Consider the following 111870-nt stretch of genomic DNA (forward strand, 5'->3'; position numbering starts at 1 on the left):
CCCCGGCCCGATGCCAGCGGCGCAGCGCCCGGGACGGGGCCCGGCCGGCAGCCGGCGTGAGCCGGACTCGGGCCAGGAATACGGCGGCCGGTCACCGGCGGGACGGCCGGGCGCAGCGGGCGGCGGACGCGAACGGACGGCGAACCGGCGGCAGGCCGACGGGGCGCAGGAGCGGACGGGTCTGGCCGGCTACCGGGCGCTGATGGTGGCCGACCAGCCGCTGCGGCTGAAGTGGCAGGCGCCGTCCGGGTCGACGCGTACCGCTGCCCCCGCGATGGGCAGGTCGCCGTCGATGACGAGCCAGGTGCGGATGCTGTCCAGCTCGTCCCACAGCCAGCGCGGGCCGCCCTGATGGACGGTGGGCACATCCCGGGCACCGGCGGCCGTGGCCCGGGCCCAGGAGCCGTCCGGGTGCAGCATGTAGGCGGTGCGGTAGCTGTCCTTGGCCGCCTCCATGCGGTGCTCGATGCCGGGGACGGTCAGCTCCAGGGTGGAGCGCACGTCCCAGGTGCCGGCCACCCGCATCACGGAACATCAACACGTCTGGCGATACGGGCAGTTCGGCCGACCAGAGCCGGCCGCGGAAGTCAGCCGGATGCCGTCCGGGCGGCATCGACTTCGCCCGCGTCGATGAGGGCCTCGCGCAGTCGTGTGACGGCGTCGGTGTGCGGGTGGTCGGGTACGGCCTGGGCGGCCTGGAGCAGGGCCCGGGCGGGGCGCAGGACGTCCCGGGCCTCCCACAGGCCCGCGGGTTGGGCGACGAGGGCGGCGGTGAGCAGGAGTGCGTCCCGGTCGGTGGGGTGTGCGCAGGCGCGCCAGGCGGCGGTGGCCGGATCGTGGGGTGCGGCGTGTTCGGCGGCGGCGCGGGCCAGGGGGAGCCAAGTTAGGTCGTCGAGGGCGAGGTCGGCGAAGTAGCCGGCGCCGGCGAGCGCGCCGGGCGGCAGGTCGGCGGTGAGGGCGGCCCGCCACACGGTGGTCACCGCGGTGAGTTCGCCGGCGGTGGCCGGCCGTGCGGGGGGCCGGGTGAAGCGGAAGGTGCGGGAGTAGAGGTCTGCGCGGTGCGGTTGCAGGCGCCAGGCCATGACCTGCAGAAGCCAGGAGGCGGCGTCCGGGCCGCCGGGGCCGGCCGCGATCCGGGCCAGCACGTCGGCCGGGTCGCCCAGGAGGTGCGGGTCCTCGGTCAGGGCGTGGGCCAGGCGCTCGGCCGGGCCGCCGGCGCCGGGGCGCAGCGAGTGGAGCACGGCGGTGCGGTCGAGCGAGGCGAGCAGCTGCGGGTCGGCGCGGCCGGTGTCCAGCCACGCGGCGGCCGGGGTGGGGCCGCCGTTCAGGGTGGTGAGCGCGGCGTGGTGGCGGGCGGTGAAGTCGGGGGCGCAGATGCGCAGGGGCATCAACCGGGCGCCGAAGAGGGCGGCCACGGCCGGGGCGGTGGCGCCGGCGGTGAGGATGTCCCCGAGGAAGTCCCAGACGTCGCCGGGCAGCGGCGCGCCGGGCCGGATCGCCGCGGTCAGCGCGCAGTTGAGGAGGCACTCCAGCGCCCGGACCGCGCTCTGCGGCGCCGGCGGCCGGGGTGGCGGACGGCCGGGAGCCGGGCCGGCTTGCGGGGGCCGGGCGGTCCGCGGGCGGGTCGCGGCGATGGGAGCTGCGGGTGGGCCAGGGGCTCGGCCAGGGCACGGAGGCGGTCCAGGGCCGCGGGCAGCAGGGCTCCGAGGCCGGTCGGTCCGGCCGGGCGGGTCCACGCCGCGGCGAGCAGGCCGAACAGGGCCGCCTGCGCGGAGTGTTCCAGCGACTGGGCCGGCGCCGGCCCGGGCCCAGGCTCGGGCTCGGGTGTGTGCAGGTGGACGAGGTTGCCGCCCGGCAGGGCGCCGATTTGGTCCGCGGCCTCCTGGACGGCGACGAGGTAGAAGGCGCGCAGGACAGGTGCTTCGAGTGCGTCGAGGACCGCGGGGACGTCTGCGGTCCAGGCGGCCGGGTCGGCGGCCACCAGGCGGCTGACGATGTAGGCGTGGTCCTCCGCGCCGGCGTCCCGGGCCGTGGCCAGGGCTCGGGCGGCGGCCGGCGGGCCCTGGCCGGCGGCGAGTTCCCTCCAGCAGGCCGGTGCCGTCGGGGTCGGTGGGGGCCGGGGCCGGCAGCGGGCGGGCGGCGGTGCGCGGGTCGGGCGGGCCGGCGGGGGTGAGGCGGCGCATCCCCTCCAGCAGCGAAGGCGGTGCGCAGGCGCGCGGGCAGGACCGGGGACCAGTCCCGCACACCCGCAGCCAGGCCGCGGGCGCGACGTCCTCGCCCCAGACCGCGGCGACGTCCCCGGCGGGCGGCGGGCCAAGCAGCGGTGCGGCCGCGGCGTCCAGGGTGGCGGTGGCCCGGGAGGTGCACGAGCGCCACACCGCGGCGGCGAGGCGGGCCGGCTCAGGGTGCGGGGGGCCGGCCAGCAGGCGCGGCATCAGCCCGTACGCCAGCTCATGCCACCGCACCACCTCCGGCTCCGGCCGGGGCGCGGCCGCCGGCGCCTCATGCGCGCCGGCCGGGGCCTCATGCAGGTCGTCATGCGGGTCGTCATGCAGGCAGCGGGTGGGGACGCCGGCGGCCAGGTGCGCGGCCCAGATCCGGTCGGCGAGCCACCCTGTCGGCGGCCGCGGCCTTGTGCCACTGCGCGGTCCGCTCGTCCAGGCCGACGCCGGCGGCCGCGTCCGCGTTGGCCAGGTCCAGGACGGCACGCGCCAGCATCGGCCCGCCGAACATGCCGGGCGCCGGGGCAGATCCGGTCCAGGTCCTCGTGGAAGACGTCTCGGCGGACGGCCGGCGCGGTGAGCTCCACATCCCGCACCAAAGGGGAGGCGGCCACCGCGCGGATCATGCGCACCGACCGGTGTGGTGCGGCGGCGGGCCCGCCCGGGTGGGCGGCGGCGACCAGCGCCTGGAGGAGGCGCCCGGCCAGGTCCTGCGGCATCCGCGCAATGTCCGCACGCACCGCGGCGGACCAGTGGGCCGGGTCGCCGTCCTTGAAGAGCGGGCGCCGGCCGGCTGCGGGCCGGGCCGCGGCCGCGCGGGCGCCGGCCTCCGCGGCCCGCAGCCGGCCGGCCGCTTCGTGCTCGGCGTCGACCGCGGCCAGCAGGAGCCGTTCGGCCACCAGGATCCAGTCGCGGTCCCGGCCGGCGAGCGGCACCGCGCACGCCCACTCGGCCGCCAGGGGCGCAGCACCCTGGCTCCGGACCAGGACCGCCCCCTCCCCCACCCCGGTGCCGGCCCCGGTGCCGGCGGCGGCGTGCTCGTCGAGGACGGTGCGCACCAGCGCCGGCCCCATCAGCGCGGCATCACCGGCGGCCAGGTCCACCAGCGCGACCAGCGCGGCCGGGCCCCCGGCGGCAACGGTCAGGGCGTGCTCGGCCAGCCACGCGCCGGCCGTGGCGGGGGCGGCGACGGCCAGGTGTTCCAGAATCCGCGGCCGGCCATCGGCCGCCGGCCGCCGGGTCGGGGCGCAGCAGATGCGGAGCGTGCTCCTGGAGCAGGGGCAGCCAGGCCGCGGCCGGCCGGGAGCGGAAGAAGAACGCGGTCGCGCGCGGGTCCGCCCACCGGGCCACCTCCCGTACGTGACCGGGGCCCGGGCGCTCCAGCGCGGTCAGTTCAAGGACCCGCGCGGCGCGGCCGGGCAGCGGCACCAGCAACTCCCGCGCCGCGTCGAGGACCTCGGCGTACAGGCGGGCCGCACGGCCCGGGCGGCGGCCCGGCCGTGCGGCGGCCGCGTCCCGGTCCGGCCGGGGCGCACCGGCGCCGGCGAGCAGGTCAGGACGTCGTCGGGCATCAAGCCGGCCCGGCCAGCACAGCCGACGGCCGGGACGGCGCCAGCGGGGCAGGTGAGGTCAGCGCCGGTGCGCCACACCACGCTCAGCACGTCGAACAGCACCCGGACGGCGCCTCGTTCTATGCAAAGTAGAAATACCCCAGCGGCGGCGGACCCCCTTGGCCGGCCGCGTCGCGCTCGCGCGGGCCGGAGGTGGTCGGGTCCGGGTCGAGTCGGAGGAACAGACGGTGGATTACGGCGGGGGCGGGCGGTGTGCGGTGCCCACGGCGTACGCCCGGCGGTGAGCGGCGGGTCGAGAGGGAGAGTTGCGGCCTTTTCGGCCGCCGGGAGCGTGCGGCGCTCCCGGCGGCCGGAAGGGGCGCGGGGGTCAGACCGTGGGGGTGTGCGCGGCGAGGGGCTCCGGGAGGTCCTTGGTGTACAGGCCCTCCAGGCCGGAGGGCGCGATCAGGCCCCAGGTGAAGGTGTCGGTGTCGGCGTAGAACGAGCCGCGCAGGCGGCTGGGGGCGCTGTCGTGGGTGCGGATGACGCCTACCCCGTAGACCTCAAGAGTCCCGTCGGCGAGGCCGTCCTGCTGCTCCTTGGTGAGGTGGCCGACGGCGTAGAACTTATCGAATTCCTCGTCGGCGACGACTGCGAGGACGGGGCTGAAGTCGTCTTCGCCGCCGTCGTACACGCTGTTCATGCGCTCGCGGGCGAGAGCGGCCAGTGCTTCCGTGCGGGTGGGGCAGGTGGTCTCGGTGGAGGACGCCGTCCTTGTGGCGGGGTTCCTCGTCCCTGTCGTACGTCCAGACCTCGACCTGGTGGTGGGCGTGGAGGCCGATGCCGTTGTGGCGCATGCGCAGGAAGCCGAAGGGCTTGCCGTCGACGACGACGGGGTGGCGCTCGGTGCAGAACTCGCAGGTGATGCCGACGTGGCGCAGGAAGCGCTGGAGGCGGGGGAAGCGCGCGAAGCGGGTGCCGCAGTTGCAGCAGGTGAACACCTTCCAGCTGGTGGGGTCGGCCGCCGAGTCGTGGTTGCAGCGGGGGCACGCGTAGGTCGCGCCGGTCTGCCAGTTGATCACGGTGTTGCCCATGGTCTTCCTCCTCTACTCGGGGGTCTCCCCCGCCGTATTGTCTATTGAGACTGTACATGAATCAATGGACCATGTACAGTCTTAATAGACAACGCGATTCGCCCGCCTCTCCCGGGAGTACGACATGAACCCCAGCACCCGCCCGGCCGTCTGGCGCTTCGCCGACCGCGACACCGTCCGCACCGCCGACGGCACGACCTGGCACCGGGGACTGCGCCGGCCCCGCTCCTGGGCCGCCCTCGGCAGTGACCTGCCCGAGCGCGACGACGAGGCGGTGCGCGCGCTGCTCGGCATCGACCCGCACGCCGTCTTCGCCCCCGCCGGGCCTGACGCCTACACGGCGCTGCCCGGCCACGTGCTGGATACGCCGCAGGCCCTGCGCTGCTCGACGTCCGCCCCGCCACCGGCGCGACGCTCTACCGGCACTCGCTCGACCGCACCGGGGCCTTCCTCGGGAGCAACCCGGGCAGGCGCAGCACCCCGGTGCCGGGCCTGCGTCCCGCCGACGTCCGCACGTCCCTGCGGGTACGGCGGCGCGGCACAGCCGCGCCCGGATCACCTTCGACCGCGCCCACGGCCGCCTCCACGCCCGGTACGCGATCGGCAGCACCCTGCACACCCATACCTACGCCCTGACCGCCCCCTGACCCCTGGGCCCTGAGGGCGGGCGGACTCGGGCCGCTCTCGCCCCTCTGTCTATTAAGACTTGCACTCGCGCCGCACTGGATGTACAGTCTTAATAGACAACAGGGCGGGCCGGAAGGCACGCGGACGTAAGGAGCGGCGCATGACGAACGACCTTGAGATCCTCGACGGCATCCTCAACGGCACCCCTCCCCCCGTGCGACCTCGGGTACTACGGCTGCGAGGGCACGGCCGTCGAGCGCATCCCGCACCCGACCGGAGAGGCGCTGGGCGAGAAGGACTGGCCCGACGTCTGGGTCTGCGGGGGGAACTGCGAGCGGAACGCGGAGCGCGACTCGTAGCCCCCGGCCCGGCGACACCGCCGGGCCCCCAGCACCCGCACCCGCACCCCGTCCTCAAGGAGAACCCTCATGCGACCTGAGCTTCGCGGCCATGGCCCTGTACCTGTCGATGCACGACACCGGCGCCCTCGTCACGCCGTACGAGGTGCAGCAGATCCGCGCCGAGGCCGTGGCCCGCTGGGGGTACGACGGACTGCGCGCGGAGTGCGTCAAGCGGGCGCTGTTCTGCGCCGCCGCCGAGCCGGACGCCCACAGCGACCGGGGCGAATGGGCCCAGCTCAAGCCGCCGCGTTCGTCGAGGAGCCCTACGAGACGCCCTGAACGCCCGTACGAGGACCCGCCCGCCATCACCCAGGAAGAAGGACCCGACCATGGCCACCGCCTCCTACTCCAGCGTCCGGTACCACCTCGGCAAGGTCTTCGACCTGAGCCGGACGGCCACCGGCCGCCGCTCGGGCCAGCGCTGGTCCGAAGGCGCCCAGGTCCGCACCTCGCACACGCACGGCGTGATCGTCGACTACCTGGAGAGCCACGCCGCATGGGGCTCGGACGGCTCGCTCCAGGCTCGACGCCGTCCGCGAGCACCTGGAGCAGCGCTTCACCGTGCGGGACCACCCCGCCCAGGACGGACGCCTCATCGTCTCCGGCCCCGCGCCCCGCAGGCGGCACACCGAAGTGACGCCTCCCGCCGGGGCCCCGGGCACCCGGCTCCGCGCCGGACCGCCGTCATACCCTCGGCCGTGATTGCTATAAGAGACAGGATGGCATTGAGCATGAGCACACCCGACCAGCCGGACATCGACCTGGCCCGCCGCCAGGAGCCCCTGAGCCTGACCGACATCGGCCGGGCGTTCGGGCTCTCCTCACGCAGCACCGTGTACCGGTGGCACAAGCCGCCGCGCCAGAGCGCGATGAACGGCAAGCCGCCCGCCACCAAGCCCGCGCTGCACGCCGTGGCCGAGGCCCTCGGCACCCCCCTGGACCCGGCCCTGGCGGCCAGTACCCGGCCGCGCTTCCCGGTCGACGTCGTCCTCGCCCTGGGCAAGGCACTGGGCTACCTCGACGCCGACGGGCGCATCGTCGAAGAGCTCCGCGCCAAGGGACGCGGGCGCTGGCTCCCCGCCGCCCCCACCACCGACCCCGCCACCAGGAACCGGCGCGTCTACACCAACCACCTCGCCACCGCCCTCGGCGTCACCAACGAGAACATCGAACGGGGCCTGACCCGGGGGCACGCTCACCGCACCGGACGGCACCGACGAACTCGACCGCAACTTCTGGTGGACCCCGACCGCCAACACCATCCTCATCGACCACGCCCAGCGACGGAACCAGAAGCCGGACACCACGAAGTTCTTCTGACCCCCCCGCGAACCCCACACCGGACGAGGAGCCATCACGGACAACGACAACCGCTACCAGGCCAAGGTCACCGGCCTGGACGCAGGCACATGGACGTCCCGGCCCTTCAACAACCCCTACCTGGCCGCCGGGCACCTGGGCGCGGAACTCACCGCGGCCGGCTACGACGCAGAGAAGGGCTGGGCGATCCGCCTCGCCGAGATCCAGCACCACAACCGCCGCTACGAGGTACTGGAGACGCACAGCACCCCCTGACCGGCGCACCGGGCCCGAGCGCCCGACTCCTCGGCGAGGCGAGCGGCGAAGACCGCGTTGCCGACGTACGGGGCGACGGCGACCAGGCTGCAGCCCGGCCGGATCGAGTGCTTCGGCCTCCCACTGCACAGGATTGTCCGCATCGAGCCGGGACCTGCGGGCGACCACCCAGCCCGCCTTCCCCCAGGCCCACAGGCGCAACGGCGAAGGAGGATTCGGGCTCGCAACACCTTCCGGGCGCACCGCGGGCTGCGGGCGCAGCAGCCCGGCTGGGCGCCGGCCGTCCGTCCAGGGTGTCTCGGGTGCCGGCCTCCGGCCGTACGGCGCCTGTCACGCCCGCCGACGTCGAAAAGCACAGGTCACCAGGGGAGCACCACGGGGTGACACCGAGCAGGCCCGACGAGGTTCTGTGGGCCCGTTCTGGATGCGGCTGGACGGAAATGGACACTTCTGGACGCCGGCGGGGGCCGGGTGCCGCGGGGCCGGCGCCGCGGGCGGGTCACGACGGGCGGGGACGGCCCGGGGCGATCAGGTGGTCAGGCGTAGGGGTGGGGCGGTGCGGCGGGCGAAGGCCCTCACGCCGGGCAGGTCCGGCCGGCGGGCGGCGACGTCGGCGGTCAGCGCGCGTACCGAGGGACGGCGTGCCTCCTGCGGCGCGGCCCGTTCCACCCGCTGCAGCTGGTCGAACGCGGCCGGCACGTCACCGGCGGCCAGGAGCGCGCGGGCCGTGTCGGTGGCCGCGCGGGCCCGGCGCTCCGGCGTGGGCAGTACGGCGGGATCCAGGCGCACCGCGTACGCGAGGGCCTTGTCGACGTCGCCGAGCTCCCGGTGGATCCCGACCCGGTACAAGACGCACTGCGCCGGCGACAGCTCGCCCGCGGGCACCCGGGCCCCGGCCACGGCGTGGGTGAGGCGCGCCGTGCTCTGCTCGGCCCGGTCGGCGAACTCCCCCGCCATGGACGGCATACGGGCCTGCGCGGCGGTGTAGGCGGCGGACAGGGCCACCATCCCCGACACGTCCAGCACGGCCAGGCCCGGCCGGCGGACGGCGTCCAGCTGGTCGTGGGCCTGCGCCAGGAGCTGCAGGGCCTGGCCGGCGCGGCCCAGTACGGCGCAGCGGCGTGGCGGCTGCCCGTGCCGCGGCCGCGAGGAACACCGGGTCGCCCGACCGGGCGGCCGCCGCTGCGGCCCGAGCCGCGAACGCGCCCGCCTCCTCCAGGGCGGCGTTCTTGACCGCCAGCTGGGAAGCGAGCACCCACACCCGCGCGGCGTGGCCAGCGCCACCCGGTCCCGTTTCCTCGGCCTCGTCCGCGCGGGCCCGCCGTCCCGCTCCACGGCCGGCGCCCGCGTGCCGCCCGCGGCTCCTGGCCGCGGACGGCGTAGTACCGGGCGAGGCCGGCGCCGGGACCGGCCGTGGCGGGCGACGGCGCAGCGCGGGCTGGAGGCGCCGGCTCCCGGAGCGCGGGCGAGCAGTGGCTGTTACGGGCGGGCGACGGCAGAGTGGAGGCCGCGGGAACGCGGCCCGGGGCGGACGCGGGATGGGCCGGGGCGACCGGCCGAAGACGACGCGGTGCTGCGCGGGCGGGTTCAGGGGCGCCCGCCGAGAGTGGGCAGGCCGAGGTGGCCCGCACGCTTCGGCCGCGGCGGGCGGCACGGCCGTCCTTGAGGAGTTGGCGGGCCCGCGCGCGCCACGCCTGCGCCTCCTCGGGGCGGCCGGCCTCACGGTGCAGCGCGGCGACGCGCAGCATGGCGGCGCGGGTCCGGGCGGCCAGGACGTCGGCCACGGGCGCCAGGGGGCCCTGCACCTGGATCGCGCCCAGGGCGCCCCGCAGGCACAGCACGAGCCGGCCGTCCGGCTCGTGCTCGGCGAGGTCGCGCACGTAGACCCGGGCCCGGCTCAGGCTCAGGCTCCCCGGTACGGCGGGCGCCGGCCCGGGGCGAGCGTGCCGGGGCCGGGCTCGTCAGTACGTGCTGGACGGCGCCTGCGATGAGGAGCAGGCGCGTTCCAGTTCGGCGACCAGGTTCGCTCCGGTATCGCGGACAGCGGTGAGGGCGTGCCAGACGGCGTCGGCCACCGTGCGCTTGGGCAGCGAGGGCAGGTAGAAGGCGACTTCCTCGACCAGCGAACAGAGGCGCGGCCCGCAGTCGGGCAGATCGAGTGTGATCAGGGCCTCGTGCGCGTTCAACGGCCAGATGGCCAGCGGCTGCGCCCAGACGACGCCCGCGTTGTGGGCCATGCTGAGGAGACCATCAATGTCGTGCCAGTCGAACTCCGGCCCCTCGTCGTGCGGGTCGGCATCGGGGTCCCATTCGGCGAGCGTGTCCAGCAGCCATCCAACGTGAGGCATGGTCCTCCAAGGGGTGAGGGAAACGTGCGGGAGGCAGGATGTCGGCGGGCGAAGGCGGCGACGCCGGCGGGCGGCGACGCCGGCGGGCGGCGACCTCGGCCGTTCGGCCGGTGCGGCGCAGCGGGGTCGTGGCCGTGCGGGCCGCTGTGGCGGGCACCGCCGGGTCGCCGGAGCGACGGGCCTCATCCCGGCGCTCTCTCGCGTAGGCGTAGGCGGCCCCGGTGCGGCCGCGAGCGGTCCCCGCTGTATGTCAGCCGGCCGTGGTGGTACGCGGTGCCGGGGGGTTGGCGCTCACAAACTGGAGGAACCAGTCGGGGACCTGTCCCCGACTGGCGTGGTGGTGCGTCCAGATCTCCCGGACGGGCAGGCGACCGAGGCCCTCGTCGGGCAGGACCACATGGCCGGTCACCTCGATGCTGTTCCATCGGGGCGTGGCGTCGCCGTTCTGGAACCAGCGGACGCGCAGCCTGACGGGTCGGACGGTCTCGCCGTCCTCGACGGTGAAGTCCGGACCGCACTGCCCCTGCCATAGCCGCTCGTACGTACGCTGCGGCAGCTTCGCCGTCATCGCGTCGTCGTACTGCACCACCTCGTCGAACCGCTCCACACGCAGCGAAGGCGTGAACTGGGCGAGTACGGAAGGCTGGTCGGTCGGTTGCTGCATGTGCTGCTTCCTTGTCTATGACGAGGCGGTCGGCCGCCCGGCGGGTACCGCTGGCGGGGCCGGAAACGATGTCTTGGCCGTCAGGCCACCTCCCCCGTCCCCATTACTCACGCGGGAGACAGGAACGTAGGCGGTTACGTGGGTCCATCCCCGCTCTACGGCAAGGGCGGTCCGGTGTGCGCCGTCGCGCAGGCCCTCACCGGGCAGGACCACCACCGGCGGCACTTCGTGCCCGCCGGCGTCGAGCCCAGCTTCCAGGGGCGTAAACCGGTCTTCGGCATCGTTGGCTTCCAGCTCCTCCCGCGCGTAAAGGAGGCCGATCTCGTCGATCGGCACTCTCGCCCGGGTCAGTTCGGCGCCGAGGTCGTCGTCCCCGTACAAGTCGAATCCGATGAGGTCGGCGGCCTCGCCGAGGGTGAGTGTCGTCCGCCAGGCTGCGCCCCACGTTGGCAGCTCAGCGGCGTGGATGGTCTTCACACGTCGCCCCCTTCTGGTGTGGTGTCTACGCGGAGCATCTGCTCGGTACGCGGTGTGGGGCCGCGCGGGTCGCCTATCCGTCCCGACGGGGCCGGGCCACCACTCGTGGGGAAGCGGTGAGTTGAGTGTTCCTGCGAGGCGGCGCGTTCGCGCTGTCGAGGCCGGAGTGCCAAGCGAGCGCGCGTGTGGTGCGCGTTGGTGCGTACCCTCGGCGGGATTCGAACCCGCGGTCTCCCCCTTGAGAGGGGGCGAGATTAGCCGGACTACTCCACAAGGGCGTGGTTTCCCGCCGTCGGCCGGGGACCGGATCAGATGGGGCCCGCGAACGGGCTTGCTCGTCACCTTCCCCGGCCGGGGCGGGGCCGCCGTCGGCTCCTCCCCGGGAGCCTTCGGCGACGCGTGCCAGCGGACCGGATCCGCCGGGGGAAGCATCACCTTCCCGCTGACACGTCGTGAACTCTGCGGGTACTGCTCCCGCTCTTCCCCCACACGGGGGCGTGCTGCTGACACCACGAGTCCCAGAGGGCGCGCTTTCCCTCCTTCAACCCGCACCGGGGATCAACCGGGCAGGTTCGCTCTGTGTGCTGGTACGCGCCCTCTCAACGGGGACGTCGCCTCTGGAGGGGCGCACACCAACACATCGCGATCCGAGGGGATTTGAACCCCTGCCTTCCCCCACACGGGAGACGCTCTACCGGGCTGAGCTACGGACCTGCCAGACGGAAGCGAATCGGCCGCTCCCCACCGTCTGACGAAGGAAGGGGTCGATCGCCCCCTTCCGACATTCAAAAGAATATCCCACAACCGCGCCTCACGTCAAATCTTAATTGTCATCGGGGCGGACTCTGCGCCTCGCGGTTCGACAACGCCGCGGGCGGGGCCGACTGACGGGCGGCAGGGTGGCGGCGGGGGCGTTGCGGGTGGAGTCGCACGAGGTGGCCCGGCTCCGGCGCGGCATGACCCGGTCAGCCCCCGACCCTGCTCGACCCTGCGACGTCTGTGTCTTCCCCGGCGGCCGGGCTGGTCCCGCCGCCACCAGGTCAGCAGCGTACGGCGGCCGGCTCAGGGGTGCCGGCCGAGGGTGGGCAGTCCGGCCGAGGCGGCCCGCACGCTCCGGCCGCGGCGAGCGGCCCGGCCGTCCTTCAGGATCCCGCGGGCCCGCCCCCGCCACACCTGCGCATCCTCGACGCGGCCGGCCTCGCGGTGCACCGCGGCGACGCGCAGCACAGCGGCGCGGGCCCGGGCTGCCAGGAGCTCGGCGACGGGAGCCAGGGGGCCTTCGACCCGTACGGCCCCGGCAGCGCCTCGCAGGCACAGCACCAGGCGCCGCTCCGGCTCGGCGGCGCCGAAGTCCTGCACGTACACCCGGGCCCGGCTGCGGCCGGTGGCGATCTCAGCGAGACGCTCCAACTCCGGCCACGTACAGGGCAGCAGGACATCCTCCAGCACCGTGCGCGGAGCCGGCCGCCACGACGCCGCCCGCGGGCCGCAGTCTCCGCGGCGTACCCGTACGCCGATCACCGGCCAGGGCGCGCCGGTCAGCGCCGGATGCCGCAACTCGTCCTGACCCACCTGTTCCTCCGTACCGGTCGGGGTCGCCTCACCGCAGTATCACCGCCCGGCCCGCCCAGCGGCCGGGGTGACGAACACCCGCCAGCCAGAGGGCGGAAGCAGGGTGTTGCCCGCTCCCCCGCAACACCCGGCCAGCCAACGGCGTCAACACGGGCCGGCGTCAACCGCGCACCGCGAGCGCGGGGCACTCGGACCACATCGCCGGCAGGTCGGCAACGGCACGGGCCGAGCGGCCGGCGGGAGGCCCTGGGACCGGAGCTCTCAGACGGCAGCAGCCGGGCGGGGAGCAACACCGCACGGTCACCGCGGCGTTGCCGGGCATGGAGCAGCACACCAAGCAGGCCGCCGCGGGCATGGCGGCGCACACCCTCGTCGAGCCGCCTCCGCCGCGGCCCTGTGCCGTGCGAGTGAATCCCACGCGTCACATCGCATGGGGGCGCTACCGTGGGCAGCGCCCCTCTCCATGTGGGAGGCATGCCGAAGCCCCTTCCGCGCGGCCGCGCCGCGCCGGTCGATGGGTGGAGGAGGGGTCCGGCAGCGCCATCCCGGCCAAGGGAAGAGGGCGCTGCCGGACCGTTTCATGAGGTCAGGAGACCCAGCGCCCCTGAGCTTGGCTGTCAGGGCGGCAATACCGCGGAGGTGTTCGTGCAGCTCCAGCACTTCGTCCCTGCTCAGTCAGACCAGATCTGCGAACAACACGGGCCGGGGCGGGCGGCAATCAGCTCCAGCAGACGGGGCGCCGCGGCCGGCGCCGGCCGCCGGCGTCGAGGGCGGGGTGGGCCGCCGCGGGTCGCCTAGGAAGTCCGCGTCAGCCAGCAGGCGTGGGCAGGTTCTCGGCGGTGCCGGGCGCAGGCATGCGAACGGCCCCGGGGCGTACCCGGGGCCGTGGTGTGCTCCTACGAGGATTCGAACCTCGATCTCCGGATCCGTAGTCCGGTGTCCTCTCCGTTGAACGACAGGAGCCAGCACGCGCGTTGCGCGGTAATGCGTACCCTCGGCGGATTCGAACTCGCGGTCTCCCCGCTGAGAACGGGGTGAGATGAGCCGGACTACTCCACGAGGGCATGTCCTGCCTCGGTCGGGGACCGGATCAGGTAGGGCCCGCGAAGGGCTTGCCCATCACCTTCCCCTACCCGAGGCAGGTCCGCCGTTGGCTCCTCCCCAGGAGCCGCAGGCGAAGCGTGCCAGCAGGCCCGGTTCCGGGAAGCATCACCTTCCCGCTAGCACGTCGTGAACGGACGGGACTCGAACCCGTATCCAGCCCCGCAGGGCTGCTCTGACCATTGAGCTACCGTCCCAGAGGGAGCGTCCTCCCCCCTTCAACCTGACCGGGGATCAATCAGCCAGGCCCGAACAACGTGCCGGTGCGTGCCCTCTCAACGGGGACTGCGCCTCTGGAGGGGCACACACCAACACTTCGCGACCCGGAGGGAGTCGAACCCCCAGCCCGGGTACCCCCCGGGCCAGCTCCACAGCTGCGAGCCTGCCTGACGGCACAGACCGGCCGATCCCTCCCGTCAGGCGCCAACGGGATCGATCGCCCCCGTTGACATACACAACTCTACTCACATCAAGGCTTGAAGTCAAATCTTAAGCGCCACATCGATGGAGGGCGGCGGGGACCGGACTGACCGGGAAGACACCGGGCGGCACACGACGAGCAGACGCCGGGGCAGCCCAGCGGCGGGCGGGCGCAGGCATGACCGCCAGCGCCCCTCACCACGCGCCGCGCGCGTTATCGAGCCCGCATCAGTGCACCAAGCGGGCCGGCGCGACCGGCGGGTGGGCCGCGCCCGCCTGCGGCCACAGGCAAACCCATAGGAAGCACCCCGGGCTCCGGCCGCGAGGCGCCACAAAGAGAGAGTTGACACATTCGCAGCTATTGGCTAAATTACTTATTAAGCGGTGCAGGGGAATCCCCCGCACCACCGCCGCGAAGCATCCATCAAGGAGATCTCGATGAACCCGCAGTTCCGCGTCACCACCCGCACCGGCGAGCCGATCGCCGAAGGCCACCAGCTCAAGGTGGACAACAACCTGCCCGTCACCTACATGGGCATCGCCGTTGAACCGTGGGGAGACGACAACACCGGAGAGTGGCACCCGGGCGAGATCCTCGTGCGCTACTCCTGGGGCGCCATCGAGGCCGTGACCGACGCCCGGGCACGCGTCACCATCAACGAGATCTAAACCGCCCCACACCAGCACCGCCCCAGGCCGAGCGTTACCACCCGCCGCACCTTGCCCCGCAGCCGCACGGCCCCAAGGCGCAGCAGCGGGGCCCGGTCGCCCCAACCGTCCGCTTCGACAACCTCACACCCTGGAAGGACGCCAAGCATGATGACTAACATCGAGAGCCTCGCCCCTGCCTCCGCCGTCGGGGAAATCCTGACTGCGGCCATCTACAACATCGCCGACCAAGGCATCCCCGGCCACGACCTCGAAGCCGTCAAGGCACGATTCACGGACAACCTCCCCGCCATCGTCCGCGCAGCCAAGGCTTACAACGCGTCCATCCAGACCGGGAAAACGGAGCAGGGCGCCAAGCGCGACGCCGCAATCGCGGTCGTCGGCAACTACCGCATCCAGCACAAGCTCTAGATGTGCTGACCGGGGAGGTTGGTGACGCGGCTGGCTGGTGTTTGTCCGCTGATGCCGGTGTGGGGTCGGTGGTAGTTGTACCAGTCCAGCCAGTCGGGGAAGGCGGCCGCGCCACCTGCAGCAGATACAGCGCCTGTGGCGTACGGCCGGTACGACAGACCCCGAGGCGGCAGCGGACGGGCCGGCGGACACGACCTCGGCCCGGAGCGGGCGCCAGGGCCGAGCTACAGGTCGCAACGTCGCAACTAGGCGGCGGAGAGCGGCCGGACGCCAGGACCAGTCCGGAGCGGGCGGCGGCCAGCGCGCGGCGCGGCGGTTCGCGCCGGCCTCGCGGATGGCTCTCGCAAGTCAGCGGGGACACCACCGTGCGGCGCGTGTGCGAGTTGCTACCCGGTCAGGCCACGCACACGCTGCGCGCAGGACCCCAGCGCAGCCACCGCGAGGTGAAGAAGATCCTCCGGCAGCTCCTCGTCGAGCCGCTCCGCGGACAGTCGATAGCTGACCAGCAGCGTGGCCAGCACCGCTGCATCGCGAGCAGCAGCGAGGACCGGGTCATCCGGATCCGCCTCCTCACCGACGACTCGTGTCAACGAATGCTCCAGGCGCTCAGCCTTGAACTGGTGGACCAGCAGCGGCGAAATCTGCTCGGGGAGCAACTCCTCCAGCACCTGGTCCGCCACCGCCTCCGCACGCGTGGCGACATCATCGTCCATGACGTCGATCTCCACACCAAGCACAAGCGCCTCGGCCGCACCGACCAGGGCGTTAGCCATCTCCAGCTCGGTCACAGCAGGAGAGCGTTCGGGATCTTCGAAAAAGTCGATACCGAGCAGGGACAACGCCCCCTGCAACCGTTCGGCCCGCTCGTTCACAACGGCTCACCCCATCTCCGACGTCATCGTCAACCAGCATCGCGGCGTCTCGGAACCGGCGAGCTGAACCACGCGGCCCGTTCACTCGGTGGGACCGGTCAGCTGGGGACCCTCAACAGTCCGGACGCGGCCCCCGCGGGCCCGCCCCGCTACGCACCGCGGGGCGAGCCACCTGGCTACACAATCGAACACACTTCGATCGAGAGCGCTTGAATTCAAGCACTCTCGATCGAAGCGTGTTCGCGCCCCATTGTGCACGGCGGGCCTGCGGCAAGGCTTCAGGTGCGGCTGTTCCGCGCCGACGAGCGGCGGTGCGAGTGGAAGCCGGGCGGTGCGGGGGCTACGTCTCGTAGGGGTGGTGCAGGACGACGGTACGGCGTACGCCTGCCTCCAGCATGGCCTGGGCCCGGTGCTGGCCGTTGATGTAGCCGGTCTCGCTGGCGGGCTGGATCGCGTCCACGGTGTTGAACAGGGTGGCCAGCGCCTCGGTCTGCCACCGGGTGGATCCGGCCGCGGCCGCGTGAGCCGCGGCGAACTCCTCCATGCCGTCGGGGTCCACGGACTGCGCCCGGGCCCGCTCGAGGACCTGGAGCGCCATCGCGTTGACCGTGTGCCAGTCGCCGCCGTGGTACCAGCAGCAGGTACGGGCCCCGCGGCGCGGCAGCATCTGGCGCGTCCAGCGCCGCCACCAGGGCACCCCGGCCGGCATGCAGGCCGGCTCGCGGAACGGATGCGGCCGGGCGAGACGGGCCACCGCGAACCGCTCGAACACCAACTCCGGTTCCACCTCGGCGGTGCGTGGCACGTAGCCGGCGCCACGGTCCCTCGCGACCGGAGCGCCGACCAGGTCCTCAAGCAGCTCGTGGGTGATCACCGACCACCGCGGACCCCGCGGCCGGTAGCGGTCGGCCTCGGCGAACACCACGCGCCGGAACCGGGTCTCCTGGGCTGCCCCCTCCGGCCACAGCTGCCGCTCCACCCACACCGGCGGCTGGTCCTGGTCGGGGCAGTGCCGCTCCCACACCGCGCCCGCGAACCTCTCCACCCCGTTCATCAGCCTCATGCCCTCCGCCCCGGCGATCTGGGTCTCCACGGCGACCGGGCGCGCCCCTGGAGCGGTGAACAGCTGCAGCCGGAACGTCCCCGGCAGCCCGGGGGCGGTGAACATGTGCTCGTCCACGCTGAGCCGGCGCGGAGCCGCCAGTGCGCGAAGCTCGTCCCGGCCGCGGAATGTTGCTGGTTCGGGTGCCGGGCCGGCGGGGAGGTCATCGGTCATCCCCCGATCATTCCCGACCCGGCGGCGCCCGGGCCCGGCCGGTCAGCCAGCCGTCGTCGGCGTCCGGGCGAGGTCCACCTCGCCGGCTTCGACCAGGGCCCGGCGCAGCTGTTTCGCCTGGGCGGGGCGCTCGCCCGCGGGCAGCGCCGCCGCAGCCCGAGCAGGGCCCGGGCATGCCGACGAACCTCCGCGTCACGCCACACCGCAGCGCGGGCCCATACGAACGGCTCACCACCGGCGCCCGCGGGGTGGGCGATCGCCACCAACTCCCGCAGCACACCCGCCACCTCGTGGCCGGGCAGACGGCCAGCCACCTCCCGGCCGATCCGGTCGCGCAACTCCGGGGCGGGGCGGTGCTCAGCGCGGCGGGGTCTGGTTCCTGAGCCGCTGCTGGACCGAGACGACGGTGACGCCGCCGTCGGGATGTCGGTCGAGCTTGCCTTCATCCGCGAGGGTGCTGATCCGCTGCCGGGTGATGCCGCCGAGCATGGCGCCGGCGACGCTGTACGAGACGTGCTCGGCGGTGGGGTGGCCTGCCGTCATCGCGCACGCCCGACCGAGCGGAGTCGACCACCAGCTGTCAGGGATGGGGGTCTCGCCCGGGAACAGCGCGCACACCAGCTCGGTCGCCTTGCCAGCGGCCTCGTTGTCGTCATCGCTATGCAAGATGAGCGATGAGATGCGCGCGGCGTTCTCCAGCTGCCAGCGAAGTTGCATCGCCTGCTCGAGGAATTCGGGACCGAGCAGCAGCTCCAGGTTGTCCACCAGGGTCTTGGTCTCGGCGAAGATCTGATCGCGCAGGGCGTCGTGATCATCAGGCACAGCGACTCCAAAAGGGGTTGACGTGTGGCGTCAACCCTACAGGGGGGTTGACGGCACGTGTCAACCCAAGGGGAGGGGCATCGGCGGCGCAGCGGCCGTGCAGGTGCGAATCCGCCCCGGCGAGCGCGCCAGCCGGCGGTCCGGCTGCGAGGACGGCGCGCCACCACCTGCCGGCGGCATCCAAGGCCGCGTGCGCGGTCGGCGGCAGCGGCTCCTCGTCCAGGCCGAACCGGCGCGCGGCCGGGCATCGGCACCAACAACTCCCGCGCCGCCGCCAGCACTTCCCTGTACAGCGACGCGGCCCGGACCGGGTCGGCTCCGGCACCGTGCAAGGTTCCCGGTCTGCCCGTACACGTCGCCCCACACGTCCAAGGCCCGCTCCTGCGCGCTGCCGAGCGCCACGCCCATCAGCCGCTCGGCGATCCCCGCCGCCCGGGCCCGGTGGTAACCGCCCGGGCGCACCAACTGCCCGCGCAACACCTCGGCCGCCTCCCGCATCCGCTCCCACGCCACCTTGCCCTGCCCGCCCGGCGTCCGGTGCGGTGCCGCCAGCGGACGGGGCCGCGGGCGCGGGCGGTCGGCGGACTCTGGAGGCACGGCAGCGGGTTGGGGGAGCCCGGCGGCCGGAGCGGGGCCGGCGGCGGCCGGCCTGGCGACGGGGTCGTCGATCACGGGGCCATCGGCGGGCGGATCAGGGACGGTGGCCTCCGCGAGCGCGGCGGGCGGCGCAACCCTGGCGGCGCCCGGCCCCTGCGCGGCGCCGACCGGGCCCGCGCGCTCACCGGCGTGCACGGCGGGCGGGTCGGGAGAGCGTCCACCGCGTGAAGCAGGCCCACGCCGCGGACTTCAACCCCACCGCGACCAGAGCGCCCGGCAAGCCCAGCAGAGCATCGGCGGCACCGCGCAGACACGACTCCGCGACCTCGGCCGGCCGCTCCAGCCCAGCGCCGGCCAGAATCCGGCGCGCATCGTCCAGCAGGCCCAGCGCACGCACCCCCGGCCCGCCTGCGCGGTCAGCACCGCGGCCAAGACCTCATCGACCTCGGGCAGTTCGCCCCCGCCGGCGGCGTCTCGTGGCTCACCGGTGCACCGTAGAGCCGCCACCAGCCGGCCCGGGCCGCTTCCCACACACCCGCCATTCACAGGGGCCCGGCGCAGCGATCAGCCGTCTGCAGCGCGCCGACCACCGAGCCGGACGTGGCGCAGGACCGGACGACGAAGGACGGCATCGGACAGTCTCGGACGGCTTCGTACGCCTCGAAGGAGCTCGGCGGAGGTGCGGCGGGCGTAGGCGGCCAGCCCGGCAGGCCGGGCCGGCACTCGGCCACCCGGGCGGTGAGGGCTCGTACGCAAGGGCGGCGGCCCCTGCAGGGCCCGGCGAGCTCGACGAGACGGAGCTGGGTGAAAGCGCCGGCCTGGCCGCCGACGGCCAGGAGCGCGCAGGCGGTGCCGGTGGAGGCCCGGGCGCTCCGCGCCGGGCAGGTGCTCGGGCCGCAGGCGGCGGGCGTAGGCAAGGTCGGCATGCCGCGATCACAGACGACCTCGGCGGTGCGGCTGTCGGTGGCGCAGGCGGTCACCGACCGCCGGTGACGATCTCCGCACCGGCCCGGCGGGCGACGTCGGCCAGCACGCCGGTAAGGCCCCATACCGCCGAGGGGGACATCCCAGTCGCCAGTACCGCCGCCGATGACGTGGTAGAGGATGCAGCGGCTCTGACGCAGGGACGGGGCGTGGGCGGTGGCTAACGTGCCGATGAGGGCGTCGGTGAGGACCACACCGCGCACCAGATCGTCGGTGAAAGTCTCCTCGACCACCGCCCAGGGGCCGGCGCGGCGGCCGGCGCGTACGACTGGGATGTAGGAGGAGACGGTGCTGTCGGTGCTGTCGTAGACCGCGCAGCCCGACTGGCCCAGCCTCGGCTGGCCAGAAAGTAGACCGTCACCGTCGACTACTTCCAGCTTACCCGAAAGTGGCCCCCAGCCCCCCGATGGGCTGGAACAACTGGTCCTACTACACGTGCCCTCATCAACGAGAAGGAAGAGGGTGCTCGACAACTATTCGGCGGCGCCCGGCCCGCTCCGGACAGCGGGGGATCGGAGGCGATGTGTGCGTACGCGGACCAAACAACCGAGGTCCGTACGGTCTTCGGCGGCGAGCAGGCTGACGAGGTAGGAGCAGTGGGGCGGGTCAGCGCAATCGGGCGTGAGCCTAGGTGAAGACCCGGGTCGACACGGCCGCGCCACCGGTGTGGTCCAGCCGCTACAGCACCAGCACGCTGCGCCCGGCGCGTGCGAGATAGGCGGCGGCCACCAGTCCGGTGTGCCCGTAGCCGACGATGACCGCGTCATACGACGTCCGTTCCGGCATACCCCTGGTCGCACGCGGTGATCCCGGTCGCCAGGTGCATGCGGCTGAATCCTCCGTGCCGGCCGGTACGACTGCTTGACCGGCCACAGAGCTCCGCTTAGCGTCCGGCCAGCTCCACCCCGGGTCCCGGCACCCGCCGGGCGACGAACCTCACCACAAGGCCAAGGAGGCCACCGCCATGTCGAACGCACCGGTTTCCCAAGGCCCCCACCAGCGCCGCAAGAGCATGGGACTTTCTGCCGCGGTCATTGTCCTCCTCAGTGGGGGCGGGTGGGGCCTCTCCACCCTTAATGGCGGAGAGCACACGCAGGGTCCGCGGGTGAAGATCGGCTGCTCCGCCGTGTTCTCCGTCAACTCGTGCACCTCTACCTCACCGCCGTCTCCCGCCGAGCCGGGCCTCGACCAGGGAAAGCGAAACATCGGCCCGCAGCTCATACCCGCACAGGACGTGCGCGCCCACGTTCTCGATCGGCGCGACGGGCCCGCGATCGTGCGCAGCACCCCGTCCGTCAACGGGCACTTCCTGTACACGCTCGACCCCTACCACCACCCGACCCAGATCAAGATCATCTGTCAGGCGTGGGCTGGTGTGGTTCAGCCCGCCAATGGCCCACCCACCGCCCTGTGGGATCGCATCGGTCCCGACGAGTGGATCAGCGACGCGTATCTCGACACTGGATCCTCCCGACCCGTGACCAAAAAATGCGAACAGCCTCCCGACGAGGGCCAGTCAACCGATGGGGACACCACGACGCCGGGCTGAGCCGCCTCGCCGGCGCTGACCGCAGCCGCGGTCACCACACAGATCGTGCGCACTCGCGCAAGGCCCCACCACCCGGGCGGGCCTCGGCCTTCTCTGGCCGTCCGCACCAGGCTCCCCTTGGTAGCACGCGCTGATCCCGGTCGCCGGGTGCAGGCGGCTGAAGCCTCCACCCGTCCCGCAACCGATCACCGCATGGCGTCGCGCGGCGCGGCCGGGGCGGGCTCCCTGGCCGCCAGCGGTACCTTCGCCACCTTCACGGTGATTGACGCTTTAGATTTGACAAGTAAGCACATTTAGGAGTAAATTATGTGATGTCAGGGAGGGCGCGGGCCCGACCGGAGAAGGAGACCGCCGTGAGCACCACGATCCGCATCCGCACCACCGAGGACGCCGTTGCCGTCATCGCCGCCATGGCCACCAAGACGATCGCCGCAGGCGCCCACCCCGGTCACGGCCTGGAAGCCGTCGGCACGCGACTGACCACCGACGACGTGCTCGGCCGCATCCGCGCCGCTTACAACCGCCACACCGCGGGCGGCGCCACCCCCAAGGAATCCGTGATCGCCGTCGGTCAGACGCTCATCGCTGCCTACTGCAACTCGGCCGGCATCCCCACCGAACGCTGACCACCCCCGGCGCCCGGCCCTCCGCCGGGCGCGTGGGCCAGCTGCAACCGGCAGCGATCACCCTCGACTTCACTCCCGAAGGGCACGACGTGCGCTACAAGGCCGGCCGCCGGCAAAGCAACCCAACGCCGACCGGCAAGCCAGCGCCATCGCAGCCACCGTGCCCCGTCCCGGCTCTACCAAGTCCTTGAGAAACTCGGACAGTCCCCGGAACCGCCGCACCAACAAGACCCGCACGACGAGGAGAACTGACCATGGCGACGTACACGCTGACGATGCGCATCGAGGCGAACGACGACATCACCCCCGACCGAATCCGTGACGAGCTGTACGAGGCGGCCGAGGACGTGCCGTTCAGCTTCGACATCACGGACATCTCGGAGCGCCACGCGACCGACAAGCCACCCGCCGCCTGAACTGACGAGCAGGTGAGGACGCCGACCCGAACAGTGAGGACACAAACCATGCCAACCACAGGACTTGACGACGTGAAGGCCGAGGACGAACTGATCCTGGTCTCCTACAACCGATTCCGCGGTGACCAGCCCGTCACCGTTTCCCGCGTAGGTACCAAGTACCTCTACGTGGCTATTGATGGTCGGGAGACTCGAGAGAGGTTCGACCGCAAGACAGGCACGGAAGACGGCCAGCGCGGCACCAAGGCCCAGCTATACACCCAGGAGCAGTACGACGAACTACGTCAGCGGTCTTCACTGTTCACGAGCCTTCTCGCTGCCGGTATCGAGATCCGGCGCGAGGTGCGTTCCACGATGTCCACGGGCAAGCTCAAGGCCATCCTTGACGCCGCCACCACCGAGCAGTGAGGAGCCCGACAGTGTCGATTCGACGCCCCCGCAACCCGTGGCGAGTCCGCCTTTTCAGCTCCGATGGCCCCATCCACGACTCCGACCGCGACTTCCGCAGCAGCCAAGCCGCCTACGACCACGTCATCGCCGAACGGCAGCGCACAGAGAACGGCGAAGGCCCCGTCACCACCATCCGCGTCCTTCAGTGGACCGACGGAGACTGGGCCCTGTACGAGCGCATCACCCCCACCCGACCCGCCGAGAAGCAAGGGCACGACATGAGCGGCATCTACGACGACGGGGCGACCTACGGGCCTGACCCGAACGCCACGGCCACCGATACGCCCACCGACCCGATCTACGACGACGGCGACACACACGGCCAATCCGGTACCACCGTCACGACGGGCCGACCTGACCCTTCCTGAAGCCTGGACCACCCACCGACCACACAAGCAGCAGTAGGGACATCCCGTCAGCGATCCGCAACATCTGCCCGCCCCCTGGACTTATGGAGGAACTCATGAAGGTGATGGAACTGGCCATGCTCGACTCGCTCGTGGGACGCAGCGCGGCGGTCATTGTTGACGGCCTGGGCTGGAGTGGCCGTGTGTCGCGCGTTGGGCCGGAGGAGACCCGTCAAGGACTCCAGGGGCGCGAGGTCACCTGGACGCACGGCGGACGCGCCTTCGCACCCGTTGGGGCCACCGAGGCCCTTGTTGGTGGCACGTGCTACCTGCCGGGAACGCAAGCCGGTATGCGCGGCTACATCACCGCCGAATTGCGCGGCGCGGAGTGGCAGAGCGTGGTCTTCCAGGTCAGAAGCTTTGCAGGCGAGCTGAAGACCGAGTTCGTGGTCAGCAACGACGCGCAGAGCCTTCTCGACGAGATCGCTGCCGCGGTCTGCGCAACCGGACTGTGGCAGCGCACGATCCCTGCACGTAACGGGGAGATTCGACTCGGCGCGGAAGACCTGCGCCACCTTCGCGATTTGGTCGAGTGCGCCGTAAGCCAGTCGTCCTGATAGGCGACGAGGCCGTCGGGTACTGCCCGCGCATGCGCTCGCCGAGCGGGCGCGCAACCGCCGGCGAGCGCGGGCACATCGAGACAGGAACGAGAGCTCCAGCAAGGGAGACACGGAACATGACCTACTACACCGCGGTGTCGGGACAGATCCTCATCGACCCGCCGCTGCGCGGAGCAGCGCTGAAGAAGTCGCCCTTCTACAACCCTTGGGCCGGCGGGGAGGCCCAAAGGTGCATCTGCCTGGGCATCGAAGAAGAGCCGGCGGGGCCGGAGGAAGCGGGCGAACCGGTGGCCCGTCGCGTGATCTCCGCGGACGTCGAGCGTCTCGACGCCTTCGACATGGAAGGCGAACTCCAAGAGCTCATCGACGAGTTCCCCGGCCACACCTTCACCGGACGCCTGGAGTGCATAGGTGACAACCACTGGAACGACATGTGGGGAGTCACCGTCCGCAACGGCCGCGCCGAGGAGGTGAAGCCGACCGTGACCTGGCCAGGCGACGCCAACACCTGACCAAGCGCCCGGCGCAGTTGCTCAAGCCCGGCGAGGCGCTCACCCCGGGGCAACGCCGCCTACCGGTCCCCGGGCACCGCGGCCAGTTCCCAGGCTCCCGGCCTGCCGCCGGGAAACCAGACCAGCTACAACTGACAGCGATCACCCTCGACTTCACTCCTGAAAGGCCATCCGCGGCGCCGGCGCCACCACCGAAATCACCCCCACTACCTGCACATACCACCCGAAGTAGGAGGATTGACGATGGCAACCACACCTATCGACGGCCTTGCAGCGCGCATTGTCCGCAATGACCTCGCCTCACGCCGCGCCACCCTCGCACGAGACGCCAAACAGGTCGCCGACATCTACACCCGCCTCGCCGCCGCGCTGGAGGACGAGCACCAGGCCATCACTGCCGTCGGAGGCGACAGCTCCCGTGCGGCTGCCGGAGCACAGCAGCTCGCACAGCAACTGGCACGACTGATCGGAATGAGCGAGATCGCAAACATCACCCTCGACACCACCGAGATCAGCGACCGCGTCACCGATCAGTGAGGAGCACCTGACCCCATGAGTACGCCCACCGAACTGCGCGCCCGCGCCGCCGAACTGGAGTCTCGCGTCCGCCCGCAGCCGTGGACCGATGACGAGCGGATGTGGATGGAGAAGGCCGCCACGCTCCGGGCCGAGGCCGACCACCTGGACGAGATCGAGGCCGCCCGAGAGTCCACCGAGCAGTGAGGAGCACGACATGAGCGACGTGAGCGGCATCTACGACGACGGAGCGACCTACGGGCCTGACCCGAACGCCACGGCCGCGATCACTGGACCGTCAGGCCCGCCTTCTCGCTGACGTCCCGCCCGGCCCGTTACTCCTCGACGGCCAGGCCGAGTCCGCGCCTACCGAGCCGCCAAGACCACCACTCCCACCGCCTGACTGGTCGCATCACAAGGAGTTCGTCCGCCATGACCAACCTCACGCCCGCTTCGCAGAAGCTGCTCCGAGAGATCGCCCGCCACGACATGGGCGCCGCTGTCTCGATCCGCTACCTCTCCCGCGGCCGGTACACGGTCGACCGCGGCACCACCGCCTACAACCGCAACTCGTTCCGCCCACTGTTCGAGCAGGGGTTGGTCACCGGCTGGGACGAGCACGACGACGCAGGCCCGATGCGTGTCACGGAGTCCGGCCGGAAGTTGGCCGCCGCTCTGGCGACGCAGCAGTGCGAAAAGAAGCCTCGGCCGAAGCCGTCCGCCGACGGGCGCGCGGCACTGTGCCTGCTTCGAAAGATCGCGAAACTCGACGAGCCAGCGCTCATCTACTCCGACAGCCGCGGCCCCCGCATCTGGCGCCTCGGGAGCCGGGACGGTTACCGAGCCGCGGTCGATACGTGGACCGCACTTCAGCACGCTGGCCTGATCCACATCGAGTACGGGTTCGCAGGCGGCCAGCGTGTCTCCGCGACCGCGGCCGGTCACAAGCGCCTCACAACGTGACCACACGGAACTGGAACCAACGTCCTGCCACCACAGCTAGGGCAACGAGCCGCCGAACAACCCCGAACAACTCTCCTACCAGCGACAACGCACCACACCACGCAGACAGCGGCCGGACACCCAGGGCCCAGAACCGGTGGAACGGCGTTGCCGTCCACGTCGGCGCACGGCGACTGCGGCCGCCGACCCGGCAGGGACACCGTGGGGTGACGCGCGGCGGGGCCTTCGGCCTCGGGCGCGCGGGTCAGCCGGATAGTGCAGCATCCAGGCAGAGCCGCGGCGGGCTCCCTCTCTGGATGTCCAATGCGGCCGCTACGATGGCGGAGCACCATCGGGCAACCGCGCCGCGCCCGGTCCACAACCTCGACGCCCACACCGTCGGAGGGGACCGCAGACGTCTGAGACTCGCGCGAGCAGCTTCGTCATGCCCTCCTTCCTGGACCGGCCGGCGCGTGTGGGGCAGCAGGCCGACAAGGACGTGAGACGCCATGACCCATCGCCGCAACAGGCAGCAGGACCGCGCAGTGCGCGCGTACAAGCGGGCCCACCCCGGCATCACCCTGGACCAGGCCCGCCAGGCCGTCGCCGCCCGCACCGGCCTGCAGCAGGACCTCCCGCCCCGGATCCCCGCCGCTCCCCTGCCCCGCCCCACCGAAACGCTGGCCGACTACATCAAGCGCGTCGCCGCAGCGGCCGGCGTCCAGCGGCACCAAGCCATGGAACTCCTCGGCCTCAAGCCCGGCACCTCCGCCACCCAGCGCCTGGACGAACTCACCCGCGGCCGGCTGCCCGACCACACCGTACGGGCCCTGACCGCGGCCACCGGCATGACCCCGGACCAGGCCCACACCCTCGCCGCACCCCGCACCGCTCACCCCGACGAGGAGGCCGTACGGCGCACGGTCGAGGGGAACGCCATCGTCAACGCCAAGAGCTTCCGCCGCGGCGGCGAAGGCAAAACCAGTACGGACACGCGTGACCTCGCACGGCTCCTCGCCGAAACGAGCGGACCGCAGCCCCTCCCGTTCGACCTGCCCAGCAACGAACTGCGCCCAGCCCCCTACCGCCCAGTCATCGTCGATCTCAACTGGCCGACCGATACCGCCACACCACCCATCGACCCCGACGTCTTCGACGAGGTCGCCAAGGCCCTCGGCATCGAGCAGAACACCAACACAGACACACCGCCGCACAAGTAACCCGCCGGCCCGACAGACCGACAGACCACCGCGGCCCGAGACCGCAGAGCCTGCCTGAGCCGTCGGCGGGTCGGGCCCAGCGGCCGGACCGCCGACGGCATACGCAGGACGCGGACCGGGGTGTCACCGGCCGGCGAGCAGGCCGGTGAGGACGCCGGCCCCATACGACACCCGCGGGACGAGCGGGCGCACCAGGTGCCGCATCGACGGCTCCGCCGGGAACCGGATCCGGCCGACGGGCAGCTGCAGGTCGAGCGGCGCCCCGGGCGGCAGGACATGGAAGCCGTCGGCCTCGTAGTACGGCGCCAGATGCGGCTTGTGGGCGTGGATGCCGCCGAGCACCGCCTCGTAGCCCTGGAGGGTGTAGGAGCGGACCAGGGCGTCGACGAGCTGGTGGCCCAGGCCCTGGCCGCGGGCGCTGTCGGCCACCGACACCGCCTCCAGCTCGACGAGCGACCTCGACAACTGCAGGCACAACTGCCGGCCCAGCCCCGCCTCCATCGCCATCAGCCACTGCACCGGAGGGATCGCGTGAGCGAGACCGACCACCGGCCCCGCCGGGTGTTCCTGAGCCAGGAGCAGGTTCGCGGTGCCGAACTGGGGCGGCAGCCGCAAGCCGGTACGCATCCGCTCGACGATCTGCCCGGGCATCGCCGCGTCCATGAAGTCGACCGGCTCCAGCAGCGCCCGCACCACCTCGGGGTCGTCGTCCGCAGTGGCCGGGCGGATGAGATACCGCTCCCCCAGCACCACACCACCAGCAGCGGCATCAGGCCGAGGCGCCGCCTGCTGTGTGTTGCGGCGTTCAGCACGTCGTCGAGAGGCTCGTCCCATACCCCTCATCCTCCCCCGGGCCCGGCGAGGAGCGCCACGCCCCGGGTGAACCGCGGGAGCAGCAAGCACAGTTCAGCGCCACACCGGCCGGCGGGTTCCGGTACGAAGTCCCCCACCGCCGCGCCGGGCGCCCCGGCCACCGGCACGGCGGCGGCGAGTAGCGGCCGGCCGTCTTCGGCCGGAGCGGGCTCCGACACCCGGCCGTACGGAGCGGGGTGAGACGGGCGAGGCCCGATGCGCTACACCGGCGAGGGAACGGACACACCCCGGATCACCCCGCGATCGCCTGAACGGGAGCCGGCCGGGCGCAGCTCGCCGGGCCCTCGCCGCGTACGAACAACTCTCCGCCGCTGCTGGGCGACCTCGAGTTCGCGTGGGGGCCGCGCACTCGCCTCAGCCGGTGAGCAGCCGGGAACGACCAGCGGGGCCGGACAGGATCCGGCCCGGCCCCGCTGTCGTCGGGTTGGTCGAGGTTCCAGCCGCGAGCGGGCGTGCAGGCGGCTTCGAGCTTCCGGGGCGCCTTCAGTGTCCCGGAACGAGAACGGCGGCGGGCCGGTTGGTGACCAGTGGAAGCTACTGGTCGTCGATGCAGGGCCCTTGGGCGCGGAAGCGCGCGCGGGTTTGCGGCCAGGGCGTCGCGCTGTCGTGGCCGAAGCAGTCGACGCCTCCGCAAAGAGGTCGTGAGTCGCGCGCCGGCCTGCCGTTGATCAGCGCCACCCGCCCGTACGCCTCGTAGCGCTCGCGGCTGTCCTCGCCGTCCACAAGATCATTGGCGAGCTCCTGCTTGGTCCAGCGCACGAGATCCGCGATCGGAACACCCCACCTGCTGCGGATCATGGCTACGAGCTGTGCCTTGGAGTGGTCGCGCATCAGAGCGTTTCTCCGCTGGAACAGCTCGTTGGAGAGCTCGACTTCGGCTGCGGGAATCGGCGTGATCGACTCACGGATGTACTCGGGGTCCTCGTCCGCATCGAAGATCATGATGCAGGCCGCGTGCGGCGCGCAGACGGCAATCTTGCCCGGATTCTCCGCCTGCGCCTCGGCGGTGGCGCGTACCCAGTTGAGGGCTTCGTGGTAGCTGAAGTGTGTGCCCTGCTCGCGTGCGGTGCGCTGGAGTTCGCGGGCGCGCTGCTGCTCGGTGGTGCGTTTGGTCATGGACGGGTCCTCTCGGCACCGGGTCCTCGCCCCCACACGGCAACCCGGCTCGATGGGTCGTCAAGGTGTTCGTCAAGCGGTCGTTGATCCCGGAAGACCTTCCACCAGTGTTCCGGGCAGTGTGGGTGTCCGGGTGCGGTGTGGGCGTCGGCGAAGCCCAGGGCATCAGCCCTGCGGGCAGGATACCGGCCCGGCCGCCCGGCTCTACCGTCCGCCGGCGGCGGTGGCGTTGTCCGCGTACGGGGCGTTCAGCTCATGTGCGCGCCGGACGGCGCCGCCGACGCGCAGTCGAAAGGATCACGCCAGTTCTCCCTCCGCCGAGGCTCTCCTGCCTCGCTCCGATACGGCGCGCGTAGTCACTCAGGCCCGGCAAACCGGGCCACAGTTCGACGACCCGTGCGGTCAGCGCACACCGAGAGCCGACGGCTTCCAGCAGCGCGGCGAACTCGACCTGGCCCAGCTGGGCCAGGGCGCCGACCGCATCGCCACCACGGTCAAGCCCCGTACAGCGGCGGCCGGAAAGAACGCCCCGCCGGCCCAGGGACCGAAGCACGCCCGCCCGCGAAGAGGACCACCGCAGGCCGCCGGCGGCCGCTTCCAGCTCAGCGACCATGGCCGGGAGCCGGCCGCCAGGTGCGCGCGGTCCTCCGTCAGCAGGTGCACAGCCTCACCGCCGGCGGCCGGCACCACCGGGGCGCAGCGGCACCGGCCCGCTCAGCGCAGGCGCCGGCGTCCTCGGCACCGCGGGCCACGGGCCCACCAGGTGCCCGGCGGTGCCGGCGAAGTGTCCGAAATCGTCGGCCGGCCTGCGGCCGCGAGGGAAAGAAGCAGGGCGTCGACGAGGGCGCGGACGGCAGACACTGTGCGCCGGGCGAACGTAGGCCGCCGGCGAGAGCCAGAAGAGGGGAGCCGGCCAGCGACTGCCGCGTGTCGCCGCGCACCAGGCCCCCACCAGTCGTACGTTCAGATCACACCCCGCTCGCCCGGGGATGAACCCGAGCTGCCCAGACCAATAGGGCACGTTCTGCAGAACCCTCCGCTCGCCCGGAGACGAACACGACGCCCCCGACCGCCCGGCCGGGGGCGTTCACATGCTCACCCGCCCTCGCCGGCCACCCACCCGCTGCACAGGAACAGAGCCCCGGTCGCGGCGCCGGACACAGAGGACCAGGAGCGGCAGCCGTGGCGCGGCCACCGAGAACGCCCTGTGGCGTGCCGGAGGGAGTGGCGGCCGGGTGTCACCCCGGGTGCCGGCAGTCGGCATCGCTTCGCTCCGGACGGCTTCGGCTGGGCCAGGCCGCGGTCGCCCTCGACGTCGAACAACGCGGGCGCCAGGGCCCCGGCTGGGAGGCCCGGCTGGAGGGGGAGCATCAGCTCGTGCGGCAGCCCGACGGGGCCGCCTGGTACGACGGGACCCTGCCCGCCACCGCGGCCTGGCGTGAGGCGGCGCAGGAGGCCGGCCAGCTCTACCGCTTCACCGCGGCGACCGGCGACGTGGACGCGATCGGAGACCAGATCGCCTCGGGCAGGCCCTGGCCGTGGTCTCGACCCTGAGCTGACGGGCGGCGGCCCCGCACGGCGCCCGCGGTCGGGCTGTCAACTTTCCGGTGACATCAGGGGTTCGTGAGGCGGTAGGCTGCCGACCAGCGGCAGGACGCGCACGCCGCACGTCACGAGACGTCCGGCTCCCACGCTGCCGGACGGTGGCCAAGGACCCCCGGGTGCTCCCGGCGCGGGCCCGCGGAACGCAGTGCACCCTGCCCGCGCTGATGGCGTCCGAGCCCGGCGGGATGCGTGGGGTCCCGTGACGGAGCTGTCATGACCAAGAGCGGAGCCAGCGGCCCGAAGTCCCGCGCCCGCGCCCGCGCCCGCAAGGAGCGCACCGGCACCAAGTACACCCAGGCCCGGCGCGGTACCCCCGCCGTCACCGCCGCCGGGGCGGCCGTGCCCACCGAGGTCACCGTGATGACCTTCCGCAGGGGCGAGCCTCTGCCGCGCACCGCGCCGGACATCAACTGGCTGTGCCACCGGTGCGGTGTTGCCACCAACATCTGCGCGCTGACGGCCGACGCCGGCGAAGGGCATCTGCGGCCATACTGCCCCTCCTGCCTGCCGCCCCCCGACCTCTACCCCGCGCGGCGGGCCCTCGCCGACCACCTCCGCGGCCTCCAGGCCCTGGCGGACTGGCCTTCGGCCGAGGACCTCGCCCGGCAGGTCGAGGCGGCGACGGGCCACCCGGCCGCCCCCACGGTGCGCACCGTCCTGAGCGGAGCCGTCCTGACGCGCTGGGACACGGTGCAGGCCCTCGTGCGCGCCCTGGGGGGCGACGGGGGTGACGTCGAGGATGTTCTGCATCTGTGGCAGGCGGCCGACCAGGAGCAGAGCCAGGGCCAGGTAGTAGACCGGCTGGCTCGCCGCAGCCGCGTCGGGCTCACGGTCGAGGAGCAGGTCGACCTCGACTGGACGAGGGTGCTGGACAAGGTCGCCCGCCGAGAGGGCAGGACCGGGTTCACGCCTCACCTGCTGAGCGACTTCGACTGAGCCGCCTGCCCCGGCCCGTGCCGTCACCCGTCCAGGTGGAGGTGATCGTGTCGCCGCGCCGCGTCACCTGCGCCACGGTGGGCAGATGCGCCGCCGTCCCGCCCTGCTGGTCCCGCTGGTTCTCCTCCTCGACACGGCGTACGTCAGCGTGCGGGCCGACGGCCGCCCGGCCCTGCCTCCGGCGACAGTCGCCGCGGCGGTCGCCCCCTCGGCCGCCGCTCCGCCCAGCCAGGCGCCCGCGCGCGTGGCGCTGGCGCGCACGGACGACGACAGGCCGCGCGGCCGCGGGCACGCCGAGCCGGCTGCGGCCGTCCCGAACACCGCTGTGCGATACGCACCGTCGCTCAGGCCCGGCAGACCGGCCGCAGTTCGACGACCTGTGCGGTCGGCGCGCGAACCGAGGGCCGGCGGACCTCCAGCGGTACGGCGAACGGCAGCGAGCAGCAACTCCCCGGCACCACGCCGGCCGGCAGGCGGGCCGACGCGGGCGGCCAGCAGCAACACTCCCCATCCCTCCCTGCGGGGCTGGGTGGTCACGGCGACCGGGCGCGGTGACCAGCTGCAGGCGCAGGGCTCCCGGCAACCCGGGGGCGGTGAACACCGGGTCGTCCGCGGCCAGTCGGCGCGACGCTGCCAGCGCGCGCAGCTCCGCGCCGGCTCCGGGCGCGGTGCCGGCACAGGCTCGTCGGTGGGTCGTCGCTCATCCTTCGGTCATTCCCGCCCCGGCCGCAGCCCGGGACCGCTTCACCCCGGCCGGCCGTCGGCGGGCGGGGTGACCGCGGCCGGGCCACCGCGGCCCGGGTCAGCGCCGGCTGCCGTGGTGGTACCGGGGGCTGCCGGTGAAGGGCTTGACCAGGCCCCGGGGGGACGGGCTGTTCACGCCGTCGTCCGGCTCGAACGCGGTGACGACAACTGCGGCTGCCTGGGCGCTTTGCAGACGGCGATGGTGCCGGTCGGCCTCCTCCGCGTCCGTCAGGGGCCCGGTCTTCGTCCACCGGGTCTCACCGCGAGGCGCTGCGACCTGATCGGTCCAGTACACGCACGGCACCACCAGCAGCCGGCGCACCGCGAGCAGCCCGTCGGCGAACTCCTTGACGCTCTTCCCCAGATACGACAACTCGCCCGCGTAGTGGGCCAGCGTGGCCGTGCCGCGGGCCTCGAACCTCCAGTGCAGGTAGGCCGCCTGCTGCTGCCTCGCGCGTTTGGGGACGCGCAGCGCCGCCTCCATCGACCCCAGCCAGCTGTTGCAGCTGCGGCACACCGCGCCGCGCACCTGCCCCGTGACCGCGTCGTGGTCGACGGCGGCCGTCGGGCGGCGCCGGCACAGCTGGCACTGCGGGTGGCGGTCGCGGTAGGCGGCCCGCTCACTGTGGGACATCCGCGCGTACAGGAGCGGCGGAGTGCGGCGGGCCTTCCACCGGGCACGGGGCACCACCGGCACCGCAACGGCCCGGGCGCCATGCGAGATCGGTGCCGGCGGCGCTCCTGGGCTCGGAGCGGGCCGGCGCCCGCCGGCTGCGTCACCGGCAACAGCGGCAGGGCCGGGCGCGGAGGCAGGGCCGGGCGCGGAGGCAGGCGCCGTCCCCTCGCCCGGCACGGCTGCCGGGGCGCCGCGGGCCGGCCTCACCCCTCGCGCCCACCCCCGCAGACCGGCCAGACGCCCCCGTACCCCGCCCGCCGCGGGCATCGAGCCGTTCACCGGTCACTCGCAGCACATCGGGCACAGCGTCGGCACGCCCTCCACGGGATGCCTGCCGCACCCGACGCACAGCCATTCCTGGCAGTTGAGGCAGGAGTCGCTGTCCGCGTGCACAGGCACGCACCGGCCCACGCACGAGTCCTCGCGTATCCGGTCCGCGGCCGCAGCGGGGAAACAGACCGGGCAGGGGAAGGCGGCGCGGTGCACCGCCGGGACGCTTGCGGGCACGGAGACATTCGAAGAGACCGTCATGCGGTGCAGCCTCGGGCCACCGGCCTGTGGACACGGGACTGCCGGCGTGCAGGTGAGACCGGTGGCCTCAGCCGGCGCAGGCCCCGGGCACACGGCGGTACCGCGCGCCGCAGGCGAGGAGAACAGCGGCGGAAGTCGGGGCCGGCAGCCAAGGTCCAGGCCAGCGTCCGGCTCGCCGGCATCCGGACGCGCAGGTGTTGCCCGGCCGGCAACACCCTCACAGCACCGAACTCCGCCTGTGCAGGCACCGGACGGCGGGACCCGCGGCGCGCAACGGCCGTTTCCCTGAACCCTGCTTCGTCGTTTGAAAGGGGTGTTCACGTCCCCCGCGAACACACGTGGCCCGGCCGGCGGCTCCTTCCGGCCGGGCCGCGCTGTTGGAGCGTCCGCCTCGGCGCCGGCCGACCTCGACCGCCGGCAGGGCCACCGCCGGGTGGGCATGATGGCCGGATGCCGCACACCGACGCTCCACCACCACCGACACGACCGAACCTCTGCCCCTTGTGCGCGCTGCGCACGGTCTGCGGGTCGGTCCCGGACTCGATCGGCCGGTACTCGCTGACCCACGGCTCCCAGTACCGCTGCTCGGCATGCAACACATGGCTGTGCGCGGGCTGCGGCGACAGACCCGTAACAGGCGCAGAGGCCCGCTGCAGCGTGTGCTGCGTCCCGCAGCAGTCGCAGGGGCCAGAGGGGTCGGAGGGGCCGCGGGCATTCCCTTCCCCCGCTATGCCTCCCGGGCCGGTGGAGGAGGCGACGTGTATCCGCAGGACGAAGACCACGGCGCGCCGATGTCAAAGCAGGCCCACCGACTGGCCCGCAATCCCCGGCCAGCCGCAGCCCGTTGCTTCCTGCTGGATCCACCTCAGCGAAGAGGAACGCGAGACCTGCACCCGAGCGCGGGGACTCAGGAGCGCGGAACAGGCGAGGCTCTGGGCCGAGGGAGAGCCGGAACGCCAGCGCCGCGCTGCCGAGGCCGCAGCCGAACGGCGCGCGCGGATCGCGGCGTGCTGGTGCGACGAGCAACTGCCCGACGAAGTGGGGATGCGCTCCACGCGCTACCCCGCCCCCAACCGCTGCAAGGGGTGCGGCTCCTGGCTGTGCGCGTCGTGCGACCGGGTACGTGTGGCGGCCGAAGGCGCCCAGTGCGAAACCTGCCGCCCGCAAGCCGTACAACCTCTGCGATGCGGCGATCACACAGAAGAGGACGGCCCCTACTACCGGATCACGGTGGGGAGCCTGGAAAACTTCGCCGAGGCGATCGGTCTGGTGATCCGCGCGGGAGCACACAACGGGGGCGACCCCCGCGTATTCGCCGTTCACCTCCCGGTCTGCGACAGCCAGGCCACAGCGCTGGAGGCCCTGCGGACGTTCGACCTCGGATCGGACGCGGGCAGCATCAAGGTCGAGCTGGTGCCCGAAGACGCGAAGGCGGTGGTGGCCCCCGGCCTGCCGGAGCCGGACCTGTCCGGCCTGGGGGACATCGAAAGCTGGTGGAGCGCCCACGCCTACCCGGCCGACGGCAGAAGGAAGATGCGGCGCCGGCCGCGGTGAGCCGGGCAGAGCCAACACCACGCCCAGGCCCGCACCTCACCTCACCGCCACGGCCCGGACCGGCCGTGGCAGCGGGGCGGCGGCAGACGTGGTGGTGGAGAGTGGAGCCGTGATGAAAGATGCTCCTGTGCAGGTGCTTGCGCCCTCCAGCGAGGGAGGGCGGCCGGTGATCCTCGGCAACGTCGTGCTCGGCGTGGCCTACAGCCCCGCCGACGTCGTCGACATCCTGCGCCAGGCAGGCATCGAAGACAGCGTCATCGCGCTCGACAACCACAAGCTGATCGAATGGCAGGGCGGCGGACCCGAGGTCTGGCACTAGCCCGCGGCCGACTCGGACACCCCAGATTAGCGGGCGCTCGTGGAGCGGCCTTGGCGAAAACCGCGCGCCTCCCCGGGGCGGGCGTGTACAAGGAGAGGGTGATGAGCACCGCCCGCCCTGCCGTCCCGGACCGCACCGACGCCTCGGAACTGCACCCGGACGAACCCCCGCAGACTGGCGGCATGGCCGAGCCCGCTGCTGCGCCGGGGCGGCGCCGGGGGCCCGAGCCCGCGGGGTGCTTTGGCCAGCAGCAGCTGGAGCAGCGGCTCCTGCCCTTTCTGACCGGCGCAGCGCACCCCGGGGCGACCGATTTCCTCGCCCATGTCACGGGGGTCGTGGCCGGCTGGGGCTGTCTCCACCTGAAGATGCCCGCCGCGGGCGCCGGCGCCCTCGCTGAGGCGCTGGCGCCCCGCATCACCCCGGACGGGCCCGGAGGGGAGCTGGAGGGCCTCGCGGGTCTGCGGCAGACCGCGCGCGACGGCCGGCTCGTCGAGCTCGCGTTGTGGGGCGGTCACGGCAGGCTCGTCCTGCACTTCGAGGAACCCCCCGTGCCCGCGGTCCCGGCCGTGGGCCCGCGCGGCCCCGGGGCTCTCAGCAGCTGGGAGCTTCTCCTCACGGAGGGGCTGGATCCCGTCGAGGATGCCGGACGGCGGTCCGCCCCTGGCACCAGCGAAGAGGCCGAGGAAGCCAGTCGGGCCCTGCGCAGCGTGCTGGGCCGCTGGCCCCGCCTGACCGGCTGCGAGCACCCCCCTCCCCCTGCCCCGCCGATCACGCTCGCCCCCACCCGGCACGCCAATTGCCCCGCCCCGACGCCCGCCGCGGTGGGCGGTGAAGAGGCTGCCGCCCACCGGCAGGAGCAGGACGCGCTCCTCATCCTGGCCGCAGGGCACGCGGCAGGTGACTGGAAGCAGCACACCGACGTCCCGCCCCGGCCCTGGGCGGCGGCGTGCGCAGGGCAGCAGCGCCTGGAGTACGAACTGCTCCTGGCCCTGGCCGAGCACGTCCAGGTCGTCGACGATCCCGCCCGGTTTCTTGAGATCACGCATGCCCTGGCCGGTCCGTCCTGCCTCCACCTGTCCATGACCGGCTGGTTCTTCCCGTACGTCCGCCACCGTCTCCTGCCGACCCTGGCGGACACCGGGACGCTGCAGGGCGTACCGGGCCTTCGGCAGATCCCCAGCAGCGACCCGTACCGGGTCCAGCTCGTTCCGCTGGACGGGCACGGCCGGCTGGTCTTCCACCTCGACCGGGATGGCCTCGAGGAGTGGGAGGAGTACGAGATCGAGACCGACTTGATCTACCGGGTGCAGTGCACCGCCGCCTGCCCGCCCGCCCCCTGTCCCCGTCAGCCGCTGGCCGCCGCCGACCGGCCCCTGGAACACCTCCTCCACCTCCACCCCCGAATGCACCCGGCCGAACTCCCCGGCCAGCGCGAGGCCACCGACCCCGCGCTGCGCGCCACCGCAAGCCGGCAACTGCGTCGCCATCTGGCCGCGTTGCCCGCCCCTGCAGCCGCCCCGGGCGACCATCACGCCGCCGCCGTCGCACTGACGCCGCCCGCCCGGCCCGGGCCCCTTTCCCCGTCTGACGGTGACACACCCGCCCCACAGCCGGAGCCCCGACGGCACGAGCTCACACCCAGCCTGTTCTCCCGCGCGCCCGCCGCCCGCACCACCGACGAGCTGGCCACCGCCCTGGCCCACCAACTCCTTGCTCTGCTTGCCACCGACGCCGCCAGGCCCGGCGACGTGCTCCCCGACACCCTCGGCATCGCGCAGGCCCTGGGCGGACCACGCTCCACCTCCAATGGGGCGCTGATCCTGCGCCGCGTCGCCGTCCGCTACGGCCTGCTGCGCAACCGACCGCAGCACCCGGACGACCCTCCTGGCACCCGTCGCATGAACCACACCATGACATGGGAGGTCAGCCCGGCCGCCCCGCTCCTCGCCCCAGCCCTGACCGCCGAGTTCAGCACCGCCGACGCCGGCACTACCCAGCCGGAGCAGGGAAGAGGCCAGCGTTGACCCGCATCAGCGGAGCGGCCCTGAACGCCTTCCTGCCCCCACCCGGCCACGAAACCGCCCGCTGACACCAGCCCACCCAGCCACCCAGCCAGGGCGGGGACGCCGCATCGCGGGGCACTCCCCGCCCCACCTATCCGTCCAGCACCGCCCCGCCGCGACGGCCTCCGGGACGCCTGGGCACGGTCGCGGCGGCCGCCGAAGGCCAGGCCGACGAAGCGGGCCGGCAACGGGCCTGCCCCGCGGCCGCTGCGCCCGGCTCCGTGACCACTGCCACTGAGCCTCGTTTCCCAGCACAGGGGCGAACCGCGGTGCCCGCCGCTCCCGCTCCCGCCCCGGCAGCATCCCCGCGATCGCCCGAGGAAGTGGTCCTTGTGCTCGGTCTCGACTTCGGCGAAGCAGTACTCGCCGATCCCCACGACCTCCACCTCGTGGTGGAGACCATCCTGGACGACCCCGACGGTGAACACCCGCCGGCCGTCGCTGCCGCGCTCGAGACCGCCCGCAACGGCGACCCCACGACCGCCGAACAGCTCTGGCACCTGACGAACTTCGCAGACCCCGCCTCCGTTTACGAGCTGTCCCTGGCGGAGCCGGACACGGCACTGCAGGACCCGCGGCTGGCGGCCCACATCCGGGTGTGGGCCGCCCTCCACGAGCAGGCCCCCCGCACCACAGCCGCCCTCGCCCTCATCACCCGTACGGAAACGGATCTGGCGATCACCGCGGCCCGCTCACGCCCAGGGTCCCGGCCGGCACCATGACGCTCCCCGCTCCGACGCCGCGCGGACGCCCGGCAAGGGCTCAGCAGGGCGTCCGCGGCACGGGCCGGACATCCAGCACGGTGCCGAGCCAGAACCCGGTGCGCGCGACGGCGCGGGCACGGGACGGAGCATCGCGGGGCGCTGCGGGCCAGTTCGGCCGCGGCCCGGCGGCAGGCGCGAGGCCGAGACGGCGCAGGAGCACGGCAGCGGCCAGTTGGCCGACCTCCTCCTCATCGAGGACCACGGTGCGCCCAGCGCGCTGGAGATGCCGAGTCGGCCACCGAAGCCCCCAGCACGCGACTCCGCCGCACCCGCACACCCCGGGTCCGACCCAGAACAGCCTGCAGCCAGCAATGCCCCCGGCCCAGCCGGAGGGAGCCGGCGGACGGCGGCCTTCGCCCGCGCCGGACTGGGCCGGCTGTGCGCCGGCAACAGGGCGGCGCGGTGGTACTGGAACGGGTAGCAGCCGCCGAGCGTGTCCGCGGCCAAGCACAGATGCACGGCCGCCGCGGCGCAGCAGGGCCGATCAGGGCCGACAACTGCTCTGGGGTGTAGGGAAGAAGTCCTCTTGCGGGGTCGCTCGTTGGGCAGCCAGACGTACCCACCGCAAAGGAGCGGCTGCCTCATGGTGACCCTGCGAGAGCTGACCACCGACGACGACCAGGCCCTCACCCGCATCTACAGTGGCGCCTCCATCCGGCACACCACCGGCCAGGAGCTCACCCTCGCCCAGGCGCAGCACAAGGTCCGCACAGCCCTCGCCAGAGCCGCCGAGACACCGCGGGCACAGTGGAGCTGGAGCATCGTCACCGCCGGCGAGATGATCGGCCTGATCTCCCTGCGGCGACGGTCCCCGACCATGGGCACCCTCAGCTACATCCTCCACGAGGACGCCTGGGGCAACGGCTACGCCACCGAAGCGGTCAGGCACGTCGTCGCCTTCGCCTCCGCCACCGCCGGCCTGGAGCGCCTGGAGGCCATGCACCACCCCGACAACCCGGCCTCCGGCCGCGTCCTGACCAAGACCGGATTCACCCGCACCGGCACCTGCGACCGGCGCACCGACGACGGAACCACCGCGGCCTACCAGGTGTACGCCCTGCCGCTGCCCCCAGCCCCGCCCCGTTGAAGGCGTGTTCACGCCCCCCCCCGCGAACCCCCCGGGCCCCGATCCGGCTGTCCGGATCCGTAACGTATCGGTTCCATCAGGGCCCAGCGCCTGACGCGTTCGCGGGCGGCGTGCGGCGGGCCTCGGCAGGCCGGGGACATAGGCCACACAGGGCCGGGCGCGGCAGCCGACGCCGGCCCGGGGCCCAGGTCGACCGGCCGCCGAACACGGCCGGCGCAGGGCCGCGGTGGGGGGCGGGGTGGGGGGCGGGGTGGGGGGCGGGGTGCGGGCGGCGCCTACCGCGGGGCATGGCGGCCGCGCGCGATGCGGTCAGGTCCGGGTGGCGTCGATCTCGCCGGCCTCGACTAGTGCCCGGCGCAGCGTCGCGGTCTCGGTCGGGCGCTCGTCCTCGAGCAGCGCGGATGCGGCCTGAAGCAGCCCGGGCAGACGGGCGCAGCGGGGGACGGAATACGGGCGGCGACACGGAGCGCGTGCCGGGGGGTGGCCCCGGGTTGCCACACCAGCCAACCGTCCTGCCAGTGCGCACGGCGCTCCAGGCGCCTCACACGGCCGAAAGCCTCCGCAACAGTGCATCCCTGACCGCCGGACTGCACCACTCATCAGCCGGCACCAACACCACACACGAACATCCCCGCCGGACTCGACACGCCCGCGGCGCCCAGTGCCCCACCCCCCGATCCGCTTTCGGCTTTTGGTGCGAGCCCCGGCCGTGCCCACACCGCCCACAAGTCCTCGCGAGCAACTGCTCAACCCTCTTCCTCACAACAGACCAACGACCAACCCCGCCCCTGGTCGCGCCCTGCCGTCCTCGATGGGCTCTGGGTGTTGCAGGGCCCGCAGCACCGGCTCGAAGCCCCGGCCGGGGATCCCGTGCGCCGCGGCAGGGCGGCCCGGTGGCGCGAGGTTGCGTCTGCGCCGCGGGACCGCCCGGCAAGCCCCGCCGCCGGCATGTTCGCGCCGGGGAGCAGCGCGGCGGCCCGCGGCTGCCCGCGGCGACTTCAGGAGGCGAGCAGGCCAACCAGGGTCGTGCCGTGGCCGGACGGTTGTGGCGCTACCGCTGCGGAACGGCTCTTCCACATCAGGGCCGTGGTGGGGGTGGACTGCTGGTGGACGTACGTCCCTGCGGGCGCGGGGATGAGGAGTGCCGGGCCGGACGCGGTCGCGTAGCCGCGGGCGGCGAAGAACCCGACCGCGCGGGGCCGCACTTCGGCGATCATGACGCGTGCGCCTTCGTCGCCCAGGTAGTCCTCGCAGGTGGTGAGCAGCGCGGACGCTGCGCCGTGGCGGCGGCGGTCCGGCCGGACCGCGATGCCGTGGATGATGCCGAGCTGGGTGTGCGCCGTCTGCCCGTCGCCAGCGAGGGCGAGGCCGCTGAAGGAGCAGCCGACCACGCCCGAGCCCTCCAGCGCCACCTTGACCTTCTGGCGCCCGGACAGGCCCGCCGCGCAGACCTCCAGCCCCTCGGCGACGTAGGCGGGATCCGTCCACGGGGCGCCGCCCATGAGGCCGAACGCCTCCGGCATCACGGCGCAGATGCCCGGGATGTCCTCGTGGAGGGCGTCCCGGACGAGGAAGGAGCCGCCGGCGGCCGGGCGGCGAGGCTTGTTCTTCTTCTGGCGTCCCACGAGCTGCGTCCCCTTGCGTTGTGATGGTGCGGCGCCGCCGGAGTGCGGACCGTGACCCTTCTACCGCAGGGGTCTGACAACCAGCCGTCTCCGGCCGGGATCTCCAGCCGGGCGCGCGCCCGGGCGCACCAGCTGCCCGCGCAGCACCTCGGCCGCCTTCCGCACCCGCGCCCACTCCTCGGCGTCCGCGCCTCCCTTGCAACCGGAGTCCGTGGCGCCGGCGGAGGTGTCCGCGGGCGGACCGGCGGGCTGCGAGGCGGCCGGCTCTGGCATCGGCGCGGCGCCGTACAGGCCGGCGGCGGACTCGCCGGCAGAGCCAGCCGGCTCGGCGGCGGGCGGCCCGGGGGCAAAGAAGGCGTCGACCGCGTCCAGCAGGCCCGCGGCCGCGGACTTCAGGCTCGCCGCAGCCAGGGTGCCCGTCAGGCACAGCAAGACATCCTCCGCACCCCGCAAGCACGACTCCGCAACCTCGGCCGGCCGCTGGAGAAGCCGCCCGCCAGGTTCCGGCGCGCATCCTCCAGCAGGCCCACCGCCCGAACACCCGGCTCGCCCTGCACGGTCAACGCCGCGGCCAAGACCTCATCGACCTCAGGCAGATCGTCCTCGTCGGCCAGTGGCATCTCGTTGCTCACCAGTGCACCGTAGAACCCGACGAGCCGCGCCCGGCCCGGAACCGCACAGCCCGCCCCCCGGGGCGAGGCCGGATGTCCGAGCCGGCCGCCACAAGACGAGGTCGACACCCCAAGGCCCGAGACGAGCAGAGTCCTTCGCGCGAAGCCGCAGAGCTGCCCTGGCAAGCGGCAACCGCTTGCCAGGGACGCCAACCTCGCCCGGACACCGGTCGGGCAGCAGGGGCAACGCCGCGAGACCGGACCCGGAGCTGGACGACAAAGTGCAGCAGCACCGGGACTCGGGCGACGGCACGGCCAACCTGGGACAACGGGCCGGGCGGCGCGGTGGAGCCAGAGGGGCAGGGCGAAAAGGCGTACGGCAGCACGCGGAGCCGGTGGCGCGGGGCGGGCGCACGAGCACCAACGGGCCCTGAACGCACCACGCCCCGAGTGCGGGAACACTCGGGGTCACAGGCGATTTCCCATCGGGCCCTGGCCGGACTGCCTACGGAGGTCAGGACCCGACCACATTCCAGACCATGACTGCAACCCTGGGCTGGCGCAGGCATGCTACCCCGCGCCTCGCGTGGACGCCACGACGAGGTCCAACCCGACCAGACACCAACCTCACCAGAACACCCACCCGGACGCGGACAGCGCCCCGCGCGGGCCAGCGATCCAGATGCACAGCGCCATCCGACGCCATCAGCGCGGCCAGGCACCGCACGCGGAGCCGGGGACGCCGAACAACCCCGAACACCTCGCCCACACGCAGTGATGAGCAACTGCAGCGGGGCAACCACACGTTCACCGGCAGCCTTGGCCAGGAGGGACGTCGTACGGCGGGAGCGACCGCCACAACAAGGTTGACCCTTTTAATTTGACATATGGTTCCACTATAGGTAAAATCATAAGCGTCAAGAGGGGCCGGACAGTGAAGGGCGGCCGACCCGACCTGTCCGGCAGGCCCGTAATAGAGCGGCCCCCACGCCGGGGGACGGTCAGGGGTGCAAGCCCCCTCGGGCCGCCATACAGCTGCCGCACATACGGCAGCCACGCACCACCAGGGCGCGCCGGGCGAGCCCTTTCCTATGCGCCGAGGTCGCACCTGCGACCCGAGCTGGCGCCCACGAGACGTGTCCGCGGCAGTCACACCGCGTCGAAAACCACTCAGTTCGCAACGCACCGTTAGGACCTCGCGCATGCCCAACTCCACGCTCGCCGAAGCAGCCTACGCATGGATGAGCGCCCAGGACGCCCCTGCGACGCACTGGCACATCGCCCACGCCATCGCCGACGACACCAACGCCGAGGAGTGGAGCGCCGCCCACAAGGCCCTCCTGCACCTCGAATTCGACGGTCGCCTGGTCAACTTGTCCGCCCGCGAGTGGAGCAAGGTCGGCGTCACTGCCCGCAGCGCCCGCAAGGGCCGTCACCGCTACCTCGCCACCGACGTCCAGTACAAGGCATGGAACCGTCCCAAGTACTCCGTGATGTGGGTGTCGTCCGACTTCATCGGCGAGACCGACGCCGACGCCTGGACCCGCGGCTACGCGCTCAAGGGTGTGAAGATCACAGGCGACGAGTACGACATCAACGGCATCCGCTCTGACGAATGGTCGCGCTACTTCTGGACCGGCCACGCCCGCAACGCGGCCGACGCGTACGCGCAGGGGTTCCTCGGGTGCGCCTACGACGTGTGGGACCGGTCCGACTTCGAGGCGGACGTCGAGGAGATCGCCGAGATGGTCGCCCGCGTGCACGCCGAGTTCGTCGACGACGACACCAGCGACCCCGAGTACGTCGCCGCCGTCGTGCGTGACCTGCAGGCCCGCCGTGCTGCCGAGGCGGCTTGATGCTGTACCGCGAGGGAGAAGTCAACTGCGGCCACTGCCACGAACCGCAGGGCACCGCCGTCGACGACTACAACGGCGAGACGTACGAGGACGGCGAGGTCACGTTCACCCGCGAGCCCTGCATGCGCTGCCGCGTCCACAGCCTTGGCATCCAAGAGCGCTGCGACGACGACTGCCCCGACTGTGAAGACCGCGGTGATGGGTGACGGCGACGCAGCCGAGGACTGACGAACCCGCTGGCGGCGGCACCAGCCCGCAGCCCCGTACCCGGCGGAACCGGGAGATCGGAGGAACCGCGATGAGCTTGGACCACTCCTTCCTTGCCGTGTACGGCGCCGAGCTGCCCGGGGCGAACTGGGAGCACGTCGATGGCCGCCTGGAGGACCTGCGTCGCACTCAGGGCCCGGCCGGTGACACCGAGGACGTGCAGCTCTTCACCGTCCTTGGTGACCGGGGCCCCTCTCGGGTGGTGATCGGGGCCGCTGTCGTGGGCTTCGCGCCCGGCAGCTGCAAGTCTGTACGCGACTTCATCCCGTCGCTCGAACGGGACGAGGCCGTGCGGCGGGCCGCCGAATTCGTGGGGCACGCAGAACCTGTCGAGCCCGGTTGGCTGTTCGTGTACGACCTGAGGTAGCCGGGCTCCGGTCGGCGGCGGCCGGCCTCCTCGTCGGGGAGGCATTCCCCTCCGGGCATGCCCTCGTGGAGGAGCAGATATCTCGCCCGGCTCTCAACCGGGAGATCGCGGGTTCAAATCCCGCCGAGGGTACGCAGTTTGCGCGGAACGCGCGCCGCTCCTGTCGTTCAACGGAAAGGACACCGGACTACGGATCCGGAGATCGGGGTTCGAGTCCCTGCAGGAGCACGTCCACCGGTGCCCAGAGGCGATGGTCCCGAACTCCGGGGCGCGATCGCCACCCCAGGGGGTGTAGCTCAGAGGCAGCGACGGTCTCCAAAGCCGGCAGCGCAGGTTCTCTCCCTGCCGCCCCCGGCCCTGATCCGCCTCCCGATTCGTTGCGCCGCCGGACGTCGTCCTGGGCCGACCCAGTCGAAGGAGTTCGCCGGCCGTCTCACCCGACGGACTGGCCCTGCTGCTCAGTAAGGGAGTTCACCCATCACCACGTCGTACCCGCTCTCCGGAGTGAAGAGGGTCTTGCACCCCGACGGCACCGTCGACCGCGTGGAGTTCCACGACAGCCGCAGACCGCGGACGAGACCCGGGTGTTCGCCACTGGTCAGTGACCACCCCTACGCGGCAGACGCAGCGTGATCGTCTTCGCCGTCATCGCCGCGGGCCGGCTCCGGCCCTGGGAGCACTTCGGGATGTGGGTGGAGGACCTGCTCCTGCCACACCACCACAAGCGCTGGCTCGGCAACCGCGTGCGTGAGTGGGCCCTTTTCGCAGCTCTGGCGGTCACGCGGCCCTGGGCCGCGCTTGAGGTCTGGCGGAAGCGCAAGTCCCCGTAGGCGTCCTGAGCATCGTCCCCCGCTGCCCTGCCGTCCTCCGGCGGGACAGCTGACGGGGCGACCGCCTGCAGTGATCCGACGCCGCCCCGAACCGAAGTGTCCGTACAGCAGAGGAGTTCCTTGTCCCTCCGACATCTCACCGAGCGCGTTGAGCTGCCGCTGCCCGGCACCGGCTCCGCCGCTGCCCGCGTCACCGTCCTGGAGCGCGGCCGCGTCCGCTACGTCGTCCGTGCTCCGCACGTGCGCGGGACTTTCATGGTCGTGCCGGACCACATCGCGAACGGTCCGATTCTGCCGGCCACCGTCGCGGTGCAGTTCGGTGACGGCCTTGAGCCGCTCGGCAGCTTCTACCGCGAGCACCGGCCCGACGAGCCGGTGGTGCACGGCGTCCGGGTCCATGGCTGGACCGAGCACCTGTATCCGGACGACCTGCCGACCGGTTGGTTCCTGGGCCGCTACGCCGCCGGGCTGAGCAACGGCATTCACCGGGAGCTCACCCGCGGCACGCGGCGCCGCACCGAGGCCATGATCCTTGCCATCGTCACGCACTGGCGCAGCCTGCCCTGTCGGCGTGACCTCATGGTGACGGCGGCGCGTGAGAAGGCGGCGGAGTACGCCGAGCACGAAGGCAACCGTGCCGCTGCGGCGGAGGCCCAGGCCGCCGAGCTCGAGCGGGAGCGCCGGGCGGTTCGTCACCGGATCTGCGTGCTGGCCGGCATCCTGCGGCGTCGGCCACGTCCCGTGCAGGCGCCGCGGGCTGAGCCGGTGCAGCTGCAGATCGAAGATCCCCGCCGGGGGCCGCTCGGGCAGATCACGGTCCGCGAGGTCGCGGTGAACGCCGAGGTCGCGGGCAGTGTCGTCTACGAGGTGACCGGTGCCCGGATATCCGGGCGGTTCACCGTCGGACCGAACCGGTACCGGCCGGAGCCGATCCCGCATGGCATCTGGGTCGCCTACGGGCACGCCAGCGGCCGGTACTACGAGGACGAGCGGGCGCACGCGCCCGTGGTCAACGGGGTGCGGCTGTGCGGCCAGTGGGACCACGACACGAGCGACGACATCACCCCCACCGCCCCGAACACGATCGGCGCCCGGGTGCCGTCCCGGGGCTCGGCGCCGTACGCCACTGAGCGCCGCACCGCAGCTGTCGTCCGCGCGCTGGCCCTGCACTACCTGCGCCGGCCGGACCTGGCGGCTCTGCGCCTGGCAGCCGCGCAGGCCAACGTCCCGAGCCTGCGCGCAGACGCACGGCGTCAGCTGAGCGAGGTGAAGAAGCAGCTGGCCATCGAGGAGCGCAATGCGCGTCGCCATCGGGCCCGCGAGCGCGAGCTGCGCTCCCTGGTCCCCGGCAGCCCTCGCGAGGACCTGTCTGCCGAGGCTTCCTAATGAAGTTGTCAAGCCGCTGTAGCCACTGGGGGTGCGACCTCGTAGCACCGTCGGTCACGGATCAGGGCCCACAGGACGTTGACGCGGCGGCGGGCGAGGGCCAGCACGGCTTGGACGTGCTTCTTTCCCTCGGCGCGTTTGCGGTCGTAGAACTTCCGCGAGTTGGGGTCGCAGCGGACGCTGACGAGCGCGGAGGTGTAGAAGACGCGCTGGAGTCTTCGGTGGTAGGCGACCGGCCGGTGGAGGTTGCCGCTGACCTTGCCCGAGTCGCGAGGCGCGGGCGCAACGCCGGCGAAGGCCGCCAGGGCGTCCGGAGAGTCGAAGTCGTCCAGGCTGCCGCCGACAGCGGCGAGGAATTCCGCTCCCAGCACGGCACCGATGCCGGGGACGCTCTGGACTATGTCGGCGAGTTCGTGCTCGCGAAACCGGCCCTCGATGAGCTTGTCCATCTCGGAGATCTGCTCGTTGAGGGTCATTACCTCCCCGGCCAGGGTGTGGACCAGCTTGGCTATGGTCTTCTCCCCGGGGATGGCGGTGTGCTGCCGCTCTGCTGCCTCAACGGCTGCTTCGGCCAGGGATCTTGCGTTGCGGACGGTGCGGTTGGCCAGCCACTTGGTCAGCCGTGTGACCCCGGCGCGGCGGATCGAGGCCGGACTCTGGTACCCCGTCAGCAGCTTGAGCGGGCCGGTGTTGGTCACGTCCAGGGCCCGTTCCAGGGCGGGGAACATGCTCAGCAGGGTGCCGCGCAGGCGGTTCACGGTGCGGGTGCGGTCCTCGACCAGGTCGGCGCGGCGTCCGGTCAGCAGCTTCAGCTCGATGGCGGCTTCGTCGCCGGGGCGGATGGGCCGCAGGTCGCGGCGCATCCTGGCCTGGTCGGCGATCACGTAGGCGTCGCGGGCGTCGGTCTTGCCCTCGCCGCGGTAGCCGTCGGAGGCCCGGTTCACCAGCCGGCCGGGCATGTACAGGATCTCCTGGCCGTGTTTGACCAGCAGGGCCAGCAGCAGTGCGGGTTCTCCGCCGGTCATGTCGATGGCCCAGGTGACCTGACGCCCGTCGGCCAGGTCGAGGACGTCACCGAGCAGTTTCAGCAGCTCGGGCTCGTCGTTGGCGACCCGCCGCGACAGCAGTGTTTTGCCGTCGGTGTCCAAGGCGAGGCCGTGGTGGTGGCCCTTGCCGCTGTCGATCCCCGTCCATATCCGGCTCATCGTGCTCCTGACGTTCGTGTTCGTACTGTTCGTGCCACGGACGACTTCGCCGGCATTGCTCTACGCAGCGACTTGTTCGCACTTCCTAATCGGCGGCCGAGTCGTCGTGGGGTGCCAGGCGGCGAAGCCTCGCAAGCCACAAGGTGGCAGCCGCCTGACAGCCACACCCAGCACCCCTGGGCGACCCAACCCTACGAATGGCTCGATCAACCCGATCAAGAAGGTAGAGCCGCCTGACCACCGAGTTCACCGCCGCCCCGCCCATGGAATGGAGATCATGCACTGCACTGTCATCGAACGGCAGATGGAGGAGGCACACGACGAGTTCGCCGCCCGCGGCCAGGCCGTGGCCGACATCCTCAACGCCGAGGACGTCCAAGGCGGATGGTGGACGGTGAAGGCTGGGGTCAATCTGTTCGGGTCGTTCACCCTGCACCATCCGGCCGGATTCACCGTCCGCGTTGCCCGCCTCACGACCAATCTCGCCGGGGCGGCCGGGCGGCGGCTCACGGTCGACGGCCTCTACCCGCGGGAGTTCTACGGCGACCGTGCTCCGACGATCGGCGTCGGCCTCGACCGGCGAATTGGGGCGCGGGTCCCAGGTACGGCGCCTGCGCCCGCTCGCGATGCCACGGGAAGAAGCGGTTCCCGCCGAGCAGTAGCGGCCCGCCGGCGCGCTGCGTGTGACGTGTACGAAGCCGTCGGGATCCGGCGGACCGTCAGCCCATGCTGGCTGATCGTCACGCTCCAGGTCGCTCGCCCTGGCCGAGCCGACTTCAGGCGGTCTCGTCGGGCTGAACGATGCCCGCGGCCGCCCGGACCTCCCTCAGCAGGACGCCGGCCTGCTGTTCGTCGACGGGGTCGAGGTAGAGCAGCCGCATCAGGATCATCTCCGCGCAGTTCCACCGCTCCTGCCAGTGCGCGACCCGCGCCAGCCCGTACAGCCCGCGCAGCAGCGGTCGGTTGGACTCCTCCCGCCGGACGCGGCACGGCGGCACCGCGGCACCCGGGCCGTGGCGCCCGCAGCGAGGCACATCCGCGGTCCAGGCGACCGGGCCGGCGGCGATGATGCGGTGGAGGACCAGGGCGTAGCCGTCGGCGGCGAACAGCGGGCGGCCCAAAGCGGCCCCGGCGCCGGGAGAGGTGCGCTGGCGCGGTTGCCCTGCTGCCCTACCGGCCGCCGATTGACCGGATCACCTCCGCCGTCTCCCGGTCGCTGCGCAAGGACAGCTCGGTCGCGAGGGCGGACAGCTTTCCGGCCATCACCATCAGCAGGCTCGGCAGGATGCACTCCCCATCGGATCCGGCCTCAGCGATCCGCGCGTAGGACTTCCCCAGCTCAACGGAGAATTCGGCCTCCAGGCCGGCGCCTTCCTCGTGTGGGGACCTCGACGGGGGGAGGGTGAGGTGTTCCATTCCGCGGTCGGTCATCAGGCAGGCCAGGCGAACACATTCCTGATCGAGAACGGTCATGTCGATGTACACGCGGGACCCCTTCGCGATAGTGCAGGTGTCCTACATAACAGACAGCATCGACAAACCGTACGATCTGTCCTTCGGGGCACGCCCCGTGGCGTCCCGGTGAGCGCAGCGGCTGGGAGAGCCTGCCCGTGTCCGTCGCACGGACCCAGCCCGGCCAAAGTGCGCTGGCGGCGCGGCTCTCAGTGACGGTTGCTGAGGAAGTCGCGGGCGTGTTCGTCCAGTTCGAAGACGCAGGGTAGTCCGCGGGTGCGGAAGCGGGACAGGCTGCGGCGCATGTTGTCCATGGCTTTGCGGGTTCGTCGCGATTGCACGCCGTCCATGTGGTTCATCGCTCGGCCCCAGGTGGCACATGCCTGCTCGATGCTGCCCTCAGCGGCCTGCATCTCGGCCTGCGCGACGAGGTCCAGGGCGACGATCCGCGGGTAGGTGCCGGGCGGGCGGCTCCGCGCTGCGGCGCCGTACATCGCCGCGGCCCGCCGCCGGTCACCCAACGTCTCGAACACCTTCGCGGTCCGGCTATGGACGGTGGCGGCTGGTGGTCCCCACGACAGCGCCCAGAACGGAACGGTGTCGCCTTCCGCCGCGTCCAGGGCGGTGCTTGCGCGCTCGAGCTCCCGGACGGCTTCCTTCCGGTGGCCGACGCCTGCGAGGGCGTGTGCGTGGGTGACGGCGAACAGCGCCTCGGTCTGGGCGTCGACCCGTCCGCGGACCTTGTCGACGGCTGATGCGGCCAGGGACAGGCAGTGCTCCGGTCGGTGCAGTTTCATGCCCTGCTGGGACATGGTCCTCATGACGAACGCGTCGTGCCCGGTGATCTGGGACTCGCTGGCGAGGGCGTACGACTGGAGGTAGTACCTCTGCGCGAGGCCCTGCTCCCCACCGTCATAAGCTCGCCAGCCGGCCTGGTGAACGCCGACCGCTGCGGCGGAGAGCATGTGCCGATGGTCGTCCTCGGAGCTGAACCGTCCCCGGCACAGGGTCGCGACGTCGGACATCAGGTACTGCACCAGTGCGGAGCGGCCGTGTTGGCCGCCGTGGCGTTCGTCCATCACCGCGAACATCGAGATCATGTCGCGCACTGCGGCGACATCAGTATGTCCGACCCGGGCGCCGGCGCGGGCCTTAGCTGCGCGGGAGGCAATATCGGTGACGTGCTCCAGCGGCAGAACCGCCGCCGCCACCGAGTACGCCGCGCTGGACAGAAAACGTCGACGGTCCAAGTCGCCCCTCCAGACCGGCATCAGGGCCTCCAGTGGGTCGTCTCCGATGGACAGCCCGACGTCGTCAGTTTCGCAGCCGACCAGCGGGCCCAGGTCGCGCAGGGTCAGCGGTCGGCCGACCTCGCGGGATAGTGCGACCGCGAGGAATCGGCCCGTGTCGCCCGCCGGCGGCATTCCCGAGATCCAGTGTGCGATGGATGACTTGCTGGTGCGCAGAACCGTGCCGCATTCGGCGGCCGCCGCCCGGACGGCAGAAGCAAGGGCCGCATAAGTCAGGCCCGATTCGTCGACGAGGTCCTTGAGCTGGGTGTTCGGCATGCGCGTGGCCATCGGCACCTCTTCGTTGAACACGTTGAACCACTTAGCGTGCCCGACACGCTACCGCCGTATCCGTGTCTGCGGTTGACTGCTGATCAGCCACCAGCCGAGACCTAACGCCCGCTCTGGATACCTGAGTTCGGCGTTTCGGACGAGTGGTGTCTCCTCGGCGCGCAGCTGTTGGAGCGCCGAGGAACATCCCGCATCAGGTGAAGCACATCTGCGAGAAGGAGAAGAGCATGGGTGAGCAGCCCAAGCAGAAGAAGAATGCTGTCGGCGTCGCCGGCTCCGTCGCGGCCTACGAGCCGCCGCGCGCGGTGCGGTCCGGGACACTGGTGTCGCTGGCTGAGGGCTCGTACTCGACGGGCCAGAGCGACGACGGTGACTACCACACCGTGAAGTGGCAGCAGGGATGACATGCACTCTTGCTGAGTGGTTCGCTGTGCTGCCGGGAAACGGCTCGGCAGCACAGCGGGCCACCGCCCGTTTCGAGGCAACCGACCCCGGCGTCCAGATCCTGGCCCGCCACGAGGGAAGGCCGTGGATCATCGGCCGCTCCACCCGTCCCCTCCTCGCGGTCCACGCGGCGGGAGTGTCCGCGGCCCTGCTCGGGACGCATGAGTGCGGTGAGCAGGAGCTGTCCGACGCGTTGACCCCGGCTGACCCGGTCGGCACCATCGCGGCGCTGATGCGCGGGGCGGGCAGCTACCACGCCGTGCTGGCCACCGGGAACAGTACCTGGGTGTGTGGGGACGTGGCCGGGATGCGGCCGGTTTTCCGGGCACAGGTCGGCGGTGCGGTGGTGTTCGGGGATCACGCTCGATTGCTGGCTGAGGCCGCCGGCACCGTGCGCATCGACCCCTCGCACCTCGTGATGCACCTGCTCGGTCCGGTCCCTCCGCTGGCGCTGGCGGAATCCGGCTCCAGCCCCTATGAGGGCGTGCGGGTGGTGCCGCCGGGCAACGTCGGGTACGTCGAGGACGGTCGTGGCGTGGCGGTGCGGCGGTGGTGGAGTGTCCCCGACGACGAACGTGCTCTGCCCGAAGCGGCGCCGGTGCTGCGGGACGCGCTGCGCCGGGCGGTGGCCGTGCGCTCCCGCGGGGAGCCGTTGGTGGGCTGCGAGTTGTCCGGAGGTGCCGACAGCACCGCACTGTCCGCCCTCGCCTACGAAGAGGTCGGTGAGCGGCTGGCCAACTTCACGCGGGCCCCCGCGGACCCGGCCAACGACGACACCGACTGGGCCCGTCTGGTGGCCGCATCTCAGCCCGGTGCCTCACACGAGACTTTCGAAGTCGGCGCTGTACCGGCTCAGTTCGCTGGCATGGACGCGCCGTTCGCGCTGGACGCACCGTCTCCCTCCGCCGCTAGCCCTCTGCGTTCGGCCTTCTGGTGGCGTCACGCCGCCGGGGCCGGAGCCAGGACACTGCTGTCGGGCAAGGGTGGAGATGAACTGACGCTCACCGCCCTGCCCTATCTGTCCTACACCCGTCGCCGCGATCGACGCACCGCCCGGCAGCATGTGAAGGGTTGGGCCGCTCTGTGGGGCTCGTCGGCGAGGCAAGTCCAGTCGCAGGCCGTGGCGCCGGAGTCGTATGCGGCGTGGCTCGCCGGGTGCCTCACGCGCCAGGACGAATCCTTCGGGTGGGAAGCCGGCCCGCACGTCCCACCGTGGCTCACCGGGGCGGCCCGCACGGCGCTGGCCGACGCAGTGAGCACGGCAGCCGCCGCCGTGGAACCGTTGCATGACCGGCCTCACCAGCACACCACGATGGCGGCGATCCGGGCACTGGCCCGCTGGAACCGGCTCCAGGCCGATGCCGCCGGCCCGTTCGGTATCCGGCTCGGCTACCCGTACGCCGACCAGCAGGTTATCGAGGCCGCGCTGTCCGCCCGCGCCGAGGCCCGCACCAGCCCGTATCAGAACAAGCCGCTCCTCACCGCGGCGATGCGCGGCATCGTGCCCGCCGCCTGCCTCGCACGGCGCACCAAGGGCGGCTACAGCACCGACACGGTGACCGCGGCCGCCGCCATGCGCCAGACGTTCGCACGCCTGCTGGATGCGGACTGCCGCCTCGCCTCGTACGGACTCATTGACGCCGAACGCCTGCGGGCGGCGCTCACCGGATGGGATCGTGCGGACGAGCGCACCGACCTGCTGCTGCATCTGACCATCATGTGCGAGATCTGGGCCCGCACCGCGGACAACCATCCCCTGCCGACTCTCGATTCCCCTGCGGAGGCACGATGCTGACCCTGGCAACCGGAGTGCGCGTGCTGACCGACCCGTCGACCGGTCACGGCACCCTGGTCAGCGCCGACGGCGACGTGTTCACGCTCAATCCCACCGCGGCAGTGGCCCTGTCCGCGCTCGCAGACGGCGGCACTGTCGCCCGCGCCGAGGAGGAACTGGCACGTCGCTGGCCCTGTGTTCCCTTTGTCTCGCTGCGCGCAGATCTCGATGCCCTCCTCGGCCAGCTCCAGGAGGCCGGCGCGGTGGAGCAGTGCCGGGTAGCCGGCTCTTGGGAGGGCACGACACGATGAGCTTCCCCGTCGCTCTGCCGCCCCGAATCCGACTTGGTTTGTGGCAGCGTGTGCTCGCCCGCGCGGCGGCGGCCCTCGCGCCTCGGATCAGCGCAACCACGCCCCGGCTGAAACGCGCCTTGGCCCGAGCCCAGCACGGGGCTCGCCCCTCCACGACCGCTGAGGCCGAGCACGCCGTCCTGGCGGTCTGCACCGCCAACCTCCACCTCGGCGGTCGCCGCGCGTGCCTGCCCCGTTCGGTGGCGGCCCTGTTGTACTGCCGCGCCCACGGCCATACCCCTGCTCTGGTGCTCGGCATCAAGCCCGGCACCACCCAGGTCCACGCCTGGTTGGAGGCTGAAGGCCGACCCGCCGGGGAACCGAGCGACCCGACCCGTACCTACACACCCCTCACCCGCTACAGCCCCCAGGAGAACACACACCGATGACCGCAATCCTCGACTGGGCCCCCAAGGCCCAAGCACTCGCCGCCGAGCTGCGGGCGAAGAACGCCATCCGCTCGGAGACGGTGGCCGCGGCCATCGAAGCAGTGCCCCGGCACATGTTCATCGCCGGGCACTACGCCGCCGGTCAGCACACGAAGATCGACCCCGAACAGCCCACCGAGGACCTGCTCCGCCTCGCCTACGCCGACCGCGGCATCATGACCCACACCCCCGCCGACGCTGCCGGTGGCTTCTCCAGCACCTCGCAGCCCTCCATCGTCGCCAAGATGCTGGAAGCCGCAGGGCTGCGGCCCGGCACGAAGGTCCTGGAGATCGGCGCCGGGACCGGATGGAACGCGGCGCTGATCGCGCAGATCACCGGTACCAGCGTCCACACCGTCGAAGCGTCCCCTCTCGTCGCCGCCGAAGCCCGAGAAGCCCTCGCCCGCACAGACAGCCAGCACGTCACCGTGCATACCGGGGACGGCTACCTCGGGCATCCGGAAGACGGCCCCTACGATCTGATCCTCGTTACGTGCGGCATCGCAGGGATCCCCCCGGCTTGGGTCGAGCAACTCGCCTCAGGCGGTGCCATCCTCGCCCCGGTCGCGCACGGCGGCCTCCACCCCCTGCTCCGCGTCACCCGCACCGGCGACGGCATGCTCGCCGGACAGCTGATGGCCAACGCCGACTTTATGAATGCCACCGGGCCTCTCTACGCCGGAGCCACCACCGCACCGGCCACCCGCGGACAACACCTCCCCGCCCCTCTCCCCTCCGCCGCCCGCCCCCACCCCATCCCGACGAGCCTGGACCCCCGCGGCTCCTACCTCGACCTGTGGATGCACCTGGCGGCCCGTGACACACGTACCACCTGCGCCGGCGCCGAGGGCACCAACGACTACACCGGATGCGCGCTCGTCGAAGAGGACACCGCGGTGTTCGTCCAGCCCGGTGGGCTCCACCCCACACCCGGCCCCACAGCACAGGCCCTTGCCGACCAGGTGGAGCAGCACGTCACAGAATGGGACCACGATGGCCGCCCCGGGCTCACTGCCTGGTCATGCTCGCTCACCCCCGCAGGAACAGCGGAACACCCTCTGCTCGCTCCGGCCAACTGGGTATCTCAGGCCAACAGCTGACCCGCAAGTCACCGTCCGGTGCCCCTGGCGTGCTCGCGCGGCGCGACAGGCTAGCGCGATGAAGCAGCACGCTGCACAAGCGCGCTCATCCAGCGTGACCAAGCGACTCGACGACCGGACGCGCTGCAGGTCATGCCGCAGCAACGCGCCGGACGTTCGAGGCTGCGACCTGGTCTGGTGAGCGCGCCGGGTTGGCGCGGTTGGTGGGCAAGTTCCGGGGCGCGGGGTGAGAGCGGCCTCGGGCAGCGCTGCTGGCGGGGGCAGCGGCCGGCGCAAGCGCTTTCCCGGGACCGAGCCCTCCGTTCGAGGGAATCTGGCCCGGTCGTCTCTGATCGGTGCGGCGGCTTGCCCTAGGGTGAGCCCAGCAGCTGACGCTGCGGGGCCTTCCAGGGTCCTTGCCGACACACTTCCAAAACCCGGCCCGGGGTGTGGCAGAAGCCCGGTGAGCGGGAATGGCATGAACTGTCGTGTGTCGTCATCTTCTGAGTCGCCGGCCGCCGGGAGCCGCCTCTCGGAGGCGCCATGACCACCGACTTCCGCCAGTTGAAGCGGCTCGCCCACTCTCTCGGGCTCACCTACCAGCAGTTGCTCGCCCGATACCACACAGACCAGGGGCACGACGCCCCACACTCACAAGCCGCCGCCTGGGCACAGCAGGAAGTCAAACGCGCCGATGATGCGCAAGCACTTCAGGAGGTCCGCGCCGGCTTCATCGATTCCCGGGTCCGCCTCTGGGCACCGGTCGCCTTCTCTCTCGCAACCGAGGTGCACACCTCCCTCGTGGCGCGCGCCGACATCGACCGTGAGGCGCTGCCCCACATCTCGCCCGGTCACTACCTCGACGCCGCCCTGCGTACCGGCCCCCGCCAACTGCCTGGGCAGCTGGCGTGCATGCGGGACTTCCTCGAAGGGCGCGGCAGCTCCCCCCTGCGGAGCAGCACCCGGATCACCTTCCGGCTGGGGACGGAGGCCCACACGGCGGTCTCATCCCTGCAGTCCGCGCTCAGAGCAGCCGGCCTCTCCCGCCAGAAAGGGTGTGTGGTGTCAGCGCTCACCGCACGCTTCCTCGACTCGCTCCCCAGAGCCCGCACGGCGAGCGAACACGAGCAGCCAGAACGGCCCACCGACGCCGACCAACGCTAAACAGGTCTCGCACCGCAGCCCGGACGCAACAGGCGCCGCGGACGGACAGGCAGCAGCATCCAGCAGGCCAGACCCGCGTCATGTGTCTTAGTGGTCGGCCTCGTAAGTCCTTCGGGGGTTGATCACGCTGCCAGCGTGACGGAGGATTCTTCTTGGCGATCGGCGGTGTGCCGGTCGAGTCTGGCCAGCAGATCGTCCAGGTCGGTGGTGGTGAACTTCCACTGGAACGGCTGTGCTGTGGCGTTGTAGCGGTCTTCGAATGCTCGGAGCCGATCCCTGACCTGGTCGAGGTCGGTGAAGTCGTTGGGCGTCACGATCTTGCGCTGCACGATGGAGAAGTAGATCTCCACCTGGTTCAGCCAGGAGGCGTGGACCGGGGTGTGCACGAGCACCGCGTTCGGGAATGCGGCGGTGAGCCTGTCGGCGGCCTTCTTGCCGCGGTGGGAGGAGCCGTTGTCGACGATCCAGAACACGCGCTTCGCACCGGCGTAGGGCTCTTGGGCCATGACGTGGGTGACCAGGTTCATGAACGGGTCGATGCCGGTACGTGGCTCGGTGCGGCCGGACACCTTCGCGGCGTGGACGTCGTAGGCGGCCAGATAGGCCAGGGCGCCGCCGCGGCCGTAGGTGTGGTTGACGCGCATCGCTCTCGCCTGGCCGGGGGCGAGGGTTGGGTGGCAGCGGCAGCGGGCCTGGACAGACGTCTTCTCGTCCGCGCTGATGACGTACTCGTCCTCGCCGAGCGGGGTGCCTTCCCAGGTGCGGGCGTACAGGTCCAGCACGCGCTGGGCCTTGGCGCGGAAGTCGGGGTCGGTGATGAAGATCCATGAGCGGTACTGCCAAGGCTTGAGCACGTCCCGGTCCAGCCAGCGGCGGACGGTGGAGGCCGACACGAACGTGGCGATGCCCCGGGCTATCGCCTCCCGGGCCAGCTCGGGCGCTGACCAGCGTGACAGCGGCGTACCGGCCTCGGCGGGTAACCGGCAGGCCAGAGCCTTGACTTCGACCACCTGCAGCGCGGTGAACGCCGGCGGGCGACCCGAGCGATCACGGTCGCCCAGGCCGCCCAGGCCCTGGTCGGCGAACCGACCGCGCCAGCACCGGACCGTGTCCAGGTGCAGGCCGGTCTCCCGGGCGATGCGCGCGTTGGAGCGTCCGCGTGCGGCCTGCAGGACGATCTGCGCGCGCATCCGCAGCCGGTACTCGGTCTTGTGGCCGTAGGCCATCAGTTTCAGCCGCCCGCGCTCGGCGGCACGCAAGGTGATCGGACGGGCAGCGGCAACAGGCAAGGCAGGCCGATCGAGAGAAGCGGATCAAGGACAGGTCGTAGCCTGCCGCATCCCGGGACCGACCCTGTCGGGCAGGATGGGCGCCATGCCCACGCCCTCGGAACACAGCCGCCTGTCCGTGGAGGCACGCCTCGGCGAGCACGCCCGCACCGCCTGGCCGCAGATCGATCAGCTGCACGTCCGCCACCGAGGAGCCTTCGCCTACGTCGAGGCCGAACTGGCCGACGGCCAACGGGTCAAGCTGATGCGCCTGCGCCATGTCGGTACCGCCGGCAGGTGGGGCTTCGCCCTCTACCTGGCCAGCAGCGACCGCTACGAGAACTCCCTGCTGCCCACCGGCAGCGCCACAGGCACCCCCACCGACGCACTCGACTGCGCCTGCCGACTCCACCTCACCGCCCCCGACATCTGACCAGACGCAGCCCACAGCACCGCCTCCGCAGTCAACCCCCGAAGGACTTACGGGGCCGACCACTTAGTGAGCAGGCATGATGGCTCTCATGGCGCAGGAAGAGGCTCACACACCGCTGCTGTCCCCGGGCTTTGCCCGTCGGCGGTTCACCCTGGCCACGTGGGGGTCAGCAGCGGGGTACCCGCTGCTGACCCTTGGCCTGAGCCCGGTGATGATGTGGCTGACCGGCACAGACACGGACGCCCTGACCGGGGCCGAAGGGACTGCAGCCCTGATACCCCTTTTCGGATTCGTGCTGTATCTGGCACGGGGAGCAGCCCACACGGTCCGCTCAGAACAGCGAGAGCTGGCGGGCAAGGCCCGCACCCTGGCATCCGCAGCCCAAGGGGACGATCGCTTCGAAGTGGAAACCAGGGCCTACCACTTCGGCATCACGCTGACAGCAGTCTCCAGCGCCTTCAACACGAGGATCCTTCCGCGCCGAGTGGCTGCCGACTTCGCGCGCAGGGTCCTTGGCGAGGCGAAGACCGACGGGCTGAGCCCCGAGACTCTGCGCGTGGTCCAGGACCTCGGACGCATGGAGCTGTAGGCCGGCACCTCGGTGAACGTCCCCTACCCCTCGGCCATCACGGACCAGGAGCGCGAAAACCTCCCGGAACCAGCGGCCAGGACACAGGCCAGAGCACCGTTTCGAGTGCCATCTCGAAGGCGGGCCAACGTGCCGATGTCAGGGCGTACGTGGCCGCGGAGAAGACGACCGACGACGGATACAGGTTCCCCTGAGCTCAACCCGGGCCGACCTCCTCCCGGTTACACCGCGGCCGGTTGGACTGAGCACTTCGGGCGAAGGTGACCCCGGCGCTCGCTCACCCGCCCCGGCACCAGACGCCGACCCGGCTCGAAGAACCGCCGACACGGTCGGGGTGATCGCTACGGTCGCAGGGGAGCCGCTGTTGCGGGCGTTGGGCTTGAGGTAAGCCCTGAACACACCGCGCCCCGAGCGCTGGAACACTCGGGGCGCAGGCGATCTCCCACGGACGGACCCTGGCTGCGTCGAAGCGAAGTCCGGGTCCGACCCATCGCCAGACCGTAGCTGCAACGCTGGGCTGGCGCAGGCATGCTCCCCGCGCGTGGACGCCACGACGAGGTCGTAGACCAGTCAGGCCAACCTCACCAGAACGCCAGCCAAACGCGGACAGCGCCCCGGGCGGGCCTGGGGTCCAGACGCACAGCGACGTCCGGCGCCAGCAGCGCGGCCGGGCACCCCACGCTGCGCCGAAGGCGGCGAACAATCCCGAACAACTCGCCCACCAGAAGTGATGAGCAACTGCAGAGGGGCAATCGTGCGTTCACCGGCAGCCTAGGCCAGGGCGGGGCGGTCGTACGGCGGGGCCCGGCCGCTCGAGAAACGAGGATCGCTGCCGAACGGTGCGGGCGGCCGACTGAGCGGCTCCGCCGTGCCGTCGGCCTGGTCGGCGCCGGCGCACAGGACCTTCTCGATGTCGGCGGCGGAGGGGGCCGGGCCGAGCGCCGCGCACGCCCGCTGGTCCAGGCCAGCGGCCCGCTCGGGGGCAGAACCTCAAAACACATGCGCGACGCTTAAAATTTGACTTCCGTAGCTTAAAAGGGTAAATTTGTGACTATTCCCGGTGTATAGCCTTGGAGGACAGTCATGACCACCGACCTCATCGCTCCCATCACGACCGTGGACGACTCGCCCTGGCTCGGCAAGGACGTCACCGACCACCTCGGCCGCCCCGCCACCGTCCGCCGCGTCTACGACGTCCGAGGCCAGCACGTCACCGTCCTCACCTCCACCCTGCCCGCCAGCAACGGCGGTGAGGCCACCTGCGGCGAGCACGTCGACCTCCTGTCCGCCGACGGCCAGCCCCCGGCCTTCCCCGACTTCCAGGACAGGTTCGCCGAGCTCGTCCGCCTCGAAGAGGCCCTGTACAGCGCCGACGCCACAAGCGAGGACGCCGCTCGCTTCCGCGCCGCCGACCAGGCTCTCAAGCCCTACCGGGAGGCCCGGCGCCATCTCCGGCAGGCCCTGATCCAGCAGGCGCAGCCCGGCGACCGCGTCTACCTCACCGGCAAGGACTGGTACGCCACCATCATCGACGCCGACCTCGACGCCGACGCCGACGCCGACAGCGATCTTCCCCGGTTGTCCATGCGTGTCCGTCTCGACGACGCCGCCCTCCACGACGATCCGTACCTCCTGAAGTCCCACCCCGACGGCATCATCGAATACAGCACCCTCAAAATGTGGCCCACCCTCAACCTCATCTGACAGCAGGACCCACAGCACACGGCGAACCCCACCCACCGGAGACGGGCCCCACAGTAGAGGTGAGCAGCTCCTCGGCGACGGCAGCACGTTCGACCGGGACGCGGCGGAAGCGGGCGGCGGCGTGCTCGGCGTCGACCGCACCGGCCAGCAGGCCCTCGACCACGGCGATCCAGTCGCCGTCGCGCTGCAACAGGGACGCCGAGCAAGCCCAGGCGGCCGCCAGGCGCAGCGTCCACATCCCGCCGTGAATGCGTCACTCTCGTCAGCCAGGCGGCCGACGGCCTCCCATGCGAGCACGACGCCGGGGCGGGCTACCGGCCATCCGGGGGCGGGCCACCTCGGGGGGCGATGTCGGACCCGGCCAGCGCGGCTAGGCAGCGGCACCAACAACTCCCGTGCAGCGGACAAGTCTTGGCCATAGACGGCGGCCCGGCCGGGGCGACCCATCAGGGGGCCCTCGCCGGGGTGTCGGCCAATCCACCGCCGCACCCATGCAGGGCGCGGCGCCGCCCTCATAGCCCTGCGCTGCCAGTGGCCGAATCACGTCCCTCCCAGCTCCAGCTTTCACGCCAGGAATCACATTTGACATGTTGGGGATGATTGGCTAAATTACCTACTAGGCGTTGCGGGGAGGTGCCCCCCGCCGGCCGCCGCGGCGTCGCAGCCGCCCTCTGAATGGCCCCCATGTCCCTGCCTCACCTAGGAGCTGAGCCATGTCGATCGACCGGATACCCCTGAACACCAACGGCCACGATCTCCTGCCCAAGCGCGCCGACAAGGTGATGGTCTTCGCCGAGCCCGGCGAGGAGCCGTTTGTGGCGGGCGTCCGCTGGCGCTGCGCCACCTGCGACGAACCGCCCACGTACGTAGTGCGTGACGGCACCGTTCACGTCCAGGACCCATGCCCCTACCCGAACGGCATCACCACGGAGATCACCCTCGACGTGCCGTCTGGAAAGCTGATCGTCACCGACGACCTGCGCGACGTCTACGACGTCGACTTCCACGCAGGCGCCTCCTACGGCACTGCCCTCGGAGAGGCGCAGGTCATCAAGGCCATGGCGGCGCTCGGCTGCGCCTACGGCCCCGTGGGCAACACCAGCCCCGGCCTGTACCGCACGCAGGAGAAGGACAGCTACGTCATCGCCTCCCCGACCCTCGACGACAACGACATCCCCTCCCTGCCGAAGGAGGACCGCCTGGCGCAGATCGACACCGCGCTGTGGGCATACTCGATCGCCGACTACGAGGGTTGGAAGGCCAAGGGCGGCGCCCCAGGACAGAAGCTGCTCGGCGAATACACCGTCGTCGACGTCACACCGGGCACCTACAAGTTCAGCCACCACACCGGCGAGCGCGGTTTCGACAAGTACGCCGCCGACACCGTGGCCTTCGCGCACCTTCAGCGCGTCTCCCCGTCCCCCCGCTCCTGACTGAGCACCCCGGCCCCGCCCCCTCGCGACGTGATGCCGCAAAGGGGGCCGCAGCCATGTGCGACCCGGACGCGCCAGCCCGGCAGCCAGGTCAACATCGCGGCGGTCAGCTCGGCGTCGCGGCGCACCAGCCCCCACCACACCCGGAACGCACGGAACCAGCAACTTCCGGGCAGCCGCGAGGAGCTCGCTGTAGAGGCGGGCGGCGCGGGCGAGGCCGGCGGCACCGCCATGCAGGGCATTAGAGATCTTCCGCAGACCGCGCCCACACGTCCATGGCCCCCTCCCACACCGCCCCGCAGGACGGCGTCTAACAGTTCCGGACGCCGCCAGACGCTGCCGGACAATTTCCGATGCGTCGGACAGCCAGCGCGGCCGGGCGGATCGCGCGCGGACTGCGGAACGGGACGTCTTCAGCAGCTGTGACACGCGCGGCGAGGCGGCACCGCGGCGGCGACCGGGCCGGCGGCGATGATGCGGTGGAGGACCAGGGCGTAGCCGTCGGCGCTGGCGGCGAACAGCGGGCAGCCCACAACAGCCCCGGCGCCGGGAGAGGTGCTCTGTCGCAGTCGCCCTGCTGCCCTACCGGCCACCGATTGACCGGATCACCTCTGCCGCCTCCCGGTCGCTGCGCAAGGACAGCTCGGTCGCGAGGGCGGACAGCTTTCCGGCCATCACCATCAGCAGGCTTGGCAGGATGCACTCCCCATCGGATCCGGCCTCAGCGATCCGCGCGTAGGACTTCCCCAGCTCAACGGAGAATTCGGCCTCCAGGCCAGCACCTTCCTCCTGCGGGGACCTCGACGCGGGGAGGGTGAGGTGTTCCATCCCGCGGTCGGTCATCAGGTAGGCCAGGCGAACACATTCCTGATCGAGAACGGTCATGTCGATGTACACGCGGGACCCCTTCGCGATAGTGCAGGTGTCCTACATAACAGACAGCATCGACAAACCGTACGATCTGTCCTTCGGGGCACGCCCCGTGGCGTCCCGGTGAGCGCAGCGGCTGGGCGCGTACTCGTGTCCGTCGCGCGGACCGGGCCTGCTCAGGTACCCCACCGCAGGACCGACTACGAGCACAGCACGGCCTACGGCGCGAAGGCATTGCGGGCGCCGCAACACCCCACCCAGCGGCCAGAGTCCGGCCAGGCACCCCGGCGGTCCCAGTCACCTGACAGGCGGGCGGTGCCGGGCTCAACGTCCCCCGGCGCAGAGCGCGATGCGGCGCAGGCGCTGGGCGGCTCCGGCCAGCAGGGGCGGAAGGCACCCCGACGTCCCCGCCAGGTGACGGGCGGCGCCAGGTACCAGCGAGCAGGCCGGGGCCGCCGGACACCGAGCTCAACGGTGTCCGGCGGACGACGGGGCGGAAGGCGGGGAGCGGGCGCCCTTCTGGGCCGGCCCGGTATGGCCGGTACGGCGCAGAAGGGGCGCGGCCGCCCGTACATGGCGGCCGCACCACGCCGGCGCACCCGCGGCGCCCGAGCGGAACGAGCAGACGCCGGCCGCCCGCTCCCACCCCTACGTCCTGTTTCCCGTCCAGTCGGAGCCGTGAGCCACGCCGTACGCGCTGGCCGGGCGCCCCTGGGTGCTTCGGTGTGCGCCGGTCAGGCGCAGCGGGCAGCCGGTCGAGGAGGTCGCGAACAGCCGGCGCCCCGCGGCGACGTCGCCGGCAGCCGCCGCATTCCCGGGCTCGCGGTGGCCACGGGGTGCGAACAACTCCCCCACCACCGCCGTAGCTTGGCGGACGGCGCGGCGAGGCTGCGGTGGAGAGCCGGCCCGGTCATGCCGGGGCGGGCACGACGCCGCCCTGGCGCGGAGGCAGAAGCCGGGACACCGGGTCATGGGCGGGCGCGGCGCTACGGAGCTCGGCGGCGGGCCGCGGTATGTCCGGCCGCCGGCGACGCACTGTCACGCCGCATCCCGCGAAACGGGACGGAATCGCTCGACCGACAGCGGCAACAGGCGGACGGGGCCGGGACCGACGGACGGCCGGACGCCGCGAGGCGGGCCGGTAGACGGACAGCCAGTGGCGCGGTCCAACGGGCGAGCTGCGGCCTAAGGCTGCGGTTCACCTGACCGCACGGGCCATCTACGGGTGGGCGTGCTGCTGGTCCTCGGCCAGGGCAAGCTGGGCGTAGGCCAGGAGCAGATAAGGCCGGCCGGTTGCAGCTCCACGGCCGGGGACTGTGCCCTCGGCGGTGACGCCGGCCAGGAACTCAGTGGCGGCTCGCAGGCACTGAGAGGCGATCGTGAGCCGCAACTGCGCCCCGGCGTCTTCGTAGTGGGCGCCGGTCACCTTGCACTCGACGAGCTCGGCGACGGTACGAGCACCCAGCTCCAGGAGCTCGCGGTCGGCAGACGGCTGCCCGGGCCGGGCCAACTGGTCGTGGGCCCGGCGCAGATACTCTCCGCCCAGGAGAACACCCACACTGGGGGTCGGCCCCGTCTCGGGGTCGGTGGTGACCGAGGACAGGAAACCGGCGGCGGCCTGCAGGCACTGCGTGGCCATAGTGAGCAGCAGCTGCGCCCCGCGGTCCTCGTAGTGGGCGCAGGTCACCTCGCGCTCGACGAGACCGGCGACGGTACGAGCACCCGATTCCAGGAGCTCGCGGCCGGCTGCCACCGGAATGGGATCGGGCACGGTGCACTCCTCGGTCGCCGACAGTCGCCTGACAGTGCACGACCCTAGCGGCCGCACGACCGTGCACACTCCGGTTCCCGGATCGCGTCGGCGGCGGGCCTGCCGCCGACGCGTTCCTCCCCGCGTGCCAGGCCCTGCCGCGGCTCCGGTCGACGACGGCGCCGTGCACCGGCCCGGCGGAGCACTCTGGCCCGGCCCGACGCGGAGCCGCGAGCTGCGCCGGAGAAGGCCAGCCGAGCACGGGGCGGGCGGGACCCGCAGGCGTGTCAGCGCGCGGCGCACGGCGGCGTTGCCGGGCCCGAAAAGGCGGGGGCGCAGGCCCGCGGGGCGGGGGGCAGTGCCCCGCCGACGCGCAGGCCAGGCGCAGCAGGGCGGCGCGGAGCGCACGGCAAGCGCGTACCAGGACCGACACCGACGTTGATCAGCTCTGCGCGCCCCCGCGCTTGTGCGGTTCGCGGTCAGCCGCCCCCTGCATATTGGTGATCAAGGCGTCGATGGCATGGCTTCGCGCCTGCTGGTAGAGGGCGATGGCGCGGCGGGCCTCGTTGTCGAACTCGTGCTGCGCAGCCGCGAGGTGGACCAGCACGGCCGCGCGTCGGCGGTGGCAGTCGAGCACAAGCTGCGGGTCAGGGTGCCCGTCGCGCGCCTGGTCGAGAAGGTCGGCGGCCTCGTCTCCCAGGCGCGCCAGCTCTTGCACCGCGGCGGTCAGAGTGACCCCGCCCGCAAATGCGGGGACGGGCTGCGCGAACAGACCAGACCAGTCATGGTTGTAGCGCTCCTTGGCCACGTCGGGCCTCCTCTGCGATGAGACGGTTTCCCTGGCAGCGTCCTACAGCTCCGAGCTCGGCGTAGCCGCTTCAGCTCAGACCCCCCACACGTGGTCCCGCTTCGCTACTCTGCGCCGGACGGGGCGTCCGCCGGCGAGCGCCGTGCGGGCGCCCCGGCGCAGCGGAGCGTTCCCCTTTCGTCTTCGGTGAGAAGCTATTTCCGAAACCCGGCAGGTCACCCGTCTTCCTCGCAGTCGTGATCGGACTCGACTACAGCCCCGTCTTCGAACGCGGCCTCACCGCGCCATCCGCAGTCGCTGCACTCGGCCTGTGCCGTCCAATGCACATCCGCTATCTCTTCCCTACCTTCCTCTCGGCTCGGGTGCCGCATACATCTCAGCGCTTCCGTTCGCGGAGGGGCACCGTGTGGCTTTGGATGCGAGAACCACAGCGTTTGTACGCGGGATCGGGGCGGCGCCAGTCTCGGCACCGCACGGCGTTGCCCCTCGGCGCCTGCTGCGCCCAGGCCCCGAGGTACAGCAACCTCCAGCACCAGCGGCGGACTCGGGCCGGCACCGGTGCCAAGGCACCCTCACGCTACCCATCGGCGGCCAGGGCTCCCCTCACACGCTGTCCAGGCGTCCAACAGCCCCGGGCGGCCCTTTGCCGCGCGCCCTCCGGGCGAGCGGCAGCCCGATGGGGTGCGCGCCGCCTGCAGCACATCTTCGGCCCGAGCCCTACCAGCCGCGGGCGCGGGCGGTGTACTGGTCCCACGCCCACTGGAGGTGTCTGGTGTGCCGCCGGTGGTAGCCGCACGTCCGGCAGCGGGATGCCGCGGTCCGCCGCGGCGTGAACGCGTGCACGGGGTCGAGCCACTGGCCCTCGGCCTGGACATGCTCGGCGCGGTGCCGCCCGCAGCCCCCAAACCCGCAAATCCAGTAACCGGATGGCTGCACTCGCCCTTCACGGAACCAGTGCGCGGTGACCAGCGGTGTTCGGGCAAGGCTCATGGTCAAGACCCTACCGACGGCTCCGGGCCCGGTTCATGAACGGGTCCGCACGGTCAGCAGACTGCCGGCGCCAAGGCCCAGCCCGCCACGTTCCCGCACGGCGCCAACGAGATCTTGGCGACGGCCGGCTGAGGGCGCGCGCCGCCGCCACCGCTGGCCTGGACATCCGTGTGTGCGAGGACCTGACCGGCGCGAACGGCACCGGGGACGACCACCCCAGTCTCCGCTGACCATCACGAGGGGGCGGCGGTCCTAGGCAGTGGGGAGGCGGCCTCAGGTCATCGCAGGCATGAGGGCAATGAGGCCCTCGGTAACCGGGCCCCCGGCTCTGAGATCACGCATCAGGGCCTTCTTCCCCCGATGTGTGGTGATGAACTGGGCGAACCGCTCGGTAAAAACACGCGTGGTGCCGTCTCGGTCGGCCAGGGCCGCCAGGTCGCCCAGGAGAACTACGACTTCCGCGTAGTGGCGAGTCCCGCGCCTCGCGAGCAGCTCTCCCACACGCGTCCATGCGGCCTCGGGATCGCGCTGCAGGTCAGCCAGACGCCGGTTCTGAGCCTCCCGTGCCTGGCTGGCCTCCCGTTCGCGTTGTTCAGCTTCCTGACGATTCTGGTGAGCATTTCGCATCGCCCTCTGGGCGGGGACTGCAGCTCGGAGTTCGGCAACCGTGCGGAGTACGGGTGCGTGGCTGGCGGCCGGTTGAGCCTCCAGGAACCGACGGCGCAGTCCAGGCAGGGCCTGGGAATCGCCATGGAGCAGGTGAGCGAGGAGAGTGTCCTTCTCTGCTACGTCGAGGGTGGCAATCCAAGCGCGGTGGGCGGCGAGGGAGGGGCCAGCCATGGGCTTGGGTGAGTGCCAGGCCGCGGCCGCGATGAGGTCTACGTCAATGCGCAGGAACGAGGCGAGGTCGGCCAGTGGCTCGGGCATGTGGGCCAGGCCCGGCGGCACCACGGGCTCAAGGTCGTCGTCGTCGAGCTCGCCATTGTGCAGGCGCAACAACCAAGCGAGGTACAGGAGACGGAGGTCTCCATCAGCGACCTGGTGGCGGGCGCAGGCGATGGAGGGCAGCCACTGCTCGTCCCTGTTCCCGCCCTCGTCGGGACTGAAGAGATCGTGGAAGTCCTCGGTTTCATCGTCCGGGTCGGACTCCAGGGTGATCAGGACGTGTCCCCCGCACTCCCTGCTGGTCGCCGAACCCCCGGCGCAGTACATCTCGGCGACTTCCAGAGGGAGGGTGGTGGCTGGCCAGCGCAGGATCACCTGACGGGTGCCCCAGTTCGCGAAGTACAGGTGGGCGTCGTAGTGGGTTTCCACCAGTACCTGCGGGTCGCCCTTGAAGTCGCCCCAGCCGTAGGTATTCACAAAGCTGTGCCGGGTGAGGCGGGCGCGCGTGGTCAACGCGCGGATCTCCGCGAGCTGCTCGTCGGTCAACGGCGCATCGACCACGAACTGATAGTGCTGGTACTCCGACACTCCGTAGTCCTCCGATCGCCAGTCCGCTCCCAGCCAAGTCGTATCAGAACCGCATTGCCGGTGCGCCGGGAACTGCCTGCGGTTCACGGAGACGAAGCGGTATTCGCCTGACCCGCGCCCGTAGGCCGCCGAGTTGTGGTGTCGTGATCGCGGACTACCGCGCCACACGAGAGGGGGCCGGCATGGGCCGGACAACAACGGACCAGGAGGAGCAGGGCGCGGGTGCCAGCCGCCCGGCGGGGACCAGGTTCCTCGACACCAGCACGGCGGCCGACGCCCGTATCTACGACTGGTTCCTGGGCGGCGTGGACAACTACGAGCCGGACCGGGTGGCATGCCGGGACCTGCTGGCCGTCGCGCCTGGTGCCCAGCAAGCGGCCCGCGCGAACCGGGCCTTCCTGATCCGTGCCGTGCGCCATCTGGCGGGCGAGTGCGGTGTCGTCCAGTTCATCGACTTCGGGTGCGGCCTACCCACGGACGTCAACGTGCACGACGTCGCTCAGGGGACCCGCCCCGGCGCCCGAGTCGTCTATGTCGACCACGACCCGGTGGTCCTGGCCCACGCCCGGACGTCCCTGGACGACAACGAGCACACCATGGTGGTGGACTGCGACGTACGGGAGCCTGGCCCAGTCAGGCAGGCCACCGACGGCTTCCTCGACTGGGCCCAGCCGATCGCCGCGCTGTTCTGCGCGGTCCTGGACTGCCTGCCGGACACCGGCGACGGTCGTAACCCCAAGGGGGTGCTGCGGTCCGTCGTCAGCGACCTTTCGCCCGGCAGCCATGTAGTGGTCTCCCACCGGGTCAGTGACGACCCTGCGGTCCGGCGGGGCATCACTGCGGTCATGCACGAAGCCGTGGGCCGGTGGGGAGCAGTGAGGGAGGCCCAGGACGTCCGTAGCCTCTTCGACGGCCTGGAGGCCGAGTTCCCCGGGATCGGTGACGTGGCCGACTGGCAGCCAGGGCGTATTCCCCCGCCACCGCAGGAACTGCGGCCGGCGGGTGGCGGGTACTGGAGCGGCATCGGCCTCGTCCCGGCCCCGCCAGGAGCGGAGAAGTAGCTCGCCGGGCCGTGTGCCCGGTGCCCTACGCGTCCGGGTCCGGGCCTCTTGCTCCATCATCCAGCAGACCGCCGCCGGGAGAGCGCAGCGCGACGTTCCACAAGGCCGGCCCGCGCCGCCAGCACCGCCCTGGCACTTCGACCGGCAGGAACGGCGCGGGCTCGACGGGCAGTGCCGGAGCGTCAGCTCCCGGCGCCGCCGCGCGAGCCGGGTCGGCCGCGGCACCGCGGGCCGACCGCCTTGTGCGCGCCGTCACGTTCGGGTAGGGATGTCCTCGGTGGCCAGCTGCGCAGCGCGGAGGCGGACAGCGACGGCGCAGCGACGAGCCGGCCACCGGCCGGAAGAGTTCGGCTGGCCCCCTCACCGCAGGTCTCACGGGCGCCCGCCGAGGGCGGACAGCCCGGCCGAAGTGACCCGCACGCTCCGGCCTCGGCGGGCGGACGGCCATCCCTCAGCATCCAGCGGGCCCCGCACCAAGCGGCCGGCTGCACGGTGCACCGCGGCGGTGCGGGTCTGGGCGGCAAGCACGGCGCAGCCCAGACGGACACCGCAGCGGCCACCGCGGTCGCCGACGCTGTCGGTGCCGGCAGGCGGAGGTTGGCTCGTGCCGGCGGGTTCAGTCGGTGACGGGCTCGGAGTCCTGCCAAGCCCTCACCAGTACCATTCCCGGCCAGCGCCAGGGGCGCCACTCGCCGCTGAGCACCGCGCGCAGCACCTCGCGCTGTACGGGCCGGGGCAGCAACGAGGGGGTGGGGAAGTCGAACTCGAGGTCGCCGACGAGCCGCGCCCCGCGCGAGCGGGCGTATACCGCCATCCCCTGCTGCATCTCCCCCAGCACTGTGCGCCCGACCGCCGGGTCCTGAGCGTCCTTGCCGCGCATCCACTGGTAGGCGATGGCCAGCGAATCGTCCGCGTAATCGGGACCGCCGCTGCCCGTCCGGTCTGAGTGCACCATGCCTCGACACTATCCATACCGGTCGGAGGCCGTTCCACGGTCCGATGCCTGACTGGCAGGGTGACACCGATCTCGATGTGAATGACCAGGATTCTGTGGCTTGGGCCGCTCGCCGTACGCTCCGGATAGGGAGCGGCGCGGGGACGGGACGGGCCGGCCGACACCCAGCTCGACGACGAATGCCGCGGCCGGATCCGACTGCCAGCACCCCGCCTACGTCCGCCTCGCCGATCAGGGCACCGCCCGCGGCGCAGCGTTCTGGTGGGAGCACCGACGAGACGGGGTCGGCCGGTCACATAACCCGTGCAGCCTCCCGCATGATCCGGCGGCCGTCGACGTGGCCATGGACAGCCGCCAGGACCTGGTCGTGCCAGTGCCTCAAGCCCGCGTATGCGCCGTGCGCGGCGGCGAGTTCGGCTCGCATCGCCTCCAACTGCTCGTGCAGGGGCAGGCAGGTGCACGAGCCGGCGTCAGGGTCCAGGGCGCGTGCGAGGCAGCCGGGCACCATCCAGCGGCTGCCGTCCGTCTCCTCGACCCAGTAGCACGGCCGCGGGCCGACGGGGCAGGAGGTCGCCGGGGCGGCGGGAGCTGCGGGCGAATGGGTCGTCACCGGTGGTCTTCCTCTCGGGCAGATCAGCCACACGGACCGGGCTGGGACGGGGCGAGGGCGCCACGCGTGGAGCGTGGGCCCTGGCGGACGAGGGCGCGCGCGGATCTTTGAGTGCCGGGGGGTGCCGCTCCTCGGTGTCTGAGCGACTGAAGCGACCGAGGCGCTGACAGTGAGTACCAGCGTCTCGGCCAGAACTGCGTAAAAGCCGCGGTCAGCTCCGTGGTCGGCGGAACCAGTCACCCGACCGGCGTGGGGCGAGCGCCGCCGCGATTGCGATCCCCAACCCGAGCCAGACGATCCCGGTTGGAACACCCCGCCCCAGGGCGCCCAGACCGAAAAGGATCAAGAACGATGCGCAGACGATCGCAGTCACCCTCGCCCACGGCCCGGACCTGGCGAAACGCAACGCGCAGATGAAGACGCCGATGACCGGCATCGCAGCGCCCAGCACGGCACCCGCCGCCCCGGGGCCCGCCATTACTCCGGCGACCACCGTACCGAGCGCGGCGAGCCCTGCGGCGACGTACGCCAACACGCGCGCGACACGCACCGATCCCGGCATGAGCAAGGGCTGGTGTTGTCCGACGGTATAGGGATCCGGCGGGTACGACTGCACGCCCTGCTGGGAGTTGGGTGGGGCGTTCCCGCCATGCTGATTCTGATACGACGCAATCTGAAACTCTCGGTCAGCAGACATGTGCCGATCCTGAAACAGCGGGCCTGTGGATACGGGCCCACGGGCGGCGCAGGCGCGAGCCTGGCGGGACCGGCGGCCCTTGCACAGTGGCAGCGCGAGCTTGGTATCGGGCCCAACAGGCAGGAGTGCGCCCATGTCTGTGGCCGATGACGTTGCAGGCCGCAGGCACCCTCTTGTGCCTGACCCTCGCCATTGGATAAGGGGCTTCGTCGGTGCGGCGTTTTGCCGGGACGACGGAGCAGCGGACGAGGCCGCTCAGCCAAGCCCCGCCACAATCGAGTACGCACGGCGCGCCAGCTCCGCCGCCTCGCACGCCGTCGTAGCGAAATGGGAGCTGACGCCGCCCCATGCGTCCTCAGCTTCCAACCCGAGCGATTCGTAGAGCTCCTGGCGTTCGGAAGGGTCATCAGGGGCCGGTTCGACATGCCACACTTGGTAGCCGCCGCCCTCGGGCCTACCTACGACGAAGAACTCCCGACGGCTGTCGCCGCTGCCCTGCGCGGAGCGCACGTGAAGCGTTTGCTGACCAGAGGCTACGTCGTGGGCGGCAGCCGGTTCCATGCTGGTGTAGTAGGGCTCGTTGTTGGCCGCGGCCTGTCGTGCATGGACGGCGCGGCCGTCGAGGTCGGGACGGAAGCCCGGGTCATGAATGGGCATCGAGAGAATCTGCTGAGGCCGCATGCGTATTCTCCAAGCGAGTGGGTCGTGGTGGTCGACGACGGGTGGGGGAATCGGGCTACCGGGTGAAGCGGTCGGGGGTGTAGATCAGGTCGCCGGTGTAGATGTCGCGCAGCTCCCACCAGAACCGCTGCTGTGGGATGCACTTGGGGGTGTCGGGGAGCTGGGCGCGGTAGCGCAGGGAAGCGGTGACGCCCTCGTACGTGCCCCACGTCGAGCCGGTGAGGACTTTGCCGTTGCGCACGACGTAGTTGTTGATGCCCTGCTCGACGCCGAGGAAGGTTACGTGCGGGTCCGCATTGTGCTGGATCACGGGTATGTCCTCACAAGAAGGGAAGGGGCGGAGCGGCGTACCAGTTCACAGGTGGCTCTCCGCCGCGGACTCGAACCGCGCCCCCCGACGCGGGGGCGGCCCGGCCGAGCATGCTGCCAACTACACCAGCGGAGAACGACCTGCCCTGGGCACCGGGCTCTGGGCCACGCCTCTGCGAGGACTCAGACCTCGGTCTCCAGGTCAGGTTGTGGCCCGGCGTCCCGGGCCCTGCGTAGCAAGCCGAGGGCGCCCCCTCGACTGCGAACATCTGGCCTCTCCGACGGTCCGAGGACCGCGCACCCCCATGGAGCCTTTCGGCGCCCATCCCATAGCCAGACCGGGGGGTCCCTCGCGTGAGCCGGCGGGAATCGAACCCGCTCTTCCCCCTCGTCGGGGGCGTGCTACCCAACAGCACCACAGCTCCAGAAGAAATGGGAAAGCCCCCTCCTTCCACCCGACCAACGATCAGCCGACCGGGTCCGATATAGCGTGTTGGTGTGTGCCTCTCAACGGGGCCGGGCCTCTGGAGGGGCACACACCAACACTTCGCGATCCGAGGGGAATCGAACCCCTGACCTTCCCCCGGCGTGGAGGATGCTCTACCTAGCTGAGCTACAGACCTGCCGGACACCGCGGATCGGCCGCTCCTTGCTGTCCAGCGTCAGTGAGGCCGATCAACCCCCCTGACGCTTAAGATATTACATGAGGAGTGTGTGAGCCGCAACCCAAACATGCCTGCGCGAGGTACGCCAACTCAGGCAGGTCGCCTCGGCGTATGGCTGGGGAGGCACACGCTCGGCATGAGCGGTCAGCACAGCGGCGGTCCGGCACGCACTCCAGTGCAGTCCCACGAGACACGGGGCGGCGGCCAGAGGCGGAGCCGCAGCGTCGGCCGGATCCGGCGCGAGGACAGAGAGCGCCACCGAACAACTCCAGACAACTCCCCCCACCAGCTATGACAGCAGGCCCGCAGCCAGGGGAACAGCGGCACGTCGGGGAGGAAAGGGAACCGTCCGTCCCGCATGCTGACCAGCCATACGACACAGCCCGAGCCAGAGCGAGCCCCGGCCGGCGGCCCAGGGGAGCTCGACGGCCGGGGCCTGAGCAGCCCGGAACGCGGCCAGGCAAGGCAACTGCGGGGCTGGGTACGCGTGGCGGCGCGGTGTAGCGCAAGGCCCGGCTGCCGCGAACAGCAGGAGCACCGACGGGCCTCGATGACCTGCAGGCTTTCGTGGCAGAGGGCCGGCACAGCAACTGTCCCGGACGGAGCCGTGCCACGTCCGGCCTGGTGTGCGAGGAACGGCAGCAGGGACGCGGCACTCGCTCGCGGCTCATACTGACCGCCGGGCACGCCGACGCGCCGAGGGACAGGTATCCGGGGAAAGGTGGCCTGTAACCTCGGGCGCGGCAATACGGTGTGGATGCACCCCTGATCTACGTCACCTTCCGTCCCAGGGTGAGGCGGCTGCGGCCCTTCGCTACGTACAGGCCGTTGCGAACACCAGCAGGACAACTCCGTCTTCCGAGTCGATATTTGCCAGTTCCACCCGCTGGCTGACGACACCGGGCACGATAGGTGTACACGCACCGAGGAGACCGCCCATCATGACCGATCAACCGGCAGAGACACCACCTGAGCCCGACACCGAGATCACCGCGAGCGTCACCGTCACCGGCAGCCAGGCTGCGCTGCTGCGTGACCTTGCCGCCGTCCTCGGCCGGACTCCTGAGGCCCTCGCCATTGAATGGGCCGCCGGGGCGCTGCGCATTCCCCCAGCCTCGGTCGGCGAGACTGTGCCCCCAGACGACTGGGGACTGTTCGATGGCCCAGCCGACCTCTCGGCTCACGCTCACGAACTCCTCCGTGAGGAGCTGGGCCGGTGACCGATGCGCCACCGCCTATCGCCGTTGTTGATACCTGCGTGTGGCTCGCCGCCTACAACCGGAAGGACCACCATCACCAAGCCGCGGTCACAGCACTCGCCGCCCCGCGCATCCTGATCACATCCCCGCTCGTCCTGGACGAACTCGACCACCTGCTCACCGGCCGTGCCGGCGAACACATCGCGGTTGAGGCCGTCACCCGAATCGGCGCCCTCGCACGTACGGGATCCCTCCAAATCCCCGCTGTCGACGGCCGACTGCTCGGCGAGGCTGAGGATTTGATGCGCGCATACTTGGGCCATCGGCTTGGGCTCACCGACTGCGTCAACGCCGCTCTGACGTGGAGACTGAACCGACCCACCATCCTGACCATGGACCACCACTACACGGATGTACTCGCCCCCCGTACACGCAGTGAACGGCGACTCGAAGCCCTCCCTGGCCCAATCCACACCCCGCGCTAGCCGCCTGAACAGCGGAAACAAACGGATCGAGCCCGCAGTCTGGACTGCTAGCCGTGGTTGCGCCCCTGCAACCATTCTGCGCTGCGTCCTGTGTGTTCAGACGGTCAGCTGGGTGTCTTGCTGGCCAGCCGCTGGCAGGCTGATCTGCTGTCCTGCTGGGCCTGCGACGATGCTCAGATCCCTCCAGTCGTCAGGATCCGCCCCGGCCGGCCAGCCGAGGTCTGCGTAGGGAACCGGCTCCCGCTGGCCGCGCACGCGCATGAACGTCACTCGCTCCATGACGCGCCCACGCGCCGTACCGCGGCCATCGCCCTCGAGGCGCACCAGCAAGTCGTAGCCGAACGGAGAGTCCAGCGGTGCCACCAGGACCCCGCCGGGGCGCAGCTGGTCCAGCCACGCCTGCGGGATGCGGCGCACTGAGGCGGTAGCCACGATGCGGTCGTACGGCCCACCGGCCGAATAGCCGAGTTCACCATCGCCCGCGATGACGACGGGATGAATCCCCAGTGCGGCGAGCCGTTCCTTGGCCCTGGCAGCCAGCTCAGCGTCGATCTCGATCGTCGCCACTCCCGCGGCGCCGACGCGGTGGGCGAGCAGCGCTGTCGTGTATCCGGTGCCCGTCCCGATCTCCAGCACCCGGTCGCCCGACCGCAGCGCCAGGTGCCGCAACAACTCGACGATCACTCCGGGGGCGGAGATGCTGGAGGTGAGCGCCCCCTTCGCCCGACTATTGGGAAGCACCGCCCCGTCGTCCATCTGCGTAATCAGCGCTACCGCAGGCTCGTAGACCATCGTGAGCCAGGTCTGCGGCTGCTGTGTCCGGTCGAGCAAGGTGTGCAGGCCGTCCTCGCCCGGGGTCTGCCACCACACCTTGTCCTGCACGAAGCGCTCCCGCGGCACGCCCAGGAACGCATCACGCAGCCAATCGCACTCACCGAACCCGCGCGGGCTGCTGGCCATTTGCTCTGCGCAGCGCTGCCGCAGAATCTCCGCCGTCACCGCCATCGCGTGTTACCCCTCGTCGTCCGGATCCGGATCTGGATCCGGCGGCGGCATCTCGTTTCCTGGGTCCCCTGGAGACGAATAGTCCCCGCCGACCTGACCGTCGCCCGACTGCCGGTCGCCCCCATACCTGACAACTCCCGCCCCACGACGCTGCATACAGCCTCCGTCCGACGTCTTGTACAACCCACGGTAGACAGGCGCCCCGCCCTATGGGACGGATTCGGCGACATCCGCCCAACACGGCCCGCCTGGCCGGCCTCGGGCACTCGTCGGCCTCCATGGCGCCGATGCCGTGCCGGCCGCTCACACGCGCAGTGGACCGGGAGCCGACGGCCGGGCAGCGGTACGGCCCGGAGTCCGGCGGACCACCGAGCTCGGCGCGTCGGGACGGAGAAGGTAGTCAGACGACGGTGACACTAGTGCGGCCGGAGTGGCGCGAGGGGCGGTAGCCGCGGGGCGGCGGGGCGCAGCGGCGGCCGTAGACCTGGGCCGGAGCACGGGCAGGGCGATCAGAGCCAGTCGGCGGCCTGTGTCCACAGGGCGACACACTGAGGCTGCGTCCATGATCATCAGCCCGGATTACGCGCACTCCATTTTCACGGACCTGACGCAGAGCGCCGCGGTGCCTCTGGCCCCTAACGAACTCACCCGCCTGCGAAGGTTCCAGCAGCACGGTCACGTCTTCTTCGGCGATGTCGCGCTGCGCCGCTACAAGTACAGGGGGCGTTGGGGGTATGACGAGCGGGACATCCGCCGCGCCGGCCGGACCCTCGCGGACGTGCCCCTGGACCTGGATGACGTCGTTGAGGTGCGGTTGCCCGCCTACCGCGACGCCGGGGAACGCGATCCGGAGGACTGGTGCCGCCCCGAGTGGCGGCGCCAGCTGATGACGTGGATGTTCGACCTAGCCCTTCGCAAGCATCACGAGCGCCCTTTCGAGGAGCGGGAGGACTGGAAAGCGATCGGTGAGAGCGGGCTACCTGGCGGGCTGACATGGGAGGAATTCGTCGAGGCCAGAAACTGGAGCATCGCCGGCACCCTGCCGCTACAACTGCTGACCTGGTCCGAGGAGAACTGGCTCCTGCCCCGGGCCTACGCGGAGCTGATGGACCGCTGGGAGCAGCGGGAGAACGAGCTGGTCGCCCTCGCCCGGATCTGCTCCTCCTGCGGGGCGCGGGGCCCGTATTGGGGCGGCTGGCGGACATCAACCAGCACGGGCTACGTCACCATGTGCCCGCCGTGCTCTGGAGCGGCCTACCGCCAATACACCGGCCATCTGAACGGCAGACCGTACGAATCGGTCCGCCAGGGCAAGACCCGGGCCGACGACTACCTGTGCCAGCTGTGCGGGGAGCGCCGGGCGTCGGTGTGGGACCACTGCCACGAACACGATCAGGTTCGCGGCCCGCTGTGCGCCAGCTGCAACACCAGCGAAGGCACGGGCTTCCCGTACAACTTCCTACAGCGGGAAGGGAGCGTGCTCTACCTCCTGGAATGCCGCGGCTGCCGCGAGCAGCGGACCCTGCCGCACCGGTACCACATAGCCGTGAGCCGGGCGCATGTCGAACAGACCGAACGGCACGGGCGCTGTAGCCGGCAGCCGTACACCCGCGAACTGGACCATGCGCACGGCGTGCACCGATACGCGCTGGAATGCAACTGGCACACGCCCGTACGTCGGTGGACGGCCAGCATCACAACGTGTGAAGCCGCGGCGCTCGTAAGGGCTTTTGTCGACACGGTCCTCACCACTCCAGAGAGCGAACCACCTGGAACCAAAGCCGCGTAGCAGCTGACGGTCGAGCCGTGGATAGTGGCAAGGTGACAGGCCCCGGCGGAGCCGACCCCTGTGGGATGGCGGCAGGCGAAGGCTTCGAGCCGCGTGTGCGGACGGCCGGAGCTCGGCGGTACCGGCGAGCGGGGCGTGGCAGGGGTGAACCGGAGCCCAGTCGGCGGCCTGGCGGCGGCTCCGCGGCGCGGTCCCCCGGCCACTCCAAGAGACCAGGGGCGGGCGGCCGCCACGGGCCCGCGCGCTGTGGGCGCGGGGGTCTGCCTAGTCGAGCAATTCGCTCAGCACAGCCGTGATGTCCCTGTGCGGGAACCCGACTGGCCACCAAGCGCCGCGCTTCTTACGGTAGGGGTACCAGAGGTGTCCATCGGTGCCCAGGCGCAGTTGGGCGTCGTGTCCGATCAGCGTCAGCCAGCTCTTGGTCACGCGTATTCCGGGTGCCCCTTGGCCGTCCCAGGCTTGTTTGATCTCCTCGCGTACGGCGCTCAGGTAGGCCGGATCCGGGTCCCACGGCTCGTCCAGGATCGCCAGGGCCCTGGCCCCGCCGTACTGCCATGCGCGGGCTGCCCGGGTGAGGGAGGCTGGTGTGCGGCGCCCGCCGAAGGACAACCGCGTGAGGGTCTCGGTGGGGGGTCTTGCTGCTGCGAGGCGTACGAGGTCGTCAGCGACGCTGAGGGTGACCGGGGCGAGGGGCTGCGGATGCTGGTCATGGGGCAGGAGGGCCTGGTGCAGCAAGTGGGCCGCGCGGGTGGCGGTGTCGGCGGCCATGAATTCCAGTGCGGCCACGTCCAGTCCGGGTGGGGGGTCGGCGGCGTTAGTCAGCTGAGCCACCGGGCCAGGGTGGTCGACGGCTGGTGGTGGTGCGGGCAGCGGCGGGAGCCCGGCGCGGGCGGCGGCGAAGACGTCGCGGGCGGGCACCCCGGCTGGTGGGGACGGTGTGGCGGGGGTGGTGGCCTGGGCGGCGTTGCGGCGGTGCAGCTCGGCCATGAGCTCGCTCTCGCCGCGTCCCCGCAGGAGCAGGAGGACGAAGGGATCGTGGTCGAGGAGGCGGGCGACCTGGTAGTAGAGGGCGGCGGCGTGCTTGCAGGGGTCGCCCCAGTCGGGGCAGGAGCAGCGGGGGGTCAGGTCGCGGGGTGCGGGCAGGAGGCAGACGCCGGCCTGGGCGGCGTCGTCCGTCAGGGTGGTCGGCATGTCGCGGTCCAGGAGGGCGGCGAGGTGTCCGGCGCGGGCTGCGGTGGCGTCGATCAGCAGGTCCCATTCGGTGGACGTCAGTTGGGGGACGTCCATGGAGGTGCGATAGGGGGCGGGCTGGCTGCCCTGGACGCGTGCGGTGGCGCGGCCGGGGGTGACGGTGATCTCGCCGACGTTGCCCGCGCGGGCGTAGGTGCGTCCGCGGGCGAGGCGTCCGGTCGCCGAGCGGACTGGACCTTCCAGAGCGTCGACCCAGGCGTTGCCCCACCAGGTCTCGGCGAAGGAGCGACGGCCGCGAGCGGTGGGCAGTGGCGGGAAGACCCGCCGGCGGTCGCGGTCGTGCCCGGAGGCTGGTGCCTGGTTCATCGGTCTGCCCCCCTTAGCCGGACGAAGTCGGCGAGCTCGGCGTCGCTCAGCTCGGTGAACGCTGCTTCCCCACTGCCGAGGACCGCGTCGGCCAGGGCCCGCTTGGTCTGGAGAAGTTCGGCGATCCGGTCCTCCACGGTGCCCTCGGCAATCAGGCGGTGGACCTGCACAGGCTGGGTCTGGCCGATGCGGTAGGCGCGGTCTGTGGCCTGTTCCTCGACGGCGGGGTTCCACCAGCGGTCGTAGTGGATCACGTGGGCGGCGCGGGTGAGGTTGAGGCCGGTTCCCGCGGCCTTGAGGGAGAGCAGGAAGACGGGGCTCTCGCCGTCCTGGAAGCGGCGCACCATCTCCTCGCGCCGGCTGACGGGGGTGGCGCCGTGCAGGAACTGCGCCGTGACGCCCCGGCCGGCCAGGTGCTGTTCGAGGAGGCGGCCCATGGTCGCGTATTGGGAGAAGACGAGGGCCGCCTGGTCCTCCGCCAGGATGGTGTCCAGGAGTTCGTCAAGGAGCTCCAACTTCCCGGACCGGCCGGCCGTCTTCCCGCCGGGCTCGTTCTCTTTGAGGAATTGTGCGGGGTGGTTGGAGATCTGCTTCAGCGCGGCGAGGAGCTTCAGTACGAGGCCGCGGCGGGCGATGCCGTCGCTCTCCCGGATTGCGGCCATCGTCTCGCGGACCACGGCCTGATACAGGGCGACCTGCTCTTTGGTGAGAGTGACTGGGTGGTCGGTCTCGGTCTTGGACGGCAGTTCGGGGGCGATGCCTGGATCGGACTTCCTGCGGCGCAGCAGGAACGGGGCGACCAGCGAGGCCAGGCGCCGGGCGGCTTGGGGATCCTCGCCGCTCTCGGCGCCACGCGCGTACTGTCGGCGGAAGGTCTTCAAGGGGCCCAGGAGTCCAGGGGTCGTCCAGTCGAGCAGGGCCCACAGCTCGGACAGGTTGTTCTCGACGGGCGTCCCGGTGAGGGCGACCCGGGCTGAGGTGCGCATCGTGCGCAGGGCCTTCGCCGTCGCGGAAAACGGGTTCTTCACATGCTGCGCCTCATCAGCTACGACCAACCCCCAGAAGGGCTGGGCGAGTTCGACGGTCCGCATCCGCATGGTGGCATAGGTGGTGAGCACGAAGCCCTCTTGGGTGCCGTCCAGGCTGCGTTTGGTGCCGTGGTAGCGGGTGACGGGGGTGCCGGGCGCGAACCGTTCGATCTCGCGGGCCCAGTTGCCCAGCAACGATGTTGGGCAGACCACGAGGGTCGGCCCGCTGGTGTCGGGGTTGCTCTGACGGTGCAGGTGCAGGGCGATGAGGGTGATCGTCTTGCCCAGGCCCATGTCGTCGGCGAGACAGCCTCCAAGACCCAAAGACGTCATCTGATGCAGCCAGGTAAGGCCCCGCACCTGATAGTCGCGCAAGGTGGCGCGCAGCCCGGCTGGGTGCGGCACGGCGGTACGACGGGTGGCTGCCTCAGGATCGGCGAGGCGTTCTCTCAATCCCGCCAGCCAGCCCCGCGCGGTGACCTCCACCTGCTCGCCGTCGATGTCCGCGCTGCCGGCCAGGACGGTTCCCAGCGCCTCAACGGGCGTGAGCTGGCGGGTCTTGCGGTCCCTGGCCCGGGCGAGGGTCTCGGGGTCGAGCAGCACCCACTGGTCACGCAGCCGCACCATGGGCCGCTGTGCCTCGGCGATCCGGTCGAGTTCGCCTGGATCGAGTTCCCGGCCGCCGAGGGTCAGCTGCCAGCGGAAGGTCAGCAGAGCATCGGCGGACAGCAGGGACGGCAGGTCCGAGGTGGTCTTCTCGGCCGGCTCAACGACCGCGCGGGCCAGCAGCTGCCGGGCCAGCTCCTTGGGCCAATGGACCTGAACGCCTGCCGCCGCCAAAGCAGTCGTCGCCTCAGCGAGCAGGTCGCTCAGCTCGATGTCGGACAGCTGAAGTTCAACTGGGGCCGCCACCTCCAGCAGGCGGCCCATCGGCGGCCAGGCACGGGCGGCCCGGCGCAAGGCAAGCAGCGTCTGCGCCCTGGCGTCCGGGCCGAACAGGTCAGAAGCGGCCGAGCGCCCCGCCCAGACGTCGCGGGCATCGGCGACCACTCCGTCGGCGAGCTGGTGCAGCTGGACTACAGCCCTAAACCGGCCCTCCGCGTCCAAGTCGTCATCGTCGTCCCCGCCAGCATCGGCGCTCTCCCAGCCCCACGCTCCCGTCTCGTCGCCCGCCTCGGGCAGTTCGATACGCAGCGAGACGCCCACTCCCACGTCCAGGCCGGAGGCGACGTCGGCCGCCCACTGCCGTTGCTGCGGCACCGCCTGCGGCGCTGTCGCGGTCCATGCCTGACCGCCCGCAGCGACCGCGGCTGCCGGAGTCCGGGCAAGCACATCGGCGACCGCATCGGCAAAGGCCCGCACCAGCGGCTCGGCCTGCGGCAGTTCCACTGCTGCCCGGCCCTCTAGCGGGACCGCCCTCGCCTCGGGCGGCATCGCGGCCGCCAACTCCCGCAGCCGCGCCACGTCCTCGCTGTCGTACGGCCCGACCCGCCACGCGTCGAACCCTGAAGGGCTGACTCCAGGTAGCAGTCGCCCACGGGCGAGCAGCCGCAGCGCGAGGACGGTGGCCGCGCCCCAGAACGCGGCCACCGGGTCGGCACCGGGCATCCGGCGCGCCTCGGAAACAACCGCCAACGCCTGCGACACCGGCACGAAGGTGGCAGCCACCTCCCGGCGGCGTACCGAAGCGCCGTGGGAGCGCACGACCGTCAGGCGGTCGGTAGCCCCCGGCGGAGCCGTTCCGTCCGGACGCCAGAACGCGACATGGCCCGTCCGGGGAGGATCAGCCGGCACGAACACCGCGGCACACTCGGCCAGTGCGCTCATCTGCGCCGGGGTGACCACGGTCGGGCTGCCCTGCGCGGTCCCACCGTCCTGGGTTTTCATGATCGGAGGAACGGTTACCACGTACTGCAGCCTCTCTGTGTCCACCACACGGCCAACGACGACCGCGCGCCGAGCGTAGCGGGGCGCAGGGCCGGGCCGCCGCCGAACGGCGAATGACCAACGCCTTCGAGTCACCCTCCGTCGCGCAGCAGGGCGGTCACGCGAAGGAAACCGTCACGCACCTCGGCAACGACCCTCGCACCGGCATCCGCAGGTCCTCCTTCGGCCCTGCGCCCCCGCACGAGTCACGACGACATGACCTGGCGCCTACGCAGACGCTGACCACCCCTCCGCCTAATTGACGCTTAATATTTGACTCACTGCGCCTTAGTGAGTAAATTCCTCGATGGGTCGAGGAACCCGACCTGACGCACGACCCGCGGGGGATTCCGCAGCGGGCGAGCGTCGCAGCAGTCGGGATACGACCCGAGTTTCCGACCAAGAGGGGCAAATGACTGACACCATCCGCGTGGCAACCCGCGCCCATCGCAAAGCCGGAGACTGCGCTATCTCCAAGATCACGACGGTTCATGTCAATTGCGCCTGCCGGATCGCCTCCACGCTCGTCGGCACGTTTGAGACGCTGCCCGATGCCGAGCAGTGCGCATCCGACCAGGTGCGTGGCACCGGACGCAGCTACCGGCAGTGCCCCAAGTCCACCGAGCCCGCCTCCTGTCGTCCGGCCCAGGATGATGTCGAGGCTCCGTTCCACGGTCCCGCGGACTGGACCGGCCCCCGTGCTCTGTGCGGCTACGGCAACCACATGGCGCCGCTGCGGAGCGACGGCAAGCTGATCGCTCACGAGCTCCAGACGGGCGTCAGGTTCAACTGCCCTGGTAGCGCTCTGACGCCTCGCGCGGACCGGGACCAGCCCACCCGCCAGGGCAGCGCGACGGTCTTCTACGACGGCCCGCGATCATTTGGGCTGGCGTGCCTGGCGAAGGCCGACGATGTAGTGGAGATCAACGGAGAGACTCTGGAGGTCCGAGGATGTGAGCTGCTGGAGCACAACTCGAACCTCGTGTATATCAAGTTCGCCGATGCCAGCCCCGTTCAGTGCACCTTGGAGGACTGGCTTCCCTACGCACGACGGATCCGGCGGCACGACATCCGGTGCGTATGGTGTGGCGTGTACGTGGTAGCTGCGGTCGACGAGGCGGTGGATGGGAAGCCCATAGGTCGCTTGTGCAGCCTGTGTGACCGCCAGGCATCCGCCAGCCGTGCCGTGGAAGGCGACAGCGTCAACCACACCAGCAGCTTGCCCGCCTTGCTGCCCCGGAGAATCGGGAGGGCTGCCTCACGGTCCGGCGCTTCGGGAATGCGGACGCGTTCCGATACGTGAACCTGCCGCAGAACTCAACCTGGAACACTGCCGGCTGCGCTCGGCGGCCAGCGACGTACCCCACCGGCCACAACCTGGACCTTCGTTTCACCCAGCTGGCCGTCGGCGGCCACGTGGACTCCGCCGAGCATGCGACCGCGTGCACCCTCCCGGCCTACCACGAGGGCGACGGCCGCCAAACCAGCCGTCAACAGGCGAAAGACCTTGAGAGACGCCGGTGGCGGGGATCAGGCGGCAGCACGGCGGTCAGGAGGATGACGGGCAGCCGGAGGCGTGCAGCGCTCCAGCCAGCTGGACTAAAACGGGCCATCGGCGCCGGCCGGGGCGACGCCCCCCAGGCAACGGAAGCGCGGCGCAGCTGTCATGAACGACCGGCTCATCCACGCTGACTCCCTGTGGGCGTTCTCCGCCATTACTGCCCCACCCGGCGCTGAGGCCCCCCTATCTGCGACGTGACGAGCCCGGAGATTGGCACACCGCCGTCCAGCGCAATCTGTGGTGCTCGAAGGTTCAGGCTGCGGCGTAGGAACCGCGGCCGGGGCGTGTCACCAGTTTGTCCTTCGTCGCCCGGTTGAGGGTGTTGCGGAGAGATTCGACTTGCCCGTTGCTGTCTTCTCGGCCCAGGGCAGCGTTGATTTCCTGGACGCTCATCGACTCGCCGGACTTCTTGAGGACTTCCACCGCGCGTGCAATGAGCGTTCCGCCACGGTTGGCAGGCGAGTCACTGGCTGAGTTCTTCGCGCTGGCCGCCTTTTTGGCTGCTGGCTTCGAGGTTGTGGCCTTCACGCCGCTCTTCTTGGCGGGAGTCCTCTTCCCGGCCTTCTTTGCAGCGGGGGCCTTCTTGGACGAGTTGTTCTTCACGGCCTTCTTCGCCGCTGCGCGCTGCTGGGGGACTGCCGTTGGCGTATCCGTCTCCTCTACCAACTGCTCGGTCTGAACGGTTGGCGTGGGCTCCGGCCCAGCCTCGCCCACGCTCTTGTCCTCTGTGGTTGCTTCCACTGGGTCGGAATCGGTGGGCGGAACCGTGTCTGCTTCCGGCTCCGCGGGCTTCGCCATGGGGGCTTCGCCCGTCAGGGCACGCAGACTCTCCAGCGCCTGTTGGACTGAGTTCTTCCGCCTCTTCACGTTCTCGAGCTCTTCGCTCAGCCGGACTTCGCGATCCTGCAGTTCAGGCAATTCCTGTTCGAGCTTGTCAATGCTCTCTTGGTAGTGGGAGGTCTGGATGACTGCGGACATGGGCAACCCATTCACCTTGGACGAACTGATTTCAGTCACGGTACAGGCACGGAACCGGCCGCTGCACCTACACGCAGGGACCGCTTCGCGGATGAAGTGTCTGGCCCGGTGTACCAGAGGTAGGCTCGGCCCGGGTCGCGGTATCCGCCTTGCAGCCCCCTATCCAGGCCCGCCTCCAGAGCTCGGCGTGCCCGAGCAGCACTGCACACCTGGGGTGTTGATGCCAGGAATGGGTATGGCGAATCGACGGCCAGCCGTTGCGCCACCGACCTGGACGGCACTGCCGTGACCACCGTGGTGGAGAGCACAACGCCAGTCGGGCGGATCGTTCGTGATGTGGTCAATAGCGGTGGGTGTCCTTAGCGTCGGTCATCTGCACGACCATGCAAGTCTGGCCGTCCACCTTCACGCCTTCGTGAACACCGACCACCACCCACTCCGACCCTCGGGGCATGAGGCGTTCGCGCTCCTCGTTCTCGAACACCGATACTTCGGCGACCGCCGCACCGCGCCGGGTGACGGACTCGAAGACCACGCCGCAGTCCGCATTACCCCACCCTTCAGAGGTGGACCACGAGGTGTTGGTGAAGCCAGCCGCAACGGAGGGACAATGTGATACGGACATGTAGGAGTCGTCCCGGTAGCGGGAACCTACCTGGAAGTTTTCCCGTACCCAAGACGCCACACGCTGCTCCTTTCGGACCTCCATGGGGGGCGTGAATCCACGAAAGACGTGATGGTGGGTATCCGACACTCCTGCGGAGGCGATGGCGGAGTCCAAGTGCCCAGTGACCTCGCGCATGGGCGTCGATGCGTAGCCGGCGCCCTCGTCGAGGCTCTTACCTTGATACAGGTGTTTGTTGATCGAGCTGTAGGCCGAGCCTGTGTATGCCTGCACCCACTGGCGCTGGTCGGAGTTGAGGCCGGCCACCCACTTCTGCGACTCGGGGACCAGACGGGCGGCGTGCTCACCAGGCAGGCGGTCCCGGGTGGTGCCGTCGGACAGGCCGTGCCGCTCCCAGGGTTTCGCCGGGCGGCGGGAGGCGGCGGCGCGGATGATCTGCTCGGCATGGTCGGCAGGGACGCGGTCGTAGATGACCTGTCCGTTTTCTGTCCGGTAGGGCCAGGGTGAGTCCGCGAGTGCCTGGTAGCGGTCGCGGTCGAGGCGGTGGAAGACGAGCCGGGCGTGCGGAGGCTCGTCCTCTGAGCCCGGGTAGACCGTCGCCGCGCCACCGAAGTCCTTGTCGTTCCACGCAACGGTTTGTCCGCCGTCTTGCCGGGTCGGCATGAGCCTCGCGCGACCACCGATCCCGGCGGCACCCGCGAGGGCTCGCGCCGTACGCTGCTCCTCCGGCGGCGGTGCCGGGGCAGGCGCATGGAGGAAGCCGGGGTCGGCAGCGTCCGGGTAGGGCTGCTTCGGACGCCGGCCTCGCAGAAGTGCGCGCGTCGCCGTCGCGCACCGCTTGGCGTTGTCCGCAAACATCCTCGCCTTGGCGTCGTCGCCAGCTTCGATGGCCTCCTTGGTCCGTGCCGCCCACTCCTGGGCATTGGTGAAAGCGGCCTGAGCTGGATGCCCGTCCCCAGCGGCGACGACGTCCTGAGCGAGTTGCTTCGAAGAAGCGCGTTTGGCCGCTCGCATGGCTGGGTGAGAGGACGTGCACCGCCTGCCGCCGCTCGATATTGACCTGCACACCCTGCTGCTCCTCTCCCGCCGCAGCTCGCCCTTCGCGAGCCGTCATCGATCGTGAGATGGAGCGCCTGTGGACAGCGGCCAGCCACAAAATGGCCTAGGTGGTGGGGCCGTCGAGCCAGACGTGGTCTGGCAGTTGGCCCCGTTGGTGGCCGAATACGGCAGGTCACGGCGAACTGTGATTCCCCTGAACGGCGTCTCGACCAACCGCTTTCATTCGCGACTCCAGAGGCGTCAATTCCGGCGGCAAGCCGCAGGCCGAGAGGTCCTGCGGAGCCGAGACACTAAATGGGGATCAACTAGCCCAAGAGACCATCAATGTCGCAGGGCGACGGCCTTTGCCTGCCAGCTATCCACAGGTTTCTCCACGCAAGATTTCCGCAGCGCCACAAAGCCACCCCATCAGGGTTGGAGTTCCTGGCCGTAATGCATCGGAGGCGGCTTTATCCATACGCAAGGCCCATCCATGACTTGGGACCGACCCGCTGCACTACGCGGTAGCGCCGCTCCGCGTCTGTCCGGGATCCCAGGGTTTCGACGGCCGAAACCTGCGGACCTGTTCGTGCCCATCGGCGAGTCCAGTCCCCTGGACGCCCGTAGTACTGCACCCCGCACCAATGACGTGACATGAGGAGTCAGGCATGAAGGCAACCCCGGGTTCTGAGCCCGAGCGGGTGGAGGTGCTGCTGTCGAAGCTGCGTGAGTGCCAGCGCACTCCTTGGCCTGTCTACGACGAGATTCGGGCATTGGGCGATGTCATACCGTCGCGTTGGGGCCCCGTGATCACTGGGTACGAGACCTGCCGGCGCCTGCTGCGCTCCCGGGACTGGCGGACCCCTGACTATCAGTGGCGCCGAACGCGTGGCAGCCGATGGACTCGCCCCGCATCCAGGGAGATCGGCCGGTCCCTCATCGTCGCCAACGCGCCTGAGCACACCCATCTGCGCCGCGGATTGGGCCAGATGTTCGACGACACCACCTTGCAGAGGCTGCGACAGGTCACTGAGGAGACCACTGAGCGCCAGCTGGACCTGGCCCAGCGGCAGCTGGCGGCCGGCACGGCAGACTGGACGCGTACCGTCGCCGAGATCGTGCCGGTCACCACGCTTACGCGCTGGCTTGGGATCCCTGACCGCGACGGCGCCGCGCTCCGCGAATGGACACACGCTCAGGCCGCCGCTCAAGAACTTCTCCCGAGCGGCCACGACCTGGATGTCGCCGACGCAGCCACGGCTCATCTGGAGCTCTTCTTCACCCATCTGATCGCCGACCGCAGAGCGGTGCGGCAGACCGATGTCCTGTCCCAGTGGCTCGCGGTGTGGGATTCCATCGAAGGTGATCAAGAGCAGGCAGACGTCATTGTGCGTCGTCTCGCTGCCACAACCACTGCCGCGGGCATCGAGACGACCGTGACCGTGCTCAACAATGCGATGTGGACCCTCGCTCGGCATCCGGAGCAGGCGAAGTGGCTCGCAGGTCATCCCGAGGCAATCCCCGCTGCAGTTGAGGAAATCCTGCGGTGGGATCCTCCAGTCCACCTTGTGAGCCGAGTCGCCTCAACCGACACAGACCTCAACGGCCACCCGGTCAAGGCGGGCGACATGGCCTACATCCTGGTCGGCGCCGCCTGCCGCGACCCTCGATGGCTGACCGACGCTGCGAAGTTCGACATCGCGCGTCAGCCCGGCCGCGGCGGCCACCTTGCGTTCGGACTCGGCCCTCACTACTGCGCCGGTGCTGCGTTGGCACGCCTCGAATCCCAGGTGGTCCTTGAACGACTCCTCGCCCGCGGCCCGCTCCCGCACGTCGTATCTGCCGAGTGGGAGCCGCGCGTCGCCTTCCGCCAGCTCAGTGAACTACTGATCGCCCACGAATAGCCCCGAGGAGGAGAAGTGTCCAACCCAGTGCTGGCCATCTGTCGCGAGGGCGACGTTGTGCACATGAAGATGAGCGATCCCCAGCGGCACAACGCGCTCAGCGAACGCATGATGGACGAGATGCTCAGTGCCTTGGAGAGCCTGCGCCAGGAGCCCAGGCAGCCTCGCGTCCTGGTGCTCTCCGGAGCAGGACCGGATTTCTGCATCGGCGGCGACCTGCCGGAGTTCGGCGACCTCTTCCACGAGGATCCCGCCGGCACCGGAATCGTCCGGCTGGGCAGCAAGGCAGCGCGGCTGTTCGCGGACCTCTCAGCGAGCGACATGGTAACGATCGCCCGAATACAGGGGCGTTGGATCGGGTCCGGCATCGCCCTCGCCGCGGCCTGTCACCTTCGAGTAGCCAGCGAGGACAGTGTCGGCTCCCTTCCAGAGCTTGCGCTGGGGCTGCCTATGGCCTGGGGCGGAGGCATGCACCAGCTTGTCGCCGAGATCGGTCAGTCAAGGGTGCGCCAGCTCATGCTCACACGAGAGAGCATCACCTCCGAGATGGCACTGCAGATGGGGATCGTCCACCGCGTGGTCCCCGCCAGTGTGCTCGACCAGTCGGTCGAGCAATGGGCCCGCGCGATTCTCCTCGGAGACAGGCAGGCAACAACCACCAGCCTCGAACTGCTGAAGAAGCCCGTCAGTGTGGGCATAGACGCCGTCTTGATGGCTGCGGCTTTCGCCGCCCGCCAAAATCGAGCCCCGAACCCGTGACATGCCTTCGGCCGCTGACATAGCCGCGCGGCATCCTGGCACGGGCTGCCGGCGTGTCAACACTTGGGTTGTGGTTGCCCGTCCCCTATAGCGCCGTGGGCATCCGCCGGCGGGCCCGGCAGCTGGGCGCGGTCTACGACAATGGTCTGAAGCAGTGGGCGCACCCGGTGGAACAGTCGCGAAGAGACGTCCAGCGGCGGGTCCAGGTCTAGAGCCACGCTGGGGCGGAAATGCTGAGAGCGGAGTCAGAGCAAGAGGTACGTCGGTCACCTGCTGCCCGTTGCAAGGCGAGTCAGGTCGAACGAGTCGTCGACGCAGCCGACCGGCGACAGCCCGACAGTAGTGCCGTCACCGTCGATAGGAACTCACCGGGTGCCATTGGCCTGTTCATCCCGCCTGACGCGAGTAGCGGATGGCTGCCCGCCGCGCCCCGCCTCGATCACGCTGCCCCTTCGTGCCGCCTGCGTGCACACCGCTCGCATTGGAGCTGCGTCGCTGTTGTACTGATAGGGCACGGGCTCGATTGCCCTTGTAATGGCTCACACGTGAATTCATCTGGACACACTCCTTCACTAGTTAGACTTAGCGAGCACGGCGACGTCGTAGTTCGAAGACGTGAACCCAACCGGAATTTCGGTCGATGAGCTTGCGGGCGTAGAGCGACGTGAAGTTGTTATTGAGGCCGGGTACGCGATCGGGAATCTGCCAGCGGAGCGCTTCAAAGAGGGCCTTCACCCCGATGCGGGTCGCGCCAGCGGCGAGGCGTTCCTCCACAAGACGCTCCAAGGTTTCGTAGATCCAGGGATGTTGCTCGTCGAAAGCATGAAACTGATCCTCGATCGTGGCGGTGGCGGGCCTGCCGGTCGGGGTGGGGAGAGCTATGTCCAGTCCAGGAAGAAGTTCCTGCCGCTGGGCCTCGGCTATGGGGGTAAGCATCGGGTTCCTCTCTGGAGTCCGGGTGGGGGTGACCAGTCGGCGCTGCCTGCCTGGCCTGAGCGCGCACCTCGATCAGGCGGTATTACAGAGAGCGGTGGGCGCGATGACGAAGGGTTGGGCGCGGAAGACGGAACGAGAGCTGGCCCGGTCCGCGTCGCGGCCCACCGGAGTGGGTGACGAGTCCACACCGGGCCGAGCCCTTGCTGTTCGCTCTGATCAGCATGCGGCGATCATGCGAGGGGCGGCCTGTGGACAGAGATGATCACTGGCCGCATGGCGAGGAAGACGCTGGCTCCCTGAGCGACATGATGGTGCGCTGCGCAGCAGCCGAACGAGGCCAGGACCGCCGACTCCGCGGCACATCGCCCCTGGCTTCGACACTTAAGATATTACCTCATTTGAGGTGGCGGAACAAATCCCGTCGTGCTCCATGCACTTCGGCATCTCTCTCAGCCGGCCGCGCAAGGCCCCGCACCCCACGTCGGCTTGAGATGGCGGTCTAGGTGACGAGCGGGCGGGAGGAGGCCGGCCGAGACCTGTGCCGACTGCAGATTCGATCCCCGGGGTGCGACGGCGGAGCCATCGGCCGCGAACGACGAGGCGCATCGTAGAGCTGATCGGGAGCATGTGGAACTCCAGCAGTAGCCCGTCCGCGTGGTCTCCCGATCCGCAAATGCGGGCCTTACGGGGTAAATGGGCCGGGGTATCGAGCGTGGAGTGCCACGATGTCGACCATGGAACTTGCTGGCCAACCCCTGACCGACGCCCGGCTACGCGCGGCCTTGGCCGCCCTGGGCGTAGCCAGCCCGGAGGATGTCGACGCCACCTTTCTGCTGGGTGCCCTGCTCGCCGCCGCGGAGTCAGCGGCCGGCACGGTGGATCGCACTCAGTTGGAGCAGCTGGAGACCGGCTTCACGGTGGCGCTGTTGGCCATCCATCGCGGTGACTCTGACCGTACCGGGCTGGCCTGGGCTCAGATGCTCGGTAGTCGCATCAACCGCACCGCACTGGAGCTCCGCGAGGCGGTGGCGGGAGATGCGGCGGACGTCGCCTCTGCGGCAGCAGCCGCACTGACCGGGGCCGGGGAACTTGTCGCCCTGGTCCACCAGCGCTCCGGTCGCCAGGAATTGGCGTCCGGCCTCGCAGCAGCTGGCGCCGGCATCGGCGACGCCGCCCAGCGCACCGCGGACTTGCGGCGTCTCATGGATGAACGAGGCATGCTGTAGGCCGTCGCCCAGACTCAACCAAGCAGGCCCGCAACGGCTTGCCTCACAGCCTCAGATGTTGGAAAGCGATCCGGATCCAGTGGCTTGCTCGCACGCTGGGAGCCTCAGGCTCTCTAACGAACGCGGCGCTGGTGGATCCGGGGCATCAGCCGGTCGAGGAGCTTGTCCGCGAGCCGTCCAGCAGAGCCGTCGTCCTGAGTGGCTATGCCTTCGAGGAGATCGCATAGTGCGCGCCCTTCACTCTTGGACACCTCGAAGCTATGGGGATCGTGCGTATCCAAGGCATCGGAATGCCTCTGCCACCTCGGGTTGTCTCCGAGAGCGAAATCGTCGCCGGCATTGGCATAGCCACCACGTATGTTCCCGGCCTGCACCAGATGCCCAACGGTCCCGCCGCTGACCACGTTGATTACATCGGGCGTGCTGTCGTATCGCCCCATATCTTCCACCTCTTTCTCGTGTCGCACATACGTTTGGGCGTTTGGCTTCGATCATGCCCGCGTGGTGATCCGTTTGGAAGGCTGGTCGCCCTGGCGGCCATAACGGGACAACTGCAGTGAGGTGGCCGCTACAAGGGGCGCGGGTGGCTGATTCCCAGAGACGGCTGCGAGGCGGATCGGACGCCGTGGAGGATCTCCTGCGGTCTGGGATCTCGTACTGGCGACACGGGCGGCGCCTCCGGGCGCGCAAGTGGCCCTGGAGCAGCGGCGTGCACGCAGGGCATCGCACCAGTTCGCCCGTCCGCCTAGCAGCGACGAGTTGCGTGGCATGAGGTCGGCTGTGTGCCCGGGCGCGATCGCTGGACAAACCCAGCGTCATTGAACTGCTGGATCATCTGCACCCGGGCGTGAGGCGTAGCGTGCTGCGTCTGAATCGGCTTGCGGTCGGAGAGGACGAGAGTTCTGGGCGAGCACCTTCAGCACCGTGAGCGGCTCGGCGGGAACGACATCCGCTTCCTCCCCGTGGGTCGCCGCCGGCGATCCGTATCCCCGACGCCGCGTCATCGGCCACGCGGCGCATGCGGGAAGCCGTGGGTTCTCACATGTGGAAGCCTGTCGAGGAAATTGGCTGGCGCCGCCGGCGGAGAGGTCCTGTGGTGCGCACAGGTGCCGGGGGTGACCGCCGCAGAAGTCTCTCCTACTGCTGTTCTGCCTTTGCGGCTTCGTCGGCGGCGGTAGCAGTTGGCCGCTTCCCGGCTTGCACCTGTTCCAGGCGCTTCAGGGTGGCGGCGAGCATGTCGTGGGCGCTGGTGGCGTCGCCCCCGGAGTCCTCGATCTTCACTTCAATGTTGACGGTACCTGAGCGGGTGTAGGCGTATACGCTTCCGCTCTTGTTCTTGAGGAGGAACGCCGATTCCTCCCCCACCTTCGCCTTTGTCCCTTCATCCGTCAGGCCCGAGCGGTGCGTCCAGGCCGTGTAGGCGCTCTTCGCGTTCTCGCTGGTGTTGAACTGGCAGATGTTCAGGGACATCTTCCTCGAGCGGGATGACCCGTTGTAGAAGTATTCGGTGTCGCCGCCTACCTTCCAGCCGCGCGGGGATTCGCCTTCTGTGTGGCTGCAGTCGTCGGCGGTACCCGGCCGCCCCTTGCCCAGGTCGCTGAGCTCGTAGCCGGCGGGAGCCTCGCCACGTTCAGGGATAGCTTGGGTGATCTCGCCTTGGCTGAACTGCTTGGTGAGGGGCTGGTCCGCGTCGTCCTTGTCGGTGCTGGCTCCCGGGCTGCTCGAGGAGCAGGCGCTGAGGGCAAGAGCGGCCAGCAGGAGGGCGGGGACGGCGATACGACTGCGTGTCATGGACACAGACTAACCTTCCGGAGATCAGGGTTCGGGGCGGGATTGGCTGAAATCACTGGGTAGTTGAGCGTTTTCCCTCAGGTCACCTTCGGCAGCGGCTTGCTGCCGAAGGTGACCTCTCCAGCTCGCCCCTATGGGAATTTGCGGGGCGGCGCTGGACGCGCGGAACTTCGGCCGGCGTGGCCGACGCGTGGCGCCACACTCGCCGCAGGCTCGACTAGGCCAGGGAATTGATGAGATCTGACGCAGTCAGGAGGTTGACCATGTCAGCATCTAGGCCAGCCGGGTACAGGGCGAAGACCTCGCTGCCGGGCGAAAGGTCGAAGTCTCCGCGCAGGACGTACGCCAGCTGCGCCTTGTGGAGCTGGACGTCGGCGACGCTGTCGACAGCCGGGGTGCCAATCCGGGCCGCGAAGGTGGCCACGTTCTCATCCGTGTGTCGCTGGTAGACGCTCACGGATTCGTCGGTGTGCCGGCGGATAACGGTGCTCGCGCGGCCCGCAGCGTGCCAGTTGGCCAGTTCGCCGAGGCCAATGCGTGCACCTGAGGTGAACAGGCCCGTAAGCCCCGAGCCGAGGGTGGCCAGGGCGTCGACGTGGCGGTGTACCGCGTGGTTGGTTCCAGTGACGCCCTGGACGACGTCGAGCCATCGCATGGTGCGGCCAGAGACGTCGATGATCATGGGCACGCTGGCGCGGGCGCGGCCGGTGAGGTCGAAGCGCTGCTCGACCTGTCGGGGCTCGAAGACGTCCCCGGCCTCGCCATCGTCGTCACGGACCATGAGTCCCGCGAACGCTTCGGCGAGGTCGTCGAAGGCGACGTTGTTGTACGAGAAAACACTGGCAACGACGTAACGGACGCCTGCGGCGGCCAGCTTGTCCAGGTCGAGGTCGACGAACTCGCTGGCACCCCGAGGGGCCGGGGCGCTCGTCAGGTCGCCCGAGTGGACAGCCGCGTCGCGCATGTAGCGCAGGCAGGTGTAGTCGCAGGTTCCGATGTGGCCCCATTCTGCGCTGAACATGGCGATCGACAGGTCCAGGTCCGTACGGCCAGAGGCGTCGCTCTCCATCCAGTGCAGGAAGAGGCGTGCCGTCCGGCCGGCGGGGACCGGCAGCTCGGTGCCGCGCGGGAGGGTTACGAGGGCTCGGGAGGCGGTGCGTTCCGCGAACGGCGCGATCACGCCGTCAAGGGCGGCGTCGATGACCGCGGTGTCCACCGGCTTCAGCGCGGAGGTGCGGCGCAGGACTTCGCCGGTCATGGTGTCGACCGCGCGGTCGACCACGTCGGCGGGCAGCGGCGTTCGCTTGTCCTCGACGATGTGGGCCTTTGCATTGCCGCCCTTGGGAAAGTAGACGCGCTCACGGTGCCGGCGGGCACGGGTGCGTATCTGGCCGAGTGCCGACAGCAGGACGGCCGGGGACACCTGCGGAACAGCCTGTTCCACCGCGGACAGGACGATGTCCGCCCCGTGCCGGTCCGCCAGGCGCAGTAGGTGGTCGAGGCGGCGCAGCAGCTCTCCGGGGCGCTGCGCGAGCAGCGCCACGGCCGCAGTGCTGTCCCTGTCGGCCAACGCGGCCTCCACCTTCGAGGACCACAGCGGGATGGTGATCTTCGCGTCGGATGCGGTGACGGTCGGCAGTGTCTGTGCGGTGGTGCGCAGTCGCTGCGAGAGGCCGTCCCCGGTGAGGCGGAAGTTCCGCAGTGTCGCGATGGCGAGGGCTGCTCGCGGGTAGCGGGCCGCGTATTCGAAGGGGTGTAGGCGTTCGGCGGCGTGCTTCCATGCCTTCGCGTGCCGGCGCATGTCCTCGGCCATCAGGGTCGGGGCCAAGTCATCTAGGACCGCGAGGAGCGCGCGCCGCAGTGGGCGCGGGACTGCGGCGAACCGCGGCACGGTCACCAGGCCGGCGTCTCCGCCGGAGCGCACCACGAGCAGGCGCAGCACGTCGGTCGCCGTGGTGAGTTGGGCGGAGGCCGTGGGCAGCGTCACCTCGTAGGCGGTGGGATCCGCAAGTAGCCAGGCCAGTACGAGGGCCTTGGTTTCACGGCCCGGGATTGCCTCGGGCAGCCAGGCCGGCGCTTCGGATCGGTCGCGGGTTTCCAGCAGGACGGCCAGGTCGTCGGCGTCCTGTGGGCTCAGCGCGGTGGTCCGGGCGATGAGGGCACCCAGTTCGTGTGCGGCGTGGCTGGAGCGGGCAGTGAGATCGCCGCCGTGGAACAGGAGGCGCAGGCGGGCAGGCAGAGCACGGCTGGGCCGAGGCGCCCGCCGTGCACGCTGGGGGCGCAGGAACGGTTCGTCGACGTCGAGCTGGCGGTGGCAGATCGGGCAGGCAGAGAAGTCAGTGCCGTCGAAGCAGGTGCGGCACACGAGGTGAGCACACGGGGAGACCGCGTGCACGGTGCCGTCGGCGCCGCACAGCACGCAGGGTTGCTGCGGAGTCTGAACGAGGATCGTCAGCACGCGTTCGACATAGAAGGCGAGCGTGTCCTTGGGGGTGCTCTCCGGGAAGCCGCGGAACAGCGGGGTGTGGTCGCGGTCTGCGCCGAGAGCGTGGTCGATGTCGGCCAGGAGTGCGCGGCCCTGAGCGGTGAGAGCGTGGGTGTCCAGGCCGGCCAGGGCCTTGCTAAGTCCAGCCGACAGCAGGTAGCCGCGCTCCAGGAGATCGGCTTCCAGCAGCGCGACGCCGGCCTGAGCCTCCAGGCCGGGCTTGCCGGCTGGAGCGGGCAGGTAGACGGCGCCGCGACGAGACAGCAGAACCGCGGAGAGGCTGCGGTGGCTGTGCGTGGTGGTGGGGATGGACGTGGTCGTCATTGCCGTTCCTCTCTGCCCGGTAGTGCCCGGCGCAGCACGTTGCTGGTCAGGAAAGCTGTTTTGCAGGCGTTCACGTCGCCGATAGGGGAAGTGAACGCCTTCTGGCCTGTCCTGGAGAGAGGGGAAGGCGGTCGCTTCAGTGCCGTACGGGGCGCGGACAGCATCCAGCTCAAAGCCAACGCGCCGCCGCTGCGGCGTGGTTGGGGCGTACAGGCTCAGGGGTCCCTGCATGGTGGGCAGCTGGTTTTGATCACCCTGAGGTCTGCGGACCGGCTGACTGTCAGGTGCGGGGGCGGGAAGTGAGCGCGCTGGATTCTTTTACCAGAGAGTTGAGAAGGAAGCACGCTGGAGCCGCCCCGCGGGCCTGACGGTACAAGCTGCGGTTCGCGAACGCATTGGAATTGTGGTTGCCGGCGGCGTCACCACTGGCACCATTCGGTTCGGAGTGGATCTGACGGCAGTTCCGTTCCAACGGAACCCGAATTTACTTACATTCCGGCCCCTTGTCAAATCTTCAGCGTCGCCGGGTGTCGCCTTAGTTGGCAGAGGTGGCGGGTGTGACACAGGCCGGGTGGCCCCATCCTGCAGGGTCCTTCGCAATCAACTCTCCCCGGCGGTACGGCTTCCCGCAGCGGCAGCGACCGGAGAACCTCGCTGTGGAGGCCCCTCTCCTTCCCCGCGCTGCGCGTCGGCGAGACGATCCAGCACGGTCCGGTCCCCTGCCTCTGGACTGAGCGCCTCGCCCGCTCTGGGGCGCCGGCGGGGCTGCACTGAGAGATGTTCCGGCCGGCCGCTGGGTACGGGCCGCCTGACTTGCGGCCCTGTCCGCAGCGGCGTTGTACGGATCGCCACCAGCCTGATGGGCCCGCACGTGTACGAGTGTGACATCGCGGCCGTTGAGCAACTCGTCGATGCGCGCTACGAGGTCGCGGTTGGCAACGGGAGCTCCCGCGGAGGTCTTCCAGCCTCTTCGGCGCCACCCGGGCAACCAGGTGGTAGCAGCGTTCATCGCGTACTGGGAGTCCATACGTATTTCGAGCGGAACGGACAGGTCGGTGGACTCCAGCAATCGCAGCAGAGCCGTCAGTTCGGCCGCATTGTTGGTCGCGGTACCCAGCGGGCCGGACTCCCAGCGGTTTACGGTCCCGTCGGGCCCTGCGATTACCCAAGCCCAGGCCGCGGGACCAGGGTTTCCTTTCGATGCGCCGTCGCAGGCAGCGATGATCCGTTGCGTCATGCTCGCTCTTCCAGGAGGTCAGTTCAGGTGGGCGTCGCCGTGGCTCAGGCGATAGGGCGCGTGTGTGGAGTGGGCTTGATGGAGGTGGAGTTCGATCCGAGTGTTCTCCGGGCGGATGAGGTCGCGGACATGGAGGGGAGGTTGACGTAGCCGTAGCCCGCGCAATGCCGCGGCCGAGCATCCGGTCAAGGCGAGCAAAGTGACGCCTGCCGCGACTGTTTGGCCGTCGGCGGGCGTTCCCATCCAGGCCATGGCCACGGTGGCTGCGCCCCACAAGAGCCAGAGCACGCGGGCTGCAGTGCTGCGACAGACGGCAAGAAGGAAGGAAACCAGGCCCAGAATTTCCCAGAAGGCATAGGCGGCGCCGCCTGTGAGCGGTAGGCCGGCCGAGTCAGTGTGGGCGAACAGGTAATGCCTGACTGGCGTCGTCACGGTGGCCAGCAATCCAGTGTGGCTGTTGCCGGTGATGGTGCTGATCCAGCCGACGACCAGGCCGAAGCAGGCGTAGAGCACCACGATCGGAGCGAGTGCGGCAACAACCTTGAGTGCGCGGATGCCGACGCCCGGGGCGGCGTAGCTGATGGACTTCGCGGCCCCAGCGAGCCAGCTATCGTGCCAGCGATCTCGGAAGTGCTGACGACGGATGGCCGTCTGGCCGCTGCGGGGCGGGGATGTCGAAGTGTTGTGCATCGGGACCCCTCAGACGATGGGTGAGCAAGCAGTGAGGCTCTCTGGTGCGGCGGTGCGGTCATTGCCGGTGGGTGGCACTGACGACTGCCGCCTGTACGAATTCGAGAGCCTAGAAGGCTGGTCCTGTGGACAGGCGCCAGTCAGCCGGCACAACGACCGGGAAGCCTGCGCCATCTGATAACAGAGGACGGGTGGCAAATCAGCACGGGGCAAATGTTGCTGCCCATGCCCCGCCGGCCTTGCGCAGAGCCGTCAGTTGCGGTCAACCGCGCCGGGCGCTTGCCGATTGCCCCCGTGACGCCTGCTTGCCACCCGCGTCCCGCCGCGTGACCCGCCCGACCGAACGACACTGACGCTTAACATTTGCCTTCAGGTACTTTTTTGCGTAAAATAGACATGTCGGCGACGGTCGACACTCCCCCGATCGAGCCAAGGAGGTTGCTTGCCGAACACCGAGCCGCACCCCGTCCATCAGGAGACCTACGGCGGGCACAAGATTGTTGTCAGCTTCCACTCCGGTCACAAGGCGCCCTCCGCACCTGGTCAGCACCCGCACCACCGGCTGTTCATCGACGGCCGGGAGGTGCCGCGGCTGAGTGGCGAACCTGCGGTCATCGCGCAAAAGGCACGGCGCGTGATCGACCAGCGCAACGAGGATGCCCAGCTTCTTCCTCGGCTGATCGAACTGATCGGAACCCGGCGCGATTCCCTCGCTCTGGACTCCGTCGGATCGGTCGCCGAAGGCGACATCGCCTGGGTCTACGCTCGGGGGCGTTGGCGCCGCGGCCTGGTCACTAAGATCGCGCGCGTCAGGGTCACCGTCTCGTACACCACTGACGCCTCGATCCGCAGGGTGTCCCACAAAGCCGAGCCGCCCCAGAATCTGCGGCGCGAGACTGCGCCGCCGCCGGAGGACCCTCCTGCCCCCTCCCTTCAGCTTGCCCGGCCCGCCAATGAGCTCGCGACGAACATCGTCGGCACCGGTCCGTCGGCTCCCACCGCGAATGACACGCCGCATCCCCCGGAGGACACAGAGCGGGTTGCGTTCGCGGACCTGAAAGTGAACGACGTCATCGTGCGGGGCTGCGGCGACGAACGGCGTGCCCGGGTGCTGCGCCCGGCAGAAGACTTCACCGACTTGTTCGGACGGGCCATGCGCCAATATTGGTGCGGCGCCATGGATGGCTCCGGCAAGGAGGGCTGGGTGCCGTTCGGACCCGGCGGCACGACCCTGCGGCTCCTGCCCGGAGCTGTAGAGGCGGACTTCAGGTCCACGATGGACAGGCTCGGTCGTACGCAGGATGCTGAGGAAACGCTCATTGTCCTCGTACGCCAAGCCGCCCAGCAATTCGCCGCCGCACGCGCCGGCGAAAGGCTCGCAGACGCCTCGGAGCACGTCGTGGTGACCATGGAGGCCGCGGCCGCGACCAGTCACCCGAGCACGCTGATCGCCCTGGGCCTGCGCGCCCGGCAGCTCTGGACCGACCCCGGAGGCACCCATCAGGGCGCAGCCGTGGGCTGCCTGCCGCGGGATGTCGCCAACCCTGCCGTCGTGGAAGCGCTGCGCATCGCCCGCGAGGCTGGTATTGCTCTGGGCGTCATCCCGGACAGGATCCGTTCCCGGTGGAGCTGGGAGGCCGAATTCGGGTCAGATGGCGTACAGGGAGCCTTGCTCTGGAGCCACGGCAGCTCTCTGACCATCGAGTGGTCCATCGACGGGCGCACGGACGAGAAGTGCTTGACCCGTGCCCAGGCAGTCGCTGCTCGACAGGCCCGCAATCAGGCTCTCACGCAGGTGCAGGAAGCCTTCCGCAAGGCTGGTTGGAACGCTTCGGTGTGCGGGAGCACCAACACCCGGACGCAGCGCCTGGTCGACGTTCAGGTGAGCCAACCGAGACGAAGCAGAGTTTCCGATCCGGTCGCGCGACTCCAGATCGCGGCGTGAGCTGAGAAATTGGTCAGGGCGCTGTTTGGCCGCCACGGGAGCCGCCCGTGGCGGCCAGCGCATCGGCGTCGTGCGAGTCCCTGTGCCCCTTTTGAGGGAAGCAGCCGGCGCACCACCGCTGTCCTTCTCCGAGGGGATGGTCCTCTCGCACGTTGCGCTTCTGCCCCGGGACGTGAATCCCGTCGTCGGGGCCATCGCTACAGGCCAGGCGCTGGTAGTCGTGCTCGACAGGGCCGACGGCCTGGTGCACCACCCGTATCTCCGAGCGGAGGTCTGCGGACCTCACACGCTCGCTTATGACCCACATGTTGGACTCCTCCTGCCACTTCGGATGGTAATGAGTTTCATCGGTGCGATGCGCTGCGTTTCGTCGGTGCCCCCAGCTGGCCATGCCGCTATCCGGCGTTTGTTCGGGGGATCTGCTTGACGAGGCATGTCGCGATGATGGCTCACTCAGGTGGCCAGCAGATGCGCCCACGCGATGGATGCATGCGCTCCTTCTCGGCGGCCGTTCACTTCAGGGTGAAGTCCTTTGGGTCGAAGTCGAAGTCGTCCCAGTCGAATCCGGTATACCCGCCACCGCCGTTGAAGTAGCGCGCGATCGCTGTTCCGATGATGCGCTGGGCCTCGTCCTCTGTATCGCTGCGGATGAGCTTGGCGACTTCGTCGGCGCTGAGGCGGAGGGGGACGTAGCTGGAGCGGACCGCGTTGGAGCCGCGGATGTCAAAGGTTGTGGTGCGGCTGACCTCGGCGTTGGAACCGACTTGGCTTTCCTGCACCTGTCGGGCACGTCGTTCGCGCCCCCGCTGCGTTGTCTGGACTTCGACTGCTTCGTCCCGGAGCCGTTCGGCATGCTCTCCCCGAGGGGTACGCGTGCCCTTGAGCCACCTCCCCACTGTGGTCGGCGTAACTCCGTAAGCAGCCGCTATCGCCTGTCGGTTGCCCTCGTACTTGCGTTCCAGAACGTGGGCTGTCTGCGTAGTGGTGCGCACGGGAGCCCGACGTGAGCTGCGGAAGACGCTCTCCCGGACCCGTGCGACGAATCCCCGCTTGGCGTCCTCACCGGTCATGGCTGTGGCTTCTCCTTGTCATCATGCTGCCTTGCCAACGGATTGCCTTCGGTGCCGTAATCGTGGATGAGCCGAGCGGGGTGTTCGCGCTTATCCATCGCCTCGATGACAGCGTCCATGGGGATGCTTGACTCGTGTTTGGCGGAGCCCGGCGCGATTCCCAGGCGCAGGGTGCCCGGTACCGGCTTGCCGTTGTCGCCGAGGACGAGCAGCTCCAGTGGTGAGGGCTCTGCCGTTGCATAGAACCAGGCGTCGACGTTGACGGCGAACGGGGCCCGGCCGGTGAGCTTGAAGGTCTTGCGCATGCGCCGGTGTGCTGCGATGCGGGCTGCGGCGATGATCATGAAGCGCAGTTCGGGCCGGTAGTGCCAGGTGGCGACGACCTTCTCCAGCCACTCCTCGTCATCGGAGATGGACTTGCGTGCGGAGTCTGTCCACTTGCCGATGCCGCCCTTGTAGACCTCCTTGTAGAGGGTGGCGAGCAGCAGCGCGTCGGCCTTCTCCAGGTCACCCGCGGTGTCCTTGTGGCGGGCGTAGGCGTCGAGGAAGTCTTGCGGGTCCTGCCCGTCGTAGAGGCCGAGCTCGGCGTAGGCACGCTTGTAGCCCGTGCGTAGACGGCCTGTCCAGCCCTTGAGGAGCGGCACGGTGTGTGTGGAAATGTAGGCGGCAGGGATTCCTGCGGGGTCGTATCCGTACTCGCGCACCATGTAGGCCACGGTGGACGTGGCGTACCAGTCGGGTCCCAGCGGCGCTTCACCGTTGAAGGTGGCTGGGTGCGGGAGGAGTTCGTCGACGGGCACGCCCGTGAAATCGCACCACCACAGCGCGGCCACCTTGTTGTCCCAGGCTGGGTTGGTGCAGTACTCCAGCGGCCCGGCTGGGAGGGGGAGGGTTTCGGTGACTGCAAGGTAGGACGCGCAGGTGTCGGCGACAACGGCGTAGGGCAGAGCCGCCTCGGCTTCCGTGGGACGGCGGGCCCAGAGCTTGTAGTCCTCTTCCTGGCACACCGCTTCGTTCTTGTCCATCAGGGCGTGGGTGAGGGGGTGTCGTGAGCCGGCGGCCGGCGGGATGGTGGTGTCGCCTGAGGGGAGGGCGCCTTCGCGTTGCTGGGGCGCCCATTCGCCGGTCTCTTCATCCTGGACCCATTGGACGCGGGGGCGTACGGCATCGAGCAGCAACATTCCGGTGGTTGCGGGGGTTGCCCCTGGTGCAATTCCGAGGTCGGACACGAAGGCGCGGATACGGCGCGCGAGGGTGAAGGCGTCGGGCTGTCCGGACGTGTCGCGGGCCATGCGAGCAGCTTGTTCGTTGGTGGCCTGCTGCTTCTTGGTGCCCTGGCCCAGCCAGGGCGTGATCACGATGCGGACAGAGGTCCTCGGGCCGCCCGCGGCGCCCTTGCGGCGGAAGACGTGCACGGTCGGCCCAACTTCCTCCGACAGCTCCATGCCGACGCTGGCTGCCGCGGTGAGGAGCTTCTTGTGGAGCTGTGCGAGAGCCTTGTCCGTGGTGGGCAGTGCGGCGGGCAGGCCGAGCTTCTTCACCGCGGCCGCGGAAAGGCACACGATGCCGTCGCCGTTCCGGCCGGCGTCGTGGATGCGCTCTACGCGAAGGGGCAGTCCTGTGCCCAGCCAGGCGAACCAGTCGGTGAGCTTTCCTCCGGCAGGGGGCGGGACCTGGTCGATGTCCAGGTTCCAGCCGTCGGCGTCGGTGTCGAGGGCGACCGCGGGCCAGCGGCTGGGTGCGGTGGCGGCCGTAGTGGTCGGCGTCGAGGATCGGCTGGAGCGCGGAGATACGGCAGGGCGGCGAGGGGCACTGGGGGTTCGTCCGCGGTATGGAGCTTCGGGCCGGGGCGCGGCGCGGTGCCGAATCGGCTCGGCGGGAGCAGGGGCGGACGGAGTGGCTTCCGCTGCAGGCGGGGTTGCATTGGAGCGCTGCTCGCGCTGGAGTTTCGCTCGCCGGATCTCTGCTTCTCGGGACTGCGGCGTGCACTTCATGGGGCACCGCTTCCAGTGGCCCTTCCAACTACCGTCGCTCTGCTCTTCGCGTACGTATTGGTATCCGGGCCGGGTGCTTCCCACGCAGCCCCCACAACCTGCCAGGGGTACATCCGTCATCGTCTCGCCGCTTCCTTTCTGGTCAGCTCAACTCGACTGTGGGAGATCAGTTGCGGGGTATTCCGAAAATCTGCTGGAACTGGTCGAACTTGCGGCGGGCCATGCGTGCGCCGGCCGTTCGCTCAGTGTGGTCATCGGGGGACACCTTGCGCAGCTCGGCTTCGGCGGCCTGGATGAGGGAGGGGCCGATCGAGCGGCCGTTGTTCGTGATGGCTCCTGGGATCTCAAGAGCCATGCGGCGAAGAAGCTCCTGAACAGGTGGCCTGGCACTTCGCTCGTCCGCGGCGATCCTTGTGGCCATGGTGAGGAAGTCCCTTCTTTCCGAGTGCGGAGTGTGGAGGCGCTGTTCAAGGGGCCAGTCGCTGAGTGCGAAGAGGCCGCGCATCGGTGTGAAGGACTTCGCGTCCAAGGCTGGGCAGATGTAACTCTGGGTTGCTGGCGCGGTGGTGTACCTGCGTTCCTCGTCACGCCGAATGCTGGCAAGTCGAGACCAGGGCAGATCCGTCCCGAAGAACGCAAGACTCACAGGCCGGATCGTCTTCATCGTCGCCGGGACACCGACCAGCCTCAGGGCGCGGCGTAGTTGTTCCTTGGCGGTCAGGAGCGGGGACAGCTCAGTGGTGGTCGGCGCCTGGCTTGATGCTGACTGTCCGAGCCGCATGTGCCAGGCGTTCTCTGCGAGACGTAGTTGCTCACAGAGGTCTTGAGCTCGCGTCACATCCTGCTCGGCGTACGCCATGCGGGCAGATGTACGCAGTTGCGCCATTTCCCGCTCGAGGGCGTCGAGGACTTCGTTCATTGCACCTCCACGTCTCACCAGAGAATACCAGATAGGACCAGAGTGGTCCTCATAACTTCCGATGCGTGGGAGCGGCTCAGGCGACGTCTCCACCTGCCCGGAAATGCCGTTGGGGCGGCCGGGAAGGCCGCCCCAACGCGCGATCCGGATGCGCTCTGACTCCCTGGGCTACTCGCCCTTGACGGCCGCCTTGAGCTTGGAGCCTGCGGAGACCTTCACGCTGTAGCCGGCCGGGACCTGAATCGCCTCTCCGGTCTGGGGGTTACGCCCGGCGCGAGCGGCACGGTGGGTGCGCTCGAAGGTAAGGAAGCCGGGGATGGTGACCTTCTCGTCGCCCTTGGCGACGACCTCGCCGGTCACCTCGGCGAGGGCGGCCAGCACCGCGTCGGCGTCCTTGCGCGACACCTCGGCTCGGTCGGCCAGGGTGCCGACCATTTCACTGCGGTTCATAGCTGTTCTCCTGAACTTACTCGTGCCTGTAGCTATTTGGAAAGGAAGGTTGTCGAGATGCGTTTCACTCCGGACGCTCTCGCGGGCGCCGCCGGGAACCGAGAGCCGGGAACACCTTCTCGGTCGACTGCTTCGCGCCGACCATAGGCGCCAACGCAGCACTGTGGGAACTCAGCCGTTCCGGCGAGCGTAAGTCAACCGCGCACCGATACCCAGAGGTTGAGTGTCGTCACCGTCCGGCTCGGTTCCGGGTGCGCCACGCATCGTAGGCGAGCCATCCGGTGACACCGAGCGTCACCGTCACGCCGACGATGAATACGAGCGCATGACCCGACTTCGCCCCCAGGGTGGCCGCCACGAACGCGACGGCTCCCACGAGGGCGAGCACGGAGGCTTTCCGCGTACTGCCCGGCTCGCCACGATACAAAGTTCACGCCTCTCAGGCTGAGTCCAGCGGCTGTGAATCTACCCCACAGCGCTCTGCAGGAGGAGGGTCGACCCCGCTCCAGGAGTTACCCCCGATCTGCCACTCTGATCTTATCAGAATCTCGCGTGATGTAAAATTAACGTTGTCATGATTCGCGGCCGGCGTCGCCCAACGCGACAGCCTCAACCCGGATCCCGCAGGCGCCTGGCGGGTCATCTGGATTGACGCCCGCAAGCCCTGGATGTAATATCTTAAGCGTCGCTCTAGTTGTCCTGGAGGAGGTGTAGGCATGGTTTGCCCCAGGTCGCCCCTCCCCTGTGGCCAATGTAAGTATCGCGTTGCCACAGTTGCGGCCCTCCTGCGGGCCGGGCGCGGAACGCACTGTCTTCACAGCCACGCCCCCGGTCAGAACTCCTGCTGCGGGCACGTCAACAGCTACGAACCGTAGGGCTCGGAGATTCATCAGGCGCTCAGGTGGCTGTGGTCTCCAGCCGCCCGTCTGCCCGGCCACCCTCCCGGCCTCCCGTCCCGGTTCACCCCACCCGGGTCGGGAGGCCCGGGCCTTTGCGCGAGGCAGAGGAAGACCACGAGCAGCCCTCGGCCGGGGCACATGGCAGGTTTCTCCGCCGAATCGACAGGCTGGCGTCGTGTGACGTGCTCCACCGAACTCTGTGTCACCGAACCGGCACCCGGCCCAAGCCGCTGATCCTCCATGCGCTCGCCGTTCGCCGGCGCTGCGGCCTCAGCTACCAGCTCCCCTGCCGAACCGTCCTTGAGACGTCCCGGTCAGGGGCCACAAGTGAGACCGCGCATGGGCGATTTCGCACCGCCGAAAGAAGGGAAAGACTTGCCAGCAAATTCATCCGATGCCTACACCGAGCTGCCGCTTCGCGGCTTCGGTGCACTGACCGTCCGGGCCACGGTCCTCGAGCACGGCCGCACCAGATACGTGATCCGGGCGCCGCATGCCAAGGGCACCGTCGTGGTCATACCCGAAACGCCCTACGGTGGGCCGGTCACTCCCCGGACGGTGCGCGTCCAGTTCGGCGATGGCATTGACAATGTCGGCTGGTACACCCACCGCGTGGACGAACCGGTCATACGCAACGTCCGCGTGCACGGGTTCAGCGATTCCATCACGCCGCGTACTGTCTCCCGCCGCGACTATTTCCTTTCCTCCCACGCCGTGGGCCTTCGGGACAACGGGGTCACGCGCCGCATCCCCGACGGGGCCCGCGCATTGACCGAGGCAATCGTCGTAGCCGTCGTGCGGGCCTGGAACCGGCGTAGTGACCGGGCCGACTTGCTCCTGGCTGCCGCGCGGCACGCGGCCTCCCAGAACCTGGCTTACGAACAGCGCAAGATCGAGAAGCTGCAGAGCGAGCTGTGCACCGTTCGCAGTGACCGGGCAGCAGCCCGGCGCCGCATCAACCAGGTATCCGGCCTGGTACGCCGCCGCCAGCTTCCCGTACAGCAGGCGTCGTCCGAAACGGTCCAGCTTCCCTTCGTCGACCGCGACGGAACGCCGATGGGCGTTCTGAACGTCCGGGAGACAAAGGTCAATACGCTGCCAGGCCGCGTCGTTTACTCGGTGGAAGGAGGGAGGGTCCGCGGCACGTTCACCGTTGGCCCTGACATCTACGACCGCTCCCAGCCGATTCCACGCGGTATCTACATCTCCTACGGTCGGCCGACGGACAGCTACTGGTTCCGTGACTGCGACCAGGAGCCTGTGGTGAACGGCGTGCAGTTGAGTGGGGGGTGGAGCCACGGCGGCCGAAGCGGTGACATCACCCTCACCTCCCCCAGCTCTTTGCCCGCCCAGATTCGGCTCGGACCGACCCGGAGTACCTCCGCTCCGTACGCGACCATGCGCCGAGCCTCCGCCGCGCTGCGAGCACTGGCTCTCCATTACCTTGCCCGACCAGATCAGGAGGCCCTGCGCATCGCCGCGGGAAAGCACAGTGCAGCATCGAGTCGTGCGGCCGCACGTGAAGAACTGAACCGCCTCCGCCAACGCGAGGCGACACTCACATCCGCTCTGCGCCGGCACCGCACGTGCGAGCGGCAGTACCGCGATCTGCTCGCACCCCGCTCCGTCCAGCCCCTGGCACCCGTCGTCGAGCTTCGACCCCGGCGCGACGGGCTGCGCAGCGCAGCTTGAGACGCACCGACGAAGCCACACTCCGTTTCACCACGGTCCGACGACCGAGCCAAGAATCCGGCCGCCGTCCGCTCTGCGGATGGCGGCCGGACGGATTTTCGGAGCGGTTGACGCTGTGCCCACCGCGAGGCTGATAGACAAGACGTGCTCGGCATCTGTCAGCTGGCTGCGCAATCCGTCTCATGACTGAACCGGGAGGTCAGGCCGTGTGCAGACCTTCGCGTTCCCAGCTCCGCAAGCGCGCGTAGTCCCGCTCCACGACGTCCCGCTGCTTGGCAGCGAGGTAGACGTGTCCCGGGGAGCTGAGCAGGTCACTGGTCGGCGGGATGTTGTCGCCCGGGTCGACGGAGGAGAAGACCGCTACGGCGCTGGAGAGCTCGGCGACCCGGCCGAGGGCTGCGGCATTGGCTGGCCCCTGGTAGTGGTTGACGAACTCGACGTGGCGCAGCGTGCCGTTCCAGGCCACCTGGTTTTCGTCGAAGTTCAGCAGGTCCTGGGGGTTGAGCATGGCTGTGGCGGCAAGGGCTGTCTGGGATATGCCCCCCGAGTAGCGTTCGACGATGTCGGGAACCGTTGCCCCGCCGAGCCGAGCGCCGGTCTCTATCAGCACGGGGCCGCGGGCCGTGAGGATGACCTCGGTGTGGGCAGGTGTCGCACGGATGCCGAGGGCATCGAGCACGGCGAAGGTGAAGTGGCGCAGGATGCTCGCCTCGTGGGTCGAGGGCGCCAGTGGCTCTTCGTAGTCGTAGACCGGGGTGGAGGTCGCATTGGCCTGCTTGGTGTATTGCCAGATCTCGGCGACACGGTGGTGGCCGTTGTGGGAGACGGTGTTGATGTAGTACTCGGTCCCGATGAGGCGTTCTTGGATGAGGGCGGTGTGGTTGCTTCTTCCGAATATTGTCTTTGCGTCCAGAACAGAGACGCAGGCTGCCTCGACCTGCTGGGCGGTACGGCAGAAGCGGACGTGGTCGGTTCCGGCCGAGGCCAGCGGTTTGACGACAGCTTCGGCCAATCCGGATGCAGTGAACCAGGCGGCGGCGGTCGCGGGTGTGCTGGCGACGCTGGCGCGTGGCGTGGCGAGTCCTGCCGATCTGACGGCTTGGGCCATCAGGGCTTTGTCCCGGCGGGCCGCCAGGTGGCCGGGGGTATTGGTGGGCAGGCCGAGCTTGAGCGAGAGGATCTCGGCCGTGGTGACTCCGGATTCGGCTCCGGCTGTCACTCGGGAGACGCCCATGCTGGCCAGCTGGTTCGCCACGGTGCGCAGATCCGCGGTGTATTTGAGGTCGCAGGTGTAGTGGTGGGCGTTGAAGGATCGCTGGAAGTGATCGTTGATCACCGGTTGGCTCTGGAGGTGGATGCAGTCCACTCCCTGCGCGTGAAGTCGCCGGGCCAGGGTGGCGCCGGTGGAGTACCCGTCGACGATCGCGATTGTCATGGATTTCCTCGAGGTTTGGGGGGCCGCGCACGGTAGTGGTGGCCCCGAGGCACCCTGGAGTGGGCTTCGGGGTCGGGATCAGCTCGGAGTTGTCGGCTCGTGGTCGGGCAGGTTGAAGCGATGGATGCGGTCTGCTGCCACACCGGCATCGGCCAGCAGCTGCGCCTCGTGGGTGTTGCGCACGTAGATCTGTGTGGTTCCGGATCTCAGTTGAGGTGTGCTGGCGACAAGGTCCGGGCAGGGGCGGGCAATGCCGCGCAGGTGGTGGAAGCGGCCCAGCGCGAACACCGGTATGCCGTAGCCGAGCTCGCGGTGGTCGTTTATCTCCTGCACAGGTATGTGGGGGCGCGTGTCATGCTGCCGGAGGTGGCGGGCGACGGCGTTCATGAAGTCGTGAATCTGCGGTTCGGTCAGTTCTTGCCACCAACGGTGGCCGCGTTGCTTGTCCTCGGCCAGCTGGGCACGGCGTTGCTCTGCAGCGAGGCGTTGCTGGTGCTGTCGCTCCGCGCGCTCTGCCTCTCGTTGCTGCGCTGGCGCCTCGCGCGCGCGGCGCCAGCGTTCTATCTCTGCTTGCCGGGCCGCGCTCCACTCGGCTCGGCGTGCGTCCTTGCGCTGGTTATCTGCGGCTTCGCGGGCCTGGCGCTGCTCGGTCTGTTCCCTCGCCCGGGCCTCCTGGCGACGGCACATCGCGTCGTGACGGTCCTGGTCGCGGCTCGCGCCTGCGGGAGCCCACAGTTGACGACGGCGCACCCGCTGGTTGTCGCTGCTTCGGTGGATGAGGTGGTAGCGCTCGATCACGGGGTGGGAGGTGAGGAGTCTTCGGTTGACCTGGTCCACGAACTGCTCGAGCGGGACCGGGGTGGTGGTCCAGCCAGCCTGGGTGAAGGAGAAGTCCCCGAGGCCGTCATCGACTGTCCAGTGCCCGTGGTTGTGTCCGGGCCGCAGGCGGGCGGAAGGGAGACGGCCCATCCAAGGGGCGTTGTCGCGGTTGGTCACCCAGCACACGGCGATTCCTGCGTCGCTGTAGCGGTTCGTGCGTGCCCAGAGCTCGTCTTCCGTGTTGGGTGAGAGTTGGACTTCCCATGCCGTCCGGGCGGAGCCGTCCGGGGCGGCCGCCAGAACGTCCGCTCGCCAGGATCCATCGGGAGCCGCGACCTCGAGGTCGGCGTGCCAGTCGGCGGCACGAATTGCGCAGGTGATCTGCAGCTTGATCAGGTGGTGTTCGAGCGATTCGCCCGCCAGTGTGCAGCTCTCCGGACGTCCTGGATCGTGGGCGAAGTAGCGGAGCTTGAGCGGTGAGAGACGCGCGTGCATCGTCCAGGCGCAGTCGGGGCAGGTCAGCGGGACCTGTGGGCGGGTTCGGTGCAGCTGTGCCCAGGTGATGCCCTCGGCAAGGTCTGGGCGGGTTGCGTCAATCCGTCCGGCTTCGGGGTGGAGAGCGGTGAAGGGCATGGGCCGGTCCTGTGGGTCAGGCTGCGGGGCGCAGCTGCTGGTCGGCGAGGAGTGCGGCCTTGCGGATGCGGGCGCGGCTCCAGCCAGGCTCCTTGGGCAGTGAGCGCAGGTGGCGGCGCAGTTCGGTGGCCTGCACGACGGTGACGCCGGCGGTGACGAGTCCTCCGGGCGGCACGTGGGCGTAGTGGACTGCGATGACTGGGCGTACCGAGTGCCCAAGTACTTGAGCGGCTCGTCCTGCCTCCCAGATGACGGTGTCGACGGCGTCTTGCTGGGGGTAGCGGCCGTACCAGAGGCGACCATGGGCATCGAGACGCACCTTGGAGGTCTTGGAGGTCCAAGTCTTCGTATCTACATATACCGGACCACACCGCCCAAAGATCAAGTGATCCAAATTCGCCCTTGACCGGGGTATCTGGCGGTCGTGAAGGACAATCCAGCGCCCGAGTCCGGTCCACACGAGCGGGATGAGAGTGCGTCGGGTGCGGCGCTCACCGGCCGCCCCGGTCGCCCAGGAGCTCCCCTCGCTTCGGTAGATGCGGCGCAGGGCCAGGACGGTGAGCACAGCGATGACCGCGGCGCCGGCGTACCAGTCGGTGAAGGCTGCCGTGAGCCATCCCACGCCTGCCGACGGGATCGTGGCGGCGGGCAGGGCCCACGCGGCGGTTCTGTGCTGCCTGCGGCGCTCTCTGGCGCGGATGGCGTTGGCCATGGACTGGGCGCTCGCGCCGGCGCCGCCGCGGCGCCTCGATGCCGGCTTGGACATCACGGTTCTCCCTCATCTCATGGTCGTTTGAGGAGTTGAGAACGCGATGTTGTGCGGCCAGAGCTGTGGACAGAGGCCGCCGGCAGAAACGTCGTGACCAGCCAGAACACCCGCTGTGACCGTTCGCGATAGTTGGCGGTTGTTCACAGCAGTTGGCGAAGGAGCCGAGACGGTCACCTGAGCTGTGTCTTCGCTTGTGAAGTTCCCGGTTCGGGGCGTGGATCCGCCAACTACCGCGAACAGACCTCGCCAACCGCGATGAACAGAAACGCCGTGACCTGCAAGGACTTCGTGGGCGACCCGCCAACTATCGCGAACGGTCACACCCGCCCCGCCAACTACCTCAAACGGCCACAGTTCACGACCCGCGCGAGCATGCGGGGTGTGGGCGCGTCCCTCGGCGACGTAGTCGCAGTTCCTGGATGCGATCGCGCGGGGCGTACGAGCGCCCGGCACCGCCGTCGTGCTGTGGAGGCGCCGGGCGTGCAGCTGTTGCTTACCGGCTGTTGTGCGGGTGGTCGGGCAGCATCCCCGGCCGAACGCCCGCCCTCACGAGTGTCGGCGTGCTGGCACAGGGCGCCGTGGGAGCGGCCGCGGTAGTGGCCGCGGGCGTTCGTCGCGTACATATGTACCTGGCCTTGCGCCCGGTGGCGGAGGGCTGGACGACAACGACGTTGGCGCGCTCGCAGGCGTCGAGGCAGTCGGTGACCCGAACGGTCGCGGTGCCGTCCAAGGCCCCTCGCAAGTCGCGGAGTTGGGCGATGTTGTCGAGGTCGGGGACCTTCGGTGTGCCGCAGCAGTAGCCGCGGCACACCGTGACCGTGGGGGCCGGGCCGATCCCGCCCCGGCGCCCGGTGCGGAAGCGGCGCGGCGGGAGCGTTTGCTCATGCGGCACCTCGTCGGACGGGGTTCTTCCAGGCGGTTTCGCGCAGCAGGCGCAGGCCGTTGAGGCCGACGATGACGGTGGAGCCTTCGTGTCCGGCGACGCCGAGTGGCAGCGGGAGGGTGGCGATGAGGTCCCAGGCCACCAGGGCGGTGATGAAGATGCCAATGGCCTGGCCGAGCCCGCTGTCGCCGACTGACCCGTCGGCCGACGCGGCCGCTACGCCGCGCGCGGCCGGACGAACGGCCAGGCGGCGCGATCACCAGCCGTCCGGCGTCTTCGGGAAGGCGCCGATCGTCGGCAGACCCAGCCGGATGCTCTCCCGCTCCCGGCGATTCCGGCCCAGCCGGTACACGTACCGATGCACACCGCGATGCCGCTGATTTCGTGCTCCCACGGCCACCAGCGCCTCCCGGAGCCACACCTTCGGGTCGGCTCCGACACGAAGGGCCGGAGCCCCCAGGCCGATCAGTAGCTTTTCGGCATACTCGTGCCCCTGCTCCTGGCGGCGCACCTTCTGGGCCATACGCTCGTTCAACACCACGCCGTTCGGCAGCAGCTTCACGGTCCGCGGCGTCGCCCGGCCCATGTAGATCGCGTTCGTGGCCTGGTAGATGGTGCCGACGTGCCCGACAGCCACCGGGGCTCCCGAGGCATCCCTACGCGGTACGGGGTCGGCGAACGAGACGATCCCGCGCACGCCGAGCACTAGGAGCTCGTCGAAGCAGCGGGCCAGGAACCAGCTCTCGGCGTTCGCCGGGCACTCGTCCATGAGGACGAACCGCGAGCACTCCAGCGACTCGACGTACGGCTGGAGGTCCGGCAGGGGCCGGGTCAGCACGGCTGCCGTGACCGGCACCCCGAACACGGCCACCCCGCACAGCTGCGCCTCGCCGGCGCCGATGTCGTACAGACCGAAGCGGAACCGCGCGGAGGGGAAGGACCCGGAGTAGTGATGCCCCACGACGAACTCCTTCGCCGCGGTCTCGGGCAACGCCTCGACCGCGTATCGCCGGGCATCGAACCCGCCCTCGCTGACATGGCGGAAGGAGTGCCGTCGGCCTCGCCACCGTTGACACCAATCGGAGGCGTTGGGAATCTCGGTCAAGTCGTCGAAGGGGAGAGTGTCTTGGACGAGACTCAGCATTCGGGAGCCCATCACCCTGCTACCGTCATCGACCAAGCGGCAACACGCGAAAACCGTCCGCAGAACCGCGAGCACACCAGCGAGCCGCGGCTCGGCTCCAGTTCGGGAAACGTGGCCGAGAGCACGTGCGCGCCGGCCGGGGTGCCGAAGACGGCGACCCCGACCAGCTCCAGGCCGCTTCCGCCGTCGTGAAACAGGCCCAGGCGATGACTCGCCGACGGATAGCTGCCCGAGTAGTGGTGCGCGATCACGAACGCCTTTGCCACCGTCTCCGGGACGGGGCCGACGCTGTACCGGCGGTAATCGAAGCCCCCGTCACGCACGCGCCGCCACGAGGGCGTGCGATGGGTCCAGCGCCTGCACCAGTCGGAGGCGGTGGCGACCTCCGCCAACTCCGCCAGCGGCAGGGCCTGCTGATGCGCAGCGATCACAGGGACTCGGCAAACAGGCCCGCCGGGGCGTCCGGCAGCGGCGCCCACCAGATCTTCGTGGCGAGGCGGCACTCGAAGACCTGCGTACAGCTGTCGTCCGTGGTGTCCAGGCTGTACCAGCCGTCGGTGTTGTAGGTGACGCACACGGTGGTGTCCTGGGTCGGCTCGATGGCGCTGCGCGTGGCCTGGCCGCCGAAACGGATCCGCAGGTTGGTGGTGCGCGCACTCGCGCCGGTCTCCCGCAGCGTGGTGGCGCGCCACAGGGTGAGGTCCTGCTCCGGGGTGTGCGCGATGCGTCCCGTGTCCGGGTAGAGCATGAGCCGGTTGGACAGGGCCGGGGCATCACCGCGCTTGCCGATGTAGACCAGCCAGCCCTCGGCGC

114 protein-coding genes, 9 tRNA genes and 1 pseudogene (1 of these 124 only partly in view) are annotated in these 111870 nt (G+C 70.4%); 51 read left to right on the forward strand and 73 right to left on the reverse strand.

What is annotated here, in order from left to right; all coding sequences use genetic code 11:
• Positions 1–189 precede the first annotated feature (189 nt).
• From ABR737_RS00005 to ABR737_RS00030, 6 genes are all read right to left on the reverse strand, one after another.
• Positions 190–519 carry a methyltransferase domain-containing protein gene (locus ABR737_RS00005; RefSeq protein ID WP_350248023.1) on the reverse strand — a complete coding sequence of 110 codons (330 nt, stop codon included), beginning with the start codon at positions 517–519 and terminating at the stop codon, positions 190–192.
• A gap of 68 nt (positions 520–587) precedes the next feature.
• A complete protein-coding gene (locus ABR737_RS00010) occupies positions 588–1415 on the reverse strand; it encodes a hypothetical protein (protein ID WP_350248025.1) in 828 nt (275 codons plus the stop codon).
• A gap of 89 nt (positions 1416–1504) precedes the next feature.
• On the reverse strand, positions 1505–1981 hold the full coding sequence (locus ABR737_RS00015; RefSeq protein WP_350248027.1) for a hypothetical protein: 477 nt from the start codon (positions 1979–1981) through the stop codon (positions 1505–1507).
• Positions 1982–2434: 453 nt separating this feature from the next.
• A complete protein-coding gene (locus ABR737_RS00020) occupies positions 2435–3325 on the reverse strand; it encodes a hypothetical protein (RefSeq protein WP_350248029.1) in 891 nt (296 codons plus the stop codon).
• Between the two features lie 835 nt (positions 3326–4160).
• Entirely contained in the window at positions 4161–4475 is a 315-nt protein-coding gene (locus ABR737_RS00025; RefSeq protein ID WP_350248030.1) for a hypothetical protein, read from the reverse strand.
• On the reverse strand, positions 4399–4866 hold the full coding sequence (locus tag ABR737_RS00030; protein WP_350248032.1) for a hypothetical protein: 468 nt from the start codon (positions 4864–4866) through the stop codon (positions 4399–4401). Before ABR737_RS00030 ends, ABR737_RS00025 begins: the two co-directional genes overlap by 77 nt.
• Positions 4867–4990: 124 nt before the next feature.
• Between ABR737_RS00030 and ABR737_RS00035 the strand changes: the two genes are divergently transcribed.
• Both ABR737_RS00035 and ABR737_RS00040 read left to right on the forward strand, forming a co-directional pair.
• Positions 4991–5527, forward strand: coding sequence for a hypothetical protein (locus ABR737_RS00035; RefSeq protein WP_350248034.1), 537 nt, complete (start codon positions 4991–4993; stop codon positions 5525–5527).
• Positions 5528–5666: 139 nt separating this feature from the next.
• Positions 5667–5852 carry a hypothetical protein gene (locus tag ABR737_RS00040; RefSeq protein WP_350248036.1) on the forward strand — a complete coding sequence of 62 codons (186 nt, stop codon included), beginning with the start codon at positions 5667–5669 and terminating at the stop codon, positions 5850–5852.
• 1583 nt (positions 5853–7435) lie between these two features.
• On the opposite strand, the gene ABR737_RS00045 is transcribed toward ABR737_RS00040, so the two are convergent.
• From ABR737_RS00045 to ABR737_RS00095, 11 genes are all read right to left on the reverse strand, one after another.
• Complete coding sequence (locus ABR737_RS00045) at positions 7436–7612, reverse strand: hypothetical protein (RefSeq protein WP_350248037.1); 177 nt, start codon at positions 7610–7612, stop codon at positions 7436–7438.
• A gap of 385 nt (positions 7613–7997) precedes the next feature.
• Complete coding sequence (locus ABR737_RS00050) at positions 7998–8477, reverse strand: hypothetical protein (RefSeq protein ID WP_350248039.1); 480 nt, start codon at positions 8475–8477, stop codon at positions 7998–8000.
• Positions 8478–9430: 953 nt separating this feature from the next.
• Positions 9431–9817, reverse strand: a complete 387-nt coding sequence (locus ABR737_RS00055; protein WP_350248040.1) for a hypothetical protein — start codon at positions 9815–9817, stop codon at positions 9431–9433.
• Positions 9818–10067: 250 nt separating this feature from the next.
• Positions 10068–10481, reverse strand: a complete 414-nt coding sequence (locus ABR737_RS00060; protein ID WP_350248042.1) for a hypothetical protein — start codon at positions 10479–10481, stop codon at positions 10068–10070.
• Positions 10482–10496: 15 nt separating this feature from the next.
• A complete protein-coding gene (locus ABR737_RS00065) occupies positions 10497–10958 on the reverse strand; it encodes a hypothetical protein (RefSeq protein ID WP_350248043.1) in 462 nt (153 codons plus the stop codon).
• Between the two features lie 203 nt (positions 10959–11161).
• A tRNA-OTHER gene (locus tag ABR737_RS00070) sits at positions 11162–11236 on the reverse strand.
• A 363-nt stretch (positions 11237–11599) separates the two neighbouring features.
• A tRNA-His gene (locus ABR737_RS00075) sits at positions 11600–11674 on the reverse strand.
• A gap of 346 nt (positions 11675–12020) precedes the next feature.
• Positions 12021–12530: a hypothetical protein gene (locus ABR737_RS00080; RefSeq protein ID WP_350248044.1), complete on the reverse strand. Its 510-nt coding sequence runs from the start codon at positions 12528–12530 to the stop codon at positions 12021–12023.
• 891 nt (positions 12531–13421) lie between these two features.
• Positions 13422–13493 (reverse strand) — tRNA-Arg (locus ABR737_RS00085).
• A gap of 26 nt (positions 13494–13519) precedes the next feature.
• Positions 13520–13594 (reverse strand) — tRNA-Glu (locus ABR737_RS00090).
• Between the two features lie 165 nt (positions 13595–13759).
• Positions 13760–13828 (reverse strand) — tRNA-OTHER (locus tag ABR737_RS00095).
• Positions 13829–14489: 661 nt separating this feature from the next.
• Between ABR737_RS00095 and ABR737_RS00100 the strand changes: the two genes are divergently transcribed.
• Together ABR737_RS00100 and ABR737_RS00105 are read left to right on the forward strand one after the other, a co-directional pair.
• Complete coding sequence (locus ABR737_RS00100) at positions 14490–14720, forward strand: hypothetical protein (RefSeq protein WP_350248045.1); 231 nt, start codon at positions 14490–14492, stop codon at positions 14718–14720.
• Positions 14721–14867: 147 nt separating this feature from the next.
• Entirely contained in the window at positions 14868–15131 is a 264-nt protein-coding gene (locus ABR737_RS00105) for a hypothetical protein (RefSeq protein WP_350248047.1), read from the forward strand.
• Here the strand turns inward: ABR737_RS00105 and ABR737_RS00110 are convergent.
• From ABR737_RS00110 to ABR737_RS00120, 3 genes and pseudogenes are all read right to left on the reverse strand, one after another.
• Positions 15128–15235: pseudogene (locus ABR737_RS00110) on the reverse strand (IS481 family transposase); the annotation flags it as partial. The gene ABR737_RS00105 and the pseudogene ABR737_RS00110 overlap by 4 nt on opposite strands.
• A gap of 282 nt (positions 15236–15517) precedes the next feature.
• Positions 15518–16003: a hypothetical protein gene (locus ABR737_RS00115; protein ID WP_350248048.1), complete on the reverse strand. Its 486-nt coding sequence runs from the start codon at positions 16001–16003 to the stop codon at positions 15518–15520.
• Positions 16004–16343: 340 nt separating this feature from the next.
• Positions 16344–17279 (reverse strand): hypothetical protein, encoded by a 936-nt coding sequence (locus ABR737_RS00120; RefSeq protein ID WP_350248049.1) that lies wholly within the window; start codon positions 17277–17279, stop codon positions 16344–16346.
• A 173-nt stretch (positions 17280–17452) separates the two neighbouring features.
• Here ABR737_RS00120 and ABR737_RS00125 point away from each other — a divergent pair, with 173 nt between their 5' ends.
• Positions 17453–17662, forward strand: a complete 210-nt coding sequence (locus ABR737_RS00125; protein ID WP_350248051.1) for a hypothetical protein — start codon at positions 17453–17455, stop codon at positions 17660–17662.
• Here ABR737_RS00125 and ABR737_RS00130 read toward each other — a convergent pair.
• The 4 genes from ABR737_RS00130 to ABR737_RS00150 form a co-directional block, all read right to left on the reverse strand.
• Positions 17637–18101: a hypothetical protein gene (locus ABR737_RS00130; protein ID WP_350248052.1), complete on the reverse strand. Its 465-nt coding sequence runs from the start codon at positions 18099–18101 to the stop codon at positions 17637–17639. The genes ABR737_RS00125 and ABR737_RS00130 overlap by 26 nt on opposite strands.
• A 778-nt stretch (positions 18102–18879) precedes the next feature.
• Complete coding sequence (locus tag ABR737_RS00135) at positions 18880–19095, reverse strand: hypothetical protein (protein WP_350248053.1); 216 nt, start codon at positions 19093–19095, stop codon at positions 18880–18882.
• Positions 19096–19240: 145 nt separating this feature from the next.
• On the reverse strand, positions 19241–19915 hold the full coding sequence (locus tag ABR737_RS43845) for a hypothetical protein (protein ID WP_502964267.1): 675 nt from the start codon (positions 19913–19915) through the stop codon (positions 19241–19243).
• 445 nt (positions 19916–20360) lie between these two features.
• Positions 20361–20468 carry an NAD(P)-binding protein gene (locus ABR737_RS00150; RefSeq protein ID WP_502964268.1) on the reverse strand — a complete coding sequence of 36 codons (108 nt, stop codon included), beginning with the start codon at positions 20466–20468 and terminating at the stop codon, positions 20361–20363.
• A 178-nt stretch (positions 20469–20646) separates the two neighbouring features.
• Here ABR737_RS00150 and ABR737_RS00155 point away from each other — a divergent pair, with 178 nt between their 5' ends.
• From ABR737_RS00155 to ABR737_RS00205, 11 genes are all read left to right on the forward strand, one after another.
• Positions 20647–21231 carry a hypothetical protein gene (locus tag ABR737_RS00155; RefSeq protein WP_350248056.1) on the forward strand — a complete coding sequence of 195 codons (585 nt, stop codon included), beginning with the start codon at positions 20647–20649 and terminating at the stop codon, positions 21229–21231.
• Positions 21232–21584: 353 nt separating this feature from the next.
• Complete coding sequence (locus ABR737_RS00160; protein ID WP_350248058.1) at positions 21585–21857, forward strand: hypothetical protein; 273 nt, start codon at positions 21585–21587, stop codon at positions 21855–21857.
• A 254-nt stretch (positions 21858–22111) separates the two neighbouring features.
• On the forward strand, positions 22112–22273 hold the full coding sequence (locus ABR737_RS00165; RefSeq protein ID WP_350248060.1) for a hypothetical protein: 162 nt from the start codon (positions 22112–22114) through the stop codon (positions 22271–22273).
• A 48-nt stretch (positions 22274–22321) separates the two neighbouring features.
• Positions 22322–22681, forward strand: coding sequence for a beta barrel domain-containing protein (locus ABR737_RS00170; protein ID WP_350248062.1), 360 nt, complete (start codon positions 22322–22324; stop codon positions 22679–22681).
• Between the two features lie 11 nt (positions 22682–22692).
• Positions 22693–23091: a hypothetical protein gene (locus tag ABR737_RS00175; protein WP_350248064.1), complete on the forward strand. Its 399-nt coding sequence runs from the start codon at positions 22693–22695 to the stop codon at positions 23089–23091.
• A 95-nt stretch (positions 23092–23186) separates the two neighbouring features.
• Positions 23187–23687: a hypothetical protein gene (locus tag ABR737_RS00180; RefSeq protein WP_350248065.1), complete on the forward strand. Its 501-nt coding sequence runs from the start codon at positions 23187–23189 to the stop codon at positions 23685–23687.
• A 119-nt stretch (positions 23688–23806) separates the two neighbouring features.
• On the forward strand, positions 23807–24202 hold the full coding sequence (locus tag ABR737_RS00185) for a DUF6205 family protein (protein WP_350248067.1): 396 nt from the start codon (positions 23807–23809) through the stop codon (positions 24200–24202).
• Between the two features lie 243 nt (positions 24203–24445).
• Positions 24446–24739, forward strand: a complete 294-nt coding sequence (locus ABR737_RS00190; protein WP_350248069.1) for a hypothetical protein — start codon at positions 24446–24448, stop codon at positions 24737–24739.
• A gap of 15 nt (positions 24740–24754) precedes the next feature.
• The gene (locus tag ABR737_RS00195) at positions 24755–24925 is read left to right on the forward strand and encodes a hypothetical protein (RefSeq protein WP_350248070.1); all 171 of its coding nucleotides are present in this window, start codon (positions 24755–24757) and stop codon (positions 24923–24925) included.
• Between the two features lie 225 nt (positions 24926–25150).
• Positions 25151–25681: a hypothetical protein gene (locus ABR737_RS00200; protein WP_350248071.1), complete on the forward strand. Its 531-nt coding sequence runs from the start codon at positions 25151–25153 to the stop codon at positions 25679–25681.
• Between the two features lie 488 nt (positions 25682–26169).
• On the forward strand, positions 26170–26880 hold the full coding sequence (locus ABR737_RS00205) for a TniQ family protein (RefSeq protein WP_350248073.1): 711 nt from the start codon (positions 26170–26172) through the stop codon (positions 26878–26880).
• A gap of 123 nt (positions 26881–27003) precedes the next feature.
• On the opposite strand, the gene ABR737_RS00210 is transcribed toward ABR737_RS00205, so the two are convergent.
• Positions 27004–27714: a GNAT family N-acetyltransferase gene (locus tag ABR737_RS00210; RefSeq protein ID WP_350248075.1), complete on the reverse strand. Its 711-nt coding sequence runs from the start codon at positions 27712–27714 to the stop codon at positions 27004–27006.
• Between the two features lie 573 nt (positions 27715–28287).
• Positions 28288–28869, reverse strand: a complete 582-nt coding sequence (locus tag ABR737_RS00215) for a hypothetical protein (RefSeq protein ID WP_350248077.1) — start codon at positions 28867–28869, stop codon at positions 28288–28290.
• A gap of 1377 nt (positions 28870–30246) precedes the next feature.
• On the opposite strand from ABR737_RS00215, the gene ABR737_RS00220 reads away from it, so the two are divergent.
• Positions 30247–30423 carry a hypothetical protein gene (locus ABR737_RS00220; RefSeq protein ID WP_350248079.1) on the forward strand — a complete coding sequence of 59 codons (177 nt, stop codon included), beginning with the start codon at positions 30247–30249 and terminating at the stop codon, positions 30421–30423.
• A gap of 264 nt (positions 30424–30687) precedes the next feature.
• Positions 30688–31410: a hypothetical protein gene (locus ABR737_RS00225; RefSeq protein ID WP_350248081.1), complete on the forward strand. Its 723-nt coding sequence runs from the start codon at positions 30688–30690 to the stop codon at positions 31408–31410.
• 802 nt (positions 31411–32212) lie between these two features.
• Here ABR737_RS00225 and ABR737_RS00230 read toward each other — a convergent pair.
• The gene (locus ABR737_RS00230; RefSeq protein ID WP_350248082.1) at positions 32213–32788 is read right to left on the reverse strand and encodes an endonuclease domain-containing protein; all 576 of its coding nucleotides are present in this window, start codon (positions 32786–32788) and stop codon (positions 32213–32215) included.
• Positions 32789–33112: 324 nt separating this feature from the next.
• Positions 33113–33361, reverse strand: coding sequence for a hypothetical protein (locus tag ABR737_RS00235; RefSeq protein ID WP_350248084.1), 249 nt, complete (start codon positions 33359–33361; stop codon positions 33113–33115).
• Between the two features lie 1044 nt (positions 33362–34405).
• Between ABR737_RS00235 and ABR737_RS00240 the strand changes: the two genes are divergently transcribed.
• The 4 genes from ABR737_RS00240 to ABR737_RS00255 all read left to right on the forward strand — a co-directional run bounded on the left by ABR737_RS00240 (position 34406) and on the right by ABR737_RS00255 (position 38019).
• The gene (locus tag ABR737_RS00240; RefSeq protein ID WP_350248085.1) at positions 34406–34915 is read left to right on the forward strand and encodes a hypothetical protein; all 510 of its coding nucleotides are present in this window, start codon (positions 34406–34408) and stop codon (positions 34913–34915) included.
• Between the two features lie 112 nt (positions 34916–35027).
• The gene (locus tag ABR737_RS00245; protein ID WP_350248086.1) at positions 35028–35234 is read left to right on the forward strand and encodes a hypothetical protein; all 207 of its coding nucleotides are present in this window, start codon (positions 35028–35030) and stop codon (positions 35232–35234) included.
• Between the two features lie 101 nt (positions 35235–35335).
• Entirely contained in the window at positions 35336–37258 is a 1923-nt protein-coding gene (locus ABR737_RS00250; RefSeq protein ID WP_350248087.1) for a hypothetical protein, read from the forward strand.
• A gap of 371 nt (positions 37259–37629) precedes the next feature.
• Positions 37630–38019, forward strand: a complete 390-nt coding sequence (locus tag ABR737_RS00255) for a hypothetical protein (protein WP_350248089.1) — start codon at positions 37630–37632, stop codon at positions 38017–38019.
• Positions 38020–38059: 40 nt separating this feature from the next.
• Here the strand turns inward: ABR737_RS00255 and ABR737_RS00260 are convergent, their stop codons facing one another.
• Positions 38060–38263: a hypothetical protein gene (locus tag ABR737_RS00260; RefSeq protein WP_350248091.1), complete on the reverse strand. Its 204-nt coding sequence runs from the start codon at positions 38261–38263 to the stop codon at positions 38060–38062.
• A gap of 381 nt (positions 38264–38644) precedes the next feature.
• On the opposite strand from ABR737_RS00260, the gene ABR737_RS00265 reads away from it, so the two are divergent.
• Complete coding sequence (locus ABR737_RS00265) at positions 38645–39148, forward strand: GNAT family N-acetyltransferase (protein ID WP_350248093.1); 504 nt, start codon at positions 38645–38647, stop codon at positions 39146–39148.
• A gap of 998 nt (positions 39149–40146) precedes the next feature.
• Here ABR737_RS00265 and ABR737_RS00270 read toward each other — a convergent pair.
• The 3 genes from ABR737_RS00270 to ABR737_RS00280 are packed head-to-tail and all read right to left on the reverse strand — an operon-like array spanning position 40147 to position 41405.
• On the reverse strand, positions 40147–40773 hold the full coding sequence (locus ABR737_RS00270) for a GNAT family N-acetyltransferase (protein ID WP_350248095.1): 627 nt from the start codon (positions 40771–40773) through the stop codon (positions 40147–40149).
• Between the two features lie 60 nt (positions 40774–40833).
• On the reverse strand, positions 40834–41205 hold the full coding sequence (locus ABR737_RS00275; protein WP_350248097.1) for a hypothetical protein: 372 nt from the start codon (positions 41203–41205) through the stop codon (positions 40834–40836).
• Positions 41193–41405 carry a hypothetical protein gene (locus ABR737_RS00280; RefSeq protein WP_350248098.1) on the reverse strand — a complete coding sequence of 71 codons (213 nt, stop codon included), beginning with the start codon at positions 41403–41405 and terminating at the stop codon, positions 41193–41195. The genes ABR737_RS00275 and ABR737_RS00280 overlap by 13 nt, the downstream gene beginning before the upstream one ends.
• Before the next feature lie 1181 nt (positions 41406–42586).
• Between ABR737_RS00280 and ABR737_RS00285 the strand changes: the two genes are divergently transcribed.
• The 7 genes from ABR737_RS00285 (at position 42587) to ABR737_RS00315 (ending at position 46090) form a co-directional block, all read left to right on the forward strand.
• The gene (locus tag ABR737_RS00285) at positions 42587–43240 is read left to right on the forward strand and encodes a hypothetical protein (RefSeq protein WP_350248099.1); all 654 of its coding nucleotides are present in this window, start codon (positions 42587–42589) and stop codon (positions 43238–43240) included.
• Positions 43240–43446 carry a hypothetical protein gene (locus tag ABR737_RS00290; protein WP_350248100.1) on the forward strand — a complete coding sequence of 69 codons (207 nt, stop codon included), beginning with the start codon at positions 43240–43242 and terminating at the stop codon, positions 43444–43446. Before ABR737_RS00285 ends, ABR737_RS00290 begins: the two co-directional genes overlap by 1 nt.
• Before the next feature lie 92 nt (positions 43447–43538).
• Positions 43539–43874, forward strand: coding sequence for a hypothetical protein (locus tag ABR737_RS00295; protein WP_350248101.1), 336 nt, complete (start codon positions 43539–43541; stop codon positions 43872–43874).
• Between the two features lie 59 nt (positions 43875–43933).
• Positions 43934–44006, forward strand: a tRNA-Glu gene (locus tag ABR737_RS00300).
• Positions 44007–44030: 24 nt separating this feature from the next.
• Positions 44031–44102 (forward strand) — tRNA-Arg (locus ABR737_RS00305).
• 401 nt (positions 44103–44503) lie between these two features.
• Positions 44504–44704, forward strand: coding sequence for a hypothetical protein (locus ABR737_RS00310; RefSeq protein WP_350248102.1), 201 nt, complete (start codon positions 44504–44506; stop codon positions 44702–44704).
• A gap of 120 nt (positions 44705–44824) precedes the next feature.
• On the forward strand, positions 44825–46090 hold the full coding sequence (locus ABR737_RS00315; protein WP_350248103.1) for a hypothetical protein: 1266 nt from the start codon (positions 44825–44827) through the stop codon (positions 46088–46090).
• A gap of 8 nt (positions 46091–46098) precedes the next feature.
• Here ABR737_RS00315 and ABR737_RS00320 read toward each other — a convergent pair whose 3' ends face one another.
• From ABR737_RS00320 to ABR737_RS00335, 4 genes are all read right to left on the reverse strand, one after another.
• The gene (locus ABR737_RS00320) at positions 46099–47295 is read right to left on the reverse strand and encodes an IS110 family RNA-guided transposase (protein WP_350248104.1); all 1197 of its coding nucleotides are present in this window, start codon (positions 47293–47295) and stop codon (positions 46099–46101) included.
• A gap of 776 nt (positions 47296–48071) precedes the next feature.
• Positions 48072–48416, reverse strand: a complete 345-nt coding sequence (locus ABR737_RS00325) for a hypothetical protein (RefSeq protein WP_350248105.1) — start codon at positions 48414–48416, stop codon at positions 48072–48074.
• A 49-nt stretch (positions 48417–48465) separates the two neighbouring features.
• Positions 48466–48780 carry a hypothetical protein gene (locus ABR737_RS00330; RefSeq protein ID WP_350248106.1) on the reverse strand — a complete coding sequence of 105 codons (315 nt, stop codon included), beginning with the start codon at positions 48778–48780 and terminating at the stop codon, positions 48466–48468.
• Positions 48781–48956: 176 nt separating this feature from the next.
• A complete protein-coding gene (locus ABR737_RS00335; protein WP_350248107.1) occupies positions 48957–50327 on the reverse strand; it encodes an NsdA family TPR-like regulatory protein in 1371 nt (456 codons plus the stop codon).
• Between the two features lie 227 nt (positions 50328–50554).
• On the opposite strand from ABR737_RS00335, the gene ABR737_RS00340 reads away from it, so the two are divergent.
• The 6 genes from ABR737_RS00340 to ABR737_RS00365 all read left to right on the forward strand — a co-directional run bounded on the left by ABR737_RS00340 (position 50555) and on the right by ABR737_RS00365 (position 55566).
• On the forward strand, positions 50555–50731 hold the full coding sequence (locus ABR737_RS00340) for a hypothetical protein (RefSeq protein ID WP_350248108.1): 177 nt from the start codon (positions 50555–50557) through the stop codon (positions 50729–50731).
• Positions 50728–52566 (forward strand): asparagine synthase-related protein, encoded by a 1839-nt coding sequence (locus ABR737_RS00345; protein WP_350248109.1) that lies wholly within the window; start codon positions 50728–50730, stop codon positions 52564–52566. The genes ABR737_RS00340 and ABR737_RS00345 overlap by 4 nt, the downstream gene beginning before the upstream one ends.
• Positions 52560–52856 carry a PqqD family peptide modification chaperone gene (locus ABR737_RS00350; RefSeq protein ID WP_350248110.1) on the forward strand — a complete coding sequence of 99 codons (297 nt, stop codon included), beginning with the start codon at positions 52560–52562 and terminating at the stop codon, positions 52854–52856. Before ABR737_RS00345 ends, ABR737_RS00350 begins: the two co-directional genes overlap by 7 nt.
• Positions 52853–53284 (forward strand): lasso peptide biosynthesis B2 protein, encoded by a 432-nt coding sequence (locus tag ABR737_RS00355; protein WP_350248111.1) that lies wholly within the window; start codon positions 52853–52855, stop codon positions 53282–53284. Before ABR737_RS00350 ends, ABR737_RS00355 begins: the two co-directional genes overlap by 4 nt.
• Positions 53281–54423: a protein-L-isoaspartate O-methyltransferase family protein gene (locus tag ABR737_RS00360; protein WP_350248112.1), complete on the forward strand. Its 1143-nt coding sequence runs from the start codon at positions 53281–53283 to the stop codon at positions 54421–54423. Before ABR737_RS00355 ends, ABR737_RS00360 begins: the two co-directional genes overlap by 4 nt.
• A 522-nt stretch (positions 54424–54945) precedes the next feature.
• Entirely contained in the window at positions 54946–55566 is a 621-nt protein-coding gene (locus ABR737_RS00365) for a hypothetical protein (RefSeq protein ID WP_350248113.1), read from the forward strand.
• Between the two features lie 122 nt (positions 55567–55688).
• On the opposite strand, the gene ABR737_RS00370 is transcribed toward ABR737_RS00365, so the two are convergent.
• Positions 55689–56855: an IS630 family transposase gene (locus ABR737_RS00370; RefSeq protein ID WP_350248114.1), complete on the reverse strand. Its 1167-nt coding sequence runs from the start codon at positions 56853–56855 to the stop codon at positions 55689–55691.
• 85 nt (positions 56856–56940) lie between these two features.
• On the opposite strand from ABR737_RS00370, the gene ABR737_RS00375 reads away from it, so the two are divergent.
• The 3 genes from ABR737_RS00375 (at position 56941) to ABR737_RS00385 (ending at position 59560) form a co-directional block, all read left to right on the forward strand.
• Complete coding sequence (locus tag ABR737_RS00375) at positions 56941–57267, forward strand: hypothetical protein (RefSeq protein ID WP_350248115.1); 327 nt, start codon at positions 56941–56943, stop codon at positions 57265–57267.
• An 88-nt stretch (positions 57268–57355) separates the two neighbouring features.
• Entirely contained in the window at positions 57356–57856 is a 501-nt protein-coding gene (locus ABR737_RS00380) for a hypothetical protein (protein ID WP_350248116.1), read from the forward strand.
• A gap of 1083 nt (positions 57857–58939) precedes the next feature.
• On the forward strand, positions 58940–59560 hold the full coding sequence (locus tag ABR737_RS00385; protein ID WP_350248117.1) for a hypothetical protein: 621 nt from the start codon (positions 58940–58942) through the stop codon (positions 59558–59560).
• On the opposite strand, the gene ABR737_RS00390 is transcribed toward ABR737_RS00385, so the two are convergent.
• Positions 59553–59798, reverse strand: a complete 246-nt coding sequence (locus ABR737_RS00390; protein ID WP_350248118.1) for a hypothetical protein — start codon at positions 59796–59798, stop codon at positions 59553–59555. The two genes, ABR737_RS00385 and ABR737_RS00390, sit on opposite strands and share 8 nt — an antisense overlap.
• 475 nt (positions 59799–60273) lie before the next feature.
• Here ABR737_RS00390 and ABR737_RS00395 point away from each other — a divergent pair, with 475 nt between their 5' ends.
• Complete coding sequence (locus ABR737_RS00395) at positions 60274–60993, forward strand: hypothetical protein (protein WP_350248119.1); 720 nt, start codon at positions 60274–60276, stop codon at positions 60991–60993.
• A 582-nt stretch (positions 60994–61575) separates the two neighbouring features.
• Here ABR737_RS00395 and ABR737_RS00400 read toward each other — a convergent pair.
• The 5 genes from ABR737_RS00400 to ABR737_RS00420 all read right to left on the reverse strand — a co-directional run bounded on the left by ABR737_RS00400 (position 61576) and on the right by ABR737_RS00420 (position 66884).
• A complete protein-coding gene (locus ABR737_RS00400; RefSeq protein ID WP_350248120.1) occupies positions 61576–61890 on the reverse strand; it encodes a hypothetical protein in 315 nt (104 codons plus the stop codon).
• Positions 61891–63082: 1192 nt separating this feature from the next.
• A complete protein-coding gene (locus ABR737_RS00405) occupies positions 63083–63634 on the reverse strand; it encodes a hypothetical protein (protein WP_350248121.1) in 552 nt (183 codons plus the stop codon).
• A gap of 421 nt (positions 63635–64055) precedes the next feature.
• Positions 64056–64421 (reverse strand): hypothetical protein, encoded by a 366-nt coding sequence (locus ABR737_RS00410; RefSeq protein WP_350248122.1) that lies wholly within the window; start codon positions 64419–64421, stop codon positions 64056–64058.
• A gap of 717 nt (positions 64422–65138) precedes the next feature.
• On the reverse strand, positions 65139–65411 hold the full coding sequence (locus tag ABR737_RS00415; protein ID WP_350248123.1) for a hypothetical protein: 273 nt from the start codon (positions 65409–65411) through the stop codon (positions 65139–65141).
• 273 nt (positions 65412–65684) lie between these two features.
• Entirely contained in the window at positions 65685–66884 is a 1200-nt protein-coding gene (locus ABR737_RS00420) for a hypothetical protein (RefSeq protein ID WP_350248124.1), read from the reverse strand.
• A gap of 182 nt (positions 66885–67066) precedes the next feature.
• Here ABR737_RS00420 and ABR737_RS00425 point away from each other — a divergent pair, with 182 nt between their 5' ends.
• Positions 67067–67945, forward strand: a complete 879-nt coding sequence (locus ABR737_RS00425; RefSeq protein WP_350248125.1) for an SAM-dependent methyltransferase — start codon at positions 67067–67069, stop codon at positions 67943–67945.
• A 616-nt stretch (positions 67946–68561) separates the two neighbouring features.
• On the opposite strand, the gene ABR737_RS00430 is transcribed toward ABR737_RS00425, so the two are convergent.
• The 7 genes from ABR737_RS00430 to ABR737_RS00460 form a co-directional block, all read right to left on the reverse strand.
• Positions 68562–68900 carry a hypothetical protein gene (locus ABR737_RS00430; RefSeq protein WP_350248126.1) on the reverse strand — a complete coding sequence of 113 codons (339 nt, stop codon included), beginning with the start codon at positions 68898–68900 and terminating at the stop codon, positions 68562–68564.
• Positions 68901–69192: 292 nt separating this feature from the next.
• Positions 69193–69510, reverse strand: coding sequence for a hypothetical protein (locus ABR737_RS00435; RefSeq protein WP_350248127.1), 318 nt, complete (start codon positions 69508–69510; stop codon positions 69193–69195).
• Between the two features lie 211 nt (positions 69511–69721).
• A complete protein-coding gene (locus ABR737_RS00440; protein ID WP_350248128.1) occupies positions 69722–70207 on the reverse strand; it encodes a hypothetical protein in 486 nt (161 codons plus the stop codon).
• A gap of 255 nt (positions 70208–70462) precedes the next feature.
• Positions 70463–70888 (reverse strand): hypothetical protein, encoded by a 426-nt coding sequence (locus tag ABR737_RS00445; RefSeq protein ID WP_350248129.1) that lies wholly within the window; start codon positions 70886–70888, stop codon positions 70463–70465.
• 55 nt (positions 70889–70943) lie between these two features.
• Positions 70944–71198 (reverse strand): hypothetical protein, encoded by a 255-nt coding sequence (locus ABR737_RS00450; RefSeq protein ID WP_350248130.1) that lies wholly within the window; start codon positions 71196–71198, stop codon positions 70944–70946.
• Positions 71199–71550: 352 nt separating this feature from the next.
• A tRNA-Arg gene (locus ABR737_RS00455) sits at positions 71551–71622 on the reverse strand.
• 123 nt (positions 71623–71745) lie between these two features.
• Positions 71746–71822, reverse strand: a tRNA-Ala gene (locus tag ABR737_RS00460).
• Between the two features lie 981 nt (positions 71823–72803).
• Between ABR737_RS00460 and ABR737_RS00465 the strand changes: the two genes are divergently transcribed.
• Both ABR737_RS00465 and ABR737_RS00470 read left to right on the forward strand, forming a co-directional pair.
• Positions 72804–73082: a hypothetical protein gene (locus ABR737_RS00465; protein WP_350248131.1), complete on the forward strand. Its 279-nt coding sequence runs from the start codon at positions 72804–72806 to the stop codon at positions 73080–73082.
• The gene (locus tag ABR737_RS00470) at positions 73079–73546 is read left to right on the forward strand and encodes a type II toxin-antitoxin system VapC family toxin (RefSeq protein ID WP_350248132.1); all 468 of its coding nucleotides are present in this window, start codon (positions 73079–73081) and stop codon (positions 73544–73546) included. Before ABR737_RS00465 ends, ABR737_RS00470 begins: the two co-directional genes overlap by 4 nt.
• 96 nt (positions 73547–73642) lie before the next feature.
• On the opposite strand, the gene ABR737_RS00475 is transcribed toward ABR737_RS00470, so the two are convergent.
• On the reverse strand, positions 73643–74551 hold the full coding sequence (locus tag ABR737_RS00475; protein ID WP_350248133.1) for a methyltransferase domain-containing protein: 909 nt from the start codon (positions 74549–74551) through the stop codon (positions 73643–73645).
• A gap of 562 nt (positions 74552–75113) precedes the next feature.
• Here ABR737_RS00475 and ABR737_RS00480 point away from each other — a divergent pair.
• Positions 75114–76340, forward strand: a complete 1227-nt coding sequence (locus ABR737_RS00480; RefSeq protein ID WP_350248134.1) for an endonuclease domain-containing protein — start codon at positions 75114–75116, stop codon at positions 76338–76340.
• Positions 76341–76604: 264 nt separating this feature from the next.
• Here ABR737_RS00480 and ABR737_RS00485 read toward each other — a convergent pair whose 3' ends face one another.
• Positions 76605–77897 (reverse strand): SWIM zinc finger family protein, encoded by a 1293-nt coding sequence (locus ABR737_RS00485; protein WP_350248135.1) that lies wholly within the window; start codon positions 77895–77897, stop codon positions 76605–76607.
• Complete coding sequence (locus ABR737_RS00490; protein ID WP_350248136.1) at positions 77894–80812, reverse strand: SCO1167/SCO6262 family helicase; 2919 nt, start codon at positions 80810–80812, stop codon at positions 77894–77896. The genes ABR737_RS00485 and ABR737_RS00490 overlap by 4 nt, the downstream gene beginning before the upstream one ends.
• A gap of 451 nt (positions 80813–81263) precedes the next feature.
• On the opposite strand from ABR737_RS00490, the gene ABR737_RS00495 reads away from it, so the two are divergent.
• Positions 81264–82154, forward strand: coding sequence for a hypothetical protein (locus ABR737_RS00495; protein WP_350248137.1), 891 nt, complete (start codon positions 81264–81266; stop codon positions 82152–82154).
• 510 nt (positions 82155–82664) lie between these two features.
• Here ABR737_RS00495 and ABR737_RS00500 read toward each other — a convergent pair.
• Positions 82665–83390: a Rok-like winged helix domain-containing protein gene (locus ABR737_RS00500; protein ID WP_350248138.1), complete on the reverse strand. Its 726-nt coding sequence runs from the start codon at positions 83388–83390 to the stop codon at positions 82665–82667.
• 340 nt (positions 83391–83730) lie between these two features.
• Positions 83731–85029, reverse strand: a complete 1299-nt coding sequence (locus tag ABR737_RS00505) for an ADP-ribosyltransferase (protein WP_350248139.1) — start codon at positions 85027–85029, stop codon at positions 83731–83733.
• A gap of 692 nt (positions 85030–85721) precedes the next feature.
• Here ABR737_RS00505 and ABR737_RS00510 point away from each other — a divergent pair.
• The 3 genes from ABR737_RS00510 (at position 85722) to ABR737_RS00520 (ending at position 87928) form a co-directional block, all read left to right on the forward strand.
• Entirely contained in the window at positions 85722–86957 is a 1236-nt protein-coding gene (locus tag ABR737_RS00510; RefSeq protein WP_350248140.1) for a cytochrome P450, read from the forward strand.
• A gap of 15 nt (positions 86958–86972) precedes the next feature.
• Positions 86973–87716, forward strand: coding sequence for an enoyl-CoA hydratase/isomerase family protein (locus tag ABR737_RS00515; RefSeq protein WP_350248141.1), 744 nt, complete (start codon positions 86973–86975; stop codon positions 87714–87716).
• 74 nt (positions 87717–87790) lie between these two features.
• The gene (locus ABR737_RS00520) at positions 87791–87928 is read left to right on the forward strand and encodes a hypothetical protein (protein ID WP_350248142.1); all 138 of its coding nucleotides are present in this window, start codon (positions 87791–87793) and stop codon (positions 87926–87928) included.
• 370 nt (positions 87929–88298) lie between these two features.
• Here the strand turns inward: ABR737_RS00520 and ABR737_RS00525 are convergent, their stop codons facing one another.
• Complete coding sequence (locus tag ABR737_RS00525; protein WP_350248143.1) at positions 88299–88652, reverse strand: hypothetical protein; 354 nt, start codon at positions 88650–88652, stop codon at positions 88299–88301.
• A 734-nt stretch (positions 88653–89386) separates the two neighbouring features.
• Here ABR737_RS00525 and ABR737_RS00530 point away from each other — a divergent pair.
• Positions 89387–89878, forward strand: a complete 492-nt coding sequence (locus ABR737_RS00530) for a hypothetical protein (protein WP_350248144.1) — start codon at positions 89387–89389, stop codon at positions 89876–89878.
• Between the two features lie 113 nt (positions 89879–89991).
• Here the strand turns inward: ABR737_RS00530 and ABR737_RS00535 are convergent, their stop codons facing one another.
• The 5 genes from ABR737_RS00535 to ABR737_RS00555 form a co-directional block, all read right to left on the reverse strand.
• Positions 89992–90318 (reverse strand): hypothetical protein, encoded by a 327-nt coding sequence (locus ABR737_RS00535; protein ID WP_350248145.1) that lies wholly within the window; start codon positions 90316–90318, stop codon positions 89992–89994.
• 697 nt (positions 90319–91015) lie between these two features.
• Complete coding sequence (locus tag ABR737_RS00540) at positions 91016–91669, reverse strand: hypothetical protein (protein ID WP_350248146.1); 654 nt, start codon at positions 91667–91669, stop codon at positions 91016–91018.
• Between the two features lie 217 nt (positions 91670–91886).
• Positions 91887–94478, reverse strand: coding sequence for an MXAN_6230/SCO0854 family RING domain-containing protein (locus ABR737_RS00545; protein ID WP_350248147.1), 2592 nt, complete (start codon positions 94476–94478; stop codon positions 91887–91889).
• Positions 94479–95013: 535 nt separating this feature from the next.
• The gene (locus tag ABR737_RS00550; protein ID WP_350248148.1) at positions 95014–95715 is read right to left on the reverse strand and encodes a ribonuclease H family protein; all 702 of its coding nucleotides are present in this window, start codon (positions 95713–95715) and stop codon (positions 95014–95016) included.
• Between the two features lie 18 nt (positions 95716–95733).
• Positions 95734–96405 carry a hypothetical protein gene (locus tag ABR737_RS00555; protein ID WP_350248149.1) on the reverse strand — a complete coding sequence of 224 codons (672 nt, stop codon included), beginning with the start codon at positions 96403–96405 and terminating at the stop codon, positions 95734–95736.
• A 442-nt stretch (positions 96406–96847) separates the two neighbouring features.
• Here ABR737_RS00555 and ABR737_RS00560 point away from each other — a divergent pair, with 442 nt between their 5' ends.
• The gene (locus ABR737_RS00560; protein ID WP_350248150.1) at positions 96848–98350 is read left to right on the forward strand and encodes a hypothetical protein; all 1503 of its coding nucleotides are present in this window, start codon (positions 96848–96850) and stop codon (positions 98348–98350) included.
• A 512-nt stretch (positions 98351–98862) separates the two neighbouring features.
• Here the strand turns inward: ABR737_RS00560 and ABR737_RS00565 are convergent.
• The 5 genes from ABR737_RS00565 to ABR737_RS00585 form a co-directional block, all read right to left on the reverse strand.
• A complete protein-coding gene (locus ABR737_RS00565; RefSeq protein ID WP_350248151.1) occupies positions 98863–99420 on the reverse strand; it encodes a hypothetical protein in 558 nt (185 codons plus the stop codon).
• The gene (locus ABR737_RS00570; protein WP_350248152.1) at positions 99417–101414 is read right to left on the reverse strand and encodes a DUF8841 domain-containing protein; all 1998 of its coding nucleotides are present in this window, start codon (positions 101412–101414) and stop codon (positions 99417–99419) included. Before ABR737_RS00570 ends, ABR737_RS00565 begins: the two co-directional genes overlap by 4 nt.
• A 166-nt stretch (positions 101415–101580) precedes the next feature.
• The gene (locus tag ABR737_RS00575) at positions 101581–102333 is read right to left on the reverse strand and encodes a hypothetical protein (RefSeq protein ID WP_350248153.1); all 753 of its coding nucleotides are present in this window, start codon (positions 102331–102333) and stop codon (positions 101581–101583) included.
• A gap of 168 nt (positions 102334–102501) precedes the next feature.
• Positions 102502–102783 (reverse strand): HU family DNA-binding protein, encoded by a 282-nt coding sequence (locus tag ABR737_RS00580; RefSeq protein ID WP_350248154.1) that lies wholly within the window; start codon positions 102781–102783, stop codon positions 102502–102504.
• A 229-nt stretch (positions 102784–103012) separates the two neighbouring features.
• A complete protein-coding gene (locus ABR737_RS00585; RefSeq protein WP_350248155.1) occupies positions 103013–103171 on the reverse strand; it encodes a hypothetical protein in 159 nt (52 codons plus the stop codon).
• Between the two features lie 850 nt (positions 103172–104021).
• Here ABR737_RS00585 and ABR737_RS00590 point away from each other — a divergent pair.
• Positions 104022–105374 (forward strand): hypothetical protein, encoded by a 1353-nt coding sequence (locus ABR737_RS00590; RefSeq protein ID WP_350248156.1) that lies wholly within the window; start codon positions 104022–104024, stop codon positions 105372–105374.
• Between the two features lie 199 nt (positions 105375–105573).
• Here ABR737_RS00590 and ABR737_RS00595 read toward each other — a convergent pair whose 3' ends face one another.
• The 7 genes from ABR737_RS00595 to ABR737_RS00630 all read right to left on the reverse strand — a co-directional run.
• Positions 105574–106809, reverse strand: a complete 1236-nt coding sequence (locus ABR737_RS00595) for an ATP-grasp domain-containing protein (protein WP_350248157.1) — start codon at positions 106807–106809, stop codon at positions 105574–105576.
• A 78-nt stretch (positions 106810–106887) separates the two neighbouring features.
• Positions 106888–108261, reverse strand: a complete 1374-nt coding sequence (locus ABR737_RS00600; RefSeq protein WP_350248158.1) for a competence protein CoiA family protein — start codon at positions 108259–108261, stop codon at positions 106888–106890.
• Positions 108262–108277: 16 nt separating this feature from the next.
• Positions 108278–109027, reverse strand: a complete 750-nt coding sequence (locus ABR737_RS00605; protein WP_350248159.1) for a nuclease-related domain-containing protein — start codon at positions 109025–109027, stop codon at positions 108278–108280.
• Between the two features lie 884 nt (positions 109028–109911).
• Entirely contained in the window at positions 109912–110055 is a 144-nt protein-coding gene (locus tag ABR737_RS00615; protein WP_350248160.1) for a hypothetical protein, read from the reverse strand.
• 114 nt (positions 110056–110169) lie between these two features.
• Positions 110170–111018 carry a Mom family adenine methylcarbamoylation protein gene (locus tag ABR737_RS00620; protein ID WP_350248161.1) on the reverse strand — a complete coding sequence of 283 codons (849 nt, stop codon included), beginning with the start codon at positions 111016–111018 and terminating at the stop codon, positions 110170–110172.
• A gap of 50 nt (positions 111019–111068) precedes the next feature.
• Entirely contained in the window at positions 111069–111488 is a 420-nt protein-coding gene (locus tag ABR737_RS00625) for a Mom family adenine methylcarbamoylation protein (RefSeq protein WP_350248162.1), read from the reverse strand.
• Positions 111485–111870, reverse strand: the 3' portion of a protein-coding gene (locus ABR737_RS00630) for a hypothetical protein (RefSeq protein ID WP_350248163.1). 151 nt of this gene lie beyond the right edge of the window; the window shows 386 of its 537 coding nt (coding positions 152–537); its start codon lies beyond the right edge, outside the window; it ends in the stop codon at positions 111485–111487. The genes ABR737_RS00625 and ABR737_RS00630 overlap by 4 nt, the downstream gene beginning before the upstream one ends.

The organism is Streptomyces sp. Edi2 (assembly GCF_040253635.1).
Classification (GTDB): Bacteria; Actinomycetota; Actinomycetes; order Streptomycetales; family Streptomycetaceae; genus Streptomyces.

Bases quoted from the DNA above. Each gene is read 5' to 3' on its own strand.
- ABR737_RS00025 (WP_350248030.1), bottom strand. From the start codon at position 4,475: ATGAACAGCGTGTACGACGGCGGCGAAGACGACTTCAGCCCCGTCCTC.
- ABR737_RS00030 (WP_350248032.1), bottom strand. From the start codon at position 4,866: ATGGGCAACACCGTGATCAACTGGCAGACCGGCGCGACCTACGCGTGC.
- ABR737_RS00035 (WP_350248034.1), top strand. From the start codon at position 4,991: ATGAACCCCAGCACCCGCCCGGCCGTCTGGCGCTTCGCCGACCGCGAC.
- ABR737_RS00045 (WP_350248037.1), bottom strand. From the start codon at position 7,612: ATGCGGACAATCCTGTGCAGTGGGAGGCCGAAGCACTCGATCCGGCCG.
- ABR737_RS00050 (WP_350248039.1), bottom strand. From the start codon at position 8,477: ATGGTGGCCCTGTCCGCCGCCTACACCGCCGCGCAGGCCCGTATGCCG.
- ABR737_RS00055 (WP_350248040.1), bottom strand. From the start codon at position 9,817: ATGCCTCACGTTGGATGGCTGCTGGACACGCTCGCCGAATGGGACCCC.
- ABR737_RS00060 (WP_350248042.1), bottom strand. From the start codon at position 10,481: ATGCAGCAACCGACCGACCAGCCTTCCGTACTCGCCCAGTTCACGCCT.
- ABR737_RS00100 (WP_350248045.1), top strand. From the start codon at position 14,490: ATGAACCCGCAGTTCCGCGTCACCACCCGCACCGGCGAGCCGATCGCC.
- ABR737_RS00105 (WP_350248047.1), top strand. From the start codon at position 14,868: ATGATGACTAACATCGAGAGCCTCGCCCCTGCCTCCGCCGTCGGGGAA.
- ABR737_RS00120 (WP_350248049.1), bottom strand. From the start codon at position 17,279: ATGACCGATGACCTCCCCGCCGGCCCGGCACCCGAACCAGCAACATTC.
- ABR737_RS00125 (WP_350248051.1), top strand. From the start codon at position 17,453: ATGCCGACGAACCTCCGCGTCACGCCACACCGCAGCGCGGGCCCATAC.
- ABR737_RS00150 (WP_502964268.1), bottom strand. From the start codon at position 20,468: ATGCCGGAACGGACGTCGTATGACGCGGTCATCGTCGGCTACGGGCAC.
- ABR737_RS00155 (WP_350248056.1), top strand. From the start codon at position 20,647: ATGTCGAACGCACCGGTTTCCCAAGGCCCCCACCAGCGCCGCAAGAGC.
- ABR737_RS00165 (WP_350248060.1), top strand. From the start codon at position 22,112: ATGGCGACGTACACGCTGACGATGCGCATCGAGGCGAACGACGACATC.
- ABR737_RS00170 (WP_350248062.1), top strand. From the start codon at position 22,322: ATGCCAACCACAGGACTTGACGACGTGAAGGCCGAGGACGAACTGATC.
- ABR737_RS00180 (WP_350248065.1), top strand. From the start codon at position 23,187: ATGAAGGTGATGGAACTGGCCATGCTCGACTCGCTCGTGGGACGCAGC.
- ABR737_RS00185 (WP_350248067.1), top strand. From the start codon at position 23,807: ATGACCTACTACACCGCGGTGTCGGGACAGATCCTCATCGACCCGCCG.
- ABR737_RS00190 (WP_350248069.1), top strand. From the start codon at position 24,446: ATGGCAACCACACCTATCGACGGCCTTGCAGCGCGCATTGTCCGCAAT.
- ABR737_RS00195 (WP_350248070.1), top strand. From the start codon at position 24,755: ATGAGTACGCCCACCGAACTGCGCGCCCGCGCCGCCGAACTGGAGTCT.
- ABR737_RS00200 (WP_350248071.1), top strand. From the start codon at position 25,151: ATGACCAACCTCACGCCCGCTTCGCAGAAGCTGCTCCGAGAGATCGCC.
- ABR737_RS00205 (WP_350248073.1), top strand. From the start codon at position 26,170: ATGACCCATCGCCGCAACAGGCAGCAGGACCGCGCAGTGCGCGCGTAC.
- ABR737_RS00210 (WP_350248075.1), bottom strand. From the start codon at position 27,714: ATGGGACGAGCCTCTCGACGACGTGCTGAACGCCGCAACACACAGCAG.
- ABR737_RS00215 (WP_350248077.1), bottom strand. From the start codon at position 28,869: ATGACCAAACGCACCACCGAGCAGCAGCGCGCCCGCGAACTCCAGCGC.
- ABR737_RS00225 (WP_350248081.1), top strand. From the start codon at position 30,688: ATGACCAAGAGCGGAGCCAGCGGCCCGAAGTCCCGCGCCCGCGCCCGC.
- ABR737_RS00230 (WP_350248082.1), bottom strand. From the start codon at position 32,788: ATGTCCCACAGTGAGCGGGCCGCCTACCGCGACCGCCACCCGCAGTGC.
- ABR737_RS00235 (WP_350248084.1), bottom strand. From the start codon at position 33,361: ATGACGGTCTCTTCGAATGTCTCCGTGCCCGCAAGCGTCCCGGCGGTG.
- ABR737_RS00240 (WP_350248085.1), top strand. From the start codon at position 34,406: ATGCGCTCCACGCGCTACCCCGCCCCCAACCGCTGCAAGGGGTGCGGC.
- ABR737_RS00245 (WP_350248086.1), top strand. From the start codon at position 35,028: ATGAAAGATGCTCCTGTGCAGGTGCTTGCGCCCTCCAGCGAGGGAGGG.
- ABR737_RS00250 (WP_350248087.1), top strand. From the start codon at position 35,336: ATGAGCACCGCCCGCCCTGCCGTCCCGGACCGCACCGACGCCTCGGAA.
- ABR737_RS00265 (WP_350248093.1), top strand. From the start codon at position 38,645: ATGGTGACCCTGCGAGAGCTGACCACCGACGACGACCAGGCCCTCACC.
- ABR737_RS00285 (WP_350248099.1), top strand. From the start codon at position 42,587: ATGCCCAACTCCACGCTCGCCGAAGCAGCCTACGCATGGATGAGCGCC.
- ABR737_RS00290 (WP_350248100.1), top strand. From the start codon at position 43,240: ATGCTGTACCGCGAGGGAGAAGTCAACTGCGGCCACTGCCACGAACCG.
- ABR737_RS00295 (WP_350248101.1), top strand. From the start codon at position 43,539: ATGAGCTTGGACCACTCCTTCCTTGCCGTGTACGGCGCCGAGCTGCCC.
- ABR737_RS00320 (WP_350248104.1), bottom strand. From the start codon at position 47,295: ATGAGCCGGATATGGACGGGGATCGACAGCGGCAAGGGCCACCACCAC.
- ABR737_RS00335 (WP_350248107.1), bottom strand. From the start codon at position 50,327: ATGGCCACGCGCATGCCGAACACCCAGCTCAAGGACCTCGTCGACGAA.
- ABR737_RS00340 (WP_350248108.1), top strand. From the start codon at position 50,555: ATGGGTGAGCAGCCCAAGCAGAAGAAGAATGCTGTCGGCGTCGCCGGC.
- ABR737_RS00345 (WP_350248109.1), top strand. From the start codon at position 50,728: ATGACATGCACTCTTGCTGAGTGGTTCGCTGTGCTGCCGGGAAACGGC.
- ABR737_RS00350 (WP_350248110.1), top strand. From the start codon at position 52,560: ATGCTGACCCTGGCAACCGGAGTGCGCGTGCTGACCGACCCGTCGACC.
- ABR737_RS00355 (WP_350248111.1), top strand. From the start codon at position 52,853: ATGAGCTTCCCCGTCGCTCTGCCGCCCCGAATCCGACTTGGTTTGTGG.
- ABR737_RS00360 (WP_350248112.1), top strand. From the start codon at position 53,281: ATGACCGCAATCCTCGACTGGGCCCCCAAGGCCCAAGCACTCGCCGCC.
- ABR737_RS00365 (WP_350248113.1), top strand. From the start codon at position 54,946: ATGACCACCGACTTCCGCCAGTTGAAGCGGCTCGCCCACTCTCTCGGG.
- ABR737_RS00375 (WP_350248115.1), top strand. From the start codon at position 56,941: ATGCCCACGCCCTCGGAACACAGCCGCCTGTCCGTGGAGGCACGCCTC.
- ABR737_RS00380 (WP_350248116.1), top strand. From the start codon at position 57,356: ATGGCGCAGGAAGAGGCTCACACACCGCTGCTGTCCCCGGGCTTTGCC.
- ABR737_RS00385 (WP_350248117.1), top strand. From the start codon at position 58,940: ATGACCACCGACCTCATCGCTCCCATCACGACCGTGGACGACTCGCCC.
- ABR737_RS00390 (WP_350248118.1), bottom strand. From the start codon at position 59,798: ATGTGGACGCTGCGCCTGGCGGCCGCCTGGGCTTGCTCGGCGTCCCTG.
- ABR737_RS00395 (WP_350248119.1), top strand. From the start codon at position 60,274: ATGTCGATCGACCGGATACCCCTGAACACCAACGGCCACGATCTCCTG.
- ABR737_RS00415 (WP_350248123.1), bottom strand. From the start codon at position 65,411: ATGAGCCTTGCCCGAACACCGCTGGTCACCGCGCACTGGTTCCGTGAA.
- ABR737_RS00425 (WP_350248125.1), top strand. From the start codon at position 67,067: ATGGGCCGGACAACAACGGACCAGGAGGAGCAGGGCGCGGGTGCCAGC.
- ABR737_RS00430 (WP_350248126.1), bottom strand. From the start codon at position 68,900: ATGGTGCACTCAGACCGGACGGGCAGCGGCGGTCCCGATTACGCGGAC.
- ABR737_RS00440 (WP_350248128.1), bottom strand. From the start codon at position 70,207: ATGTCTGCTGACCGAGAGTTTCAGATTGCGTCGTATCAGAATCAGCAT.
- ABR737_RS00445 (WP_350248129.1), bottom strand. From the start codon at position 70,888: ATGCGGCCTCAGCAGATTCTCTCGATGCCCATTCATGACCCGGGCTTC.
- ABR737_RS00465 (WP_350248131.1), top strand. From the start codon at position 72,804: ATGACCGATCAACCGGCAGAGACACCACCTGAGCCCGACACCGAGATC.
- ABR737_RS00475 (WP_350248133.1), bottom strand. From the start codon at position 74,551: ATGGCGGTGACGGCGGAGATTCTGCGGCAGCGCTGCGCAGAGCAAATG.
- ABR737_RS00480 (WP_350248134.1), top strand. From the start codon at position 75,114: ATGATCATCAGCCCGGATTACGCGCACTCCATTTTCACGGACCTGACG.
- ABR737_RS00485 (WP_350248135.1), bottom strand. From the start codon at position 77,897: ATGAACCAGGCACCAGCCTCCGGGCACGACCGCGACCGCCGGCGGGTC.
- ABR737_RS00490 (WP_350248136.1), bottom strand. From the start codon at position 80,812: ATGAAAACCCAGGACGGTGGGACCGCGCAGGGCAGCCCGACCGTGGTC.
- ABR737_RS00495 (WP_350248137.1), top strand. From the start codon at position 81,264: ATGACTGACACCATCCGCGTGGCAACCCGCGCCCATCGCAAAGCCGGA.
- ABR737_RS00500 (WP_350248138.1), bottom strand. From the start codon at position 83,390: ATGTCCGCAGTCATCCAGACCTCCCACTACCAAGAGAGCATTGACAAG.
- ABR737_RS00505 (WP_350248139.1), bottom strand. From the start codon at position 85,029: ATGCGAGCGGCCAAACGCGCTTCTTCGAAGCAACTCGCTCAGGACGTC.
- ABR737_RS00510 (WP_350248140.1), top strand. From the start codon at position 85,722: ATGAAGGCAACCCCGGGTTCTGAGCCCGAGCGGGTGGAGGTGCTGCTG.
- ABR737_RS00525 (WP_350248143.1), bottom strand. From the start codon at position 88,652: ATGCTTACCCCCATAGCCGAGGCCCAGCGGCAGGAACTTCTTCCTGGA.
- ABR737_RS00530 (WP_350248144.1), top strand. From the start codon at position 89,387: ATGGAACTTGCTGGCCAACCCCTGACCGACGCCCGGCTACGCGCGGCC.
- ABR737_RS00535 (WP_350248145.1), bottom strand. From the start codon at position 90,318: ATGGGGCGATACGACAGCACGCCCGATGTAATCAACGTGGTCAGCGGC.
- ABR737_RS00540 (WP_350248146.1), bottom strand. From the start codon at position 91,669: ATGACACGCAGTCGTATCGCCGTCCCCGCCCTCCTGCTGGCCGCTCTT.
- ABR737_RS00545 (WP_350248147.1), bottom strand. From the start codon at position 94,478: ATGACGACCACGTCCATCCCCACCACCACGCACAGCCACCGCAGCCTC.
- ABR737_RS00550 (WP_350248148.1), bottom strand. From the start codon at position 95,715: ATGACGCAACGGATCATCGCTGCCTGCGACGGCGCATCGAAAGGAAAC.
- ABR737_RS00555 (WP_350248149.1), bottom strand. From the start codon at position 96,405: ATGCACAACACTTCGACATCCCCGCCCCGCAGCGGCCAGACGGCCATC.
- ABR737_RS00565 (WP_350248151.1), bottom strand. From the start codon at position 99,420: ATGACCGGTGAGGACGCCAAGCGGGGATTCGTCGCACGGGTCCGGGAG.
- ABR737_RS00570 (WP_350248152.1), bottom strand. From the start codon at position 101,414: ATGAAGTGCACGCCGCAGTCCCGAGAAGCAGAGATCCGGCGAGCGAAA.
- ABR737_RS00575 (WP_350248153.1), bottom strand. From the start codon at position 102,333: ATGAACGAAGTCCTCGACGCCCTCGAGCGGGAAATGGCGCAACTGCGT.
- ABR737_RS00580 (WP_350248154.1), bottom strand. From the start codon at position 102,783: ATGAACCGCAGTGAAATGGTCGGCACCCTGGCCGACCGAGCCGAGGTG.
- ABR737_RS00590 (WP_350248156.1), top strand. From the start codon at position 104,022: ATGGGCGATTTCGCACCGCCGAAAGAAGGGAAAGACTTGCCAGCAAAT.
- ABR737_RS00595 (WP_350248157.1), bottom strand. From the start codon at position 106,809: ATGACAATCGCGATCGTCGACGGGTACTCCACCGGCGCCACCCTGGCC.
- ABR737_RS00600 (WP_350248158.1), bottom strand. From the start codon at position 108,261: ATGCCCTTCACCGCTCTCCACCCCGAAGCCGGACGGATTGACGCAACC.
- ABR737_RS00605 (WP_350248159.1), bottom strand. From the start codon at position 109,027: ATGTCCAAGCCGGCATCGAGGCGCCGCGGCGGCGCCGGCGCGAGCGCC.